At 50.1% G+C, this 115,343-nt stretch carries 101 protein-coding genes, 1 tRNA gene and 2 pseudogenes; 22 read left to right on the forward strand and 82 right to left on the reverse strand.

The features are described 5' to 3' along the window. Positions 1–495: 495 nt before the first annotated feature. Both L6H65_RS02920 and yjcZ read left to right on the forward strand, forming a co-directional pair. Positions 496–1,311 (forward strand): HipA family kinase, encoded by an 816-nt coding sequence (locus L6H65_RS02920; protein WP_236338880.1) that lies wholly within the window; start codon positions 496–498, stop codon positions 1,309–1,311. 104 nt (positions 1,312–1,415) lie between these two features. Continuing rightward, entirely contained in the window at positions 1,416–1,520 is a 105-nt protein-coding gene (gene yjcZ / locus L6H65_RS02925; RefSeq protein WP_236338882.1) for a sporulation protein YjcZ, read from the forward strand. A 501-nt stretch (positions 1,521–2,021) separates the two neighbouring features. On the opposite strand, the gene glnA is transcribed toward yjcZ, so the two are convergent. The 21 genes from glnA to L6H65_RS03030 form a co-directional block, all read right to left on the reverse strand. Further along, entirely contained in the window at positions 2,022–3,350 is a 1,329-nt protein-coding gene (glnA, locus tag L6H65_RS02930) for a type I glutamate--ammonia ligase (RefSeq protein WP_236338883.1), read from the reverse strand. 36 nt (positions 3,351–3,386) lie between these two features. Beyond that, entirely contained in the window at positions 3,387–3,800 is a 414-nt protein-coding gene (locus L6H65_RS02935) for a MerR family transcriptional regulator (RefSeq protein WP_236338884.1), read from the reverse strand. A gap of 63 nt (positions 3,801–3,863) precedes the next feature. Next, positions 3,864–5,150, reverse strand: coding sequence for a methionine gamma-lyase family protein (locus L6H65_RS02940; protein WP_371877629.1), 1,287 nt, complete (start codon positions 5,148–5,150; stop codon positions 3,864–3,866). 112 nt (positions 5,151–5,262) lie between these two features. After that, the gene (gene hflX / locus L6H65_RS02945; protein WP_236338885.1) at positions 5,263–6,555 is read right to left on the reverse strand and encodes a GTPase HflX; all 1,293 of its coding nucleotides are present in this window, start codon (positions 6,553–6,555) and stop codon (positions 5,263–5,265) included. Positions 6,556–6,598: 43 nt separating this feature from the next. After that, a complete protein-coding gene (locus tag L6H65_RS02950) occupies positions 6,599–7,579 on the reverse strand; it encodes an AAA family ATPase (protein WP_236338886.1) in 981 nt (326 codons plus the stop codon). A 108-nt stretch (positions 7,580–7,687) separates the two neighbouring features. Continuing rightward, the gene (locus L6H65_RS02955) at positions 7,688–8,362 is read right to left on the reverse strand and encodes a YdcF family protein (protein WP_236338887.1); all 675 of its coding nucleotides are present in this window, start codon (positions 8,360–8,362) and stop codon (positions 7,688–7,690) included. Beyond that, positions 8,359–8,916 (reverse strand): ribonuclease FAU-1 family protein, encoded by a 558-nt coding sequence (locus L6H65_RS02960; RefSeq protein ID WP_236338888.1) that lies wholly within the window; start codon positions 8,914–8,916, stop codon positions 8,359–8,361. Before L6H65_RS02960 ends, L6H65_RS02955 begins: the two co-directional genes overlap by 4 nt. Before the next feature lie 158 nt (positions 8,917–9,074). Next, positions 9,075–9,767, reverse strand: coding sequence for a peptidylprolyl isomerase (locus L6H65_RS02965; protein WP_236338889.1), 693 nt, complete (start codon positions 9,765–9,767; stop codon positions 9,075–9,077). Positions 9,768–9,772: 5 nt separating this feature from the next. Beyond that, positions 9,773–12,400: a penicillin-binding protein 1A gene (locus tag L6H65_RS02970; RefSeq protein ID WP_236338890.1), complete on the reverse strand. Its 2,628-nt coding sequence runs from the start codon at positions 12,398–12,400 to the stop codon at positions 9,773–9,775. A 205-nt stretch (positions 12,401–12,605) separates the two neighbouring features. Next, positions 12,606–12,848 (reverse strand): RNA chaperone Hfq, encoded by a 243-nt coding sequence (hfq, locus tag L6H65_RS02975; protein WP_236338891.1) that lies wholly within the window; start codon positions 12,846–12,848, stop codon positions 12,606–12,608. Between the two features lie 18 nt (positions 12,849–12,866). Continuing rightward, a complete protein-coding gene (gene miaA, locus L6H65_RS02980) occupies positions 12,867–13,853 on the reverse strand; it encodes a tRNA (adenosine(37)-N6)-dimethylallyltransferase MiaA (RefSeq protein ID WP_236338892.1) in 987 nt (328 codons plus the stop codon). After that, positions 13,850–14,620 carry a class I SAM-dependent methyltransferase gene (locus L6H65_RS02985; protein WP_236338893.1) on the reverse strand — a complete coding sequence of 257 codons (771 nt, stop codon included), beginning with the start codon at positions 14,618–14,620 and terminating at the stop codon, positions 13,850–13,852. Before L6H65_RS02985 ends, miaA begins: the two co-directional genes overlap by 4 nt. Then, a complete protein-coding gene (gene mutL, locus L6H65_RS02990; RefSeq protein WP_236338894.1) occupies positions 14,617–16,704 on the reverse strand; it encodes a DNA mismatch repair endonuclease MutL in 2,088 nt (695 codons plus the stop codon). Before mutL ends, L6H65_RS02985 begins: the two co-directional genes overlap by 4 nt. Positions 16,705–16,737: 33 nt before the next feature. Next, the gene (gene mutS, locus L6H65_RS02995) at positions 16,738–19,521 is read right to left on the reverse strand and encodes a DNA mismatch repair protein MutS (RefSeq protein ID WP_236338895.1); all 2,784 of its coding nucleotides are present in this window, start codon (positions 19,519–19,521) and stop codon (positions 16,738–16,740) included. A gap of 125 nt (positions 19,522–19,646) precedes the next feature. Then, a complete protein-coding gene (locus L6H65_RS03000; protein ID WP_236338896.1) occupies positions 19,647–21,062 on the reverse strand; it encodes a putative amidoligase domain-containing protein in 1,416 nt (471 codons plus the stop codon). 141 nt (positions 21,063–21,203) lie between these two features. Further along, the gene (locus L6H65_RS03005; protein ID WP_236338897.1) at positions 21,204–21,767 is read right to left on the reverse strand and encodes an outer spore coat protein CotE; all 564 of its coding nucleotides are present in this window, start codon (positions 21,765–21,767) and stop codon (positions 21,204–21,206) included. 305 nt (positions 21,768–22,072) lie between these two features. Then, positions 22,073–23,035, reverse strand: coding sequence for an aromatic acid exporter family protein (locus L6H65_RS03010; protein ID WP_236338899.1), 963 nt, complete (start codon positions 23,033–23,035; stop codon positions 22,073–22,075). A 220-nt stretch (positions 23,036–23,255) separates the two neighbouring features. Further along, a complete protein-coding gene (locus L6H65_RS03015; protein WP_236338900.1) occupies positions 23,256–24,071 on the reverse strand; it encodes an ABC transporter permease in 816 nt (271 codons plus the stop codon). Further along, complete coding sequence (locus L6H65_RS03020) at positions 24,040–24,855, reverse strand: ABC transporter ATP-binding protein (protein WP_236338901.1); 816 nt, start codon at positions 24,853–24,855, stop codon at positions 24,040–24,042. Before L6H65_RS03020 ends, L6H65_RS03015 begins: the two co-directional genes overlap by 32 nt. Positions 24,856–24,883: 28 nt before the next feature. Then, entirely contained in the window at positions 24,884–25,843 is a 960-nt protein-coding gene (locus L6H65_RS03025) for an ABC transporter substrate-binding protein (protein ID WP_236339114.1), read from the reverse strand. A 579-nt stretch (positions 25,844–26,422) separates the two neighbouring features. Further along, positions 26,423–27,937, reverse strand: a complete 1,515-nt coding sequence (locus tag L6H65_RS03030) for a carboxypeptidase M32 (RefSeq protein WP_236338902.1) — start codon at positions 27,935–27,937, stop codon at positions 26,423–26,425. Between the two features lie 124 nt (positions 27,938–28,061). Here L6H65_RS03030 and L6H65_RS03035 point away from each other — a divergent pair, with 124 nt between their 5' ends. Both L6H65_RS03035 and L6H65_RS03040 read left to right on the forward strand, forming a co-directional pair. Further along, positions 28,062–28,379, forward strand: coding sequence for an iron-sulfur cluster biosynthesis family protein (locus L6H65_RS03035; protein ID WP_236338903.1), 318 nt, complete (start codon positions 28,062–28,064; stop codon positions 28,377–28,379). 95 nt (positions 28,380–28,474) lie between these two features. Further along, positions 28,475–29,047 (forward strand): beta-class carbonic anhydrase, encoded by a 573-nt coding sequence (locus L6H65_RS03040; protein WP_236338904.1) that lies wholly within the window; start codon positions 28,475–28,477, stop codon positions 29,045–29,047. A gap of 125 nt (positions 29,048–29,172) precedes the next feature. Here the strand turns inward: L6H65_RS03040 and L6H65_RS03045 are convergent, their stop codons facing one another. After that, positions 29,173–29,715 (reverse strand): DUF309 domain-containing protein, encoded by a 543-nt coding sequence (locus L6H65_RS03045; protein ID WP_236338905.1) that lies wholly within the window; start codon positions 29,713–29,715, stop codon positions 29,173–29,175. A 132-nt stretch (positions 29,716–29,847) separates the two neighbouring features. Here L6H65_RS03045 and L6H65_RS03050 point away from each other — a divergent pair, with 132 nt between their 5' ends. The 4 genes from L6H65_RS03050 to ytxJ all read left to right on the forward strand — a co-directional run bounded on the left by L6H65_RS03050 (position 29,848) and on the right by ytxJ (position 33,120). Continuing rightward, complete coding sequence (locus L6H65_RS03050; protein ID WP_236338906.1) at positions 29,848–30,267, forward strand: hypothetical protein; 420 nt, start codon at positions 29,848–29,850, stop codon at positions 30,265–30,267. Continuing rightward, positions 30,268–30,552, forward strand: coding sequence for a YxcD family protein (locus L6H65_RS03055; RefSeq protein ID WP_236338907.1), 285 nt, complete (start codon positions 30,268–30,270; stop codon positions 30,550–30,552). It abuts the gene before it with no gap. A gap of 175 nt (positions 30,553–30,727) precedes the next feature. Next, complete coding sequence (locus L6H65_RS03060) at positions 30,728–32,659, forward strand: glycosyl hydrolase family 18 protein (RefSeq protein ID WP_236338908.1); 1,932 nt, start codon at positions 30,728–30,730, stop codon at positions 32,657–32,659. A gap of 116 nt (positions 32,660–32,775) precedes the next feature. Next, on the forward strand, positions 32,776–33,120 hold the full coding sequence (ytxJ, locus tag L6H65_RS03065) for a bacillithiol system redox-active protein YtxJ (RefSeq protein WP_219871557.1): 345 nt from the start codon (positions 32,776–32,778) through the stop codon (positions 33,118–33,120). A 66-nt stretch (positions 33,121–33,186) separates the two neighbouring features. Here the strand turns inward: ytxJ and L6H65_RS03070 are convergent, their stop codons facing one another. Next, positions 33,187–35,004, reverse strand: coding sequence for a collagen-like domain-containing protein (locus L6H65_RS03070; RefSeq protein WP_236338910.1), 1,818 nt, complete (start codon positions 35,002–35,004; stop codon positions 33,187–33,189). A gap of 418 nt (positions 35,005–35,422) precedes the next feature. On the opposite strand from L6H65_RS03070, the gene L6H65_RS03075 reads away from it, so the two are divergent. Further along, positions 35,423–36,109 (forward strand): hypothetical protein, encoded by a 687-nt coding sequence (locus L6H65_RS03075; RefSeq protein ID WP_236338912.1) that lies wholly within the window; start codon positions 35,423–35,425, stop codon positions 36,107–36,109. A gap of 172 nt (positions 36,110–36,281) precedes the next feature. Beyond that, positions 36,282–37,646, forward strand: coding sequence for an SEC-C metal-binding domain-containing protein (locus L6H65_RS03080; RefSeq protein WP_236338913.1), 1,365 nt, complete (start codon positions 36,282–36,284; stop codon positions 37,644–37,646). A 300-nt stretch (positions 37,647–37,946) separates the two neighbouring features. Here L6H65_RS03080 and L6H65_RS03090 read toward each other — a convergent pair. The 3 genes and pseudogenes from L6H65_RS03090 to L6H65_RS03100 form a co-directional block, all read right to left on the reverse strand. Continuing rightward, positions 37,947–38,330 (reverse strand): annotated as a pseudogene (locus L6H65_RS03090) (AAA family ATPase); the annotation flags it as partial. A 23-nt stretch (positions 38,331–38,353) separates the two neighbouring features. Continuing rightward, positions 38,354–38,833 (reverse strand): DUF6530 family protein, encoded by a 480-nt coding sequence (locus tag L6H65_RS03095; protein WP_236338914.1) that lies wholly within the window; start codon positions 38,831–38,833, stop codon positions 38,354–38,356. A gap of 299 nt (positions 38,834–39,132) precedes the next feature. Beyond that, positions 39,133–39,810 (reverse strand): NAD(P)H-dependent oxidoreductase, encoded by a 678-nt coding sequence (locus L6H65_RS03100; RefSeq protein WP_236338915.1) that lies wholly within the window; start codon positions 39,808–39,810, stop codon positions 39,133–39,135. A gap of 195 nt (positions 39,811–40,005) precedes the next feature. Here L6H65_RS03100 and L6H65_RS03105 point away from each other — a divergent pair, with 195 nt between their 5' ends. Beyond that, a complete protein-coding gene (locus tag L6H65_RS03105) occupies positions 40,006–42,105 on the forward strand; it encodes a heavy metal translocating P-type ATPase (RefSeq protein WP_236338916.1) in 2,100 nt (699 codons plus the stop codon). A 385-nt stretch (positions 42,106–42,490) separates the two neighbouring features. Here the strand turns inward: L6H65_RS03105 and L6H65_RS03110 are convergent, their stop codons facing one another. Beyond that, positions 42,491–42,637 carry a hypothetical protein gene (locus L6H65_RS03110; protein ID WP_236338917.1) on the reverse strand — a complete coding sequence of 49 codons (147 nt, stop codon included), beginning with the start codon at positions 42,635–42,637 and terminating at the stop codon, positions 42,491–42,493. Positions 42,638–42,886: 249 nt separating this feature from the next. Between L6H65_RS03110 and L6H65_RS03115 the strand changes: the two genes are divergently transcribed. The 3 genes from L6H65_RS03115 to L6H65_RS03125 are packed head-to-tail and all read left to right on the forward strand — an operon-like array spanning position 42,887 to position 44,398. Beyond that, positions 42,887–43,474 carry a TetR/AcrR family transcriptional regulator gene (locus tag L6H65_RS03115; protein ID WP_236338918.1) on the forward strand — a complete coding sequence of 196 codons (588 nt, stop codon included), beginning with the start codon at positions 42,887–42,889 and terminating at the stop codon, positions 43,472–43,474. A 54-nt stretch (positions 43,475–43,528) separates the two neighbouring features. After that, on the forward strand, positions 43,529–44,026 hold the full coding sequence (locus L6H65_RS03120) for an SRPBCC domain-containing protein (RefSeq protein WP_236338919.1): 498 nt from the start codon (positions 43,529–43,531) through the stop codon (positions 44,024–44,026). Between the two features lie 33 nt (positions 44,027–44,059). Further along, positions 44,060–44,398: a DUF1801 domain-containing protein gene (locus tag L6H65_RS03125; RefSeq protein WP_236338920.1), complete on the forward strand. Its 339-nt coding sequence runs from the start codon at positions 44,060–44,062 to the stop codon at positions 44,396–44,398. A 254-nt stretch (positions 44,399–44,652) separates the two neighbouring features. On the opposite strand, the gene L6H65_RS03130 is transcribed toward L6H65_RS03125, so the two are convergent. The 4 genes from L6H65_RS03130 to L6H65_RS03145 all read right to left on the reverse strand — a co-directional run bounded on the left by L6H65_RS03130 (position 44,653) and on the right by L6H65_RS03145 (position 46,072). Continuing rightward, on the reverse strand, positions 44,653–44,880 hold the full coding sequence (locus L6H65_RS03130) for a hypothetical protein (protein WP_236338922.1): 228 nt from the start codon (positions 44,878–44,880) through the stop codon (positions 44,653–44,655). 69 nt (positions 44,881–44,949) lie between these two features. After that, positions 44,950–45,027 (reverse strand) — tRNA-Leu (locus L6H65_RS03135). A gap of 478 nt (positions 45,028–45,505) precedes the next feature. Continuing rightward, the gene (locus L6H65_RS03140) at positions 45,506–45,712 is read right to left on the reverse strand and encodes a helix-turn-helix domain-containing protein (RefSeq protein WP_236339115.1); all 207 of its coding nucleotides are present in this window, start codon (positions 45,710–45,712) and stop codon (positions 45,506–45,508) included. Positions 45,713–45,838: 126 nt separating this feature from the next. Beyond that, complete coding sequence (locus L6H65_RS03145; RefSeq protein WP_371877630.1) at positions 45,839–46,072, reverse strand: helix-turn-helix domain-containing protein; 234 nt, start codon at positions 46,070–46,072, stop codon at positions 45,839–45,841. A 173-nt stretch (positions 46,073–46,245) separates the two neighbouring features. Between L6H65_RS03145 and L6H65_RS03150 the strand changes: the two genes are divergently transcribed. Then, positions 46,246–46,536 carry a DUF6809 family protein gene (locus tag L6H65_RS03150; protein ID WP_236338925.1) on the forward strand — a complete coding sequence of 97 codons (291 nt, stop codon included), beginning with the start codon at positions 46,246–46,248 and terminating at the stop codon, positions 46,534–46,536. Between the two features lie 115 nt (positions 46,537–46,651). On the opposite strand, the gene L6H65_RS03155 is transcribed toward L6H65_RS03150, so the two are convergent. The 10 genes from L6H65_RS03155 to L6H65_RS03200 form a co-directional block, all read right to left on the reverse strand. Next, positions 46,652–47,833 (reverse strand): hypothetical protein, encoded by a 1,182-nt coding sequence (locus tag L6H65_RS03155; RefSeq protein WP_236338926.1) that lies wholly within the window; start codon positions 47,831–47,833, stop codon positions 46,652–46,654. 21 nt (positions 47,834–47,854) lie between these two features. Further along, positions 47,855–50,974 carry a hybrid sensor histidine kinase/response regulator gene (locus L6H65_RS03160; RefSeq protein WP_236338927.1) on the reverse strand — a complete coding sequence of 1,040 codons (3,120 nt, stop codon included), beginning with the start codon at positions 50,972–50,974 and terminating at the stop codon, positions 47,855–47,857. 892 nt (positions 50,975–51,866) lie between these two features. Continuing rightward, positions 51,867–52,724, reverse strand: coding sequence for an aldo/keto reductase (locus tag L6H65_RS03165; RefSeq protein WP_236338928.1), 858 nt, complete (start codon positions 52,722–52,724; stop codon positions 51,867–51,869). Between the two features lie 153 nt (positions 52,725–52,877). Beyond that, a complete protein-coding gene (locus tag L6H65_RS03170; RefSeq protein ID WP_236338929.1) occupies positions 52,878–53,777 on the reverse strand; it encodes a dihydrodipicolinate synthase family protein in 900 nt (299 codons plus the stop codon). After that, complete coding sequence (locus L6H65_RS03175) at positions 53,774–54,658, reverse strand: dihydrodipicolinate synthase family protein (RefSeq protein ID WP_236338930.1); 885 nt, start codon at positions 54,656–54,658, stop codon at positions 53,774–53,776. Before L6H65_RS03175 ends, L6H65_RS03170 begins: the two co-directional genes overlap by 4 nt. Positions 54,659–54,676: 18 nt before the next feature. Further along, a complete protein-coding gene (locus L6H65_RS03180) occupies positions 54,677–55,981 on the reverse strand; it encodes an ABC transporter substrate-binding protein (RefSeq protein ID WP_236338931.1) in 1,305 nt (434 codons plus the stop codon). Between the two features lie 126 nt (positions 55,982–56,107). After that, positions 56,108–57,742, reverse strand: coding sequence for a response regulator transcription factor (locus L6H65_RS03185; RefSeq protein ID WP_236338932.1), 1,635 nt, complete (start codon positions 57,740–57,742; stop codon positions 56,108–56,110). Positions 57,743–57,744: 2 nt separating this feature from the next. Further along, positions 57,745–59,421: a sensor histidine kinase gene (locus L6H65_RS03190; protein ID WP_236338933.1), complete on the reverse strand. Its 1,677-nt coding sequence runs from the start codon at positions 59,419–59,421 to the stop codon at positions 57,745–57,747. Positions 59,422–59,712: 291 nt separating this feature from the next. Further along, a complete protein-coding gene (locus L6H65_RS03195) occupies positions 59,713–60,561 on the reverse strand; it encodes a carbohydrate ABC transporter permease (RefSeq protein WP_371877626.1) in 849 nt (282 codons plus the stop codon). Continuing rightward, on the reverse strand, positions 60,558–61,532 hold the full coding sequence (locus L6H65_RS03200; protein WP_236338934.1) for a carbohydrate ABC transporter permease: 975 nt from the start codon (positions 61,530–61,532) through the stop codon (positions 60,558–60,560). The genes L6H65_RS03195 and L6H65_RS03200 overlap by 4 nt, the downstream gene beginning before the upstream one ends. A 481-nt stretch (positions 61,533–62,013) precedes the next feature. Here L6H65_RS03200 and L6H65_RS03205 point away from each other — a divergent pair, with 481 nt between their 5' ends. Beyond that, positions 62,014–62,340 (forward strand): hypothetical protein, encoded by a 327-nt coding sequence (locus tag L6H65_RS03205; RefSeq protein WP_236338936.1) that lies wholly within the window; start codon positions 62,014–62,016, stop codon positions 62,338–62,340. A gap of 202 nt (positions 62,341–62,542) precedes the next feature. On the opposite strand, the gene L6H65_RS03210 is transcribed toward L6H65_RS03205, so the two are convergent. The 12 genes from L6H65_RS03210 to L6H65_RS03265 form a co-directional block, all read right to left on the reverse strand. After that, positions 62,543–63,085: a hypothetical protein gene (locus tag L6H65_RS03210; protein WP_236338938.1), complete on the reverse strand. Its 543-nt coding sequence runs from the start codon at positions 63,083–63,085 to the stop codon at positions 62,543–62,545. 96 nt (positions 63,086–63,181) lie between these two features. After that, a complete protein-coding gene (locus tag L6H65_RS03215) occupies positions 63,182–63,694 on the reverse strand; it encodes a GNAT family N-acetyltransferase (RefSeq protein WP_236338940.1) in 513 nt (170 codons plus the stop codon). 20 nt (positions 63,695–63,714) lie between these two features. Then, positions 63,715–65,286 carry a staphylopine family metallophore export MFS transporter CntE gene (gene cntE / locus L6H65_RS03220; protein WP_236339117.1) on the reverse strand — a complete coding sequence of 524 codons (1,572 nt, stop codon included), beginning with the start codon at positions 65,284–65,286 and terminating at the stop codon, positions 63,715–63,717. 875 nt (positions 65,287–66,161) lie between these two features. Beyond that, complete coding sequence (locus L6H65_RS03225; protein WP_236338941.1) at positions 66,162–66,329, reverse strand: hypothetical protein; 168 nt, start codon at positions 66,327–66,329, stop codon at positions 66,162–66,164. Positions 66,330–66,350: 21 nt separating this feature from the next. After that, complete coding sequence (locus L6H65_RS03230; RefSeq protein WP_236338943.1) at positions 66,351–67,490, reverse strand: cysteine synthase family protein; 1,140 nt, start codon at positions 67,488–67,490, stop codon at positions 66,351–66,353. Positions 67,491–67,509: 19 nt separating this feature from the next. Beyond that, positions 67,510–69,141, reverse strand: coding sequence for an ABC transporter ATP-binding protein (locus tag L6H65_RS03235; RefSeq protein ID WP_236338944.1), 1,632 nt, complete (start codon positions 69,139–69,141; stop codon positions 67,510–67,512). Positions 69,142–69,198: 57 nt separating this feature from the next. Beyond that, positions 69,199–70,026 (reverse strand): ABC transporter permease, encoded by an 828-nt coding sequence (locus L6H65_RS03240; protein WP_236338945.1) that lies wholly within the window; start codon positions 70,024–70,026, stop codon positions 69,199–69,201. Next, positions 70,019–70,990 carry an ABC transporter permease gene (locus L6H65_RS03245; RefSeq protein ID WP_236338946.1) on the reverse strand — a complete coding sequence of 324 codons (972 nt, stop codon included), beginning with the start codon at positions 70,988–70,990 and terminating at the stop codon, positions 70,019–70,021. The genes L6H65_RS03240 and L6H65_RS03245 overlap by 8 nt, the downstream gene beginning before the upstream one ends. Before the next feature lie 9 nt (positions 70,991–70,999). Beyond that, the gene (locus L6H65_RS03250) at positions 71,000–72,652 is read right to left on the reverse strand and encodes an ABC transporter substrate-binding protein (RefSeq protein ID WP_236338947.1); all 1,653 of its coding nucleotides are present in this window, start codon (positions 72,650–72,652) and stop codon (positions 71,000–71,002) included. Positions 72,653–72,759: 107 nt separating this feature from the next. After that, positions 72,760–73,563, reverse strand: a complete 804-nt coding sequence (locus L6H65_RS03255; RefSeq protein WP_236338948.1) for a class I SAM-dependent methyltransferase — start codon at positions 73,561–73,563, stop codon at positions 72,760–72,762. 4 nt (positions 73,564–73,567) lie between these two features. After that, positions 73,568–74,386 (reverse strand): Rossmann-like domain-containing protein, encoded by an 819-nt coding sequence (locus tag L6H65_RS03260; RefSeq protein WP_236338949.1) that lies wholly within the window; start codon positions 74,384–74,386, stop codon positions 73,568–73,570. Between the two features lie 5 nt (positions 74,387–74,391). After that, positions 74,392–75,648, reverse strand: a complete 1,257-nt coding sequence (locus L6H65_RS03265; protein WP_236338950.1) for an ATP-grasp domain-containing protein — start codon at positions 75,646–75,648, stop codon at positions 74,392–74,394. Between the two features lie 259 nt (positions 75,649–75,907). On the opposite strand from L6H65_RS03265, the gene L6H65_RS03270 reads away from it, so the two are divergent. After that, positions 75,908–76,282, forward strand: coding sequence for a DUF3992 domain-containing protein (locus L6H65_RS03270; protein ID WP_236338952.1), 375 nt, complete (start codon positions 75,908–75,910; stop codon positions 76,280–76,282). Positions 76,283–76,304: 22 nt separating this feature from the next. After that, positions 76,305–76,640 (forward strand): DUF3992 domain-containing protein, encoded by a 336-nt coding sequence (locus L6H65_RS03275; RefSeq protein WP_219871274.1) that lies wholly within the window; start codon positions 76,305–76,307, stop codon positions 76,638–76,640. A gap of 57 nt (positions 76,641–76,697) precedes the next feature. Here the strand turns inward: L6H65_RS03275 and L6H65_RS26670 are convergent, their stop codons facing one another. After that, positions 76,698–77,252, reverse strand: coding sequence for an S-Ena type endospore appendage (locus L6H65_RS26670; protein ID WP_307728297.1), 555 nt, complete (start codon positions 77,250–77,252; stop codon positions 76,698–76,700). Positions 77,253–77,635: 383 nt separating this feature from the next. On the opposite strand from L6H65_RS26670, the gene L6H65_RS03285 reads away from it, so the two are divergent. Continuing rightward, positions 77,636–78,739: a serine hydrolase domain-containing protein gene (locus tag L6H65_RS03285; protein ID WP_236338954.1), complete on the forward strand. Its 1,104-nt coding sequence runs from the start codon at positions 77,636–77,638 to the stop codon at positions 78,737–78,739. A gap of 141 nt (positions 78,740–78,880) precedes the next feature. Here L6H65_RS03285 and L6H65_RS03290 read toward each other — a convergent pair whose 3' ends face one another. The 8 genes from L6H65_RS03290 to L6H65_RS03325 form a co-directional block, all read right to left on the reverse strand. Continuing rightward, complete coding sequence (locus L6H65_RS03290; protein ID WP_236338955.1) at positions 78,881–79,390, reverse strand: hypothetical protein; 510 nt, start codon at positions 79,388–79,390, stop codon at positions 78,881–78,883. A gap of 613 nt (positions 79,391–80,003) precedes the next feature. Further along, positions 80,004–82,295, reverse strand: coding sequence for a 5-methyltetrahydropteroyltriglutamate--homocysteine S-methyltransferase (gene metE / locus L6H65_RS03295; RefSeq protein ID WP_236338956.1), 2,292 nt, complete (start codon positions 82,293–82,295; stop codon positions 80,004–80,006). Positions 82,296–82,414: 119 nt separating this feature from the next. Next, the gene (locus L6H65_RS03300) at positions 82,415–83,317 is read right to left on the reverse strand and encodes a LysR family transcriptional regulator (protein WP_236338957.1); all 903 of its coding nucleotides are present in this window, start codon (positions 83,315–83,317) and stop codon (positions 82,415–82,417) included. A 95-nt stretch (positions 83,318–83,412) separates the two neighbouring features. Continuing rightward, positions 83,413–85,323: a stalk domain-containing protein gene (locus L6H65_RS03305; RefSeq protein WP_236338958.1), complete on the reverse strand. Its 1,911-nt coding sequence runs from the start codon at positions 85,321–85,323 to the stop codon at positions 83,413–83,415. A 10-nt stretch (positions 85,324–85,333) separates the two neighbouring features. Next, positions 85,334–86,566, reverse strand: a complete 1,233-nt coding sequence (locus tag L6H65_RS03310) for an outer membrane protein assembly factor BamB family protein (protein ID WP_236338960.1) — start codon at positions 86,564–86,566, stop codon at positions 85,334–85,336. A gap of 372 nt (positions 86,567–86,938) precedes the next feature. Then, positions 86,939–87,562, reverse strand: a complete 624-nt coding sequence (locus L6H65_RS03315) for a cupin domain-containing protein (RefSeq protein ID WP_236338963.1) — start codon at positions 87,560–87,562, stop codon at positions 86,939–86,941. A 172-nt stretch (positions 87,563–87,734) separates the two neighbouring features. Further along, positions 87,735–88,055 (reverse strand): thioredoxin family protein, encoded by a 321-nt coding sequence (locus tag L6H65_RS03320; RefSeq protein WP_236338965.1) that lies wholly within the window; start codon positions 88,053–88,055, stop codon positions 87,735–87,737. Beyond that, on the reverse strand, positions 88,052–88,426 hold the full coding sequence (locus L6H65_RS03325) for a MerR family transcriptional regulator (RefSeq protein WP_236338967.1): 375 nt from the start codon (positions 88,424–88,426) through the stop codon (positions 88,052–88,054). Before L6H65_RS03325 ends, L6H65_RS03320 begins: the two co-directional genes overlap by 4 nt. A 219-nt stretch (positions 88,427–88,645) precedes the next feature. Between L6H65_RS03325 and L6H65_RS03330 the strand changes: the two genes are divergently transcribed. Together L6H65_RS03330 and L6H65_RS03335 are read left to right on the forward strand one after the other, a co-directional pair. After that, the gene (locus L6H65_RS03330) at positions 88,646–89,068 is read left to right on the forward strand and encodes a hypothetical protein (RefSeq protein ID WP_236338969.1); all 423 of its coding nucleotides are present in this window, start codon (positions 88,646–88,648) and stop codon (positions 89,066–89,068) included. Between the two features lie 21 nt (positions 89,069–89,089). After that, positions 89,090–89,728, forward strand: a complete 639-nt coding sequence (locus L6H65_RS03335) for a pentapeptide repeat-containing protein (protein WP_236338971.1) — start codon at positions 89,090–89,092, stop codon at positions 89,726–89,728. A 20-nt stretch (positions 89,729–89,748) separates the two neighbouring features. On the opposite strand, the gene L6H65_RS03340 is transcribed toward L6H65_RS03335, so the two are convergent. The 4 genes from L6H65_RS03340 to L6H65_RS03355 all read right to left on the reverse strand — a co-directional run bounded on the left by L6H65_RS03340 (position 89,749) and on the right by L6H65_RS03355 (position 92,903). Further along, positions 89,749–90,777, reverse strand: coding sequence for an LLM class flavin-dependent oxidoreductase (locus L6H65_RS03340; RefSeq protein WP_236339118.1), 1,029 nt, complete (start codon positions 90,775–90,777; stop codon positions 89,749–89,751). Between the two features lie 78 nt (positions 90,778–90,855). Beyond that, positions 90,856–91,272 (reverse strand): MarR family winged helix-turn-helix transcriptional regulator, encoded by a 417-nt coding sequence (locus L6H65_RS03345; RefSeq protein WP_307728298.1) that lies wholly within the window; start codon positions 91,270–91,272, stop codon positions 90,856–90,858. Between the two features lie 218 nt (positions 91,273–91,490). Then, positions 91,491–92,069, reverse strand: a complete 579-nt coding sequence (locus L6H65_RS03350) for an LURP-one-related family protein (protein ID WP_236338974.1) — start codon at positions 92,067–92,069, stop codon at positions 91,491–91,493. A gap of 297 nt (positions 92,070–92,366) precedes the next feature. After that, a complete protein-coding gene (locus tag L6H65_RS03355; protein ID WP_236338976.1) occupies positions 92,367–92,903 on the reverse strand; it encodes a pyridoxamine 5'-phosphate oxidase family protein in 537 nt (178 codons plus the stop codon). 155 nt (positions 92,904–93,058) lie between these two features. Here L6H65_RS03355 and pdxR point away from each other — a divergent pair, with 155 nt between their 5' ends. Further along, positions 93,059–94,495, forward strand: a complete 1,437-nt coding sequence (pdxR, locus tag L6H65_RS03360; protein WP_236338977.1) for a MocR-like pyridoxine biosynthesis transcription factor PdxR — start codon at positions 93,059–93,061, stop codon at positions 94,493–94,495. On the opposite strand, the pseudogene L6H65_RS03365 reads toward pdxR, so the two are convergent. From L6H65_RS03365 to L6H65_RS03440, 16 genes and pseudogenes are all read right to left on the reverse strand, one after another. Further along, positions 94,445–94,789, reverse strand: a pseudogene (locus tag L6H65_RS03365) (YggS family pyridoxal phosphate-dependent enzyme); the annotation flags it as partial. The gene pdxR and the pseudogene L6H65_RS03365 sit on opposite strands and share 51 nt — an antisense overlap. 350 nt (positions 94,790–95,139) lie before the next feature. Next, positions 95,140–96,510, reverse strand: coding sequence for an MFS transporter (locus L6H65_RS03370; protein WP_236338978.1), 1,371 nt, complete (start codon positions 96,508–96,510; stop codon positions 95,140–95,142). Positions 96,511–96,568: 58 nt separating this feature from the next. Beyond that, a complete protein-coding gene (locus tag L6H65_RS03375) occupies positions 96,569–97,159 on the reverse strand; it encodes a TetR/AcrR family transcriptional regulator (RefSeq protein WP_236338979.1) in 591 nt (196 codons plus the stop codon). A gap of 132 nt (positions 97,160–97,291) precedes the next feature. Then, positions 97,292–100,687 carry an ATP-binding protein gene (locus L6H65_RS03380; protein WP_236338980.1) on the reverse strand — a complete coding sequence of 1,132 codons (3,396 nt, stop codon included), beginning with the start codon at positions 100,685–100,687 and terminating at the stop codon, positions 97,292–97,294. Between the two features lie 55 nt (positions 100,688–100,742). Then, positions 100,743–101,561, reverse strand: a complete 819-nt coding sequence (locus L6H65_RS03385) for a substrate-binding periplasmic protein (RefSeq protein ID WP_236338981.1) — start codon at positions 101,559–101,561, stop codon at positions 100,743–100,745. A gap of 107 nt (positions 101,562–101,668) precedes the next feature. After that, positions 101,669–101,875 carry a hypothetical protein gene (locus L6H65_RS03390; RefSeq protein ID WP_236338982.1) on the reverse strand — a complete coding sequence of 69 codons (207 nt, stop codon included), beginning with the start codon at positions 101,873–101,875 and terminating at the stop codon, positions 101,669–101,671. A 60-nt stretch (positions 101,876–101,935) separates the two neighbouring features. After that, complete coding sequence (locus L6H65_RS03395) at positions 101,936–102,670, reverse strand: SDR family NAD(P)-dependent oxidoreductase (protein WP_236338983.1); 735 nt, start codon at positions 102,668–102,670, stop codon at positions 101,936–101,938. Between the two features lie 14 nt (positions 102,671–102,684). Then, positions 102,685–103,431 carry an SDR family NAD(P)-dependent oxidoreductase gene (locus L6H65_RS03400; RefSeq protein ID WP_236338984.1) on the reverse strand — a complete coding sequence of 249 codons (747 nt, stop codon included), beginning with the start codon at positions 103,429–103,431 and terminating at the stop codon, positions 102,685–102,687. A gap of 1 nt (position 103,432) precedes the next feature. Continuing rightward, a complete protein-coding gene (locus L6H65_RS03405) occupies positions 103,433–103,732 on the reverse strand; it encodes a phosphopantetheine-binding protein (RefSeq protein WP_236338986.1) in 300 nt (99 codons plus the stop codon). A gap of 71 nt (positions 103,733–103,803) precedes the next feature. Then, positions 103,804–106,197 (reverse strand): beta-ketoacyl-[acyl-carrier-protein] synthase family protein, encoded by a 2,394-nt coding sequence (locus L6H65_RS03410; protein ID WP_236338988.1) that lies wholly within the window; start codon positions 106,195–106,197, stop codon positions 103,804–103,806. 54 nt (positions 106,198–106,251) lie between these two features. Continuing rightward, the gene (locus L6H65_RS03415; protein ID WP_236338990.1) at positions 106,252–107,124 is read right to left on the reverse strand and encodes a GNAT family N-acetyltransferase; all 873 of its coding nucleotides are present in this window, start codon (positions 107,122–107,124) and stop codon (positions 106,252–106,254) included. Beyond that, the gene (locus L6H65_RS03420) at positions 107,042–108,379 is read right to left on the reverse strand and encodes a dicarboxylate/amino acid:cation symporter (RefSeq protein ID WP_236338991.1); all 1,338 of its coding nucleotides are present in this window, start codon (positions 108,377–108,379) and stop codon (positions 107,042–107,044) included. The genes L6H65_RS03415 and L6H65_RS03420 overlap by 83 nt, the downstream gene beginning before the upstream one ends. Positions 108,380–108,475: 96 nt before the next feature. Further along, on the reverse strand, positions 108,476–108,847 hold the full coding sequence (locus tag L6H65_RS03425) for an NHLP leader peptide family RiPP precursor (RefSeq protein ID WP_236338992.1): 372 nt from the start codon (positions 108,845–108,847) through the stop codon (positions 108,476–108,478). 328 nt (positions 108,848–109,175) lie between these two features. After that, positions 109,176–112,097: an NHLP bacteriocin export ABC transporter permease/ATPase subunit gene (locus L6H65_RS03430; RefSeq protein WP_236338993.1), complete on the reverse strand. Its 2,922-nt coding sequence runs from the start codon at positions 112,095–112,097 to the stop codon at positions 109,176–109,178. A 28-nt stretch (positions 112,098–112,125) separates the two neighbouring features. Beyond that, complete coding sequence (locus L6H65_RS03435; protein WP_236338994.1) at positions 112,126–114,342, reverse strand: NHLP family bacteriocin export ABC transporter peptidase/permease/ATPase subunit; 2,217 nt, start codon at positions 114,340–114,342, stop codon at positions 112,126–112,128. Between the two features lie 19 nt (positions 114,343–114,361). Next, a complete protein-coding gene (locus tag L6H65_RS03440) occupies positions 114,362–115,321 on the reverse strand; it encodes an NHLP bacteriocin system secretion protein (RefSeq protein WP_236338995.1) in 960 nt (319 codons plus the stop codon). Between the last annotated feature and the right edge of the window lie 22 nt (positions 115,322–115,343).

Raw genomic sequence — 115,343 nt, forward strand, 5'->3', positions numbered from 1 at the left:
ATTATATACACGAACATTTGTTCTTATTCAAGTGAAGTTATTTCCTTGGAAGGCACCTTTCACGACTGATCGCGCATTTTTCGGTAGTTGTAAGCAGGTTTTGTCCGCTTATAGTCTCCACCGATGCCCTTTTCACGCGTTCGTTCAGGCTGTAAGACGATTTTTCCTGCTTCCACGACAGATCGCGCATTTTCCGGTAGTTGTAAGCAGGTTTTGTCCGCTTATAGTCTCCACCGATGCCCTTTTCACGCGTTCGTTCAGGCTGTAAGACGATTTTTCCTGCTTCCACGACAGATCACGCATTTTTCGGTAGTTGTAAGCAGGTTTTGTCCGCTTATAGTCTCCACACGAGCAATCCGCCTCGCCGTATTAACATCAACATCAATTTACATCCTCGTATTTGAGCATAAAAAAAACGAATTTCTCTACTTCACTAGACCACTCCATTCTCGTAATAAAGGCATAAATTAATTGAGAGAGCACTAGTTTGGGAGGATGATCTGTTTGATACAAGTTACCCAGTATGTTAAGCCCTTGGACGGCTGGAGTAGACCCCATTTAATGCTTTGTGATGATGGCAACTTTTATGTAATCAAACTATTGTCCAACCCGCAGGGTGTAAAGGTTCTCGTTAATGAGTTCATTTGCAGTCAATTGGCAAAGCAGTTAAATCTTCCAATACCCGAAGGCAAGATCCTTTTCATATCTAAACGAGTCATTAACAGTCATCCCACTTTGAAGTCTGTCCTTCAGGAAGGTCCGCATTTTGGAAGTCGTTTCATTCCTTCTGGCATTCATCAGCCAACCTGTCTGGATTTAGCAAGATGCACGAACATCGAGCAGGCCGCTGACATGATCGTATTCGATTACTGGCTGGACAATAACGACCGGCATGTTTGGAGGCCCGCAGAACAAAATTTGATTGTTACAGGAGGTTCTGAGCCGAAAATTTGGATGATCGATCAAGCTAATGTGTTTAACGGACCCGCTTGGAGCATTGAATCGTTAATAAAAAAAATGAATATTTTCAATGCTTATTGGGGAACTCTCTATCAGCGTTTCGTCCCTTTCATTGACGGTCCTAACCCCTTCCGCAACTCAGTATCCAAGTTTCAGTCCTTGACAAAAGGTGAATTGTTTAATGTCGTCTTCAATATTCCGGCGGAGTGGAATGTATCGGAACAGGAATTGACTATCTTGGTAAATTACATGGAGCACCGGAGAAAAGTTATGTATTACATGATTCAATCGGTACATGTTCATTTTCCTATATGGCATGTACACTATCTTAAACATGGAGGGATAGGATGAGACTAATGCCATCTGATATACGTCTCGGTAACAAATACCCAATCACACAATAATCGACGTGCATAGTTTAAAGGGTACTCTGTTAGTTAGGAGGTGTACTAAAAATGTCTGGAGTTGTTGGTGGAGCTTTCACAAACGCGGGAACCATCCTGGTACTTTTTATCTTGTTGGTTATTGTCGCTTGTAGTTGTATGCGCTTTGGCTACTAGAGGGAACTAATTACCATCAAGACGTATCCCTCTGTTCTATACTTGGACTATGCGATTCCTCCCTTACGGAAAAGACCCGATAGACCAGCGGGTCTTTTCCATTTAATCCCTTTTCCGCAATGACGATATTCAGAGATCAGCAAACTCAATCGCGCAGCCAATAACTCGATGCTGCCATACAAGCTTATTGCTGCTGGACGGGCTCTAATTTTTTTTGAGAAAACGAAAGCAGGGGTTTGAACAAGCAAGACGCTGGATTTTCAGCCTGAATAAGAGGATGAGATATTGGGGAACCGAAAACATTTTTCGGTCTATGAGGACAATCACATTTAACACACTGCGTTGATTAATAATTTCAAGGATCATTCATGCTCTTATTACGCTCTGATTTAGGGGATATATAAATCCAAAGTCGAGGGCAATTAGGGGCAACCGAGTAACTTGTCAAAGAAAACTCGAAATACCCCCACTAAACCCTTGAATAAACCTATGTTTTCCCTCTTAGTACAGCGTCAAATACTGATCGCGTTCCCATTGGTGAACTTGTGTTCTATACATGTCCCACTCGATTTCTTTGAGCTCGTAGAAATGAGCAAGTGCATGATCGCCCAGCGCATCACAGACAACTTGATTGCGAAGCATTTCGTCGAGTGATTCCTTCAGATCAAGCGGCAAGCTTGGGATGCCTTCTTCGATACGCTCTTCGTCTGTCATCACATATATGTTGCGATCTGTTGGAGCCGGCAGCGGCAGCTTGTTATTAATGCCGTCAAGTCCAGCAGCGAGCATAACAGCCAGTGCCAGATACGGGTTCGCAGCAGGGTCAGGATTACGCACCTCAACGCGTGTGCTAAGACCGCGTGATGCAGGGATACGAATCATTGGACTCCGATTGCTTGCCGACCACGCGACATAACAAGGCGCTTCATAGCCCGGTACCAATCTCTTGTAGGAGTTGACAGTCGGGTTCGTGATTGCGGCAAAAGCACGAGCATGGCGCAGGATGCCAGCCATATAGTAACGAGCCGTTTGGCTCAGACCGAGCTTGTCGCTCTCATCGTAGAACGTGTTGACATTGCCCTTGAACAACGATTGATGGCAGTGCATTCCTGAGCCGTTAACGCCGAACAGCGGCTTAGGCATGAATGATGCATGCAGTCCGTGCTGACGCGCAACTGTTTTTACTACGAGCTTGAACGTTTGAATCTGGTCAGCTGCTTTGATTGCATCGGCATATTTGAAGTCGATCTCATGCTGTCCTGGTGCAACCTCGTGATGAGACGCTTCAATTTCGAAGCCCATCTCTTCAAGTGTCAGCACGATTTCACGACGGCAGTTCTCACCGAGGTCAGTCGGCGCAAGGTCAAAGTATCCGCCTTGGTCATTCAGCTCTGTCGTCGGCTCACCCTTCTCATCCGTCTTGAATAAGAAGAACTCCGGCTCAGGACCAACATTCATAGAAGTGTAGCCAAGGTCCTCAGCTTCCTTCAGCACTCGCTTCAAGATACCGCGTGGATCTCCGGCAAAGGGCGTGCCATCCGGCATATAGATATCGCAGATCAGACGCGCAACACGATCCTGTGTCACCCATGGGAATACTACCCATGTGCTAAGATCAGGATACAGATACATATCTGATTCTTCTATACGAACGTAACCTTCGATGGAGGAACCATCGAACATCATTTTATTATCCAGCGCTTTCTCCAATTGACTAACTGGAATCTCCACATTCTTAATTGTACCGAGCAGATCAGTGAATTGCAGTCGAATGAAACGAACGTTCTCTTCCTTGGCGATACGTTTGATGTCCTCTTTGGTGAAACTCACGGAATCATCTCCCTTATAGTTGTGGTTATGGTCGATCTAATTCTTGTTATAGAAACGGGACAACTGGCCTTGAATCATGGAGGCCTTGTTGCCCGGTCTCTTCTCGATTAGTTGCTGCTTCAACAAACGATGCAGCTGTGTGTCTGACAGCTCCTTGCGTTTTACTTCGGATTGCTCGCTGACGACAGTAGCTTCCTCCGACTCCTTCGAAACCGGATTCATTACTTGTTTGATGCCTGCGATATTAACACCCTTCTCAATCAGGGACTTAATCTCAAGCAGCCGCTCCACATCGTTAAAGGAGAACAGACGCTGGTTGCCGGAAGTACGAGCTGGAACAATAAGTTCATGCTGTTCATAATATCGGATTTGTCGAGCTGTCAAATCAGTCAGCTTCATGACGATGCCGATCGGAAAAAGCGCCATATTTCTGCGTAAATCGTCAGCCATGTCGTATCAACCTTCCAGTCTCTGAAATATATGCATCAATTGTACCGCTCACCCTAAAACGTGTCAAGGTATGTAAGGTTTAATTACAATTAACTCTCGATCTGCGAGCAGCATTAATGCGTTCAGAACCCCTAGTTTGACATGCGCATAAGTCAATCCGCCCTGCATATAAGCAATGTATGGTTCCCGTATCGGAGCGTCTGCTGACAGCTCCAGACTGCCCCCCTGCATGAACGTTCCCGCTGCCATAATTACGGGATGCTCGTACCCCGGCATGGCCCATGGCTCAGGCACAACATGCGAGTCTACGGCTGCAGCCTTCTGAATTCCCTGCACGAATGCAATCAATTGTTCGCTGCCTGTGAATCGCACCGCTTGGATCAAGTCAGTGCGCGGCGCATCCCAGCGTGGATTGCTCTCGAAGCCTAGCCGCTCGAACATCGCAGCAGCAAATACACTTCCCTTCAGAGCTTGTCCAACGATGTGAGGCGCCAGGTAGAGGCCTTGGAACATCGCTCTGAGTGTCCCAAGAGTAGCTCCAACCTCTCCGCCGATTCCGGGTGCAGTAAGTCGGTAAGCAGCTAGCTCGACGGCCTCCTTGGTTCCTGCTATATAACCGCCTGTCGGTGCGAGGCCGCCGCCCGGATTTTTAATGAGCGAGCCCGCCATCAGATCTACACCCACCTCAGTCGGCTCCAGCTCTTCCGTGAACTCGCCATAGCAATTATCGACGAACACGAGTACATCCGGCTTAATAGATTTAACCCGCTTCACCATCTCGCGAATCTCTGCCACAGTGAACGAAGTCCGCCAATCATAGCCTCGCGAGCGTTGAATACCGATAACCTTGGTCCGCTCTGTAATTCCTGCTGCTACCGCTTCCCAATCCACCGCGCCTTCTGTTGTCAACGCAGCTTCCTTGTAGCGGATGCCGAAATCCTGCAGCGAGCCTTTCCCGTCGCCAGGCTTGCCGATTACTTTGTGCAGCGTATCGTAAGGCTTGCCAGAAATATAGAACAGCTCGTCCCCTGGACGCAGCAAGCCGAACAGCGCGCAGCTGATCGTATGTGTGCCAGATACAAAATGAGGACGAACGAGCGCTGCTTCGGCGCCGAACACATCGGCATACACCTCGTCTAACACCTCGCGCCCGCTGTCATTGTAGCCATAACCAGTTGATCCATTAAAATGAAAATCGCTGACCCGATATTTCTGAAAAGCAGCGATTACTTTCCATTGATTGCGCTCCGCAATTGTATCCAATTGGCGGAACACGCTCTGTACCTGCTTCTCGGCTGCCGTCGCCCATTGCAATAGTGTATCCCAAATTCCATTCCCCTGATGAATCAATTCCAAGTCTCTCCCCTATTGGCGCACTTCATCTTGCATCCTGTCATGTACTTGCTTCTTCCTGCTGCTTCTTACTTTTCAATTCTTACATCTTACATAACGACTCCAACGACTATCGACTTTCCACAAAAGCTTCAAGCTTGTAGCCATGCACCTCATAATCCTGCTTGTTTAATTCAACCGTTACACGCAGTGAATCACCGTCAACCTCTTGCTCCGTCACTTCACCGGTTCGGTAAGCAAGGGCGATAAGGTCCCCGCGTTCTGCTGGAAAAATAAATGTTCGCGTATCGCCCGTCATCTTGTCCTGAATCATTTGACGCAGCTTGGTCAGATCATCGGCTGAAAATGCGCTAATAACGAGGGTGTTCTCGTTGCTGGCAGGCGCAAGCTCTGTACCATCGTTGGAACAGAGATCGATTTTGTTGTACAGCAGAATTTGCGGCTTGCCGGCAGCGCCAAGTTCACCTAGAATCCGCTCTACGACTGCCCGCTGCTCTTCTCTCATCGGCGAAGAGCTGTCCACCACATGCAGCACCAGGTCGGCTTCGCACACCTCTTCCAGCGTTGCGCGGAATGCCGCGATCAGATCATGCGGCAGGTTCTGAATGAAGCCGACTGTATCTGTTAGAACGATCTCTTTGCCGCTTGGCAGCTCCAAATTGCGGGAAGTAGGATCAAGCGTAGCAAACAGCTGATTCTCCACATAGACATCCGCATTCGTCAGCTCGCGAAGCAGCGTTGATTTCCCCGCATTCGTATAGCCGACAAGGGCAACCTGCTGCACGCCCGATTTGCGGCGGCGCTCTCTATGAAGAGTACGATGGCGCACAACCTCATCCAGCTGTGTCTTCAAATCATGAATTCGATTCCGAATATGCCGGCGATCCGTCTCCAGCTTGGATTCACCGGGACCGCGTGTTCCGATCCCGCCGCCAAGCCGTGACAGATTCTTGCCGTGCCCAGAAAGTCGGGGCAGCAGGTAGCTGAGCTGAGCCAGCTCGACCTGTATAATGCCTTCGCGCGTTTTGGCGCGCTGAGCGAATATATCCAGAATAAGCTGTGTGCGATCAATGATTTTCAAATCCAAAGCGGCTTCAAGATTCCGCACCTGCGCGCCTGACAGCTCCTGATCGAATATCGCGGTTGTCGCTCCAAGCTCTTCCGCAATTGCACGAAGCTCCTCAACCTTTCCCTTGCCGATAAACCATTTTGAATCGCGGGCTTCCTTCTGCTGTGTCATGGTGGAGAGAACTTCTACGCCCGCTGTCTCCGCCAGATTCTCCAGCTCCAGCAGGGAATGCTCAGGGTCAATAGTCGATCTCTTAATATCCGGTGTGATCAAGCTGACAAGAATGGCACGATCCTGCAAATCATTATTGGTTTCATATGTCGATTGTCTCATTCGGATCAATTACGCTCCTTTCAGGAGTGGACATCAATCATTGCTACGCTTGCTTCATATCCTCAGGCCTAATAGCCATCAGCTCCTGCTTGCCCGGCGAGCCGCTTGGATATTGACCGAGCAGACGAACAGCCTGATGCCGGAAAGCCTTCTCAATCATATTGCGCACATAACGGGCATTGCTGAAGGAATAGAGCGAGGCCGCCTTCTCCTGCATTAAATGCTGCCGCAGCTTGAATAAGGTCTGAGGCACTAACGTGTAATCTCTATCCTTAGCCATAAGCTCAGCAATTTGAATCAGTTGATCAATCGAATAATCCTGGAATTCAATTTGAATCGGAAATCTGGACGGCAGACCCGGGTTCGTCATAAGAAATTGTTCAATCTCCAGCGGATAGCCCGCCAGGATGAGCACAAACTCATTGCGATTGTCCTCCATCGCTTTAACCAACGTATCAATCGCTTCCTTGCCGAAATCCTTCTCCCCGCCGCGCGCGAGGCTATAGGCTTCATCCACGAACAGGACGCCGCCAAGCGCCTTCCGAACAAGATCACGCGTCTTTTGCGCCGTATGCCCGATATATTCGCCAACAAGGTCCGCACGTTCGACTTCGATCAGATGTCCTTTGGACAACACACCCATTTGATTGAACAGCTTTGCTACAATACGGGCAATTGTCGTCTTGCCTGTCCCCGGATTTCCTTTGAAAATCATATGGTACACATGCGAGCCGTTGGACAGCCCTGCATCGGTGCGCATGCGGCTAACTTGCAGCTGAGCAAACACTTCATATATGAGCAGCTTCACATTATCGAGGCCAACCATGGGCTCCAGCTCGCGTTGGATATCCATGTAAGGATCACTCGCCGATATCGATTTGGCGGCAACAGCCGGTTCATTGTCCAGCGCTTGGGCCGAGCTTGTCGATGCATAGGGCTCTTGACTGCGCAGGATGACATTGATTTGCCTTGAAGGCCTTGCTCCATTGCCATTCTGTCCCATCGAAATTAGCCGTTCACTCATACCCTTGGATCACCGCTCCTTCGCAACTGTATGGCTGCGGCCCGAACGCCGCATGTTCCATTGTATTCTAGTGAAACGGGCCATATTAACAGTTTTCGAAGGGGTTTATTAAAAGGAGGTCTCAGGCGCCTGCAAACCGAATTTCAGCAGGATGGCATCCAGCTTCCACTTGGTGAAGGCCAGCACTTCCCGGCTCTGATTATAGCTTGTCTTGAGCACCTTGGATTTGAAGCCGATGACCTCGGTTTGCTCATAGTCGAGATACCGAGCAATTTCGGCTGATCGCGGCGCATGATAGTCATGGGTCACGATCAGAAAGCTGTTCAGTCCATTCTTCTTGGCAACCGCTTTGCTGAACAACAAATTCTCATACGTGCTGCGCGCATCATTCTCCAGCAGCAGACGATCACCGGGAACACCATGCTTCAGCAAATAATCCCGCATGCCTTCAGCCTCTGTAAGCGTGGAGCCGTTGTGATCAAGTCCACCAGTTAAGATCAGGTAATTTGCATTACCCTGCTTGTACAGCTCAAGGGCATGATCCAGCCGCTCGCGCAAGCCGGGGCTTGGTTCATTATCCCAAAGCGCAGCACCAAGCACGATCACCGCATCCGCCTTGGGAAGCGGCTTGGGCAGCTCATAGCTATTGATGACCCATAACAGATAAGCGACCCAGAACGCTGCGAACGCCACAACCCAGGCACTCAAACGAAGCAGCAGCCGGATAGAGAAAAAGCGGCGGCGCGCTCGTTTTTTCTTCGATGCATGAATCGCTCCCATCATGTCTCACTCACTTCACCATTCTGCGCGACAAGCGCTTTTCTGTGCTTCAGACTTAAAGTAAAGTAGCGGAAGCGTCCATTGCGTATAGCCGACAGCAAACGCCCCGCTGTCTTGCGGGCAAGCGCCGCATCCTTGCCGGTAACAATGCCCTGTCTAACCGCATCCTCCAGCTCATCCTCGTCCATCAGAAATACTTCTCCGCTGGGGAGTACGACGACATCCAGGTAGAGATCATCGAACCAGGGGACCTGTTGATCCGTCAACCCTTGTGTTTTGCAAATATCAATGTACCATTGAACGACACGATTCTTATCATCAAACATAGTAGTCACAACAAAGTGCTCACCCCGTGGAAAGTGCTGCATCCATAGATATCCACGGTCAGCCAGACACATCTTGCGGCCATTATATTCTTTCCAAAGCGGTTCCCGCAATTCGTGGATACGATACATCGTTACGAGTCCTTTGAATTCATCGCCATCCATCGACAAGCAGGTATAGCTCTTCCGCAATATACGCCGCCAATTGGCTCGATCAGAAAATTTACGTTTCATACGGAACGACCTTTCCGTTAGGATCGTAAGCTTACAGCTAGCAAAAGCTTACCACATCTTACCGTCTCTTCACCAGCGAGCCATCAAATTAACGCCAGAGCATGTAGGTATAGTATATGCAGAAGATGAAAAAGGAGAGCATATCGCTCTCCTTTCTTCTACTTCTCATTAATTGTGACGGAGGTGATCGTAATATCCTCCAGCGGCTTGCTGTCCTGCCGATCTGGATTGCCTGGTCCAACAGGGGTTGTGTCAATCGCTTTGATCGTATCCATGCCCGAGCTTATTTTCCCAAATATCGTATAGATTGGCTGCATATCCAGACCTTTGACATCTTCGCCTGTACCGATAAAGAACTGGCTCCCGCCGGAATCCGGCTGCATTGTATTCGCCATCGCTACTGTGCCTTCCTCATAAACATGTCCGTTATCCAGCTCATCAGGGATGTTGTAGCCAGGACCGCCTGAACCAGTGCCGAGCGGGTCGCCGGTCTGAATCATGAAATCGCTCAATACGCGATGAAATTTAATCCCCTCGAAGTACTTCTCTTTCGCCAGAAAAACAAAGCTGTTTACCGTTTGCGGCGCGTCCTTCGCGAACAGCTCAATCGTAAATTCTCCCTTCGAGGTGACGAAATGCGCTTCATACGATTTGTTCGTATCAATGCTCATCTCCGGCATTTGCTTCCATTGCTTAGGAGTCTTGGTCTCCTCATTCTCCGGAGCGACATCCGCAGTAGCGCTGCCTTGAGTATTGGCATTGTCTTCCGCTTTCTTGTCTCCACAGCCCGCCAGCGTAATCGCCAAGCTGGCTGCCAATAATGCAATTGTCAATCGTCGTTGCAGTGACATGAATATTATCCTCCAGTTTCCAACTCGTTATTAATTACCGGCGCGGTTTCACCTTCAGGCGGCGCAATTATCCCGTTCGGATCTTCAATCGTACCGCCAGCACCATTTGTGCCATTAGAACCATCGCCTGTTCCTGTACCATTACCTGCTCCATTACCTGTTCCATTGTCTCCAGAGCTGCCATTGCCTGCTCCGTTGCCGTTATTGGCGCCATTACCGCCGGGATCTGTACCCGAATTGCCCGGATCCGTAGTTCCACCATCTGGCGGCAGCTCGCCGCCATTGTTCGAGCCGCCATTGTCTGGATTCGGATCAATGCCCCCGTCTGGCGGAGGCGTCTCTCCCTCGTCCGGACCCGGCTCTATCGGTCCATCGGGTTCCAGCTCCAGCGCTGGAATCTCGACCGTAATGACCTCGGACGGCTGGCTCTCCAGGTTGTCTTCGGCATTGTAGGCAGTGATGTAGTACTGATAAGTCAAGCCAGGAGAAATGGCAAGATCATTCATCTCAGAAACATTCACCGAGTCAAACAGACGTGTAAAATCTGCCTCACTGGTCTCTTTCCTATAGATGCGGTATGTCGCATCTTTCTCATCTACCGGCGTCCAGGTAAGCTTCAACGTAATCGTCTCCGGATCATAAACCGCGTTGAAATTGGATACGGTCGTCAGCGGTTTCTTCTCCTCGACGTTTTTCGGCTTCGTGAAGCTGCCCTTCTTCACATTCTTCATCGCAGCATTCATAACCTTCGCGAACATCGTTGCTGACTGCGCACTGCTCTTCTTGAGCAAATGCTTCTTATCGGTCTTGTCATAACCCATCCAAACAACGGCTGTCCATTCAGGCGTATAACCAGAGAACCACGCATCGCGGTTGCCGCTGGACTTGAAGTTCGGTATGCCGTGCTGTGTTGTACCCGTTTTGCCCGCTACAGGACGATCGATTCTTGCCCTAGTCCCCGTACCGCCCTTCTCTAGCACGCTCTGCATAATTTCTGTCAAATACCAAGCAGTTTCAGCTTTAATGAGCTGCTTGGCTTTGGGAGCGCTATATTCATATTCGATGCCGCCATCGCTGTTCACCACTTTAAGCAAGGAGTGAGCATCAACCGCCTTGCCTCCATTGGCAAACACACTGTAGGCTGTCGCCATCTGCATTGGCGTTACGCCTTTGGTAAGACCGCCAAGCGCGATAGCGAGGTTGCGATCGTCCTTCGCATCCAGATTGAAGCCCAGCTTCTCTGCGAAGTTAAGCCCCGTCTTCACGCCAATCTCATTGAGAAGCCACACTGCCGATGCGTTCCTTGACTCCTTGATCGATTGGCGCATACTGATCTCGCCAATGTATTTCTTGCTGTTGGAGTCGGTTGGACAATAGTTGCCGTAGCAGCGCTTCTCATCCAGCACGTTCGACCAAGGATACCAGTCGCCAGTCTCCAGAGCCGGCCCATACACGGTAATGGGCTTGAAGCCTGATCCCGGCTGGCGCTCCTTCACGGCGCGATTCCAGCCTTTGCGCTCATAGTCGCGACCGCCAACAAGACCTTGAATATTGCCGTTGCGATGGTCAATAATAACCATCGCGCCCTCTACCTGCTTTTCATCCACGCTTTCCTCGAAATTGGAATCGTCCTTGAATTCCTTTTCCATGGCAGACTGCGCTTCCACATTCAGCGTGGTATACAGCTTGTACCCGCCGCTGCGGAGCTCTTCCTCCGTAATGCCTGTTACCCGCTCCGCCTCTTCAACTACATAGTCGATAAAGGCAGGGAACTGCTGACTGTCTGCAGCACGAACCCCCGGATCATACTCTGCAGCCTTCGCTTCATCCATCTGTTCCTTCGTAATGAGCTGCTGATCATACATCAGCTGCAGCACGACTCCACGGCGTTCCTTGGATTTCTCAGGGTTCGAGACCGGATTGTACGTGCTCGGAGCTTTAGGAATACCCGCAAGCGTTGCGATCTCCCAAAGATCTAGTTGATCCAGCGATTTGTTGAAATACACCTTCGCCGCAGACTTGATCCCATACGCATTCTTGCCGAAGAAAATCCGATTCAAGTAGAGCGTCAGAATTTCATCCTTCGTCATCTGATTCTCCAAAGCAACTGCAATGGAAGCTTCAGTCGCTTTGCGGAAGAACGTCTTGTCCCCTGACAGAAACAGGTTCTTCGCCAGCTGCTGGGTGATCGTACTGCCGCCCTCAACAGCGCTTCGTGCAATAACGTCCTTGACGAGTGCGCGGCCGATTGACCAAAGATCTATGCCGGAATGCTCCTCAAACCTTCTGTCCTCGGTGGCGATTACCGCCTTGCGCAATAAATCAGGGATTTCTTCATATTTGATAACTTCACGGTTTTGCCGGTAAAGCTTGGTTACCTCATTGCCATCCACATCATAAATGATGGAGCTCTCTGGCAGATCGATCTTATCCTTGTTCTCATTCAATATCCGCTCCCCGTTCAATACGACGAGCAAATAACCGATGATGCCGCAAATAACTGCGACCGCTGTGGCGAAGAACAGCCAGACAAGCATCTTTCGACCGGAGAACTTCTTCTTCCCCTTCTTATTCCGTTTGCCCTGTGCGCTTTTGCGCGGCGAATCTGATTTGTTGACTGGTCCATCGACCATAGCCGATTCCCCTCCTGAACTCCTGACGAGTATCTCTCGTCTCTATTTATACCCTATATGTCTAAACGGCAACGGCACAGATGAAACTTGTTTCATGGCCAGGAACGAGAAGAGCAACCCTGCACGTGGGCGGGTTGCTCTGTCGTGCCGCTATCCAATTAAACGCAAATCGGTTTGAAAAAGTTTCAATATGTTTCAGCCGATACTACGCTTCTTTTGATTGATCTTGCTGCATTAGCGATACATTACGTTGCGGAGTGAACGTGGAGATTGCATGCTTGTACACCATTTGCTGACGGCCTTCGCTGTCGATGACAATCGTAAAATTGTCAAAAGCTTTAATAACTCCGCGAATTTGGAAGCCATTGGTCAAATATACCGTAACCGGGACGCTGTCTTTGCGAAGTTGGTTCAGAAACGTATCCTGAATATTGATTGATTTGTTCATTAGCCGTTACCCCCATCGTTAAAAAGATTGGTTAGAAGTATATTCAAGATCCATCCTGAACTTTCCTGCTATTATAGCATAAATCGCTTGCAAATTGTTCTGAAAATTTTCAGAAGCGTCAATCCACGTGATGTCAGACATATGCCGGAACCATGAAAGCTGCCGTTTCGCGAACCTACGCGTATCACGTTTGATTAAGGTCACCGCTTCCTCAAGCGATAGCTGCTGTTGTAGAAAGAGCGCAATCTCCTTGTAGCCAAGACCTTGCATGGAGATGTCACCAGGCTTGACACCTTGTGAGAGCAGCTGCTTCACCTCTCCCACCAGCCCCGCCGCCAGCATATCATCCACACGTTGATTGATGCGTTCATACAGCACTGCCCGATCCATAGTCAGCCCGATGATACATAATTCGTATGGCGAAATCTTTTTCTGGCCGGCAAGCTGCTCGGATAATGTCATCCCGGTCAAATGATGGATTTCCAAAGCCCGGATGATGCGCCGCTGATCGTTGGGATGCAGCCTCTCCGCAGAGGCGGGATCGATAGCCCGCAGCTTGTCCAGCAGCGCTTCCGCACCATGCTTCACGGCGTAGTGCAGCTGTTCCTCGCGAAATGCTTCATCCGATCCGCTCTCTGCAAATTCATACCCGTAAGCGACGGATTCCACATACAGTCCGGTCCCTCCCACAATAAAGGGAAGCTTCCCGCGGCTGGAAATATCCGTGATCAGACCTGTGCAGCGTTCCTGAAACTCTGCAACTGAGAACGGATGCTCAGGACCGCAAATATCGATCAAATGATGCGGAATGCCCTCCCGTTCCTCGGGCTTAATCTTGGCAGTACCAATATCCATACCCCGATAGACCTGCATAGAATCACCTGAGATGATCTCTGCATTCAGCGCCCTTGCAAGATCAAGACTCATTCTTGTTTTGCCGACCGCAGTCGGTCCGATCAACACGAGCAGCCGCGGCTTGGTCGGATAGTTCTGTTCGGCACTCATGTTGGATTGATCACTCCATATGCAATTTTGTTGACATGCCTGCGTTCAAAGCCAAGCCGCAGGAACTCGCCGCTGTCCCGATGCTCCTTGAGCACGACCGTCTTGCGAGCGACCCGCTTGGCCTGAAGCACGGCTTCAACGTCGAGCGCGCCATTATTCGCTAATCCGCGCAGCGGCGCCAAAGCTGAAGAGTCATGCATGGGGCGGCGAAACATCGGATCGAAATAAATGATATCGACACTCTTATCAGGGAGCTCCGCCAGCCAATTCATATGGTTGGCGCATTGCAGCTCGATACGCCGGAACGCTTCATTCACATCGGGATGGATCGTTTCGTAAGTACGAAGTCCTTCGCGAACTACAGCGCATAGAACCGGCTCACTCTCCAGCGCAATGACTTTCCCTTCCTGGCCAGAAGCATAAGAGAATACGATCGCATCCGAGCCAAGGCCAGCTGTGCAATCCAGTACCGTGTCGCCTGCTCTGCAGCCAGATACTTCGATCAATGGATCACTCTCGCCGCTGCGCAATCTTTTTACTCTGACATAAGCCATGCTGGGATGAAAATAAAGAGGCTCTTCTGATTCCTCATAATATCTTAGTCCATTATCATCTGCAACTAACACGCTGGCTTCTCCGTAGCGTTTCTTCATACGCGCCAGAGAATCCTGATTCCGAGGCACTAGCCGGCCTCCAAGCTCCTGGGACAATCGTCCTGCATATGCGACCAGCTCTGACGAGGGCTTGTAGGCGGTCGTGACGATCATGACATCACCCGCTTGAACATTTTCTCAAGCTGATAGGTGGACATATGCACGAGTATCGGTCTGCCGTGCGGACAGGTATAAGGCTGGATACAGCGGGACAGCCGTTGCAGCAGACCTTCTCCCTCTTCCCGTGTCAGACGGTCATTCGCTTTGATCGATGCTTTGCAGGAGCACATGATCGCGGATTTCTCCCGCAGCTTTCCGATATCTACTGCGCCTCGCTCACCGAGCAGCCATTCCATCATCTCCTCGATGACCGCCTGCTCATCTCCTTGCGGCAGCCACTCTGGATAAGCGCGAACGAGAAAGGTTTGCGGACCGAATGGCTCAAGCTCTATGCCTGCTTCCTCAATAAGCGGAAGACGTCCTCGAAGCGTCGATGCTTCCGATGCCGTGAACTCCAAGGTGATCGGCACTAACAGCTGCTGGCTTGCCTGCTGCGGACGCCCGAATTTCTCTACATAATACTCATAATTAATCCGCTCATGCGCCGCATGCTGGTCAATGAGATACAAGCCCTCTTCATTCTGAGCGACGATGTACGTGCCGTGCAGCTGGCCGATCCAATATAATTCAGGAAATGAATGATTACTGTCATTAACTAATTCTTCTTCACGATTGGAGCTGTTTATCGGTTCATGATCAGCTTGGCGTGCTTCCTGTTGTGCTGCTGCATCATTAGCTTCACTGCCTGCTCCATTATTTTCACTACCTGCGCTCGTATGTCCCATTGAGTCCTGCGATTGGCCCGCCGCTGTTTCCCGAACAACATCTGCTCCGCTAGCAGAATGCGCAGGCTGCTTCGGCGGGGCGTAGAGCAGCTCTGTCGCATCCTTCGGAATAACGTCGCGATTGCTCTGCCAATCTGGAGTGTAGGAAGGCTTCCCTTCTCGCTTTCCTGCAGCTCCGCTACCGCCGCTCGGAACTGTATTGGATGGTGCTGAAAATGATTTTGTTAACGGCGTTAAGGATTGCGACAATGATGGCGCAGCGGATGGCGGCATAGTCATATTCGGCTCTGCCTGGTGAAAGGAAATTCTGTCCTGAACGAACAGCGGCTTGGACCGTTCAGACGCTGCCGGCCCAGGAATATGCCGCTGCTTGCCGAGCGCCTTGGCGAGTGACTGCTCCACGAACTCCCTTAGCTCTGCCTCCTTGCTGAATCGAACCTCCATCTTGGACGGATGGACGTTCACATCCAGCAAGCTCGGATGCATGCCAAGCTCAAGCACGACAAGCGGATAGCGATTGATCGGAAGCAAGGTATGATAGGCTTGCATAATCGCTTGGTTTATGACGAAGCTTCGTATATAACGGCCATTGACAACGACTGTAATGCCGTTGCGATTCGCTCTTGTCTGCTCTGGCTTGGATATGTAGCCGCTCAAATCATAATCAGGATGCTCGCCTTCTACGGGAAGCATCGCTTTGGCGGCTGATGTGCCGTATATCGCAGCGAAGGCTTGTACGCGATCTCCGTTGCCAATCGTTCGCAGCAGCTGACTGTTGTTATGCCGAAGTGTGAAGGCAATTCCAGGATGCGCTAATGCAAGCCGATTCACATAATCGGCGATATGGCCAATCTCGGTCTGAATGGTCTTCATATATTTCAATCTGGCCGGCGTGTTGAAGAACAGATCGCGAACCGATACATCTGTCCCCTGCGGCGCATTGGCCTCCTCGTCCTTCTTGACGACACCGCCCTCGATAACATAGCGGCGCCCCAGCCCTGTCGTTTCGGAAGAAGAGACGCATTCGACGCGGGCAACTGCCGCGATGCTTGGTAGCGCTTCGCCTCTAAATCCCAGACTTGCGATGCGGAACAGGTCCTTGCTCGATGCGATCTTGCTTGTAGCATGCCGGAAGAAGGCCGTACCGATATCCTCAGCATCGATGCCTTGCCCATTATCCGTCACACGAATAAGGGTCAAGCCGCCCTCTTCGATCACGACATCAATCGTAGAGCTGCCCGCATCAATCGCGTTCTCGACGAGCTCCTTAACGACCGAAGATGGACGCTCCACCACCTCGCCAGCTGCGATCTGATTGGCGAGCTGCTCGTCCAACACTTGAATTTTACCCATTACGCGCACTCCCTCCCACTGCAATCAGCCGTTCTATTTGTCCTCCGTCAGCAGCTTGAGCTTCATATCATTAAGCCATTGCATCGCTTGCATCGGCGTTAAGTTAAACAGATCCAGCCGTTTCAATTGGTCGGCAAGCTGCTCAGCCTTCGGACTCGCCCTGCGGGCTTTGGGCTCTGGCATCGACTCGCCGAAAATAGACAGCTGAACGACGCTGTCAACTGCTGCATTGCTGCTGTAGGAAGCCGCTGTCTCAGATATGGCATCATCCTGCCCGCCATTGGCCCCGCCTCGCTTGGAGCGTGAACGATCTCCGATAGCTTCCTCAGAAATCGTCCCGCCATCAGCCAAACTGCTTGCCGGAACCGAATCCGGTTTCTGTTGTTCTTGTATCTGCTTTGCCTGTGCCTGCTTCTGTGGTTTCTGCTCCAGCTCCGCATGCGTCTCCAACAGACTATAAGCCCGTTGAATGATGCTGTCCGGCAAGCCAGCCAGCTGGGCGCAATAGATGCCGTAGCTGCTGCTTGCAGCGCCAGGGACGAGCTTGCGCAGGAAGGTGACATTGTCGCCGGTCTCCTGCACGGCCATACATACATTGGCCAGCGATGGCAATGTTTCCTCAAGATGCGCGAGCTCATGGAAGTGAGTGGATACTAGCGCTTTGCAGCCTACTTGATGATGGACGAATTCCACGACCGATTGCGCAATCGCCATGCCTTCACCAGTAGAGGTTCCTCGTCCAAGCTCGTCAATAATAACTAGACTCTGAGACGTTGCTTTCTCCGTCATCGTCTGGATGTCCTTCATCTCAACCATAAAGGTGCTCTGGCCGCCTATGAGATCATCGGCCGCCCCGATTCGTGTGAATATCCGATCGATTAGCGGGATTTCCGCGCGCCTTGCTGGCACGAAGCAGCCAATCTGCGCAAGAATGCTAATGAGCGCGACCTGGCGCATGTATGTGCTTTTACCCGCCATATTAGGACCGGTAATCAGCAGCATGGACGACCCGTCCCGCGTTAAACCCGTACCGTTGGCAATGAAGGCTGTTCCCTCAATAACCGCTTCGACAACCGGATGCCGGCCTTCCTCAATAACCATATCGTAGCCGTCCGTAACGAGAGGCTTCACGAAGCGCTGCTCCGAGCTAACCGCTGCCAACGATTGATAAACGTCCAATGTCGCAATCGTTTCCGCCAGACTCTGCAGCCGATGCAGATGCGCAGACAGATGCTCGCGAAGCTCCACGAACTTCTCGTATTCCAGATCTACCATTTTCTCTTCCGCTTCGAGAATAAGTCTCTCCTTCTCTTTCAGCTCCGGTGTAACATAACGCTCAGCATTAGCGAGCGTCTGCTTCCGCTCGTAACGGCCTTCCGGCAGCATCGATATATTCGCTTTGGAAACTTCCAGATAATAGCCGAACACTTTATTATAGCCAATCTTAAGTGACTTGATCCCTGTTGCCTCGCGCTCCTGGCGCTCCAGCTCGGCAAGCCATTTCTTGCCGCTGACGCTCGCTTCGCGCAGCTGATCAAGATAGACGTCATAGCCTGCTTTAATCAGTCCCCCATCACGAACCGAGATCGGAGGGTCCTCTACGATAACAGTCTCGATCATCGACGCCAAATCTGAGCAATCATCAATTCCACCAACCAATTGCTGCATCGTAGTCGAAGCGGAATCCGCGCACAATGCCACCAGAGCAGGAACATGCTGAATCGATGTCCTCAGCGCATTGAGATCGCGTCCATTGGCGCTGCCGAAGGCAACACGTCCGACCAGCCGCTCCAGATCGTAAATTTCATTCAGCTCGCGCCGCACATCCTCGCGCAGGATGAAATTGTTATACAGCTCGTCAACCGCTTCAAGACGGGCGTCAATCGCCTTTTTCGAGAGCAGCGGCTTATCGATCCACCGCCGCAGCAGCCTGGCGCCCATAGAGGTGCGGGAACGGTCCAGCAGCCAGAGCAGCGAGCCCCTCTTGCTGCGGTCATGAACCGTTTCCACCAGCTCCAGATTCCTTCTTGTGAAGGGGTCCAGCACCATATATTGATTGGGCTCATAGGACTGAATCCGTCTGACATGACCTAGAGAACGCTTCTGTGTCTCGTCGAGATAGCCGGTCATAATGGCGACTGCCCGCAGACGCGCTGGCGCTAAATGATTCAGCTCTCCGAGCTCGAACTGACCCTCCAGCCCCGCCTTCTCCATGGGGGTACGAGCTGTGAACAGCACCGGACGGTTAAAAGCCGCAACGACAGGCCTTAGCTGCTCCAGGACATGCTCGTCCCCGACAATTTCTGCAGGCCGATATACATTGATCTCGTCGGTGAGCAGTTCTAGCGCCCCCTGGAATGAAGTAACGTAGAGCTCTCCTGTCGTCAAGTCGCAGGCAGCAATTCCGAATGCGCTATCGCTGTGCGATACTGCGACTATGAAATTATTCGCTTTCTCCGCAATCGATTTGGTTTCCATTACTGTACCAGGGGTAACGAAACGAATGATCTCTCTTCGAACGACTCCCTTGGCTGCGGAAGGATCTTCAACCTGCTCGCAGATCGCAACCTTATAGCCCTTGTCAACAAGTCTTGCTATGTAACCCTCAGCGGAATGGTGAGGGACGCCGCACATCGGGATGCGATTCTCGCCGCCGCCCTCTCTTCCTGTAAGGGTAATCTCCAGTTCACGCGATGCGTTGATTGCATCATCAAAAAACATTTCATAGAAATCGCCAAGCCGAAAAAATAAAAAGGCGTCCTTCGCCTGCTCTTTGATCGATAGATACTGCTGTATCATGGGGGTATAAGAAGACATGCCGCCCCTCCTGTTATTTAATGCGAATATGAATCTTCAGAAATATATTATAACAGAAAAAGCGCCCCATAGTGGAACGCAGCGAACAGTTGAAGCAGAAATGCTGGCTGATCAGTTGCTCTGCATCATTCCTGAATTGGAATACGCCATTTCACCCTTACATCTGTCGCAGCATCCCAATGCTCTCTCCTTCGAATTGCGGCCAGCAAGGGCTCTATCCAGCGTCCTAGCTCAGCGTATGAGGCTGTCTCTCTCATTGCAGAAGCAAGCGGCTCCACGCATGTTCGCAAAACTTCATAATCAGCCGAATAATAGGCGTCCACAATCGTTTCGTCCTCCATTGGCCGATACGCAAGCGCATGGCTCTCTCTTGCGCATAGAAGGGCTAGCGCAAACGCCGCTTTCGCAGCTAGCGGCGATAGGAGCCAGCTTGGAAGCGTCCGGTACTCGAAGCCGCCATGCGGCTGCATGCGGCAATCTCCAAGCGTACCGAATCTCGGCCGCCTCGCTCCCTCAGACGGCGTCTCTATTAATGCCAGCAGCAGAGCGGCATAGCTGTCGAGCTGCCGCAGCAGCCTTCCTGTCAGCGGCACTCCGCTGAGGTGAATGTGGCCTCCCAGCGCAAAGCCCGCTACCGGCATGGCGCCTGCAGCCCAGCGCAGGCGGCGGTCCCGAATGCGCGTATTAGCTTGTACGAGCAGGCGGCGAATATTCGCTGCCAGCTCGTCGGGACTGCCCGCTGGTGCGGGCCGAAGCTCCGCAACGGGGTACATGATCCGGCCGCCAATCACAACAGCGTCACAGCCAGTTCCGTAGCCGCCCTCCAAATAGGTGGCGGCTGACACGACTTTGCCTTCTTCCGACAGGAGAAGAAACTCCGGATCAGCACCTATCCGAAGAAGATCCTCATCGTGCGGCTTCCCATTGGCTGAGCGAGATCGCTGTCCCCTGTATACGGCAATCGCCCTTGCCCAAATTCCCTTCTGCAGCTCTTCCCCATCAGGCAGATGAATAGCAGACACCTTGCAGCTGCCGCTGTCAGCGACAGACATATCCACCCTCCCATTCTCCAATCCAACCGCATAAAGAGCCTTCACCGCCGCTCTGGAGAGACGCCGGAACATAGGGTCCGCCGCTGCAAGCAGGATACGGGATTGATTCCGTCTATTAGCCGCGAAAGCAGATGGATTGCGAAGCCCTGACATCGAAGGTTCAATTGCGATCCTTCTTACTTCGATCGTCTGCAGATTGAAGATCGATACGATGAACCGTCTTCCACTGCTGCCGGGGCTCTCCAGAACGGCTGCGCCAGCCCGCTGCAGCCGCCTCGCCAGCTCCTGCCAGGACGCAGCCGCATAGGCTGCTGCGCCGCGATTCAGAATGAGCGGCTCACAGCTTCCATCTCGCCAATGTGAAGGCAGCGGGCTGCTGCCGCATACGATAATGCTATCATCGCCTTCAGGAATTCCATCCGCCCAGGCACGGGGAAATTCCCCGAATGCTCGACCCTCCGCATCCCACGTCCATATTTTTCCCGACATTCACCTATCCCCGATCGCTAAGCAGCCTGCACGGCCTCCAAGCTTAAATGAAACTTTTCGAAAAAAAAGAGGGCATCCGCCCTCGAATCCCGTGCCTTTGCCGCATACGATACATGAACAGTAACGCTGTAATCCTCGAAATTACAGCTCGTCGTCCAGCAAATCCGGGTCCAAATCCTCATAATCGCCATCGCCGTCATCGTCATAGTCGAAATCCTTGCCGTCATGATCGCAGCCGCCCTGACAGACAGCAACACAAACCTTGGTCTCAGCAACCATCTCCACAACAAATTCGCGCTCGACGCGAATACCGACGCTGGAGCCGTTCGCGGCAATGTTCGCTTCGATGCAGTTCGGCTCCTGAGTCGCCTCTGCCGTTACCTCCTCCGTCGATGACCGGTGCTTCGGATCGATATAGGAGAGCGGCACATGCTCGACATACGAGAGCGTTTCCTTGGCTACGTCGGTTTGCGAGTTTTTGTTGTAAGAATACCAAATATTAACATCGTAAGTACCTATAACCTCAATCCCGTCGCCCGATCGAACCGCTTCATACTGATGGTTGATAATCCATGCCCCCAGAATGCTGGTGGGATGATGAGGCGGCGTAACGTTATGGGTTACTGTGGAAAACTTACGACCTTTGCCGCAGACAGCTTTCGTAATTATTTCTCTGCACTGAAGCTGTTTATCTGCAATAGCCATGTATTTAACCTCCTCCATACAATCATTCACTTAAAGTGTATGCAGGACATGGGCGAATGTTGATTAATCCTAGACCAACAAATCGAAATGTTTATAGAGCACTCAAAAAAGAGCGTCCTCAGGCGCTCTTCATTGGCTTTCGCTTCAATAATTAAGGCTTACATATCCAATAATTAAGGCTTACATAATCAAGGTTTGCTTAATCTCTCTTGCTAGTTGCCCGTTGCTATTTGCCCCCTTGGCAATTTCACCTTGGTTATTCCACCTTGGAGGCAAATGGTTTTCAAGGCTTGTCCGATGACAGGTCAATCGCTCCGTTGTTTTTTAAGCCGTTTGGCAATGTTTAAATATCGCGCCAGCTCGTGCATGAGCTGAAGGATCGCGGCACGCACCTCAAATTCTTGACGGCTCTTCGGCAGCGGCATCGCCTTGAACTGCTCTTCAAGCTCAGGCAATTTGCGCTCAACTGCCCCTTCATACACCTCGGATTTCACATTATCAGCAAGTATATCGAACTGGTCTGCTACCAGCTCTCCTTGTGGCAGGGAATCATAAACATAGGATAACTGAAGCAGCATTTGTTGAATCGATTCCAGCTGCTGCCGCCTCATTTCAAAGTAGATCGGATAATAATTCCATGCTGTTCTGTCCTGGCCCCACAGCCGATTCTCCTGGTTCATTTCCGCCCGCTTCAGCCCCTGCTCGATCGCTTTATTCGCCTGAAGCAGCTCCTCACCTGACCAAACCAAAGCAGGATTCCGCAGAGTTTGTCCCATTAATTGAAAAATGTCTGCAAAGCTCTGTTCCGTCTGTTTGCGGAGCAAGGCGAGGTTTTTGTCTTCTTTTGGCATATAGAGAAAGTTAATGATCGTTGCCCACCCAAGTCCGGTTAGCAGCAGCATAATTTCATTGCCGATCAGATCTGTCGTTACACTCTCTCTAGCAAACACATGAAATACGATAACGGAGCTCGTCACAATGCCGTCCTTTAGCTGCACACGGGATAGAATGGGGAACACGAGCAATATGAAGAGCGATATCGTCCATATATGAAATCCAAACAGCGTAAATAATAGCGAAGCAAAAAAAAGACCCAGCACAGAGGCGGTAAACCGGACAAGGGCGCTCTTCAGCCCCTTCATCCTCGTTACTTCAACGCCTAATATCGCCAATAGTCCTGCAGATAAAGGGGTATCCAGCCCCAAATAATAAGCCGTATACAAAGCGGCCAACGCCGCAATCGCGGTTTTGATGACTCGAATGCCCATAATTGACCTCAACTAGACCGAAGGTTCCGGTTTTTACCTTTATCCTACCGTTACCCTTGGCCTAGCGTCAACCGTTCCGCTTGCATGTCACCCAATTGCACCGCACTCGCGGTGGGTGGCTGACTGCCTTCACGTATCGTCCCACCAGGCAATGAGAGCTGCACGCGTTGCGTGGTGAGGCGATGTTTGGCGGTACTTGCCTTTGGAAGTCTGCTGCTGCTCAGTGCTTTTGAAGATCCGGGCGCATTATTTTCTTCTCTAAATAGGTGACGCCCTGGTACATGACAGTTGCAACGACAGCAATTAGAATCAAGCTGGACAGCACCAAGGTGAAGTTGAACACCTGAAAGCCATAGATCATCAGATAGCCGAGGCCTTCCTTGGCAACCAGAAATTCTCCGACGATGACACCGACCCAAGCCAGCCCTACATTGACCTTGAGTGTCGATATGATCGTAGGAATGGATGCCGGCAGCACAACGTATTGAAAGGTTTGCGTCTTCGTACCGCCGAACAGACGAACAACCTTCATATAATTCTGGTCAACCTCGCTAAAGCTGGCGTAGATCACGAGTGTTGTAATGATAACAGTGAGCGACAGTGTTGTTGCCACAATAGAAATAAAGCCTGGGCCGAAGCCGACGATGAATACCGGACCGAGCGCAACCTTGGGCAGGCTGTTCATGACAACGATAAAAGGGTCCATCACACGGGAGACGAAGGGCAGCCACCAGAGCAAAGCCGCGAATGCCGTTCCTAGCAACGTCCCCAATATAAAACCGACCACGGTCTCCAGCACGGTTACGCCCAGATGGGGGAACAACGTGCCATCGGCGGCTGTCGAATAAATTTGGCTGAATAGCCTGCTGGGATAGCTGAACAACAGCACATCGATCCATCTCAGACGGCCTGCTGTCTCCCATAACCCCAGCAGACCAATCAGAAGGAGTGCTTGCGTTAATCGAACAGCTCCCCTCCTTCGTCTTGCCCCCCTCAGATGCTCCCTATGAAGGTCTTGAATCCAGCTCTTGCCCATGCGATGCACCTCCCTTCTCGCCGCTCTCTTCCAGTGACCTCCAAAGGCTGTCGAAAATCGATTGAAATTCTCTCATCCTGCGAGCTTCTGTCGGCAATGCATCGCGAATACTGGGCGGAATCAGGAACGAGCCGTAATAGCGGCCAGGGTTGCGTGCCAGCACGACCACTTGATCACTCATAGCCGCAGCCTCTGCCAAATCATGTGTTACAAGGACAGCCGTCTTCCCTTTGCTCCGCAAGGTGGACTGCACCAAATCCTCAAGCTGAAGCTTGATTCCCATGTCCAGCGCCGAGAATGGCTCGTCAAGCAGCAGCACATCGGGCTCGGTAGCGAGCGTCCGAACTAGTGCGGCTCTCTGTCTCATACCGCCCGACAGCTCATGGGGCATTCGTTTCTCAAATCCGCCGAGACCCAGCTCATGGAGAAGGGAGCGTGTATAGTCGATGCCCTGTTCCGTTCGCCTGCCGCCTAGTTCCAATCCAAGCAGCGCATTGTCCAGAATGGTTCGCCAAGGAAACAGATAATCATGCTGCAGCATATATCCGATTCGGGCAGAAGGACCTTGTATAATCTCGCCGCCAACGACTACCTCGCCCTTTGTCGGCTTCAGCAGTCCGGCAAGCATGCTTAGTATTGTAGTTTTGCCGCAGCCGCTCGGACCGACCAAACTGAGGAACGATCCCCGCTCCACTGTCAACGAAAGGTCTTCTACAGCCAGCGTCGCCCTGCTGTCATTCACATAGACCTGTGAGACATTCCGCAGCTCCAGTACGTTGTCCATTGCAAGCTCTCCTTCTCCAGCACCTTCGTCAGTCTGCAGCCTGCTCTGCGAATGAATTATCTACGAGTTCCTCGTGCGCGGGTCTGCTTGTAAGCTCACCGGCTGTCGTCATGACATCAAGCAGGTTGTTCCACTCCTCCTCGTCTACTGCAGGGTCCGATGCATAGGAACCTTGCTGCTTGTAGCGGTCAATGACTTTTATTGCTATGGCTCGGTCTGTATCCTTGAAGAATGGAAGGACGACATCCGCGATCTCCTCGGCGTTATGTTCCTCGACCCACTTCTGCGCCTTATAGATTGCGTTCGTAAATTTCTGCGTCGTTTCCTTATTCGCGTCGATATAGCTCTGCTTAGTCATGAATACGGTATAAGGAAGATGCCCGCTTTCTACGCCAAAGGATGCGACAACTTGCCCCTTGCCCTCCTGCTCAAAAATCGATGCCTGAGGCTCGAACAGCTGTACATAATCGCCAGTGCCAGAGGCAAATGCTGCGGGGATATTCGCAAATTCAATATTCTGAATCAGCTCCAGATCCTTCTGCGGATCGATGCCGTGACGCTTCAATGTGAACTCGCCCGCCATCTGCGGCATGCCGCCCTTGCGCTGTCCGAGGAAAACGCTTCCTTGAAGCTGATCCCAATGAAATGCGTCCACAGCTTCCCTTGAGACCAGGAAAGTTCCGTCAGTCTGTGTCAGCTGGGCAAAATTAATGACCGTATCCTCAGCACCTTGCTGATAGACATAGATCGACGTCTCCGAGCCGACCAACGCAATGTCTATGCCCCCTGTTAGCAATGCCGTCATCGTTTTGTCCCCGCCAAAGGTCGTTGTCAGCTCCACCTGGAGTCCTTCTTCCTTGAACAGGTCCTTGGCAATCGCTACATACTCCGGCGCATAGAACAGCGATCTCGTTACCTCGCCCACTCGCACCTTCACAAGCCCCTCTTCACCATTGTCTTTGCCGCATCCCTCCAGCAGGGCGGTCATAAGCCCTGCAATTATCAGAGCAGACATTAATAGCCGTCGTATCACATTGGTTTCCTCCTGCTGCACATGTATTGTATTCCAGCCTATGCAGCAACGGAGAAATGGTGAGTACGAACGTATGTTGCAGCTGTAAGAGGATATGTGTGTATGTGACACAACAGCTAACAGCTGGAAAAAGCACACACTTCATTTGCACGAAAAAAAGCGACTCTCCAAGTATCCTCACACTCGGGAAGCCGCAATGAACCAACATTGAATCCAATCCTGCAATCTGATGATTTTCAGTCATCCACTTCTTCTGTCGCCATAAGCCTGAAAAACCTTCTTACAGCACGAAAAAGTGGAGCGAGGCACGCTGTAAGCACGAAAAAACATCTAACAGATGACATGGCATCGTGGAATCCACTTCTTCTGTAAAGTAACCCTGCAATCTGGTATCGCGATCATCGGATAACCTCTAATCTGCTACCCGATGATCACTCTGTTATCTGATAATCAATCTGCTACATGATGATCACTTTGTTATCCGATAATCAGTCTACTACCCGATGATCAGTCTGCTATCCGGTAATCAGCAATCTATAGCCGATAGATGTCGCTGTACTTCCGCTCCAGGTAGGATACCAGATAAGCGGGGTCCAGCGATTTGCCGGTAATGCTTGTAATCAGCTCGGCAGGCGTTCTTAGCTTGCCGTATTGGTAGATTTTGTCCGTGAGCCAATCTTTGATGGGATGAAGCTCTCCACGACCGACCATGTCCCATAGCGCTGGAACCTGATGTTCCATCGTATCGGTAATTTGCGCCGCATACATGTTGCCCAGCGAGTAGGAAGGAAAATAGCCAAACGCCCCTCCAGACCAATGGACATCCTGCAGGACGCCTTCGCTGTAGTTGTCCGCCACAACGCCAAGGTATTCCTTGTACTTGTCATTCCATAATGCTGGCAGCTCGGAAGCCTTCACGCCTTCATTGAACAACAGCTTCTCAATCTCGTAGCGTATAATAATGTGCAGATTGTAGGTCAACTCATCCGCTTCGATACGAATGAGCGAAGGCCGCACAACGTTGGTCGCTCGATAGAAATCCTCAACGGGCACATCCAATTGATTCGGGAACTGCTTCTGCAGGTCTCCGTAATAACGATTCCAGAACGGCTTGCTGCGGCCGATCATATTCTCCCAGAAACGAGACTGCGACTCATGAATGCCCATTGAAGTGCCCGTACATAAGGTTGTCCCTATGAGCGCCTTCATAATGTTCTGTTCATACAGCGCATGTCCACCCTCATGAATGGTACCGAACAGCGCGCTGGTCACATCACCCTCCAAGTAGCGGGTAGTAATGCGCACATCGCCCGGATTCAGGCCGGTCGCGAACGGATGAACACTCTCATCCAGCCGCCCTGAATTAAAGTTGAAGCCCATCTGCTCCAGTATGAACAGGCTGAACTTCTTCTGTGCGTCCTTCGCATAGGTTTGGTGCAGGAAGCCAGTCTCGGGCTGATGCGGCGATGCCGCTATAGCAGCTGACAGCGGAACCAGCTTCTCGCGTAATCCTCCAAACAGACGATCCAGCTCTGCTGTTGTCATTCCCGGCTCATAGGCATCCAGCAACGTATCATATCGCGTTGCTTTAGGGCCCCACAAATCGATAAACTGATTGGTATAGGTAATGATTTTGTCCAGATAGGGCTCGAACATGGCGTAATCGTTCTTCTCCTTGGCCTCTTCCCAAATCGATTCCGCCTGCGAGGTTAGCACGACATATTCCTGATAGAGCTTCGGCGGAATTTTGATGCTGCGATCATAGTCCTTGCGTGTTTCGGTTACTAATCTGCTGTGGATTTCGGTCAGTCCCGATATGACCTCCGGCTGCTCCAGCTCCGCGAGCCATTCCCCAAGCTCAGGGTCTGTTGACAGCTTGAACATCTGGCCAGAGAGCATTCCGATAGCTTCAGAGCGGGCTTCCATCCCGTTGCGGGGCGCTCCGGTGCGCAAGTCCCAGTAAAGAACACCGAGTGCTTCTTCGTAACTTTTGATCTGGCCTATGCGTTCATTAAATCTTTGCAAAACATTCTCAGCGCTTGTTGTCATTGGCTAAATCCACCTTTCCATTATTTTCTTTCCTTCAGTCTCTACTTGATCATACTTTTTGCAAAACGTATAATCAACTTTAGCCGGAAATTTACAGCATGCGATTGTGAAGGAGGATTTCATCTTGCATTTTACTTTTACCGATACGGCTGTCGAGCAGCTTTCTGCAATGTTGAAGGATGGGAATCGCAGCCTGCGCCTTAAGTATGATACGGAAGGCTGCGGCTGCGTAGTCAGCGGTGTCCCTGCACTTGAGCTCATTCAATCGCCAGATGACGATGACAAGCAGGCAGAAGGCAGTCCTTATGCCGTATGGTACGAGCCGCGTTTTGCAGTATTTTTTGAGCCGCGCCTAAGAATCGATTATAATGCGGAACGTTATTCTTTCAGTTTGAAAAGCGACAATCAAATCTACACGAACAACTTGCGAATTGTGAAGTAACAACTTGCACGGAATACAATGCAATACATATTCATTGAACATCGGGAGCCTGCTGGGAAGTAAAGATAGATAATATGGATGGAGGTTTATTTGTCATGAGCAAGCTAGAGCAGATGTTATCGTTTAATAAAGGTTTTGTAGAAAATCGGGAATTCGAGCCTTATCTAACTGACAGATATCCAGACAAGAAAGTAGTCATCGTCACCTGCATGGACACGAGACTGACCGAGCTGCTGCCTAAAGCGCTGAATCTGAAAAATGGCGATGCCAAAATCATCAAGAATGCCGGTGGAATCGTAACGCAGCCGTTCGGCAATATTATGCGAAGCATTCTCGTAGCCGTCTATGAGCTTGGCGCGGAGGAAGTCATCGTTATTGGCCATCACGAATGCGGAATGACAGGATTGAACCCTGAGACGATGATACAGCATATGAAGGAAAGAGGAATTACAGGCGATACGATCGATACCCTCCTACATTCCGGCATTAATCTGAAACGCTGGCTTACCGGCTTTGACAGTGTGCAGGAGAGCGTACTCAACAGTGTGAGCATTATTCGCAATCATCCGCTGCTTCCCCCTGGAACAGCTGTACATGGATTAATTATTGATCCGGGGACAGGCAATCTTGATCTGATGGCAGATGGCTATAAGCATCTGACTGCATAGATATAAAGGAAGAAAGAGCACTGCAATCGAGCCATATACGGCTCTCTGCAGTGCTCTATCTTTGTAATTGGAGTAAATGAGATTGCTTGTGAAGCAGCGCAGCATGACTGGTCAATGCTGCCTTGTCAATGCTGCTTTCTCTGAAGGGTTTTCGCCTCGGCCGAGGCTTTGCGCGCGGCGATGACATCGCTTCGGTCGCGCAAAGTATGCCGATTCGTAAGCGCCTCGTCCGAACTGCTCGGCGCGCCCCACTCCAACCCCTTAGTCCGGCATTCCTCCTGGCACAGTGCGACAAGCGCTGCATCGGCTAGAGGCAGTTCGAGATCAACGAATCGCTCCTGTCGTTCTATCGCGGTGATTCGCTCTGTTATGAGGCCGAGTAGTTGCCCGCCGTCCAAGCCGAGCTCTTGAAGACCCTCTTGGGCTGAGGATAGCTTCGCCAAGCATTGACGGAACATTTTGCCCGCGCCTGCGATGTTATCCCTGCGATGATGATAGGAGCCAACTGCCAATTGAATGAGACCCACCCATAGCTCGGCATATCGATCACCCGGATGCTCCTTCCAGTATTCCTCCAATATTTCATGACATTCAAAATAATCGCGTGTTGCATGGAATTCCACCAAATAATGCACATACGCCGCTGGAAACCGACTCCTGTCGCCCATCTATATCCCCCAAATCAGACCCGTTATTCACGGTAGAAGAATGAAAAGCGTGACCTTTGATTATATTAGTCGTAATTGAAGGGAAAGGCAACGCTCTGCTGCCCCCGAATCAATCAAAGGAGCAATTACTTGATGAAAAAGACGCTTATTCTTCTTGTGGCCTTCACCCTCTTCGTCGCATTGGGTGCTGGAGCCGTGGACGCAAGACCTAGAGGCGGGTTCAAATCGCCCAAGAAAAGCTATACCGAGACACCGAAGAAAAACGATGGCGTTAATCAGACAAACCCGGGCGCAAAGACACCTCCCGCAGCGGGCAGTAAGGCGAGTCGCGGCTTCTTCAGCGGCGGAAGCTTGTTCAGAGGGCTTATGATTGGCGGATTAGCCGGTCTCTTGTTCGGAGGCTTGTTCGCAAATCTAGGCTTTCTTGGCGATTTTCTCGGCTTGCTCATTAATGTGCTTGCCATCTATGTTCTATTCGTCGCTGTTCGCGGCATCTTCCGCTATTTCCGCAACAATCGCAGGCCCTCCAACCCCGAAGACCGGGGACGTTAAATGGCAGTACGGATCTATACGGATGAGATTGTTAATGCAGTCTGTCTGAATATCGCGAGCCGAAAGGGCATCCTGCCTACTGAAGTGGAGGTTCAATTGTCATGGGAAGAGGAATATGGATTTACGGCAGAAGTGTGGACGCAGGGGCGCAGCCAATATCTCGTGGAAGCCAACCTGCTGGAGGCAATTGAGCAATACATGCTCAAACAATATAATCGCCGCGTCTTCCGATCACAGATTACACTCGATGTGGATGAAGAATTTTGGGCCGATATAGCGGATTGACACATCGTCAATCTGCTTTTTTGTGCGCGGAGCTGCTGCTTCGATAATATGCAATTTTTTACGCGGAATTGCTGCTTCGATAATATGCAATTTTATGCAACTACTATTTTCGCGCAACTGCCCCCCTCTCTCAACGTCTAATAGTTTAGATTGAGAGAGGAGTGTTAGGCAGCACATGAGGAAGAATTGGAGTTTAATTATCGCTATTATGCTGGTCTTGCAAGCCAGTATAACAGTTTTCGGATCAGAATCAGCAGAGGGCCGTACATTGGATCGGACGACGAAATTCCGAGTCTATCAGAATGATCGCGCTATAAAAGAATTCAACACCTCGACAAGTGCCATTACTTATGCGAAAAGCTTGGCATACAGCCACGTCGAGAAGATCGCTGATCGGAGCTGGGTATGGGACAATCTTCCCCGCTACAAGGTGTATGAGAACGGATTCTCAACTCCTGGCCGGGAATTCGGAACGTTGAAGGAGGCCAAGGCTTTCGCTAGCAAGCTTCGTTTTGCGCAAATACGCGATCTTCAGAAGCCTGGCTGGGTCACAGGCACGTATGCGAACTATGTCATGTATCAAGGCGACAAAACATTGCCTAATTGGACGTTTGCAACGCTGGCTGAGGCGAAGAAAGCCGCCAAGGCTTACAGCAATATTCATATTATGGAGCTGGCAACGAATCAATGGATATGGGACAACCTGACTGCAGCGCAGAAGCAGGCTCAGCGAAAAGCAGCTCCCGTGTATGACGTTACGGTCGGCGGTATTTCCACCAGTGGCGGGGGCGGGCAGCTCCATTCCTTCCTGCTGGATGCTATACGCGCTTCGACGAAATTGCCGGGCAGCGCAGTTGTGAATACCGCGACTGGGCGGACCGTCCATATTCAAGCACCGACCTTCGTCGTTACCCAGAACGGCAGAGCTGTGAAATCATTCTACAGTATAGGCAGCGCGATCAAATATGCCGGCACGTTGTCTGGTGCAGCCATAACGAAGGACGGCGCTGAATGGTGGACGAATGTACCTTTCCTGAAGGTGCTGCAGAACGACCGTGCAATCCGCCATTTCCATACGCGCAAAGGGGCGGTTGATTTTGCGGCAGGCTATCGGAATGCTGTTGTCGCCTCTACAGATGGACGGGCAATCTGGAATAACAAGCAGCAATTACAGTACTTGGCTTGGAACGGTACTTCACGAACAGACACCGTGCTCGCCCAAGTCGGGCAGACACAAGGGCTGGATTATGATTCCCCCACCTGGTTCGAGCTAGCCGATGCGAGCGGTACACTTACCGACAGCTCCGATCCTGCGCTTGTTGCAGCTATGAAACAGTCAGGCATCAAGCTAACTCCGCTAGTGCATAATCAGTTTGATGCGAAAATGACCAGCGCATTTCTGCGAAATGATGAGGCTGTAGCAAAATTTATAACAACACTTATCGGTAGACTTCATACATTGGGAGTTGACGGCGTCAATCTAGACTTTGAATCGCTTGCCGGTGGAGATCGCGCCTTATATACGTCATTCGTCCGCAGCTTGACCCAAGCTGCTCACGCCAAAGGCCTGACCGTATCTATTGATCTTCCGCGCGGTGATGTCAGCTGGGATCATAAAACAGCTTATGATCATGCAGCGCTTGCGGGAATTGTCGATATGATCATGATCATGGCTTATGATCAGCATTGGAGCGGCAGCGATACAGCTGGCTCGGTCGCACAGCTCAAATGGGTTGAGGATGGAGTTAAGGGATTCCTTGCTTACGGTATTCCACGCAGCAAGCTCATGCTCGGCATTCCTTTCTATGTACGGGAATGGCGTGTGGACGCATCGGGAGCATTGGTCGACAACAAGGCGCTTATCATGAAGGAAGTGCCCCGTATAATAGCGGAAAATAATGCAAAGGGCGTCTACGATGCCGCATCAGGTCAGACCAAGTACACCTATGCCAAAAACGGCTACACGCATGTATTCTGGGCTGAGACTGCGAGTACTGTGAAGGCGCGAATTGATATCGCTGCCAAGTATGATCTGGCAGGTGTGGCAGCATGGCGTCTGGGCTACGAAAGTGCAGACCTATGGACCATGATGCTGCAGCAGAAATAGATTGCACGATGGATTGCGCAGCCGCATGCTGTATTCTTGAATTCCGTTGTGGTATGATGTTGAAAACTTGTTTCTGCCTATAGAGGCAAGCAATTTTCGCGAGAGGGGACATTCATATTTCACAGTTAAAGGAAATTCAAACCATCGAGGAATGGAATGCAGCATTTGAAGCATCCAGCCAACGTCCACTGGTCGTTTTCAAGCACAGCACGACTTGTCCAGTCAGTGCGAACGCATATAGCGAGTTCAGCAATTATTTGAAGACCAGCGCGGCGCCCAATGCGGATTATGTGCTGGTAAAGGTCATTGAATCGCGTCCGGTATCGAACCAGATCGCTGAGGACGTCGCCGTCAAGCATGAGTCGCCCCAAATTATTATGGTGAAGGATAAAGCCAAATATTGGAGCGCTACCCACTGGGCGATCACGGAAGAGCATATCCGTGCCGTATTAAACGATTAGTTTTATTGGTGAAGAAGAGCAGCTTGGGAGGACATTCCCATGGCTGCTCTTCTTGCTTTGTTCAAGTTATGCAAGTCGCACAATCGTCATTGTCGCTCCTGCCGAAACGTTGAAACCACTCGTATTTACTAGTGATAGCGTACTTGCCGGGCCTGCCGGTGTGTTGAAAATCGCCGTACCTGCCGCAGTTGCCTGCAAGCCGCCAAACGGTGAGCTGGAGAAGCTTGCAGCATTAAGCACCCCGTTAAGCGATAGCTGGAAATTCGCATTCACATTTGCTGCTATGCCTTGAATGCTGTCTACTTCGTATACGATGAGATACGTTCCTCCGCCTTCCAGAAACACCTGCGTGTCTAGTCCAGGTGACCGTGTAATACTCGTTCCATTGATCAGTACGTTCGTATTGAACGGGAACCCGTTGCCCGTCCCTACCGTTGAGAACGTCGCATCGACAAAAGCATTGTTCGCGGTGACCGTCGGACCTGTTGCGCCGGTTTCACCTGTTGCTCCGGTCGCACCTGTGGCTCCTGTCGCTCCCGTGGCTCCCGTTCCGCCTGTCGCTCCCGTGGCTCCCGTTCCGCCTGTCGCTCCCGTAGCTCCCGTTCCGCCTGTCGCTCCCGTAGCTCCCGTTCCGCCTGTCGCTCCTGTGGCTCCCGTTTCACCTGTCGCTCCTGTAGCTCCCGTTCCGCCTGTAGCTCCCGTGGCTCCCGTTTCACCTGTCGCTCCCGTAGCTCCCGTTCCACCTGTCGCCCCCGTGGCTCCGGTTTCGCCTGTCGCTCCCGTGGCTCCCGTGGCTCCCGTTCCGCCTGTCGCTCCCGTGGCTCCCGTTCCGCCTGTCGCTCCCGTTGCCCCGGTTCCACCCGTAGCTCCCGTGGCTCCCGTTCCACCTGTCGCTCCCGTGGCCCCGGTTTCACCTGTCGCTCCCGTGGCCCCGGTTTCACCTGTCGCTCCCGTGGCCCCGGTTTCACCTGTCGCCCCCGTGGCTCCGGTTTCACCTGTCGCTCCCGTAGCTCCCGTTCCACCTGTCGCTCCCGTGGCCCCCGTTCCGCCTGTCGTTCCCGTGGCTCCCGTTTCACCGGTCGCTCCTGTAGCTCCCGTTCCGCCTGTCGCTCCTGTGGCTCCCGTTTCACCTGTAGCTCCCGTTCCGCCTGTCGCTCCCGTGGCTCCCGTTCCACCTGTCGCTCCTGTAGCTCCCGTTCCGCCTGTCGCTCCCGTGGCTCCCGTTCCACCTGTCGCTCCCGTAGCTCCCGTTCCACCTGTCGCTCCCGTAGCTCCCGTTCCACCTGTAGCTCCCGTGGCCCCCGCTACCCCAGGTTCGCCACGCTCTCCCGTTGCTCCGGTCACACCCGCTACCCCAGGTTCGCCACGCTCTCCCGTCGCCCCGGTCGCTCCCGCTACCCCTGGTTCGCCCTGCTCTCCCGTCGCCCCGGTCGCTCCTGCTACCCCTGGTTCGCCACGCTCTCCCGTCACCCCGGTCGCTCCTGCTACCCCTGGTTCGCCACGCTCTCCCGTCGCCCCGGTCGCTCCTGCTACCCCAGGTTCGCCACGCTCTCCCGTTGCCCCGGTCGCCCCCGCTACCCCTGGTTCGCCCTGCTCTCCCGTGGCTCCCGCTGCTCCGGTAGCGCCTGTCCCACCGACTGCGCCCGCTGACCCAGGTTCGCCGGTCGCGCCCTTCGCTCCGCCTGCGCCTGTGGCTCCTTTTGCACCGGCAGCTCCCGTTGCTCCCTTCGAGCCAGTTGCACCCGTCGAACCTGCCGTTCCCCGAAACCCGCGTGGTCCTCTTTCTCCTGTCGCTCCGGCATCTCCTCTTGGCCCTTGTGGTCCGGGAGGACATTTGATGCAGCGTTTGACAGGTTTTTTACGCTTTTTGCAACGTTTGCGCACCGAAGACTTCTTGCATTTCACACAATAGCAGCATATCGAATTTCTTCTGAGTGCGGCTTTCCGGCAGCATTTGCACCGTTTTCGCTTGGTCTTTCGTTTTCGCGGGATATTATTTTTCTCAGGAAGATCCTCTTCCGGTTTATCTATATTGGTTAAACAGCTGTCAGCCATGACCGTCCCCCCTTTCGAAGCAAGGCTTAACTGCTAATCTTTTACATTAACTTGTCTATGCTTTAGAATCGCCTCTGCTAAAGTTTATTCATATTGGTACAAAAGGCAGCTTGGACGCCAAAAATGGTTATGCGCCTTCTAACCGTTCAACCATCCGCAAGCACCAAACATATTTCTTCTATAACAGACATAGATTTCATCAACCAATTTCATAAAAATGTTCATGTTCCAACAAGGAGTGAGACACATGCAGCCCGACATCATTTTCAGCAAAAAAGCTGCTTGGGCCATACCGCCCGTAAAAGAACAAATAACTGTGCAGCCTTCTTATGACGATGACTTTCGCTGGATTAAACAAAGGCGTGTGAAGGGAGCCTGCTGGCCTTACCGAGCTGCCAGAGAGATCGGCTGGACGATTCTATCACCGATTGATGTAGAAATTCATCCCGTATCCGAGATTCAGATCGGCGCGGAGCATGCGGAAGAAATTGCGCACATTCAACATTTGACGGGGATTCATTACTGGCAGAGAAGAGAGGACATCTATCTGGGTGTCAAACCATCTGGCTGGTTTCAGCTGCACCAATTCAAAATCGGCAGCAACTGGCATCAAATGTTTATACCGAACGGAGAAGGAACCTTTGAATGGAGAATGGGCTGGAGCGTCCAAATTCCCGATGACCACTTGCTGCTCTTCCAACCGCTTGAGAGCACAGACGCCAGCTTTGTGGTGCATCCCGGGCTGCTAACAGCGACAGGTCTGCACCGTTTCCACAGCGGCCTTGGCCTTCCCATTGCATTCGAGCCGAGACAGACCAAGCTTATTAAACGTCATGAACCATTAGCCAAAATGCTTGTGCTCCACAAGTCCGCGATGTCGTTCCGGGAGCAAATTATTGAGCCCGCTCATTCAGTTGCTGGAGAAGAGCAATAAAAGCAAAACGCCCCTCGGGAACCTCTCACGGCGCTGTGAGTGCTGATGGCTGAAAGCAGATGAGCCCTTGCGGTGGAATACATTATAAATATATTCTCATTTACTCTGGATGGACAATGTACGATTAATAGTGAATAATTAGGTTATTCTTAGATTTCGGAGGAATAACCCAATGAAGAAACTCGGAAGAAACGACGCCTGCCATTGCGGCAGCGGCTTGAAATACAAAAAATGTTGTCTGAATAAGGATGCAGAGGACAATGTCACTCGGATAACTCAGCCTGATCCGAAACCACCTGCCAACCTCATCGATGACGTGCTGACATGGCCTAACATTTTGCACCAAACGGTAGCTAATTATTTCCTTGAACATACGACAAGCTTGTATGAAACCCAAGAAATTCATTACGTCATCCGACTATGGAATGATTATGCCAACGCCATGAATCCACTCATCAAAAAAATAGGCGTATACCCTGCTGCTTTAGAGTATACTCTCTGTCAAATCTACGGTTACGCAACTACCCAAAGCGAGCTGGCCGCCAAATATGACATATCAGTCGGCACATTATCGCAAAGAGCGAATCAAATTTTCTCTTTTCTCGATGAACTTCCGCCCCAGCAGCCGAATGAATCAAGCAAGGACATCTTCACCGCTTCTGCTCCTCTTTCGCGGATAGGGATGGAGCAGGAGATGCAGCGTATTCAAGCCTTGCTCAATGAGCAAAATTTCGACTCCCTTGAAGAAGCTAACGCATTTATTCAACAAAATATGAATACAAAGCCTGCTATACCTAAAAGTCTCAGCAAATCAGAGCAAGCAACGGAGCTTCTGTATGCTGCATGGGATCATCCGAATCCGAAACAACGGATCAAGCTGGCGCAGGATGCGCTTCTCCTTGATCCCAATTGCGTTGATGCATACAACATACTCGCCGAAAGTGCGGCAGATACACCTAAAGATATGGCCTTTTATTACAAGCAGGCAATGTTGGTCGGGGAACAAAGTCTCGGCGAAGCCTGCTTCAAGGAACATAAGGGGCACTTCTGGGGCTATTTACCGACACGACCTTATATGAGAGCGAAGAAGGGCTATGCAGTAGCACAAGTCGAGTTGGGAAATATGCCAGAGGCCATTCAACATTACAATGAGCTGTTAGAACTGAATCCGATCGATAATCAGGGCGTACGTGATTTGCTTCTGACAGCCTATATCGAGACGTTGGAGTGGAAGAACGCGTCAAAGCTCATTCAACGATATAATGATGATGGCAGCGCAATCTTCAATTACAGCCGGATTCTTGTCGAATATGGGATAAATGGACAATCAACGAGACTGGCTTCACTAATTAAAAAAGCGATCACACATAATCCTTATGTTCCTGCTTATTTGCAAGGCAAGAAACGGCTCCCTCGCGAAATGCCCCAATATATGGGTTATGGAGACGATCAGGAGGCCATCGTATATGCGCATGCCAATCGCCATCTATGGATGATTCGTCCAGAACTGCTGCAGCTATTAACTGTTAAGAGATAATAGTTAGATTAGCGTTAAAAGCGAAGCCTGCCACTCCTATTAGGTGACAGGCTTCGCTTTTCTTCTAAATTTTGCGGTTAGCATTGTTAGTAATTGGGTGTACCCAAGTAGGCCTTACTCTCTTTGAATGACTCCCCAAGCTCCTTACGCTTGTTCTTGTCCATCCTTCGCTCTCTTTGGTCCTCTGAATACTGCAATCATTACAAGTACCGCGCGATAATCCGAACCAGCTTGGCAGGAAGCTCCGCTAGATTAGTAATATCCAGAAATCTATCGTGCCCATAGATTTGGTTAATGACTTCCTTGTCTTGGCATAAGAGCTTGCAGAACGGCTTGCTCCGAGGGCTCCAGCTTCTCTAATTGTACCGATGAAATCACCGGCAAAATAGCGCCAATAATATCGGATTTGTCCATATCGGCAAAACAGGTCACTTTCGTATAGGGCAGCCCCAAGTTAGCGGATAACGCTTTGGCAAGCTGCGTTTTGCCGGAACCTGCATCGCCCTCTAACAGAATATTGGCGATTTTCATTTCGCCGCGATTCCAGTTGCGCTTTATTTCGTTGCAAATACGCAGCTCCTCTTCGCTGACCTTATGAGATGCTGGCTTTTTCCAAACAAGCCCTTGTTCGATCTCAGTCAGTTGTCTTGCAGGAGAAACCGCATATTGTTCCTGAAAGTTCATAACCGTTCACCTCTTCAAAACTTTTAATACCCCATATCCTTCAAAAGGCGGGATAAAACGCGCAGCCGCTCACCGATCATCTCGCCATCGTCGCTAAGCGCCTGAGCGAACAACTTGATGTCGCTGTCAATTACCGGATTCTCTTCACAGACAGCTACACTCATCGCATCCCCCTGCAATCCAATGCGGTCAATCGTCGTGTTCTCAGGATCATACAGCTTCGGATACCGGTAGGCATCTTGAAAATGCAAGCTGCTTCGGCAAATCAGAATGGCAAGGTCAAGAACACGGTGCATAGGAAGCTCCTCCGACTGTCTGGACCATTTCTCCCCCGTGTATCGCCATACTTTGGCCGAAATATCGACCTTCCCCCGATCATTCCACTGGGCCAATCCCAGGGATAGACCCTTCGCATCCGTGTTCCCCGCATAGCGGCCGTCAACCTGCTCGTAATTTTCCGATACGATAACCGGCTTATGTTTTAACGTCGTTGGTATTTTCATTAGTACACGCTCCATTGGGAAATAGTTTAATTTCTGAATTACTAGTTTTATAATTTACTAATTTACTAATTCACTAAATATAAAGCTCATATTACGCTTCATTTTTCCGTCTGTCAATTCGGTTAATTGACCCCATGCTGCTGTAGAGAATAGAGGTTATGTCTGCCCGCGTAAAAAGCCGCCAATAGGCGACTTCTAATTCTATGTAAGTTGAACGATTGAAAGGAACTTCCAGGCTGCTGCACAGGGGAATGTTCTTATGATCGCTATTTTCTACTTCTAGTATCCATTGAGTCGCGCTATTCCACCCACTCCACGACTTCCTGCATGCATCGACGTGTCTTGTCAGCGGGGTCATGCAATCTATAGCCAAAGGCAGCCATAACAGCAACACCATAATGTTCAGGGTCCATTATTCCTTCTTCAACTAATAAATCGCTGATCTTCTCTCTGTTAAAGCCTTCAATCGGGCAAGAATCAATCCCAATCCATGCGGCAGCAGTCATCATGTTGCCTAATGCAATATACGTTTGGCGGCAGGCCCATTCGAACATCACTCTCGGATCATCTTCAATCGCAAACCCTGTTTTCAAAAAATGATCATAGGTAGTCCGCTTCCCCTCTGCAATTTCGGGCGACAGCTGCTGGACGTTCACCATCATTCTCCGAATATAATCAGAGCTTGCAACCATGTCCTTCGGCAGTCTGGAGAGAATAATCATAAAATGACTCGCTGTCGGCAATTGTCTTCTCGCTCCTGAAGCATACTCCGCTAGCTTGGCACGTATGTCCTGATTCTGCACGATGACAAATTTCCAAGGCTCAAAGCCAAACGAGCTTGGTGACAAACGGCCCGTCTCTAATATGTACTGAAAATCAGCCTCGCTTATTTTCTTATTCGGGTCAAACTCTTTCGTTGCATGGCGAAATTGAAACGCCGATAGCAGCTCATTTTTCTTAGCCTGTAGATCACTCAATGGATTAACTCCTTTATTCGTTCTTAGCTTTCACGGTTCAATAGATAGTTTAACATATTTAAACAAGCCATTCTTGAACCGGTTACAGGGTTAGAAAGAACAGGTTTCCATCGGCAGCTTCCTCTAGATTGACTTTACCGACAATAAGAACTAACATATGAACAAGTATTCATTTATTGTTGGAGGATGATGATCATGAAAGAATATCGGGTTAAAGGCTTGTCTTGCGGCAATTGCGCCCTCATGCTTGAGCATGAGATCCGGCAATTGGAGCATGGTGAAATCGCAACACTTAGCTTCAACAGCGGCAAATTGATCGTTGATGAGCGTGTGTCCTTAGATAAAGTGAAGGTTATTCTAAAAACCGATCGTGCCTACATCGAGAGAGAAAATAATGATTCCCATGAGGGACACGATCATCATGACCATGATCATAGCGAAGGTAATAAGAAGATGATCGGAATTCTCGCGGTTTCCGCTGTTATCTATTTAAGTGCGATATTGGTGGACGGCCAAGCGGCGGCTTCTACCGTCATTTTGCTTTACCTGATCGCGACCGTGCTAAGCGGCTATTCCACATTCATGAAGGGTCTTAAAAATCTATTCCGGCTAAAGTTCACTATCGACACGTTGATGACGATTGCCCTTGTAGGTGCCGTTTCCATCGGAGAATGGAAAGAAGCGACGCTAGTCGCTATTTTGTTCGGATTAAACGAGCTGCTGGAAGGTCTCGGCATGGAGAAAGCCCGCCGTTCTATGGAAACCTTGCTCAAGGTCGCTCCCAAGGAAGCAACCAAGCTGGAGAACGGCATCGAAGCCGTTGTCCCTATTGCCACACTCCAAGCAGGCGACATCGTTGTTGTTAAGCCGGGAGAAAAGATTCCATCCGACGGTTCTGTGTTATCCGGCAGCAGCTCAGTCAATGAATCGGTCATTACCGGTGAATCCCTCCCTGTTGAGAAGGCGGAGGGTGAATCCGTATTCGGCGGAAGCATCAATAACGAAGGCGTGCTCCGGGTCCGTATCAACAAAGCTTATCAGGATTCCTCATTGGCAAAAATATTGCATTTGGTCGAAGAAGCTCAGGAAACGAAAACGCCAACGGAGCTATTCATCAACAAATTCGCCAAATATTATACGCCGCTAATTATGATCGTCGCTGCGCTTGTCATCGTGTTCCCTCCCCTTTTTCTCGGGGGCGATTGGACAGAATGGTTGTATCAGGGCCTCGCCGTCCTGATCGTCGGTTGCCCATGCGCTTTGATCTTATCTTCTCCAATCGCTATAGTAGCGGGAATTACACGCAATGCGCGCAACGGCATATTGATTAAAGGCGGCATGTTCCTCGAACAGTTAGGCAAGCTGGATACAATCGCTTTTGATAAAACCGGGACGTTGACGAAGGGTGAGCCCCATGTCGAGAAATCCGTCGTTTATGACGAGCAGAGATTCCTTGCAGTAGCCGGCGCCATCGAGAAATCGTCCACCCACCCGCTCGCTAAAGCGATCATGAAAGAAGTAGCCCGTCATGGAATTGAAATTAAAGAAGCGGAAGACATTCAGGCCGTCTCAGGTCGCGGTATTGTGGCAACTTACGAAGGAAACAAATATTGGCTCGGCAACGAAGGAAGCATGGCGCATCTTTCGATTCCAAGTGAGGTGCAATCTACGATTGAGCAGCTTAAGGAAAGCGGACTAACACTCGTTCTTGTAGCAGATGAGAAGCAAGTGATTGGGATGTTCGGAATCTCTGATGAAATTCGTGAGGAGAGCAGAAGCGTAATAGCTGCCTTGCATCGAACTGGCGTCCGCCATACCGTTATGCTGACGGGCGATCATCAGAAGACGGCGGAGAAAGTAGCATCGGCAGTTGGAGTTACGGCGTATTATGGAAACTTGCTGCCAGAAGATAAAGTGGCGCAAGTCAAGCGGCTTGCCGAGCAAGGCAATGTCGGCATGGTCGGTGATGGCATCAATGATGCGCCAGCCCTTGCATCCGCGCAGCTCGGCATTGCGATGGGTAAAGGTACAGACAGCGCTATAGAAACTGCTGATATCGTACTCATGCAGGATCACCTTGGCAAGCTGCCGGAAGCAATACGAGTAGCCAGGCGCGTGAATCGCATTATCCGTTTTAATATCGGTGTTTCCTTGGGACTTAAGCTTATTGCCTTACTCCTGACCATTCCCGGCTGGTTAACGCTATGGGTGGCTATTCTGTCCGATATGGGAGCGACTATTTTCGTTACTTTGGTGAGTTTGACGATTCTTGTTGAAAGAAAATTGATGGAGTAGTTTTGAAACGGGAAAAGACCAGAAAATGCAAAACGGAAGGCGGGCAACCACCTTCCGTTTCACATGAAATAACTGTATTTACTTTTGCCTGATTCAGCCATCATTTCTTCGTTTTTTTCTTAGAAATGTACTGATAATATAAAAAAATAGGATTATTCCATTCACTGCAATCAAATATTCAGCATCATCAAAAAATAAGCTTATAACAAAAGCTACAATACCGCCAATTATTATTATAACCGAATTCTCAACAACTCTTTTTAAACTTTTCAAGTCTCTAATTATCCTGTACATCCCAAAAATCAACAAGAGACCATACAACACGATGAGGAATAAATACATGGTTCTCCCTCCTACCAGCAGCAATTAACCCGCCGATTCCTAACTAAATTGCAGGAATTCCACCTGTATCATTACTAGAACGATTAACATTATTATTTACAATACCCTTTTTTAAAAGGCTTGCCTCTTTTTTAATCCCATCAATATAGAAATCATTATTTTTATCGGTAAAAATAGTAGCTTTTATCAATAGTATTTTTGAACACTTCACCATATTCCTCTTTAAATTCTGGGTTCGCACTTCTTGCCTGCAAAATCGAACTACTCCCTAACGTAAATAACAATACCATAACCAGAACTGAATTAACCAATTTCACCCTCATAATAAATTCGCCTCCATAAATCAAAACACCATAAATCACCATCCCCTTGACAAAAATAAAAGATCATCATAGAATAATGTCAGTAACTACTGACAGACATATTGAGGGGTGATGACGTGGATGGCCGCAAGCAAGTAACCGGTGATCGTTTGCTTCTAGCTGCTATTGATCTGATATCAGCGAAAGGCTACAACGGTGTTACAACAGAAGAGATCGCTACGACCGCTGGCCTTACCGAGAAGACGCTGTTCCGGCACTTCGGGACCAAGCTGAACCTTCTCGAATCCGCATTCGAGCGATTCCACTACGCAGAAGAGATGAAAATTCTTTTTAAGGAAAAGCTGGAATGGGAGCTGGAAGCAGATTTGCTTACCATTTGCAGGGCCTATCACGAGATCATGAATCGTGACCGCAAGCTTGTCTTGATTAGTCTGAGGGAACAGGTGCTTTTGCCTGAATTTAAAAAACGCATGCATCAGCATCCCTTGCAGCTTCTGGACGTTTTGACAAACTATTTTGTCGAGATGGGCGAACGGGGCAGAATGATTCGCGCGAATCCGCGTATGCATGCTTTTACATTCATGATGGCTCATTTCGGCGCTTTCATCAATGATCTGGACTCCGGCAGGAATTATCCGGACATTACGCTCGAACCGTTCATACTGGAGAGCGTAAAGCTTTTTGCCAGGGCGTTAACTCCCTAGTTTTTTTATCAGCTTAATAGCGTTTCAACAACTACAATTAGGAGGAAGAACACGATGCGTCAACAGGCTAACAAAGCAACATCGCGAGTAGAAGGACAAGCATTAATTATTGAGCGTATTTTCGAAGCGCCGCGCGAGCTGGTGTGGGATGCTTGGACAAAGCCGGAACATGTGTCCCGCTGGTGGGGTCACGGCGGAGTCCCCCTCCATGCCTGCGAGATCGATTTGCGAATGGACGGCACCTACCGATATGTTCAGTTAGGTCCGGATGGCACTGAGTTTCCTGTCATCGGCGCGTATCGCGAAATCGTGAAGCCCGAGCGACTGAATTATACGATGATTTTTGACATGGCTCCGTATAACGAGCATGAATCTGTCATTTTCGACACGTTTGAACAACTTGAAGACGGTAACACTAAATTGACGATGCGCACAGAATACGCCTCTGCTGAAGCCCTTCAAGGCTCGCTAGCTTCCGGCGCTGAGCAAGGCGCCATTGCATCCATGGAACGTTACGCCGAATATTTGACCAAGTTGCAACAGGAATTATAATATCCCATTCATATAGGAGAGGAAGTGTTGAGAATGAACCCGGAAGTATCCACATTTATTGAAAATCTGGCCTCGCCATGGCAAATTGAATTGTGTGGCCAGCTTCGGCAAATGGTCCATGAGACGATTCCCGGAGTGGAAGAGAAAATCCAATACAAGAAACCTCATTTTCTAAAAAACGGGCAATTCGCTGCCGTCATTTCGCCTTCGAAGGATGCAATTGCATTTATGATCATGAACACGGCCGGCATGACGTTTCCGAAAGGCTTCGAAGGGCCAGCCGAACGGAAGTGGATCAAGCTGCGCGAAGGAGATCAACCGGATCTGGCCCAATTGTCCGGCTATCTGAAGCAAGCATCCGAGTCGCTGTAATTGGGCAATCAGCAATTAAGTCCAAATAAAAAGTTGGAGGGAAAACGTAACGTTTCCGCTCCAACTTTTTTTGTGGCTTTGCTTTTGTAGGTAAGTAGCGCTGCGGAACAAAGCACTGTGTCATTTTACAACATCAAATATTCAACACATCCAAATCAAAAGCACTATCGTACCCTTTACAATCAAAAAAGCCTTCTGAAATGATCTCCGAAGCCTCTGCCATCATAATAACTGAGTAATCATTCCCTTGCATACTAATCCCATTCCTCACGCATCCGACGTACTTCCTCCTGAAGTTCTTTAGCTCGTGCAGGAGTCAACACTCCCGCAGACTCCAGTATATCATCGATCGCGTAATCATCTTCCATCTCAATCGTTTCGTTATCAAGATCTATCGTAACTTTTCTGTCGGTGACGTTCATCTTGGCTAACAGAAATTTCAATTGAATTGCCGTTTCCTTATCCATTTTCTTAGGAATCATTCTCTGCACCTCCCCTATGCAAGAAAAGCCCTTAGGGATAAATCCTTAGGAGCTTACTTACATAGTTTGTACCGACGAGAGAATTCGAACTACACCCGTTAGGACTCGATTTTGAGTCGAGCGCGTCTGCCATTCCGCCACGCCAGCTTATTCAATTAACGGTACAATACTATTACAAATCAAGCAATAAAAACAATTTCATAACTTTCTTGACTTGAGTGGGAAAAACCCTTGAGGGACAAGGGAGGAGGGCATTTTGAGGAGTTCAAAAAACACTGCGTATAATCTGGTGCTATGCGAATCAGTCCCTGTATCGTCCTTTTGGGTTTGCATACTCCTACCCTTTACTAGGGAATATACATGTGATGAGCGCATAGAAATTTATCGTAAATAAGAAATCGTCTATGGAAATAACTAACCGCTTTCCGATACTCCCCGTCAAAATACACCGCAAACCCAGCCCAGCAGTTATATCCTTCACATTTATCACGAAAAATTCACTACCAACGGGAGTTGAGCCTCCATCAAATTCAGGCAGCGTCTTAGTTGGATCAATATATCGTTTAAGCGTCCCTATTCGCTCTGTATCCATCAAAAATAACTATAACTGAGACTTGCACGCTCATCATAATTTCCCATTATCATCCAGTCCTAATAAGTAATCCACGCTCACCTTATGAAATCGAGATAGTTTAATCAGAATCTGAGTAGGAATATCCAGTTCCCCGCTCTCATAACGAGAATAGGTTGCTTGTGTAACATTCAAAAAATCAGCCATTTGCTGCTGTGTCATATCTTTATCTTCACGTAAATCTCTAACTTTTTTATACATTTCCATCACCCAAAACCATTCTATGATATACGGTTTTTGCATATTGACTTTTATGCATTTTTCGTATATTTTTAGGTGGAAGCAATGACAGACACACCTTCTAGGCGTGTCTGTCATCAAATATTGCTATTGCTTAGGTTTGCGTTCATATGGTTTTGCACTTTCCGTCAGTCCTAATAAGTAGTCGACGCTCACCTTATGAAATTGGGATAGTTTAATTAGGACCTGAGTGGGAATGTCCAGCTCCCCTCTCTCATAACGAGAATAAGTTGCTTGTGTAACATTCAAATAATCAGCCATTTGCTGCTGTGTTATATCTTTGTCTTCACGTAAACCTCTAATTTTTGTATACATGTCCATCACCCAAAACCATTCTACGGTATGCGGTTATTGCATATTTATTTTTATGCATTTTTCGCATATCTAATTTGAAGCGTTGTCATCAATGAATGATTCCGACTCTCGCAGAGCTACATATACATCCACAAAAACTCAAAATAAATCACCCTTCCCACAGAAAGGAACGATCCCAAATGAAAACCATCTTAGAAGAACTCTACAATGACAATTTGCTTCTAAGCGCACATGCTGCTACTAAGGACCCGCAGTATCGCATTTCCGGGAATAAGATTAATGAAGAAATGGACAAATGGAAAACGAAATTATCCAAAGATGACTATGACAACCTCATTGATTTATTGGACCTGCACGCTCAAATACACGACATGGATACAACCGCATCATTTGCTTACGGCTTCAAGCTAGGCGCGTCGATCATGCTGGAAGTGCTTGATGGGAAAAGCGAGCTTATTCGGACGAAATGAATGAAAGCATCGGAAGCCGACTTTAATTCATATCGTATAAAAAAACGCCGCCCTCCAAGGGTGACGTTAACGGCCAATGATAAACAGCGGAACGAACCGCCATTTTCAAACATTTTCAACTAAATATCGTTACCTGTTTACCATCATAATGCGCGTAACCTATACCCAGTAGCTGCTGCTCCACCGATTCTCCATCCAAATCATATATATACACTATCTGCTGATTAGCATTCTCTAACCATTTATAGGTGAGAATGAAATGTTTATCGACAGCAAGTATCTTCTCGTTTGAGGTCAAAATCACCAGAAATTGATTTGTACGCAAATCCAACACCGCAAATCTTTCATCATCAAGTGTTTCGATCGAATAAAGCTCCCCGTCGATATAAACAGGGCTGCTCAGGATCGATTCATGCTCGAATAGCGTTTTTTTACCCGAATGGATGTCGTATTCTACTCTTGTTGTTGTCTTATTTTCAAAGTCCACCATCGTGTAGTCCATCTTTGTTCCATGATCGCCATATGAAATAATCGTCCTATGCAGAGCACATCTCTCTATAATTTGCTTGTCCGTCACTTCAAGGGGCAATCCTGATTTTAACCTGCGGAAAAAGCTGTCCCGATCGAAAATCACCACATGTTCCATTAACTTGTCCTCTAGGTCACGCCAACTTTCCCTATTTTCCCAAATCTCGTATTTCTCTGTCCAGTGAAATCCGCCTATTATAAGTGCAATTTCTTCTTTTCCGGGAGTGAGTTGCGTACTTTTCATCGTCATAAATGATTCGATTCTGCATAAAGTGTCGATGCCAAAATCAGGTGCAATGCTGTAATAGGTTTGTTCATCAAAATCAATGAGCAGCATATGCGTAGTCTCATAAGTGCGCGTAGTCGAGCATCCGACCAGACAATAACGATCGTCGATCCCCTGCATCACTGTTCGATATACGTTTAATCCTCCAAGAACCTCGGTTAACGATACTGCAATTTCTGAGGAACGAACAGGACAGAATTCTACTCTATGAATATGCAGAAACGCTTTCTCATGTGAAAACCGAGCATAGTAGAATTCCTTGTTGCCAAACTGTCGAGAGAAGTCTTCTGCCGGATAAGGGAGATCGTACGTTTCAACGGTATTAGAAGTGGTGTCGTGAATGATAAACTTCATATTAATAAATCCTGCAATTTTATCATCCGAGTCGTCATTATCCAAATAATAGATGTTTTTGTCCCCATCGTTCGTTACGAAGAAAACACTCTTATTATAAAATCCATTCACTCGTAAAATATTGACCATAATCAAAACCTGCCTTGGCTATTAATTTGCGGAGACGGGAATAGTGAAAGACACCGTGGTCCCCACGCCGATCTTGCTTTCAATATGCAAGCCTTGTCCATACAACCGCGTCAATCGGCTATGCGTATTCAGCAGCCCGATCCCACGCTTTTCTTTGCCTGCCGGACTTAGCAATGTACGAATCTGCTCGTCATTCATGCCATTGCCCGTATCGGATATGTTAAAATGGACGGCGTCCGCTTGCCGATCAATCCGAATGTGCAGCGTCCCACCATTCATCAGCTTCAGAATGCCGTGCCGGACCGCATTCTCCACCAGTGGCTGTATGGTAAGCGGCGGGATCAGCATATTCATATCGGCATTCACTTCCCATTCCACCAGCAATCTCTCCTCGAAACGCTGTTGCTCGATATACAGGTAGTCCTCCACCAGTTGCAGCTCTCGTGACAGCGGCACCAGCTTGCCTGCGGTCAAGAAGTCGAAGCTGATGCGTAAGTATGACGTGAATGCCTCCGCAAGCTCCTTCATTTTCTCCGTATCGATTTCACTAAGCGCCAGAATCGAGTTTAATGCATTAAAGAGAAAGTGCGGGTGAATCTGCGCCTGCAAATAAGCAGCCTCCATGCTCAGTCGATCATTGACCGCATGCTTCAACGACGAGAGCGACCAAGCGCGGTACTTCAACTCCAATCCGTCTACAGGCTTGGTCACATAATCGTTTGCTCCGGCCAAGAACCCTGCATAGATATCCTCCGGCTCGCCCCTGGCTGTCAGCAGAATGATAGGCAGCTCATACAATGTAAATCGCTGACGGATCAGCCGCGTCAATTCATACCCTGACATGCCAGGCATCATGACATCCGCGATAACGAGATCCCACTGCTCCTGCTGCAGCTTGTCCAACGCTTCGCGCGCGGAATACGCGGTTTCTACATAATAGGCTTCCGTTGACAGTATGCTGAGCAGCACCTTCAGATTGACCGGATCATCATCAACGGCCAGCACACGAATTCGATCGGCTCCTGTTGAAGGGATCGGAACCCGTTCAACCTCCTGCATATGATAGCCGGCTGCTGCCATAGCTGTTGTTTCTGCTATGATCTGCGCCCTGATATATGCCAGCGAGTCCGCATCATTCTCTGTACGGGCAGGAACGGCTGACTGCTGTCTCTCCTCCAGCACGGACAATTTGAAGCTGAACACGCTGCCCTTGCCCGGCTGCGATTGCACGATCAGCTCACTGCCGTGCAGCTCGACCAGCTCCTTGCAAATGCTGAGTCCAAGTCCGATGCCTCCCCCGCCGAAGGTCCCTTGCTCATACGGCATGAACGCGCGCTTTTGCATCGCTTCATCCATACCTGACCCCGTATCCTTAACCTGTATCCATACTTGCCCGTTGCGCAGCTCTGCTGCCAGCTCGACAGTTCCTTCCTCTGTATATTTAATTCCATTATGCACCAAATTAATAAGAATCTGCACCAGACGCTCTTCGTCTGCATAGACGAATGGCAAATCATCCTTCATGCGCAAGCGCAGCTCCACCTTGGTCCCATCGGTCAAGAACCGCAGCATATCCAGCACCCCGGCAGCCAGCGACTGCACCTGCACCGCCGTCATGCGCACCGAAATTCTTTTATCCTGAAGCCGCACCACATCAAGCAGATCATTGAGCATAAGCGACATCCGGCGGCTGACCATTATAAGCAGCTCCATATCGCGCTGACTCTGTTCATCCAGCTCATGCTTCTTCCTGCCAAGCACACTCTGGGCAATGTTCATAATACCGTGCAGCGGCGTGCGCAGCTCATGCGACGTATTGGCGAGAAACCGGTCCTTCACCCTGTTCGCCTCAGCCAATTGCCTGTTGAGCAGCTCGTTTTCGTTGGAATGTTGAAAATATCTCTTGAACCAATATGCCGAGAAGCTTGTAATAGCAGCCAACAAATCGACGGGGTAAAACATGAACTGCGCCGTTCCCGCATAATACACTGTTCCCCACAAAATATTGTTGATTACGCAAACGACGGAGAACAAAAGAAACAAAGCGCCTTCCGTTCTGTTGTATACCATTTTCATGAAATAGTAGGCAGTCCAGAATAATGGAACGTAATACAGCAGCATATAGAGTTCTATTTCAAGCGAATACAGCACGATCTTTGAAGGACCAACTGCAAGAAACAGCGAATAAGCGATAAGCAGAAGGAAGTAGCTGTACAAAATAATGCCCTTGCGCTTGGCGCCGATCAGCACTCTTCCCATCAGCAGGAGAAAGAAGGAGAACCACATGTACGCGTAAGCTTTCAGCTTCACCATCCAGGCAAAATCGGAGTCGATCCACAGGAATAGAAGCCCGTTGTGATAGACGGCAATCGTCATGGCCGCCGCCACCATCATCAGGCAAAACATAATAAATTCGGTTTTACGCACATTCATGAAATAAATAATAAGCGCGTACAGCGCATGAAGCAGCAAAATTACGGTTACGATCATCTGCAGCGCAATGGAATACAAATATTTCTTGTTAACCTCTTCCTCCATACCGAACTGTACAGACCGAATGATGCCGCCCTTCATTGGCGACTCATGGTTCGACACCCGCACGAACAGATTCAGCTCAAGCTGATCCTCTTGCTCATAGCTGACCTGGAATGATCTGGTTTCGGATACATGCCCTTCCCGCTCTTCGGCAAGCACGCCGAACCCGGCAAGCACCTTGCCGTTGATCTCCACCTGGGATGCGGTATAGATCGCCTGGAACCAAATGCCAAGCGGCTCAGACATTGGGCGATCCAGCAGAATACGCACATGATAGGTTCCGTACCCGTAGGATTCCTTCATTGCAGGATCATCTACAGCATCCCAGTAGCCCGGAACCTGCAGCGGTTGTCCGCGCGAAGCAGCTCCGATATTGGATGCGCCTATCCATTGCCCGGGGTAGAACATCCACTCCCCGTCCATCGGGAAGGAGATGGACTGCGCAATATTTACGCCCCGCAAATCCAGCACGCCCTGCTTAACAGTCGGCGGATTGGGCGACGTCAGCCAGTCATGCCAAGTCCAGCGCACTGCGACCAGCAAAAGAATGAACACTATTAAGTAGAGAACATGGTTAAGCTTAATCGCGTTTTTCGAAGTTTTCATAGTTGCCCCATCCGTCAGACTAGTGTGTTAGTAGTTTATGTCCCAGCATTATAGTCTCTATATCGACTATATTTCGATAATTATTATTAATCAGGTATATTATACCATGCAGGTTCAGCTTGCATGGTGACATTAATAGCAGCGGCTCAGACACGTCGAAAAAGCTAAACGGCTGTCCTTCTTTCGAAGAGCAGCCGTTTAGCTTTTGGCGTATATTTTTCTCTGTGCAAACTCTCATGATGCCAATGCCGATGACGCTTCATGTTTTGCGAAGCGTGTATCACCATCCAAAGCAAATGCGGATGGAGTTGAGCCGCTTGCACGAATCAGCTCACAGTGCCAGCTATAAGCCGATTTTCCCGGCTCACAGACAGCGGGAGCTGAGCCGCTTGCATGAGTCGGCTCACCGAGCCAGCTATAAGCCGGTTTTTCCGGCTTACAGACAGCGAGAGAGCTGAGCCGCTTGCATGAGTCGGCTCACCGAGCCAGCTATAAGCCGATTTTTCCGGCTCACAGACAGCGAGAGAACTGAGCCGCTTGCATGAGTCGGCTCACCGAACCAGCTATAAGCCGATTTTTCCGGCTTACAGACAGCGAGAGAGCTGAGCCACTTAGACGAATCGGCTCACCGAGCCAGCTGTAAGCCGATTTTTCCGGCTTACAGACAGCGAGATGTTAGTTTGATGCCGTGTAAGCAGGTTTTTCCGGTTTAAAGTGGCAGGAAGAGCGTTCAGATTGGCTATTTTGGAGCGATAACACTATTTTTCCGGCTTACAGCGCCTCTAGCCATTCCCCATACTTGCTGTAACACGGAAATTCCTGCTTACGGCGAAACAACACACCTGCTCGGGTCAGATTTCCCCAAGAAAAAGACTTCTCCCAAGAAGCAGCACTAGAAATCAAAGTTATCTGGATCGGGGCCGATTCTATGGTCGAGATTCAGCGCATCGATAGCCTTCATATCCGCATCGTCCAGCTCGAAATCGAAGATGTCCGCATTCTCGCGGATACGCGCCTCCTTAACAGACTTCGGAATCGTGACGATTCCGCTCTGCACATCCCACCGCAAAATGATCTGCGTCGGTGTTTTATGATGCTTGTCCGCCAATTGCACAATCGTTTCATTGTCCAGAAGCTGTCCCTTCATAAGCGGACTCCACGCTTCGATCTGAATGTTATGCTCGCCGCAGAACTGTCTTAACTCCCGCTGCGAGAGACGGGGATGCAGCTCCACTTGGTTAACGGCAGGCATGACCGCGCTCCCCTCCATCAGATCCTGCAAGTGATGGATTTGGAAGTTGCTTACGCCGATGGCGCGAATCCGTCCTTCGCTGTACAGCTTCTCCAGCGCCCGCCAGCTCTCCTTGTATTTCCCCTTGACCGGCCAATGAATCAGATAGAGATCGATATAATCCAGTCCCAGCTTGCGGCGACTGTCCTCGAACGCCTTCAATGTGCTCTCGTATCCTTGATCGGGATTCGCCAGCTTGGTCGTGATGAATAATTCCTCCCGAGGAATACCGCACTGCTGAATCGCTTCCCCGACTCCCTGCTCGTTATCATAAGCAGCCGCTGTATCTATACTGCGATAGCCGGCCTTGATCGCGGACAAAACGGACTGCTTTACCTCTTCCCCGTCATTCGCCTGGAATACGCCAAGCCCAAACCAAGGCATTCGCACGCCATTGTTCAATAACGTAGTGTCGCTAATATCACGGATTTCCTTCGTACTTCCACTTTCCTGCTGCATACGTTACACCGCCTTCATATCATCAATCATGTAGATTATTTTCGTTCATGTATATGGCTTCATTCATGTATTTAGCTTCATTCGCATATATGGCTTTATTCATTTATATGGCATCACTCATTTATATGGCATCACTCATTTATATGACTTCATTCATTTATTCAACTCTTCCAGCAAGGCATCGATCTGCCGCTGCTCATCAGGGAGAAGCGGTTCAACCGGCATGGATGCTTTTGGACCGCCCAGATTCATTCTGTGCATCACGTATTTCATCCCGGTCAGCCAAGAGCTTCCAATGCCGCATATCCGCTTGATGCTAATAATCCGCTGCTGCAGCTCCTTGGTGCGGGCAGCATCCCCTTGCTGAGCGGCTTCGTAAATGTCGGCGAACACCTTCGGATACAGATTCGCAAGGCCCGCAATGCTCCCGTGAGTGCCGAACAAAAGACTTGGCCCGCACAGCTCCTCCCCGCCGCAGAAGATCCGTATATCCGTATCCGCAAGCAATGACAGCGTCTTGAAATGCTGATCCCAGTTGCCGCAAGTATCCTTGTATCCGACAACATTATCGATACGCGACAACGCCAGTACCGTTTCCGGCAGGATGTTCACTTGCGTAAGCGCGGGAATGTTGTAGACGAGCATCTTGGCCGCCGTTTTGCTGCATATCGCCTCGAAATGCCGGATAATCTCCTCCTGGCAGGAGGTGTTCATATAGAAATGCGGCGTCGCCACCACATATTCCGCCCCATGCTGCTCCAGCCTCTTGATGCCCTCGATTACCCGGGGCGTCGAGACATCGATGACGCCGCAATAGACGGGGACCTTGCCGCCTGCCTCTTGCAGGCAGAGCGCGTTCGCACGCTCCCATACCTCTCTGCTCACATTAGTACCTTCTCCGGCCGAGCCCATCGGGAACAAGCCGTGGACGCCGCCCTCCAAACAATGATGGATCAGCTTCACGAAGCTGCCTTCATCGAGCGTTTCTTCCTCGTTCAGCGGGGTGAACAAGGGCGGTACGATTCCTTTCAATTCCTCTATCGCGAAAGTCATAGCGCCAGCTCCTTCGCCAAGGTTTGCCTAAGCACCTCGTAATCCGCATCCGACAGTGTGCCAAGCGGTTCTCTGCACCGTCTAGAGCCGTATCCCGCTATTTCCGCACCGGCCTTCATTTTCCGAATGTCCCCCGCGAACAGCTGTGCATACTTATGCAGGTCCATCTGGCAATTCAACGCTGTTGCGCTGTCGCCGCTCTCCACCGCCCGCTTCAAGGTGACGAAGCGCTCGGGCACGATGTTGATCATCCCGGATATAATGCCATCCGTGCCATGGGACAGCGCGTACAGCGCAGTAATATCCGAGCCTGTGAAGAAGGTCGTGTCCGGCATAGCCGAATAGGCCATCGTGCGGATCATATCGTCCTGACTGTTTTTCAGCCCGACAATATTACTATGCTCCCCGACCAAGCGCTGCACCAGCTCCGGCTTCAGATCATTGCCGGTATGCGGCATATTATAGAGATACAGCGGCGTATCCTGAACCCGCTCGGCAATCGCTCCGAAGAAGCTCGCCAACGATTCGTCGTCATGCTTCCAGAACCAAGGGGACACGGCGACCAGCGCATCTGCGCCGAGCGCTCTTCCGTGATCGGCCAGCCTGAGGCTGTCGCGCAGATTTGAAGCGGTTACATGAATCAGGAAAGGAACTCTGCCCGCCGTTCCCTTCATTAACCGTTCGGCTATCAGCTCCCGCTCCTCCAAGTCCAGCGCAATGAACTCTCCCGCCGACCCGCCAACGAAGATGGCGTCCACTCCGGCTTCAATTAGGGCTTCCATATGGGCTTCCATCGCGTCAAGATCGATGCCGCCTTGCGCGTTGAATTGGGTAAATATCGGAACGACAATTCCGCTTAGCTGTCTATTCATTGCTGCCATCCTCTCCTCTCCATCTGCTTATTTGATGTCTGCTTCCCAATGTCTGACGATATCCTGATAAGCCTGCTCTGGCGTAATCCGGTCGAAGATGACCTCGGCTCCTACCTTGTTGAAATCGACGATGAAGATTCCGAAGCCTTTGGGCCCGACCGTGAACGGATTGGCATCGGCCTTGGTCGCATTGATTAGACCGAGCTGGGCTTTGGCCGCGTCATTAAGCTTCGGCTGCAAATAATCGAGAATTTGGGTCGATACAGGAACGCCACGGGTAACGCCGAGTATGTCCGCCGCTTCCTTGTCATTGATGAAAAAGTCGATAAATTTCTTCGATTGCTCAATATGATCCGAATTGGCGCTTATCGCCCAATACATCGCCGGTTTAATGTACCCTCCGGCTTGCGAGCTTCTCGGCGCTTTCGCCAGACCGAACACCCCTGGCTGCACGCTTTCCCATGAAGGATAATCCGAGGCGTAGCTTTGCTTAATCAATACTTTGCCGTTCAGCAGCAGGTCAAGCTGCGGATCGTATTTCTTCTCGGATACGGATATTTCCGCAGGCGGGACGACGCCTTCCGCTCTCAGCTCGGCAAACAGCTTGCACCACTCCAGCCATGTTGCCTCATCGACGTTCAGCTTGCCATCAGGCGTGGAGAGCGGGCCTTTGCCTTTGCTTAACTGGTACATCTCATACACTTCGCCATCGACGGTGAAATCGCGCAGCGCATATTTCCCCTTCTCCAGCTTCGGCTGGATGTCGCGCGCCAGTTGGAACAACTCGTCCCATGTCCAGTTATCCCCCGGTGCGCCGAAGCCCATCTTCTCGATCGCCGCCTTATTGTATACAATGCCGAAGGGATTGCTGCCGATCGGAATAGCGAACAGCTTGTCCTGATATTTCCCCGCGCTTAGCAGATTCGGGTCCAGATCGTTCACGTTGATTCCCGAGGACAGATCAGCCAGTTGATTGCGCGCGGCGTACTCGTTGAAGTACTGTGCGTCCATCTGGATAATATCCGGCGCGTTCTTGGCCGCGGATTGGGTTGCGAGCTTGTCCCAATAGCTGTCAAAGCCGGAGAAGTCCGGCTCGAACGTAATGCCCGGATTGTTCTTCGTATACAGGTCAAGCACCATCTTCGTCGCATCATGCCTCGCTTGCGATCCCCACCAGACAATGCGGAGCTTGGCGGATTCGGCATTCGCTGCTCCTTCGCCCGGCTTCTCGGCCGAGGACGGCGTTTCATTGTTCGAACCGCAGGCGGCCAACAACACGAACACCATACAAACCGCAATGGACAACGTCACGCTTCTCGATAATTTCTTCAACGCTTTCTCCCCCTTGTGAATGAATTGGATTGGCTTGCAACTTAACTATAAAGCGTTTACATTTCGACCTAAATACGAAGGATACACAAAAACTTTCGAGTTTTAACAAACTATGCGGCGTGGGGATTATTTCAGCAGATCCGTCGGGTTGAGACCCGTATGCTTTTTGAACAGCGTGCTGAAATAAGGCACATTCTTGAAGCCTACCTTTTCCGCGATCTCGTAGATCAACAGTTTTCCTTCCAGAATCATCGCCCTCGCCTTGGCTATCCGCACCTTGGTCAAATAATGGTTGAAGGAATCGCCGGTTGCTTTCTTGAAGATTTGACCGAGATAATATCTGGATATGAATAATTCGTTGGATAAGGACTGGATCGTAATATTGTCCGCATAATGCTCATGAATATATTGGATCATAAATTCGACGGCCTGCTTATGCTTCAAGTTCTCATCCCATTGCTGGCTGCCGCAGATCAGCTCGGCCTTCCCCAGCAGCCAGTCCAATAACTGGCCTGAAGTGGAGATGGGGCTTAACTGCTGCTTGAGATCAAGCTCCGGGAACATCTCATCGAGGAAAATGCCGACATCATAGAGCGAATAGGCGAGAATCGCCCATATCTCCGTTCCCAGCATGACAATATCCTGCGGCGCGAGCGCGATATCCTCAAGCTTCTCCCGATACGCTTCTATAGCTGTGCGGACTTGCTCCAGCCGTGAATGCTGCAGTCCTTCCAATAGTTGTTGGCAGAACTTAATATGGCCGACGGATTTCCGAGCGCCTGCCATCGTCATCGGACGGTTCGCGACCGCGCTGTATTCCACCATATAGCTGTCATTGGATTGCAGTGAATAATTGGCCGCAATGGAGAAGAACGCCTCTTCCGCAGAATCGGCAATTTCCTGCCAATTCGGCTTCACAGTGCCCACACCGACACAAACATTGTACTCGGGAAAGCTGGCGGCTCTCCGAATCATCCGCAGGCACGTCCCGCGAATCTGCTTCAACGCTTCGTCGACAGGCACGTCCCGGTCATAATGAACGATTACCGCTTTGTGATGGCTGTGCAGCTCGATAAACTCGCAGTCCAATTGCTCTTCTTCGAGCAGGACGGCGCTCAGAACCCCAATAAGCGCGGCTCCATCCCCCTCGCTCTGATCGGCTGCGGCGTTCAGCGGTTTTTTATCCGCCCGGTTAATGTGCAGGCCGAGTACAACGTGGCTCTGCTTCTCCCACTTCGCCCGCAGCGCCTCGGCTTCCTTCAGCCGAGCAAGCTCAGGTGTCACCGTCCCTGTCAGGACGGATTTAATCCATTCCTTCATAACGAACGGCTCGTACATGAGCAGCTTATCTTCAAGCTGCCGCTGTTCGGCATGCTTAAGCTGCTCCCCCTCCAAGTCCGCAATGACTTTGCCGAGCACTTCCCTTATCGTCTGGATCGTAACCGGCTTCGACAAATAATCGTTCACGTTCAAGCGCAAAGCTTGTCTGGCATGGTTGAAGTCCGAATAGCCGCTCAAAATAACGATTTTCCCATCATATTGCTCAGAGCGCAGCAGCTCGATCATCTCGATCCCGTTCATAACCGGCATATAGATGTCCGTCAATACGATATGCGGCTGCGTCCTTCTGACCAATGCCAGTCCCTGCTCGCCATCCATGCTCTCGCCAGCCCACTCCGCTCCCAGTTCTTCCCATGGAATCGCGTTTTTCATCCCTTTGAGAACACGGGGATCATCATCGATAATGACTACTTTCCACATAGTTAACCTCCCGCCAAGGCTGGCTTCTCCGTCATCTCGGGTATCCGTACCGAAACCAGAGTGCCTGTATTCGGATTTCTGCTAATGCCGATATCGTAAGCCGGACCATAATAAGCAATCATTCTTTCCCTCACGTTGCGGATGCCGTATCCGCCCGTATTGCGCTGCTTCTGCTGCTGCCAATTACCGGATATGCCTACCCCATTGTCGCTAATTTTGAAATGGATATCTCCTTGGGATTGGACCGCCGTAATAACGATCAGCCCTGTGTCCCGGCCATGAAACCCGTGAATGATCGCATTCTCGACAAAAGGCTGCAAGGTCAGTTTGGGGATGTACATCGCCCTGATCGGCTCCGGCACATCGATGGCATAACCGAGCTTCTCCCCCCAGCGAATTTGCTGGATTTGCAAATAACATTCCAGATGGGTTAATTCCTTCTCCACCGTAATCATGCTCTCGCCATTCGATAACCCGATTCGAAACATCCGGCCCATCAGCTCCAGCACACGGCTCATTTTCTCCTCGCCCGCCTCGATCGCCATCCAGTTTAATTGATCCAGCGTGTTGTAGAGAAAATGGGGGTTGATCATCGCCTGCAAAGCCTGAATCTCCGCTTCCTTCTGCTTCCGGTATTGCTCCTCAAGCGAAGCATACAATTCCGTCGTCCGGTCCACCAGAACGGTATACCCTTTGAACAGCGCCCCGAACTCATTCTGATAATCGTTCACAACTGGCTTGTCCTTCTTGCCCAGTGAGAAGTTGTTCATGCTCTTGAGCAATATAATGATTGGTTTGGTAAATTGCTTGGCCAAGACCAGCGTCATGACGAGCGCAATAATAACCGCGATAATCCCGATGGAAAATAATACGATAGCCGTTCTGACGCTGCCCTTCGTAATTTCCGACCATGGCGTCACCTCCATCAGAATCCAGTCCGAGCTGAACAGCTTGGACCAGACGACCAGCGAATCGTGATAACGAATATTCCCCTTGCCGTTCATATTCACTTGATAGTTATGAATGAGATCCTGAACCGTATCCATATACTGCTGGGATTGGATGTCGCCGGTGTAAGCAACCGCCCTTAACCCCAAATCGAATAATACGCGGTTGGAATTGGCGTCCTCCCCTTGGATGAGCTTGACTATATCGGCAGCTTTAATATCCAGCACAACGAGCGCTTTATATTCATACCCGGGCGTATAAATTTTCCTGGCGAAGCTAATAACGGGTACATCCCCTTTATTCGTCGCGATGACATGCTGGCCGATCCATGAGAAATCGGAATTGTCCACCGTACCGTGCCATTGCTCCCGACTCAGCTCTCCCAGCTCAATGAATCTGACCGGTCCTTGAACGTCCGAGCCGGGCGGATCATCGACATAGACGCGGATCGATTGAATAATCGGCATGCTGAAGGCGATATTGGACAGGTCAAAGGTCATGCGCGAGGCAGTCGTGAACCGGGTGTAGGAATCCGCTCCCGTCTTGTCCATATAATCCTGCAAATTGCTGTTGCGGGATATTGCCAGTGAGATGTTCTCGATCTCCGTCATCTGAATATTGAGCTGCTTGTCGAGCTGATTCAAATTGTTCTGCTGATAAAAAGAAGTGCTTCTGACCATCTCGCGCACAGAGAATTGATAGCTGACGCCGATGACGATAACTAGAACCACGATAATAAAACCGGCGAAGCTGCCGAAAAAAACATGCCCGATCTGAAAGTTTTTGAACGGTTGTGTAAAAGGTTTTGTGAAACGGATAGGCCTTTACCTCCCTCGCCAAATATAAACGAGTGCCGCCGTCCTCAGCATCGCACTGCGCGCAGTTCCCAGCGCGCAGTGCGGCGCTGCATGACGGCGGTCTTGACCACACACATAGGCGGCACAGCGTTTATATGGTTGATTGATGGTTGGAGCTATCCTTCCTTCTGTACTACAAGCAGGCAGCTCACTGTATTGTGCATTCTAGCCTTTTAATCCGCTTGTTGCAACACCTTCAACAATGTGACGCTGCGCGAAGAAGAAGATAAGCACAGCGGGCAGGACGGATACGAGCGCCATCGCGAACAATTGGCCCCAAGGTGCTGTCGAGCTCGTATCGATCATCATTCGCAGCGCCAGGCCGACCGTATATTTATCCACATCATTGATATAGATCAGATGGCCGAGGAAGTCATCCCAGTTCCACAGGAAACAGTAGATCGCGACCGTCACCAGAGGCGCCTTCAAGAGCGGCATAATAATTCGGAAGTAGATGCCGAACCAGGTGCAGCCGTCGATCTTGGCCGCTTCATCCAGCTCCGAAGGAATTCCCCTGATGAACTGCACGAGCAGGAAGATGAAGAAGGCCCCTCCGATTCCACCTGCCATGCTATGCGGTACGATGAAGGGAAGATACGTGTTGACCCAGCCGAAATCGTTGAACATGGCGTATTGCGGAACGAGCGTAATTTGACTGGGCAGCATCACGGTCATCAGCACGATCGAGAACCAGAAGGAGCGAAGCGGGAAATCCAGCCGTGAGAAGCCGAACGCAACCAGACTGCAGGAAATAAGCGTCGTAAACAGCACTCCCCCAATGAGCAGGAAGGTGTTGACATAGAAATGCGTGAAGCTGAATCCAGGAACCGCATTCCAGCCTTCGATGAAATTGTTAATCGTAGCCTTGATCGGGATCAGACTGGGAGAGCTCATTTCCTCATTCGACTTAAAGGAAGCACTGATCCACCAAATGACCGGATATATCATGACGAGGCTAAGCACAAGCAATAGACCGTGGCGCCGCAGACTTTTCATACTGATGATACCGTTCATTTAGATTTTCCCCCATCCGTTGCATAGAATACCCAATACCTAGAGGAGATGAAGATCAGTGCCGTAACAGCGCCAATAATTAGAAGCAGTATCCAAGCCATTGCAGACGCATAGCCCATCTCCAATCTTCCGAATGCCTTCTCATAGAGATAGAGAGCGAACATATAGGTCGAATTGATCGGCCCGCCCTTCGTAATGACGAACGCCTGAGTGAACATCTGGAATGCCGCAATCGTCTGCAATACGAGATTGAAGAGAATTACAGGCGACAGCAGTGGGATCGTAATCGTTCTGAACTGTCTGACCTTGGATGCGCCGTCAACCGATGCGGCTTCATAGAGCTCTGGGGATATCTGCTTAAGTCCAGCCAGGAAAATAACCATCGAAGCGCCGAATTGCCACATCGCCAGCAAAATCAACGTTCCAAGCGCCGTATCCGGGCTGCCGATCCAGCTTTTCCCCTCGATTCCGATGTAGGAGAGAAGCTTGTTGACGAATCCGTCAGTTCCGAGCATGTTGCTCCATAGAATCGCGATCGCTACGCTCGTGCCGACAAGCGAAGGAAAATAGATCAAGGTGCGGTAAATATGCATGCCCCTCAGCTTGCGATTCAACAATACCGCGACCAGCAGCGCCGTCATCAGCTTCAGAGGGACAGATATGAACACAAACCAAAGCGTCACGCCCAAAGACTTGTAGAATAAACGGTCCTCGTTGATGATCTTGTTGAAGTTGTCCAGCCCGATCCATTTCGGAGCCTCCAGCAGAGAATATTCCGTAAAGGAGAAATATGCGGATTGAATCATGGGCCAGAAAGTAAAGAGGAAAAAACCGAGCAGCCATGGCGAGATGAACAGATAACCCGCGAGCGGACTTTCCCATCTCCGTCCGGCTTTTAATTTCCTGCCTCCAGCAGCGTCTGGCGGATGATTAGCTGGCGGATTGTAAGCGCTGTTAATTTGTTTGCCCATGGTGGCTTCACTCCTTGTTGGATTAATCGGTGTAAGTCAAGAATAGCGGATTAAAACGCTTTCAAAAATAAGAGTAATCGCTAAACTCTTTCACTTTTTAACAAACTTGTTATCGGGCGCTGCATCGCTTTCAACCTCCATCCCTGCAGCAGCTACAGCAGCTCTTATTCCATCCAGGTACATGCTTTTCATAGGAAAGCCGCAAAAAAGAAGCCCGGACAAAGAAGCCCGGACACGGAATGAATCTATGTCTTGGCTTCTATGGATTAGGGATCGACCTGGGATCGACCTGGGGATCGACCTGAGGATCGACCTGAGGATCGACCTGGGGATCGACCGCTAATATCGAAGACTCTGGAGGCTTGTCATCTTATCTTATGTGCTCAATAGAGCTTCAGTAGAGAATCCACTACATTCATCATTTCTGCGTAACTTCCCCGTTAGTTGGAACGTCTACTAATAAAAGGATGGGGGCGTTGATTTGAAAAAAACGATTGTTTTTATTATTGCCGTAGTAAGTGTGATTGTCATGGGAGGTTGTTCGAATCCTACCTCTGAATATCCCTATGTCCTTATCTTTAACAACACACAATATTATTTGTTGGTTGAACAGGTTCCGCAAGATCAGATTGGAGAACAAGTTGGTGAAGTGAATCGAAAAGTAGATCCCATGCCTAAAGAAAATGAACAATCAAACTTTTCGGAAAGCAGTAAGTTATTTGAAATTAAGGGGTATGATCCTGACCAAGTCATTGCGGTTGAAATCGAAGGGGAATACCAGAAAGCCAAAAAGAATCTGAAGGAATAACCAGCAACAACGCTTGCTAGCACACGAGCAGAAAGGTTCTCTATTTTGCGAAGGGCTGCTTAATGCAGCCCTTCGCATTGCTATAACACTTGATTGACTCCATGACAATCGTTTGATTGACCGAATACCTTGTCATTTGATTCAGCAATTTCCTCCGTAGTCATTGCTAGGCTTCGCTCCGTTGTTGCACTTGCTTGCTGCGCTAGACGAAGACGAGCCTTCCCGTTGCAGGGTCGTACTTGACCGTAAGCTCGGTAGTATTCTGTTCCAATGCGATTTCGATAGGCTCGCCAATTTTTATTAAGCCTGATTCCGTTTCAGTGCCTAATTGAATAGATACGGACACTTCACCAGCATTGTCTGTAACGGAATTGACTTGATTGTGCTGAAACGGCGAGGCTTGGAGCAACGTTGCACCGCTTATTACTTCGCCATTCACAACGACGTCAGGAGGAAGATAATTAATGGGAGCATCGGAAGCAGAGGGCTGCCCCTCGTTGAAGCTTTCGACAGCGCTCTCTTCTGCTGACGAGTGGGAAGTAGGCGAATAAACCGAGTAATCTTCTACCCACGATATGGTGTTTCTCTCTGCAGGATTGACGGTCATCCAAACAACACTTGCAAGCGAGTTGGAGTTAGAAGCTGATTTGGCTATAACCAATCTAAGTTTATCATTCGTTATTGTGGGATCAGAATCCATTTTAATAACAGAATCAAATTTAATAATCAGAGAATAATCACTCATTGGCGTACCACCCATTCATTGCATAATTGTATTTGCACCCTACAAATTATACCTGAAATTAGCAGCTGCTTAAACCCTCTTCTTCCCAAGTCCTATCTACTTCCTCACCCTTTTGCTCATATGAACAATAATCTCCGATTCCCAATAGCGTTGCAGATAACCCCGAGATTGCCAGAATGGATAGCCCCCCGGCAAGTAAAGGGACGTATGCAGATAACCTTCCGCATATCCGGCTTCTCTCGCAAACCTCTCTGCTTGCGCATAGAGCCGGGCTCCAATTCCCTTTCTTCGGCTATCGGGGTGAATATAGAACTTTACAATTTCGCAGACGGGGCCGCTCCCAAGAGCAGGCTCAACCTCGGGAAACCGCCTGTCGTACGGCCTGACCGCTGCTGTCCCCATAATGACGCCATTGGCATCCTCAGCAACGAAGAAACAGGCGTTTGGGGGCCGGATATACACTTCCTCGAAAAACGCCAGATCATGCGGGTTCTCATAATAAGTGCCTGGCGGGTACAGATCGCTCATCTGCGCTAGTACAAACTCTTTAATTTCCGCGCCCCTATCCGCATCCGCTGACACGATTCGATATTCCATTTCCTGCACCATATAGCTCATCTCTCCTTCTTTCATTCCGACACGGCGGCTTGCTGCAACCGACGCCCTCCCATACTCCTGTTCAGCAGCGCAATACACGCGGCGCTAATCCCTACTGCTGCACTTACCGCATACATCGTGCTGAAGGAGAACCTGTCGGCAATCGGACCCATTGCCATGCCCCCCATCGAAATACCGAGATCAGCCGTTGCAATGAACAGCCCGATGTATACATTACGCGATGCGCCTGGCAGAACAAAGGTCAAATAGGTGGTCAGCGTCGGGTACAGTATCGCCTGGGCAATACCGATCAGCACCGCTGCGGCATAAAAGACGACCGGGCCCATGGTCTGTGATAACGACAGCAGCAATGCCCCGACAGAGCCAATCAGGCAGATGGCTCCGACGAACCATGCATGCCACTTGCCGTCGGAAGGTATCCGCTTGCTGAACGTGAATCGGGCGGCTACGATAATGCCTGCCTGGATCATCAAGAAGACTCCTGCATGGCCATATGATATTTGCCGGGCATACAGCGGGATGAACGCTGTCACAGCGCCGAACACGATGGATGCCAGCAGCATCAGCAGGCTGCAGATCAGCAGCGGACGATTGCCCGCGATCCGGCTGAGTGCCCCGCGCAGCCCCAGTCGCTCTTGTGCAGCTGCGGCATTCCCCTGCTTCTGCACGGTATTCCCTTGACCATGCTCGGCGTTCTCTTGCCTTTGCTCGGCATCCCTCTGACTATGCTCGGCGTTCTCTTGCCTTTGCTCGGCATCCCTCTGACCATGCTTGGCGTTCTCTTGCCTTTGCTCGGCATTCTCCCGCCCTTGCTTTGCGTTCTCCTGCTCCGGTTCGGCATTCTCCTGCTCCGGTTCGGCATTCCCCCGCCCTTGCTCTGCATTCTCCTGCTCCGGTTCGGCATTCCTCCGCCCTTGCTCTACATTCTCCCGCTCCGGTTCGGCACTCCCCCGCCCTTGCTCTACATTCTCCCGCTCCGGTTCGGCACTCCCCTGCTCCGGTTCGGCATTCCCCCGCCCTTGCTGTCGGGCGAATTGCATCGGAACGCTGTATCCGAACAATCCCGTCGCTAGCGCAATGACGAACATCGCGACTGTAAAGCCGTTCATGCCTCCCAAGTCCCAAATCCCGACCGCTATGAGCGGGCCGATAATCGTTGGCATGTACGTGAACAGCGAATATAGTGATAAGCCTTGAGAACGCTCCTTCTCCGGCAGGGCGTCAATAATGCCCATCTGAAGCGCCATAGAGAAGAATGCGGTACATATCCCCTGCATCACACGCGCGGCCATGTATCCTTCCATTCCGGTAAAGGTATACAAGACTAGGGCAAGCCCGTTCACGGCGAGCAAAATGCGAAGCACGATGACCGGCCCATGCTTGTGAACGAGATGACCGGCCCATGGCCGGAAAAACATACAGGTGAACATATAAGCGCCCATTATGAACCCGATATCGCCGTTGCTCGCACCCAATGCTTCAATCCGCAGGGGCACAATGACATTGAGGATGGAATTGGCGCTGAAGAACAATAACGCTAGGGCATACAAACGCAGAAAAGGCGTTGACATAGCTTTATTAATACTCATCTCGAATTACCTCCGGCCTCTGTCTCCTAAGTTTCATACGAGGCCAATCATCATCGACAACATAAGAGCTTTCGCATCAATTGGAACAACAAGCAAACGGCGTTCCATCCGCCTGCATCTAAAGTGCCTGCATAGACTCCCTCCATCTAAACCGCCTCCATCCTGACTGCTGCACCTGACTGCCTGCATCTTGATTACCTGTATTTAGACTGCCTGCATCCTGTCTGCCTGCTGTACGCGGGAAATTCCGTCTTACAGCAAAAAAGTAACAGTAGCAGGGTCGCCGAGAGCCGGAAAAATCGTCTTATACAGCCAACCAAGTCCAATTCAGACACTCTCCATGCGCTGTAGAACGATAAAATCCGCTTACAGCCCACCAAACGAACATCCCGCAAGCTGTAAGCCGGAAAAATCGTCTTATACAGCCAACCAAGTCCAATTCGGACACTCCCCATGCTCTGTAGAACGATAAAATCCGCTTACAGCCCACCAAACGAATATCTCGCAGGCTCTAAGCCGGAAAAATCGTCTTATACAGCCAACCAAATCCAATTTAGACACTCTCCATGCGCTGTAAAACGATAAAATCCGCTTACAGCCCACCAAACGAACATCTCGCAAGCTGTAAGCCGGAAAAATCGTCTTATACAGCTAACCAAGTCCAATTCAGACACTCTCCATGCGCTGTAAAACGATAAAATCCGCTTACAGCCCACCAAACGAACATCTCGCAAGCTGTAAGCCGGAAAAATCGTCTTATACAGCCAACCAAGTCCAATTTAGAAACTCCCCATGCGCTGTAGAACGATAAAATCCGCTTACAGCCCACCAAACGAACATCCCGCAAGCTGTAAGCCGAAAAAATCGTCTTACAGAGTCGGCAACGCAGGGCAATCCACTTCAGCAGTCGCCCATACGGGCAGCGCTCGACCGCCATCATCTGGCGAAACACCGCGATCTGAGAGCTGGATGCTTAGAACATTGATTTTCACATCTGCGCGCTGAGACCTGCGTGCATCATGCACTGCCTTCCACACTTCCACACTTCCACATATCTATCAGTCCATATAGATGGAGCTGCCTTGATTCCACTCCACCCGCCCCAGCACCTCGGCGTTCATGCGCAGCGTGGAATCGGGAACATCCAGAGTCTGGATCAGGTCTGACCGGTAATTGGCGGAATCGGCGGGACACATGCTCCAGGGCTGCAACTCACGCGCCATCATGCGCACGGTTTCGATATCAGCCTCAGTCGCAAACCCCTGCTGCTCCATCCATTCATCATTGAACAAGGTTTGTATGTAGCGGTCTCCGCCATCGGCAATCATGCAGACGACTCGCTTCTCCGGTCCAAGCTCCTGAGCAAGCTTGAGGGCAACCAGTGCGCAAGCGCCGCTTGACGGCCCCATCAATATGCCTTCATTGCGAGCCAGCGCCCGGGCGGTGAGAAAGGCCTGCTCATCCGTCACTTTATAAGCACAGTCGATATGCGCCATATTCAGATTGACTGGTGTCCAGCCAAGACCGATGCCGGGTATTCGGTAGGAATCCGCATGACCTCCGAATATCGTCGATCCTGCCGCATCCACGCCGATAATTTGCACCTCAGGCGCAAAGGTCTTCAAATACTTTGAAATACCGCCCAATTGGCCGCCTGTACTGACCGCTGTTATAAAGGCCGTTATTTCATTCGAGCAGGCATCCATAATCTCACGCGCCGTGCTGTTATAATGCGCCTCGCTGTTCAGCAGGTTGAAGCACTGGTCAGGGCGGTAGGAATTCTCGATCTCCCTCGCAAGTCTGTTGGCCAGTGAAATTCTTGTTTTATGATAGCTGCCGCAGTCATCCTTTTCCGTTACGACGATGACTTCGGCTCCGAAGCATTTCAGCAGCGCGAGATTGGCGCTTGTCGTCTTGGGATCGATCAGTATAATTACGCGATAGCCTTTGGCCGCGCCGATCATCGCGAGGGAGATGCCGAAATTGCCGCTTGACGACTCAATAATTGTGCCGCCCGGCCTCAAGAGCCCCTTCCGCTCAGCTTCAGCAATGATGTAATTCGCGGCGCGATCCTTAATGCTTCCGCCAGGATTGTAGCGTTCGTACTTAAACAGCACCTGACCTTCATTCGCCCTATTGCTGTTCGGTATCGTTATGAGCGGCGTATTGCCGATTGTCTCCAAAATGCTGGCGATCATCGCTAATTCACTCCCTCCTTTAGTAAAGGCCCTCTTCCATATCGCCTGCGCATTTGAGCAGCAGCTGCGTATAGGATTGTTTACTTTCATGGAGCAGCGCGCTTGCCCGTTTGACCTCTGAGAAGCTGCCGTTGTTCATTACTGCGATATGATGGCAGAAGGAACGGAGAACTCTGATGTCGTGCGAGATCATCAGAATCGAGAATCCGAACTGCTTATGCAGCCGCTGCAGCAGCGCTAATATTTGCGCCTGCACGCTCATATCCAGTGCGGATACCGCTTCATCGCAAATAAGCACCTCCGGCCTCAGCACCAGCGCTCTGGCAATCGCGATACGTTGGCATTGGCCTGTACTTAGCTGGGGCGGCCGCCGTTTGAGCAAGTCCCCCGTAATTCCTACCTCATGGAGATAGAAACTGGCCAGCGTCTCCCGTTCCTCTTTATTCCCAATATGCATGTATTGAAGCGGCTCCTGTACGAGCTGCATAGCTGTACGCCCGGCATTAAGGCTCGCTCTGGCATCCTGGAAGACCATCTGGATATGCTTGCAGAGCCCGCGTTTCCCCTTTCCCCGCAGACGGCATATGTCGGTTCCGCGATAGATCACATGTCCGCCTTCGGGAGACTCCAGCCCTGTGATGCATCGGGCCAAGGTTGATTTGCCGCTGCCGCTCCCTCCGAGAATGCCTAATATTTCCTTGCGGTTCAAAGTCAGGTTGACATCATGCAGCACCCGCTTCTTCCCATCGAACGTCTTCTCCAGCCCTGTAATTTCCAGTAAAGGCTCCCTAGAATGCGCAGACTCACGTTCCCGCGAGGGCTTGGCGATTTGCGAACGGGAGGAGAGCAATTGGCGTGTGTAGGCGGCGCGCGGCTTGGAGAATACAGTTCTCGTGTCGCCTTCCTCCTCAATCGCTCCCTTGTTCAAGACGATCACTCTGTCGCTGACAGCATTCGCCACGGCGATATCATGGGTGATGAGCAGCACGGTCAGACCAAGCTCCTTCTGCGTTCTCTTCAGCAAATCCAGCACTTCCTTCTGGCTCACCGTATCCAGCGCGGAGGTCGGCTCGTCGGCAATAAGCACCGAAGGCTTCAGACAGAGCGCAAGGGCAAGACATACCCGCTGGCACATGCCGCCGCTGAGCTGGAACGGATAACACTCCAATATGCGCTCCCCGTCTGTGAAACCCAACAGGCTCAGCAATCGAATGCTTATGGGCACGACTTCATCAGGCGATGCAAGGCGATGGAACAGAAGGCTTTCTCTGAAATGCGCACCTATCTTCAGAACGGGGTTAAGCGCCTGCTGCGCATCCTGGAAAAGCATGGCGACCCCTCTTCCCCGAATCCTCTCCCATTGGATGCCCCTGCCTTTGCCCCTTCCCTTACCTACTGCCATATCCACGCGTAAGGTGGAGCCAATATGCATCGTTCCGCCGCCGATATGCGCAGATGGGGGCAGAAGCCCCGTGACCGCCTTGGCGATTGTCGATTTGCCCGACCCGCTCTCTCCCAGCAGGGCGAGAATCTCGCCTTGTCTCAGTCCGAAGGAAAGGTTATCCAATACGCTGACGGATTGCCGCCCTTGCTTATAGGCCACCTGCAGGTTCGTGACCTGCAGCATCGTCTCGATTTCTTTTTTCACCATGATTGATGTATCCTCCCCAAAGTACCGCGCAGCAAACATAAGCCCTCGCACTCCTCGTTATAGCTCTGTTTTCTCATAGGGGTCCAGTCGGTCCCGCAATCCCTCGCCGATCAGATTGAACGCCAGCACCGTCAGAAAAATAAAGAGCGCAGGCCCGATCAGAATGTGCGGTGCTTGCATGAAATGATCGCGTCCATCTGCCAGCATGCTGCCCCACTCCGGCGCCGGAGGCTGCGAGCCCAGTCCCAGGAACGATAGGGCCGCAATCGAGAGAATCAGACTGCCCAGCTCGAACGTCGCCAGAATCAGCACCGGACTTATCGCTTTGGGCAGCAGCTCCTTGAAGATGATGGCCCCGTTTGTTGCCCCGAGAACTCGGGCGGCGGCGAAGGAGGTTTCGTTCTTGGCATGCAGCACGACACTGCGGGTCAAGCGGGCAAAGGAAACCCACCATACCGCGACGACGGCAAGAAGCAGATGGCTAAGACTTGTGCCGAACAGGGCCGCAATAACCATCGCCAGCACCATAAAAGGAAAGGACAGCAGCACATCAATAAGACGCATCAGAATAATATCGATGATCGAGCCATGGAACATCCCCGCCGTCAAGCCAACGAAAAGTCCGATGATAAGGGCAGCGCAAAGCGCAACGACGGACGATATCAAGGTCGTCTGCCCGCCGTGCAGCGTACGGGACAGAACATCTCGGCCGAAGCGGTCCGTACCCAAAGGATGCTCCATGCTCGGTTTCTCCAGACGCTCCGTCACATTCTGCTTCACGGGATCATAAGGAGCAAGGAATGGCGCACCCAGAATGAGAATGGCCAACAGACCAAGAACGACGATGCCGCTTACGAGGCTGACCGGATGATTGGCGTTAGACATGTTCTTCAGCTCCTGCCTCTCTTTTACGATGGATACGAGGATCGATGAGCGCGTACACGACATCAACGCACAGATGAATGAGGATCACCAGCGATACCATGACTAGAGCATAGCCTTGAATGACGGGATAATCCTTCAACAGAATGCTGTCGAGCGCGTACTTGCCAATCCCCGGCCAGGAAAAAATGCTTTCGATAACGACGGCCCCGCTGATCAGCGATGTAAGCGAGAGCGCGATCATCGTAATGACGGGAAGCAGCGCATTTCTTAATGCATGCTTGACGACCCGCTCCCGGCTCAGCCCTCTGGAAAGCGCTGAAAGCACATAGATTCGGCCGAATTCGGACAGCATGTTGGCTCTCACCATCCGTATTAATTGCGGGGCGCCGATGAGCCCTAATGTAAGAGCGGGGAGCCACAGCCTTGACAGTCCGGCTTCACTGCTAATTTCGTAAGCGCCTAACGTTACCGCAAATAAAGACAATAGAAACAGTCCGATAACAAACGCCGGAGTGGAGGCCAACGCTACACAGGCAAGCCTGATCGCATTATCGTAAGACTTGCCCGCCTTTAGTGCGGAGACCGTTCCGAAGAACAGTCCCAGTACGGCTTGAATGAGCAGTGCGGCTGCGGACAGCATGGCAGTGGCCGGCAGTCTTGCCACGATCTCCGCGCTGACCGCTCTTCCCGTATGAATGGAGGTGCCGAGATCTAGCTGCACCAGATTATGAATCCAAGCCGTGTACTGCTTGATCATGCTCTGATCCAGTCCCAATTGAGCGCGCAGCCCGGCTGCCCGATCGTTAAAGGCTTGCTTATCGCTCAGGGCGGCTTCACCCGGATGGCCCAGAAGCAATTGAACCGGATCACCGGGAGCCAGTCGAATCAAGGCGAAAATAATGAGCGTCGCACAAAATAACGTAACGAAAGCTTCCAGCAGCTTGCGCAGCAGCATCCTGTACATGGCTGCCGCCTATTTCGAATCCAGAGTCAAGTTTGCGTTCACTGTATTCTCGAACTGTCTGAAGTGGTCTTGAAATCCATGAAGCTTCCCACTTACCGCAGTAATTTGCGGACGCGGGAACAGACTGATGACCGGCGCCTGTCCGGCAACCCGCTCATTGATCTGGAGAGCCAGCTTATTGCGTGCCGCTCCATCCGACTCTTCCGCCAATCGGGCCAGCAGTTGATTCGTTTCGGCATCGTTAAAGCCGCCATAGTTGGCGCTGCCTTCCGGCGCATATTGGCCTGTCAACAGCGTAAGCTCATCCCCGAAGGTGCTCCATGCTTCAATCGAGGCGTCCCAATCGCCGGATTCGCGGGCTGTCTGGATCAGGCTGTAGTCGCCATGCTGCACCTCCGCTTTCACGCCGACACTGGTCCATTGGTTTTGCAGCGCTTCTCCCAATGCTTTATCACCGCCCCATGTCATCAATCGCAGCGTCAAAGGCTTCCCGTCCTTATAGCGAATGCCCTCAGAGCCTAGTGCCCATCCCGCCTCATCCAGCAGCTCCGCAGCTTTGTCCGGGTCGAACTTGATGTAGACCGCATTCTTCGCCTCTGCGAATGCCGGATTGGAGCCCAGCCATGTCGAAACGGGAATACTCTCCCCTTCCGCCGCAAGGATGACGAGCTCCTCCCGATTCAGCGCCCAGGACAGCGCTTGCCTGACCCTGACATCCTCGAACTGAGGCTTGCCCAGATTGAGATAAATCGTTTGCGTATTGGCCGCTGGAGTAGCCGAAATTTTTGCCTCTTTGCTGTCTCTAAATTGCGCAAGGCTCGTTGTACCAATATTCAGCGCCACTTGGCTGCGCCCGCTTAATACGGAGAGCACCCTCGTCTGCTCATCGCTGATTTCTTCATAGACGACCCTTTGAATGACGGGCTTCTTTCCCCAATAATTCTCATTCAATGCCAGAATCATCTTCTGCTTCGGACTGAATTCCACCACTTTATACATGCCGGTAAGATCCATCGTCCCGATCGCGTCATGCTTGGCCTCCGCATTGTGAATAACAGTCTGGTAATAGGACAAGTTCAGCGGCACCTGCATGTGGCTGCGCTTCGTCTTGACCTGCAGCGTGTAATCATCCTTTTTGGCAAAGGTCAGCTCCTCCAGAAAAGGCTTCGCCTGCAAATCTAGCGATTTGGAGCGCTCCAGCGAGGCGATCACCGCATCAGCATCTATGGCTTTGCCGCTCCAGAAGCGTGCTTCGGGCCGCAACTCAATCTCCCACGTCGTGGGGTCAACCTCTGCCGCGCTCTCTGCAAGCTCAGGCTGAACCTTGCCCCCCGCGTCCACCTTGAACAGCGCTTCTGCCGCGCCGATATTTCTCAAATAGCTGGAGGTGAGCGGCTTGACAGGATCTAAGCTAGCGGCGATTTCCTGACCTGCCACAATCAGCTCCCTGTTGTCTCCTTTGTCCGCGTTGTCTCCTTTGTCCGCGTTGCCTGCTTTATCTGCTGCGTCCGCTTTGTCCGATGTGTCCGGACCGCTGCCTGCCCCCGCGCTATCCTTTGTTCCAGCCGGGTTATTTCCCGTTGACGCCGTATTGCTGTTATTGCTGCAGCCCACCAATGTAATAATTACGATTAAAGCACTTAAAAATAAAACCTTTTTCATCGTTTAGTATCCTCCACTCCGCAGTACGGTATCTGATGTTAGTTTCAATTTCCCCTGTCACTTGTTCATTTTTCCCTTAATTAAAATCTGCTGTAGAACTGTGCTTCCTACACCGCTTGCGCAATGACCTGCATCCGTCTGCCCAGCATGTCATGGCTAAAGTCCAAGGGGCGTTCCGGATCATAGTGATCGACATGCGGCGCCGGTTTGTCAAAAAGCTGCAGAACGCGGAAGCCGCTTGAAGCGAGATAATAGGCCATCTCTTGCGGGAACAGGAGCCGATGTCTTAAATGCTCTACAATGGGCTCATGCCCTGCCACTGTCCAGCTGTAGTCCCGCTCCAGCATTTGGCTCGCGGGGTCGATGCTAAAGCGCGTCCGGAGCGAAACGACCGTGTCGCCCAGCTTCCTCTGCTCAACCAGCTCCTCCGTAAGCCAGCGCTGTCCTTCCTTCGTCAGGAAGAAAGCGGCATTGCGCATATCGAGATAGAGCAGCCCGCCTTTATGCAGATGGTTGCGGAAACATTGCAGGCTCGCGAGCACCTCTTCATTGGTGAAGTTGTATAGGAAGGTGCTGCCTGCGCATATCAGCGCATCGAACTGCTGCTGCAGCGAAAAGTCGGCCTGATTGCCATACACAAAGGACGATTCGGAATAATGCTTTCTAGCCCAGGCGAGCATCTCCTCCGAGTTGTCCAGACCGACAGCCTCATATCCGGCACCGTTCAGGTAAGCCACCTCGCGCCCTGGCCCGCATCCGATATCCAGTACCTTTTTCCCCGCTTTGTACGCCATTAACAGCTTATGTATAAAGTGCGCCATGCTCTGGTCATGCTCGCCGTTAAATGCCAGATAGAGCGAAGGATTCGTATGGAGGAAATTATCTGTATCGACTATGAAATTCATCGTCATCCCCTTACTCCCCTCTGCTTGTATAGCTGTATAATTGGGAAGCGCCTGCACTGAACTGGGTAAAAGGGAACGGCTCGGCAATAAGCGCAGCAACACCCTTGCCCACAAATTGGGCGATCACCGCACTTCCCGTCTGTGCGTAAACGGTCAGCGGAATTCCTCTATCCCGCACACGCGCCAGGATGCGGTCGAACGACCCGTTGCTTAATGTCATAGCCGTGCAGATGACACTGTCGGCCTGCTCCAGCACGATGTTCATATCCTGCTCGACAGCTTCTCCCCACTGCGTTTCTTTCAGCTGCAGATCACAGGGCAGACAAGTCCCCCCGCGCTGCTTGATAGCCTCGATGAGCGGATTGACGACACCGATAAGGGCCACTTTATGACCTGGCCCAATGTCAGCCATCTCCGCGATGAGGGCGTCACGCTGTCTTGCCTTTTGAATCGGCGTTCCCGCAGGGATATCCACCACGTTGGCGCAAAGACTCAGGTGAGGATAGACGACGCCCAGATAAGCGTCCATCGCCGCAATTTGTACGGGGAGCCTGTCGTCCCGCAGCGCGGCATCCAGAGAAAGTCCGGACAATTGTGCCGCAGCCTCCGCAGCCACTTGATCAACCGTATGGGAGCAGGCGCCAAAATAAGCCTCCACTCTCAGCAGCAAATAGTAATTGTGATATTTGATCGCGGAGGATGGGAATTGAGTCGTCTGGTAAATCGACGATGCCCCTGTAATCGGCAGTGTATCCGGCTTGGGGCCCAGCCCTCCTTCCAATATAGCCTCCCGCAAATCTGCAACCGTACAACAGTCTCTTGTCTGCACTCGCTTCACACCTCCACTCGCTGCTCAAAGCTGAGAGTGATCCGCGCAAGCGCTTGTTCTGCATAATCTCTGGCATTCAAGCCTTCGGTATCCTGCGCGATGATGTGGCCCAGGTAACAGGCGTTGTCAATCGGCGTCTCGACCGACTTGCCTGCACAATCCTCGATCTTGCAGCGGACGACATGTTCATCCGATTGCAGCGATTCAATCCCCTCAATGCGGGTGATAGTGCCGCCCCGGGGAGGAACGAGAAACATAACCGCCGCACTCGCTATGCCGCTATCCTTGGCAGTTAGGACAGGCTGTTCGCCGATAGAGAGATCTACGAAGGCATGGAGCAAATCAATGTCGGTAACTCGTTCGATGAGCTCCACAATGTAATTGCCGGCTGTTCTTGGATTGATCTCGACGATGCGCGGGCCCGCAGCTGTAAGCTTCACTTCCGTATGGGCAATACCATGATCGAAGCCGACAGCCTCCAGCGCGTTCCGAACGAATTGCGTCACCTCGGCGTAAATGTCATCATTCAGCTTTGCCGGGAACATATGGCCATTCTCGATAAAGTAGGGCGTTCCGGTAATGGATTTGTCCGTAATGCCCAAAATCGTAATCTCGCCATTGCAGGAGACGCTCTCCACACTTACCTCCTCGCCCCGCATATACTCCTCAAGCAGATAGGTGCAGTCTCTGGCCTGATCTCTGAAATTAAGCGGAAAAGCTTCCAGCGCCTCATAAGCGTCGCGCAACTCCTTCTCGTTCTGGATGAGGCTGACGAAGGCGCTGGATGCCAGATCTACCGGCTTCAGCACTAGCGGATAACCGATTGCCGCTGCTGCTTCCTCTGTCTCTGTCCAACTGCTCGCAAGGCGATAGCCCGGGTTGGCCAATCCGGCCCGGTCAAGCGCCTGGCGCATGAGATGCTTTTGCCGCACATTCTTCACCGCATCAGGGAACGGGCATGGGAGATTGTAGGCCCTCGCCACCTCGCGCACAACATCGATGTAATAATCACAGACCGTAATGACACCGTCAAAACGGTACGGCCGCAGAAATTCGATCAAGCCTGGAATATCGTTCGTCTCCGTGACGAGTACCGAGTCGGCATGCCGTATAACAGGATGCTGCTCCGTGCTCAGCGGACTTTGATAATGCTGGGGCTTGCGGGTAACGAACGTATAGCTGTGTCCGAGCGACTTCAGAAGTGGCGGCAGCAGATTGCCGCTTGCTCCCACCCAGCTCTCAATCATCAACAAATGTGACATCGTAGACCTCCGATACATAGTAATAGTCGTTCTCAATACGAACTTTGGACATGCTCCCTTCTCAGCACCCTCATGCAAACCAGTGCGGAATCGCCTTCCATCAATTTATTAGTAATTATTACGATATAGGAGCAAGATGAATATACTATACTGGAATATCGAGTGTCAATCTAAAAAAGATAAAACTCCGGCAGATGTCCAAGCGGGCAGATTCTTGTCTGCATTAAATAGTTAGAAACCATTGTCGGGAGGTCTAGCCATGGCTTGTAACAATACTGCAATCGCTTTAACTTGCTGTGCTGATAAAGACTACGTGCAAGATAAAGTATGTACACCTTGGAGCGGTACAGTTGTCGCGGCTGATGTTCTTGTTGTCACCTTTACGAATAACATCAATCAAAATATTGTGGGTACGGGATATTTGCAATATGATATCGGCCCAGACGATATCACATTCAATTTTCTTGACAGTACAGGAAACCCGATTAATCCTGCTCCAATTACAGTTGCGCCGGGAACAAGCATAGCTTTTACTTACAGACGTTTCAGTGTTATACAAATAACGCTGCCAGCAGCATCAGCAGGAACTTATCAAGGTGAATTCTGCATCACTACCCGCTACCCTGTCCAATAAAAGCACGAAAGGAGATTCGCACATGTGCAATTCAACACTTAGTTGTTGCTCGGATAAAATTGTTGTGCAAGACAAGGTGTGCACGAATTGGCAATTAGCAGCAGCAGGGACCCAGATCATCTACACGGACAATATGTCCCAAATCATCAGCGGCACTGGATATATCAAGTATGAGACTGGCACTGGATCTTTGACCGTGAACTTTCTCATAACGGGGGTCGTCGCTCCCATTCAAACCATCGTTATTCCTGCTGGAGGAAGCTCCTCATTTACTGTGGCACGATTTAACACCATTTCAATCGTCTCGACAGCAGCAGCGCAAGGCGAATTTTGTATTACAGTGCGTTATAACCTATAATCGTTTCAACCGCTATGTATGAGGTGGCTCTTCTAAGTTGATGAAGGACCACCTTTCTTATTGCTCATTATCGGAGGCGGGCGTATCCGGCAGATCAAGCGTGATGGAAACGACGTATTTCCCTTCCACATAGGTATGCTCATTGCCTTGAACAGAAATTTTCACTGATTGAATGCCTTGGCTTAGAAAATTGACTGTATTGCCTGGCGGTACATACAAATGCCCTTTCGCAGTTCCCTCAATTTCCACCTCTAAAATATCCGTGCTGGTTGGATTGGAATAAACACTGATCTGCGCAACCCTGTTGCCCAATTCAACAGCAGCCCCCCATATTTGAAATCCGGGCTGTTTGCCCTGGATTAACAAATTCCCGCAGCATTCTTTTTCTACAAGGCGATTGCCGGGTTTTTTCGCTGGATCTACTGGATCTTTACAATGGGAGGAGGAGCATGGTGTTGGTCTTGATTTGTGACAACTCTTTGGAGGACGAGGAAAGATTGGAAGGCATCTCCTCCTCCGCCTTCTCTTTTTACAACTTTTTTTCTTTGTTGCGCATTTGATCCTCCGCTTGCTTTTCTGAGTACAATAGGGATTCACCATAAAAACGATCATCGATGGGAATAAGGCATCTTTCCTTCCGCAATTTTTCCTTTTCAGTGTTCTCCCCCTTTCTTTTAAGGAGTGGATTTTCAGGTGAATACTTATATTAAATGTAGCTATTCAGCACATGGTCATACGTGGCCAACAATTATTTCTGAAGAAATGAATACGCTTCACAGCATCATCGCCTACTGTCAAAAGAAAATAAAGTACTAATCTGACGATGCTGCATTAAGCTCCCTAACGGGCAGGAAAGTTTAATCCCTATGGATGGTATTTTGTGCGAAGCTCATAAACAAGATGTTACATTTAATTGTACAAATAACCTAAATTTTGAAACCATTTTTAAGTATGAACGTAACTTATTGTTAATTAATTGAAAAGGGATGGTGCGTATGAAAAAAGTTGCTGTGATCACAATGCTAATTTGCTCCTTAACCATTGGGTGTACGACATCCAATAACCAACAAAATTCGGTACCGACCCCGGCCACGCCGACACAGACCCAGCCAACAGCCAGCTCAGAAGTTGAATCCTTCTCAGACAAAGTAGATGCCTATCTGCAAAAACTCAAATTCAATGGTTCTGTATTGCTCGCTAAGAAAGGTAAAGTCTTGATTCGCCAAGGATACGGGATGGCGAATCTGCAGACGAAATCACCAAACACCCCGAACACCATTTTCCGAATCGCCTCCGTCACCAAACAATTCACTGCGCTTGCCATTATGCAGCTTCAAGAGCAAGGAAAGCTGAATGTGAAAGATCCTATACATAAATATCTGCCCGATTATCCACATGGCGACAAAATCACGATCCACCATTTACTCACCCATACTTCCGGTATTCCGGATTTTACTGGCTTTCCAGATTATCTAGAGACGATAGGGCAGCAGATAACGGTCGAACAGTACTTGGACAAATTTAAAGATAAACCGCTGGATTTTGAGCCAGGAAGCATGTCAAAGTACAGCAATTCAGGCTATATCGTACTAGGCGCCATCATTGAACGGGTCAGCAAGCAGACGTACGAAAACTATATTTACGAGCATATATTTAAACCACTTGGGATGAACAATTCGGGTATCCGAGATGAAGGTATAGCGGAAAAACAATTCGCGGTTGGTTATACCAACGGTCTTGATACGCCTTCCGAGGCGCCGTTCGTCGATATGAGTACTGCTTATTCCTCCGGAGGGATATATTCAACGATCGATGATCTGTACAAATGGGATCGGGCGCTCTATACGGAACAACTCATCAAGAAAATCTCGACGGAGGCCATGCTTACACCTTTCAAAGATAATTCTGCCTACGGTCGGGTCGTCGTGGATGAAGGAAGAAAAATTTATGCTCACACCGGACGTATTCAAGGTTTCGTCGCATATCTCATGCATTACACGCTGGATGACATGACCGTCATTGTGCTGAGTAACAATGACGGTGCCGATATTTTGAGAATTGGGGATACGCTTGGAAAGATTCTTGAGGCGAGCCAGTGAGAACAGCTTTCGGAGCGGGCAGAAGAGTACAAGTTGTTCAACTAAAGGAGAACGTTAGTTGAACAACACAGCGGCAGTCGATGATTTTTTCTCGTTCATTGCTGCCGCCTTTTGTATTCATACATTATTTTCTTTGAACACCTACGTTATTTCGTGCATAGACCAAACGACTCCATTCGTAGCTCCGCTACCTATGTTAAGTGAAATTGTCAGTCCATTCGCATTGTAAAAAAGCCCCACAACATCTCCTGCTGATAATGTAACCTCGCCAGCCAACGTAACTGCGCCATTGCCAAGAACCGCTCTTAATGTCAAAAGCAATACAATATTGACATTCAAAATAGGTAAAAGCCCACTCACCAGGTTCGTGACTGCAGGCGATGTTCGCTGGACAACAAAAAAGGGATTAATTCCAGCGCCAAGGACTGCGGAAATTGCCGCCGTTGTGGAATAGTTTATTGTTGCTGCAATGGAGTATCTCCCAGTAACCGGAATCGTATAATTACCCGTCACCGGATTAAAATTAGCATTTCCATAATAGGGATTTGCAACAGACCAATTAGTAAGCTGCCCGCTAGCTGCTAGTGTAAGGGTAGCCAAAAAAGCTGAAAATCCTTCTGCAGCAAAGTTGGGACCTGTTGCTCCTGTCACTCCCGTTACTCCTGTCGCTCCTGTAGCTCCCGTTCCGCCTGTCGCTCCCGTTGCCCCGGTCGCTCCTGTTGGACCAGTTACACCTTTCTTACGAGGTATTCCGTCACAGCTTAGAGCGCCTGAACATGTACAATGATTGGGTGAACAAGAGCTGGATGTACAACAAGCAAATCTTGACCCGTTAAACTTCGAGTTGCCACTGCACATCTCTAAGCCCCTCCTACTGACACAGCAATCCCGAACTCCTCACGCTATTAAAATTGTATTTATGCTATAAAACTATATTTTTCATATTTTTGCTCAAGCATTCAACCTAAACCATGCCTCTATGAAGCATCTCTATTACTAGTAAATGAATGAGCTGATGCTATTGATTGTACGCAAGCCTTCATTTATGAAAAAATAATAGTCAGATCGCCAAGGCTGTCCGTGAAAATGTCATGTTAATGTGGATTGCCAGCCGACAATGGCCGGACTTCCGTGCGATTAAAGGTTTCGTTCCGAACGCACGAAAAGTCGTACTTGAAAAGTGTTTACCGCCGCAAACATCAATCACCAAAATAGAAACGGGATGGAGCAGGAATAATACCTGATCCATCCCGTTTTCATTTTATCAGCCAGTTACATGTACCGCATATTTCTCACGCGCCTGTAAGGTTGCTTGAACCATATTGCGCAGTGATGCGACTGTCTCTTCATATTTGCGCGTCTTCAGCCCACAATCCGGATTGATCCAGAACTGCTCCGGCGACAGAACGCGCAGCGCACGGTCGATCATGGAAGCCATCTCCTCGACGGACGGCACGCGCGGGCTATGGATATCGTACACGCCCAGCCCGATGCCTTTGTCATACGTGTGCTCCTCGAAGCTTTCGATCAATTCCCCATGGCTTCGCGATGTTTCGATCGAGATGACATCGGCATCCATCGCTCGGATGGAATCGATCATATCGTGAAATTCACAGTAGCACATATGGGTATGAATTTGCGTCTCGTTCTTCACCGTAGAGGTCGAGACACGGAATGCCCGGACAGCCCAGTCCAGATAATGCGGCCACTGCTCCCGCTTGAGCGGCAGACCTTCGCGAATCGCCGGCTCATCCACTTGAATCATGCCGATTCCCGCCGCTTCCAGCGCCTCCAATTCATCCCTCAGCGCCAGCGCAATCTGATAAGCCACCTCTTCACGCGGCTTGTCATCCCGCACGAAGGACCAATTCAGAATGGTGACCGGCCCTGTCAGCATGCCTTTGACCGGAGTTGCCGTCAACGATTGGGCATATACCGTCTCCGCGACAGTCATCGGCGACGTAAATTCGACATCGCCATATATAATCGGAGGCTTCACACAGCGCGAGCCATATGATTGTACCCAGCCGTTCGCCGTAAACGCAAAGCCATCCAGCTTCTCGCCGAAAAACTCCACCATATCGTTCCGTTCGAATTCACCATGCACGAACACATCCAGTCCGAGCTCGCTCTGAACATCAATCCAGATTTTGATCTGGTCTTTAATAAATGCCTCATACTGCGACTCGCTCCATTCGCCCTTGCGCCATTTCAGCCTTGCGCTGCGCACCTCCGGCGTCTGCGGGAAGCTGCCGATCGTCGTTGTCGGCAGCAGCGGCAGGTTCCAGCGCTTCTGCTGCACTTCCCGCCGCACTTCCAAATCTCCCGCACGGGATGACGGCTGCGAGGCCAGATCGGCAATGCGTGCATGGACCTCCTTGCGGGAGCGGGCAGGAGACTGCTGAAGCGCCTCGCGGCTGCGCTTCGAAGCCGCAAGCTCGGAGGCTACCGCTTCCGCGCCGGATCGGGCGGCCTTTGTCAGCAGGGCAAGCTCCTCCAGCTTCTCGTCGGCGAAGGCGAGCGCCTCGCGCAGCACCGGCGCAAGCGCGCCCTCCTGCGCAGCGCTGACGGGAACATGCAGCAAACTGTTGGACGGCTGCACAATCAGGCGATCCGCCGAGACAGCTTGGCCGATTACAGCCAGCAGATCCAATTTGTCCTGAAGATCAGCCCGCCAAATGCCTCTTCCGTCGATCACGCCCGCACCCAGCACCTTGTCCTCGGGAAATCCGTACTTGCCCAGCGCCTGCAAATTCCGTCCGCCATCATGCACGAAATCCAGTCCGATGCCATGCACCGGCAGCGACACGACAGCCTCATAATGATCCACCGCTTCGAAATAGGTTTGCAATTGCAGCTTGATGCCTGGCGCTTCCTTCGTCAGACGGTCATAAATACGCGCCACATGGTCCAGCTCTTCCGAAGCAAGCGTCGTTGCCAGGATCGGCTCATCAATCTGTACCCATTGCACGCCCTCCGCTTCCAATTCGCGCAGCACTTGTCCATACAGCGGCAGAAGCCGATCAATCCAGACCGCCAGCTGCTCAGGTGCGTAGCCCTTGGACAATTTCAGAAACGTATACGGGCCGACCAGCACGGGTCTGCCTTCGATATTCAACTCGGCCTTTGCCTCGCGATAAGCGTCCAGAAGACGGTTGTGCGTCAGCACCGGCGAGATATTGTCCAACTCTGGCACGATGTAGTGGTAATTCGTGTTGAACCATTTCGTCATCTCACAGGCGGTCGCCTCGCGGCTGCCGCGGGCCATTGCATAATAAACGGCCAGGCTCGGCACACCGCCCTCATATTGGAACCGTTCTGGGACAAGCCCGAACATCGCCGCCGTATCCAGCACATGGTCATAATAGGTGAAGTCGCCGACAGGAATAACATCGATGCCTCGCTCCTGCTGAGTCTTCAAATTGCGCAGCCGGATCGCCTTCATCTCCGCTTGGAAGGTCTCCTCCTCCAGCTTGCCAGCCCAATATAACTCCAATGCCTTCTTCCATTCTCTGCCCTTGCCAATACGCGGGTAGCCTAAGTTGCCGCTTCTCATCTCTTCATCTCTCCTCTGCTTCCTTTAAGGAATCTATGAAAAAGATAGCACACACGCGCAGCTATAGCGTAACACCCTTAATCTATTACCGGTTATAGCCAAAGGCTATATCAAACACTTTAGTCGGCCAGCGTTTGATGCAATGCATCGATATAGGCCGCAGCCAGCTTGGAGAGCGCGGCATTGCGATGGCCGATCCACCCGACATGAATCGTCTCATCACTGGCCAGCGGAACTGGAATGATCTCATTGCCATTCAGATCGGCGCTCAGCACGCCCGTGGAGATCGTGTATCCGTTCAGTCCGATCAACAGGTTGAAGAGCGTGGCACGGTCGTTAACCCGAATGCTTTTGCGATGGGACAGCGTACTGAGAATCTCCTCCGAGAAATGAAACGAGTTGTATTCGCCCTGCTCAAAATACAAATACGGATAATCCTGCAGCTGATCGATCGTCACCACGGCATGCCGGGCAAGCGGATTGTTGACACTGATAAAAACATGCGCCTTAGCCGTAAACAGGCTCGTAAACGTCAGGTTGGCGTTTTTGAGCAGCCGGTTGATCACCTTGGCATTAAATTCATTCACATACAGAATGCCGATCTCGCTGCGCTGGCTCTGAACATCCTGGATAATCTCATGCGTCTTGGTCTCGTGGAGGGCGAATTCATACTCATCCTGGCCATGCTCGCGAACCAGCTTCACAAAGGCATTCACGGCAAAAGCATAGTGCTGCGTAGACACGGAGAAATGCTGCGGCGAGGGCTTGGCATTCAAATACCGACTCTCCAGCAGCTCTGCCTGTTCGATGACCTGACGAGCGTAACCGAGAAATTCAGCTCCCTCCTTCGATAGCAGGATGCCTTTATTCGTGCGCTCAAAAATCGTGACCCCGATCTCCTCCTCCAGCTCCCTGATCGCGTTGGAGAGACTGGGCTGGGATATAAAAAGCCGCTTGGCCGCCTCGTTCATAGAGCCACGAGCGGCCACCTCGATCACATATCTCAGCTGCTGCAATGTCATATGTCGTCACTCCTTGATTCATACAAATATCGAGTTGCCGGATCAGCTCCAGCAATGGAGCCCATTCACGCTAGAGACTAGCTGGCAACGAAAGTCTATTCGACTACAATCGTAACATAATGAGTGATGAGAGGCTGCAAATGACTGATGATACTAATTCCCTTTTGCCCCTTGCGCAGCCCTGTAACGACACCGTTCTTATCTACAGAAACAATAGGGTTGGAGTCATAGCCTGTAGAAAAGCTTAATCCCATCTCATGATAGCTTAGACCCGAATCGTTCATTTCTATCGGCTCGACTGCTAATTTTATAGCCTTGCTCTCGCCGACTTTAATCTTTATGATAGTGAACGGGCTGTATTTTTCGTAGGCTGTTCCCGTCGTTTCGTCATAGAACATGATCTTGCTAAGCGGCATATCAACGACTAAATTCATATTATTATCGTTCAAATTCCATTGAAACCCTGTAAACTCCTGTTCCTTTGATTCTTCATTATAATTCGACCAGCTTAAAAATTTAATATAATTATAACCCATGCGAAGGTTCGGATACTTATAATGCCCTCTTCGAAATTCCCCTCTAAAGCGGGTTTCCGGGAAAATCTGTTCAGCCAGACCAGCAATTTGTTTCTGGAAATCCCTCAGCATTCTTTTTGTATGCAGCTTCTCTTCCTGTGTAATCACTCTACCGTATAAAATAGTGTCCATTCCCGGATCATCAAGGACCAGTGAGTGTGGTGACGGTCTCCCCCATTCCATTGTGATATGGTATACAGGATTGCCGATGCTTGTATAGTTTATTTCAAATTTCGGCTCCCAGTCGCCAATAGGAGAAGGCAATGAAGCATAATTCTGATTCAAATATTTCGCGAACTGTTTCATATTCTGTGCTATATCCCCACTCGCAGCAACCTCTTCCAGCGTCAACGGTTTCTCCTGTGCGCTAACGGGTGGTTGAACGGTCGGAACGTTTACCTCGTTCTCTTTCGGAGGGTTGCTATTAGGCATCTCCTGCTGATCGACCTTGGGTGCTGCCGGAGTTTCGTCCAATTTCGGTTCAACTTTCTTTGCTTCTTCGACAACAACAATACATTTCAGAACGATGGTTTTATTTATGGTCCCCTTAACCACCGTTTTTCCAGGAGCCACTCCGGTTACCGTTCCATCTGGAGCAATGACGGCTACATTCTTGTTATCGGAGGACCATTGTACGTCATAGCCGAGCTCGGCGGCTGTTCTCTTATCCTCTCCTGCAACGCGTATACTCAATTGCTCGGATGCCCCTGCATCAATCGTGAGCAGAGATTTATTGATTTGCGCATCTTTGGGCTGAGGACCAACAACTTCAACTGTAATAACAGCGTTAATATTGCCGTTCAAGCTGGCTGTAATCTGTGCTCTTCCCGTCTCTATTGCCGTGACTTTTCCTTGACCATCCACAGTCGCCACTTTATTATTAGAGGATTTCCAAGTGATTGCGACGCGATTAAGATCATATTTTTTCGAAGCCGCTTGAAGGCTCGTGGTTGACCCTTTCTTTACTTGTATGCTGGATGAACGATCCTGGAAAAATAACGGGGGAGCCGCGATCTTGATTGCATTCGCAGTCTTGTCCCAGCTCACATCATTTCCGGTAGCTTCGCTAATAAACCGTAACGGAACGAACGTATTTCCATAAATGGAAATAGGTGAAAAGGATAGCTTGCGTTCCTCACCGTTAACGATAGCTGTCTTCTCGCCAACAACCAGTTCGATCTCCAAACCTTCTCTAGTCCCCGTAATCGTCCCCGACAATTGATTCCACGAAATCATCAATCCCAGCTTCTCGAATATAGGCCGGAATGGAACCATCGTCACTCCATTCACTACAATAGGATCTTTAGCCAGCTTGATTAATGACCCTTCTATATAGACCTTCATTGGAGCTTTAGCCGCTCCAACTATATGCGGGATACCCAGACAAATACTCAGCACAACAATCATCATTATTCGAAATTTATTCAGCATACGATTCTCCTCAACCTTTAATTGGTTTGATCACCATTAATCCGACTGTAGAATCCATATAATAAAGAGCACCCTGATCATCCAAATCAAATGTGCTGCCTGGATACTTGTTCTTGACAATAAGGACGAATCTCTCATTGCCTGCCGGATCAAGTGAGAATACATTGCCTCCTCCATCCTGAATATAGACATTGCCTTGCGCATCACTGTCCATGCTCCACACGGTGGTATATCCGTTCAGCCTCAGCTTGTACTCCCACAGCTTCTTTCCTTTGGAATCGATTTGCATAATACCACCATCGGAACGTACGTAATATTTCCCGTTGCCCGCCTTAGGCAGAACCTCATTGAGCTGCTGGACAGTTGGATTATTCACTTTAATGATACGGCCGCTCTTCAAGTCCAAAATCTCGATTGTTACATTAGGCTTGACCGCTATCCGTATCCATTGTCCTGTTTTCTTGACAAATATGGAATCAGACCAATCATTAAACGAAAGCTGCTTCTGCCATTGGATAACACCTGTACTGCTTAGGTAATAGGCATTGTCATACAGATTGGTCAGCACAAGAACATTATCTTTGGAATCGATAAACAGCTCATCAACATTCGATTTGTCAAGTCTACTCGATGCATTCCATTTCGATACATCCGAATTAAACCAATTCAACGTTCCGTCAGGAGAGAAGGAAGCGATGCCTTCGTTGGTAACCGTGATCAGGTTATTGTTGCTGTCCAAATCAACCGCTTCGATGAAATAAGGGAATGTAAAATGTTTATATGGAATGATATAAGATGCAATTTCACTTCCGGTGCGAGTGATCAGATCCACCTTGGTTCCAAGTGTTTCATCCGATAAATCCTGACGCATCGTATAGATAACGCCCTCTTCTGTCTGCCCCCATTCTTGCAAGATCATCATGTCAAAATCTTGGTAGACTCGTTCCCACAGCACTCTTCCATCTTCCCTGGATACGGCCCTTGTCAGCTCGCCGTCCACCTGTAGAATTTGGTCTTGGTCCACCTTTAATTTCCAGGCATCGGTTAATGGTTTATGCCAATCTATTTCGAAGTTTTTATATCCCCGAAGCTGAATCTTCTTGCCGTTGTCATTCTTATAGGGCAGCTCAATATATTCGGCCGCAGAAAGCCACTTCCCTTTTGCGACAGCGATAGATTGGGCTCCTACAATATTCAATGCAAGTATTACAGTTGTACATAAATAGAATATTTTTTTGAACATCGTGCTCCTCTTTTCTGATCATATTTCTACTTTCATCCTTATTCTCTTTAAAACACAGCATTATTTCTATCAATAATGACAATAAATTGATGTTACCATATTTAAACATATTATGTATATCCGTTTACCATAATCATAAGACGGTAAAGCGCCATACGATTGACTATTGTACGAAACGAGGGGCATAGACAGAAATTGGCGTAGACTTATAAGAAAATTATTGCTTTAAGGAATAGCCGAGCTGAAAAGTCGATATTGTCCACTATTGAACCGTCTGAGTTCAAATGGACTTGCTTATCCAGCTCGCCTGAAGGAGGGGATGTACCGAGCGCAGAAGAATGAAGGGGCTGCTAAGCAGCTATGAGAATGGGTTCAGAATGCAGGATGCCAGCCCGCTCCGCTTAATGCCCCAAGGCTCTCCATATCCGGATAGCGCTCATTGGCCTGGAAGCAGCCGCTCTCTTCTCTAATGCAGCATCCAGGAGGCGGGCCGAGAATAAGGGATTCCTGAATGGGAGCTACAGCCTTGGCATACTCATGCTCGTTCACACAGTAGGCTCTGGCTATAACCTCCTTAGGTATACAACGCAGGAAATCCGATCCGAATACAATATCGGGTGTCGGTTGATCGAAGATTGCCAGCAAATAAGCATGGTCGGTCAAGGCAATAATCCAGTGAAACCAGCCTTTCGGCAATATCGAAACTTGGCCTGGCTTCAGATGATAGGTCATCACCCGCTGTGTGAACGGGTTAAATACCGAGGTCAGAACCTCTCCGCTAATAACAACGATCATCTCCGTCACGTTCGTATGCCAGTGCGGCTGGACGATGATCCCTTTCGTCATATGAATGTTGAAGAAACCGTTCTTAATAGCCGGGAGCTGTTGCCCGAACAGCTGTGTAATGTAATTGCATTGATCACGCTTATAGTTGAGCACTTGATTGGAATCAGCCGCCAGCTTTAAATTCGGGTCTTGCAGCACACAATCTTCCATACAATCATTCCTCCTCTTAGGCAAACGTCTAGTTACTGTATGCCTAAGAGGATGGAAGTGACACCTTCAGCAATTTGTTTCCTGTGCTTGGTTTCTAACTGAGAAATGCAGAAGAGATGCATATTGGCCACGTGCTCGCCGCTATGCATCTCTTCTGCGCTAAAGTTCATACCTATGTCGTATATTTGGCGAGAATATTCTCGTATACATTTTTCGGCCGCAACCCGACCAGCTTCTCGACGGGCTCCCCGTTATGAAACACGATCACAGTTGGCATGGACAGAATTCCAAACCCTCCCGCCGTGACGGGGGATTCCTCGCAATCCACCTTAAGAACCGCCAGCCTCTCCCCATACTCGTCGGACAGCTCATCGAGAATGGGCAACAGCACCTTGCACGGCGGACACCATACAGCCCCAAACTCGACTAAAGTCGTTGCATTTTTGTTCACTTCCGAATTAAAATTGATATCGTTTACCGCCAGTACGCTCATATTATCTCCTCCTGACCTTGGTTGCGTTCTTGCAGAATGGAGGAAATGCGGTCCCTCAGGTTTACCCTGATTTGGTTCAGCAAGCGGATCTGCCCGTCGATCTCCTTCAGCTTGTGCTGGTAAATGGGTAGCACTTCTTCGCAAAATGATTCTTTATTTCTAAGCACACATTGAAGAAATCCCGCAATTTGTTCCGTCGAAAGACCGAGATCCAAATAAAACCGAATCGTTCGAACTTGCTCTTCCGCCAAGACAGAATACTCACGGTAACCATTGTCCTGACGCAGCGGAGCAAGCAAGCCCTGCCGTTCATAATAACGCAGTGAACGAACACTTACCCCTGTCCTTTCCGCAAGCTCCCCAATTTTCAACCGAACATCCCCTCCTTCCACTGTAAACTCATTTTAAACCATGACATCAATGTCATAGTCAAGAGCTATTCTTACACACTCGTTCGAATACTTGAACAGTCTGAAGATTGCATACTTGAACTTGACATTTTGTATTCATTTCGTAATAATAAATGCCGATATTTCAGAAAGCGGCTACAATTTAGCAGTGAAAATTGCTACTCGAAAGGATGTGCAGCCATGCGCATTAACAGCTCCATTCCAACCTATCAACACATCAATCAACGCAACAATCTAAATACGAACAACAATGAACTGTTTAAATCAGCCCTTCTCGAACAAACTACTGGAAAGAACGATAACGAAGACAAGGAGAATAAATCAGAGGAAAAGAAAGGGAAACTGGTTACAACAAGGGAAGGTTCCTATGTTAGACAATATCTTGTACAATCAGACGGGTCAAAAGTTCTGTTGAGCGAAATAAAACAAGCCGAAGTCGAGGATGAAGCTACACCTACAGAAAACTACTCACGTTTACTTACCAACTCTAGCAATCATCACGATCAGGCAGACGCTATGAGTGAAAATACAAAAGAAATAATAAGCTTCTTAAATCAGCAAATAGGCAATATCACACCCGACGTAAAGAAACGAAACACATAAATCTCTCCAGAGGAGGTACAAGTGAACAATAAGCTTGAATTGCCGAAAATCCCTTTGAATTTACCTGATCGATCACAACAGATGCACACGCTGCAATCCAGGGATGAATTCAGTATGGGATCTGTAAACGACATTACCATCGACAATCAGGATGCCACGAAAGTTTCATTCGAAAAAGTGGTCTTTACCAATGTAACCATCATGGAATCCTCCTTGCCGGAGATTGAACTGACAGACGTCATTTTTGATCGATGCGATTTGTCGAATATTAATTTCACGGGTTCTTTCATTCATCGCGTAGCGTTTAGAGATTGCAAGCTAATAGGGACTGACTTTTCCAGAAGCAGATTCCAACATGTTCACTTCAACAATTGCCTTGCGGACTACTCACTCTTTCGATTTGCAAAATTCAAGCATGTGGATATCGAGGGCTGCTCATTAATAAGCTCCGACTTTTATCAATCCCAATTGCAAAAATTCGTCATTACAGAATGCAATATTGATCAAGCATTGCTGTCAGGGACAAAGCTTGCTGGAATCGATCTTAGCGACTGCCAGTTTGACGGAATAACCATAGACATAGAAGATTTGAATGGTTGTATCATCTCACAGAGCCAAGCAGCGTCATTTGCAGCGCTTTTGGGTTTAGTAATCAAATAATTGGGAAGCCATTGTCCAAATTAGAGCTCGCGTGACCAATGACTAGTTGGCTGAGATGACAATAGCTCCCGTGCCAATAAGCGATAAACGTCCAATCGTTTCTCTTGTGAATGAGGAATGCTGCAAATCATCGCTTCATCAAACCCATATTGCTCTTGTTCCTCTTGCAACAACGATGCAACTTCTTTTGCCGCTCCTACAAAATGCCGTTTACGATTATCATTAATAATCATCCGATCCATTTCAGTCAACGAATAGCTCTGAGCCTCTTCAGGAGTCATAAGTGGTCGGAACTGCCCCCTCTTGAACAGTAAACCAAATATATCTTGCGGACCTGCTTCGAACTCCGCTTCTTCCTTCGTTTCAGCTGTCGTTACCATGAAGGTTACACTGATTTCTGGCTTCTCCATAAATGCTGAAGGCTGAAAATTATTTTTATAAGCATCGAAAATCTCTTTCGTCATAGCGCCATTAAAAAATTGCGCAAAAGAATAACCAACACCCATCTCCGCTGCTTTCAAGGCGCTGTTGCCCGTTGAACCCAAGAGCCACGCTTCCGGCAAAATAATTTGCGATGGCGCCGCGATCGTTTTACTGTACAGCTCATCCTCTGGCACCTCGTCGTTAATCAACTGCATGGCGGTATGAAATTTTTCATACATATTATTCATCATCGGCTGGCGTCCTTCAGATAGGGCATACATGGATGGATTATCCCCTCCTGGAGCTCGGCCAACACCAAAATCAATTCTGCCAGGTGAAAAAGCACTTAGCGTTTTAAATACCTCGGCCAATTTCAACGGAGAATAATGCATCATCATCACTCCGCCTGTGCCAATGCGAATATGATTGGTTTTAGCAGCCAAATGTGCAGCCGCCACCTCAGGTGCCGAGCTTACAAACGTACTTGTTCCATGATGCTCTGCCATCCACATGCGGCGGTAACCCAATTGATCAGCAACAATAGCCAGCTCCTCTGCTTTTTTTAAAGCAGCTCCTGCTGTATTGCCACTTGTAACCGGTGCTTGGTCCAGTACACTTAGTCTCATCTGTTTGATCTCCATTTCTTGTCGATTATTTGTTCAATCATTTAGTTAGCCTGCTAAATATTAGCACGAAGAACTGAGCTAGGAAAGATTCTCAGCCATTTGTTTCATAAGTCTTCTTAACAATAAACGTTCCTCCGGTAAAATGCCTTCCAATAATTTCTCCTGCTGCTTTCTCCATATATGCGCAACCGGCTCATGCAGCTCTCGGCCTTTTAAAGTTAAATAGACTCTGCTGACCCTGCCATCTGCTTGATCGCGCTCGCGAGAAACAAAGCCTTGGCTTTCAAGCGCTTTGACCATATTGGTTACCGTTGGCGGTTCGCATTTCAAACGTTCACATAACTGTATTTGTGTCATTCCCTCCTCACTCCATAGTCGGCACAATAACTGATCTTGACCCACATGAAGATTGAGTTCACGTAATAATTCCGAATAATCTCTGCGCATTTTAGATGATATTCTATCCAGCAGCTCACGAATCTCATCATCAATCATATGCATCCCTGCTCCCAGCATTGTTTATTAGCAAGCTAATTATATCAAGGTATTGCAATCTAATCAAATCTGTACATCCTGTCGCTAAAACGTCCGATCACACACCCTATTCAATTTACGTTATAGGATACAGAAAAGGGGCGGTGCTTCGTATAAGCACGCCCCTTCCCCCGCATTGCTTTGTTCCAGATTTCCCTGCCTGCACTGCGGCTTCTGTCCTACCCCTGCTTGCCCTCTATCGCCAGCAGCAGCATAGCGGCGGCAAGACCCAAGCGGCGGTCTAGCATATTAGCAGTATCCAGTGAAAAATCCAAATTCAGCTTGCCGACAAACGGGTTGAAATTCTGTTTAAAGACGGCAACCGTCCTGGAGTTTATCTCCACATTGAATTTTTGCGGAATCAAGCTGGACAGGATTCTTCTGAGCATCGCCATCAAACGGCTGTCTTCCTTAATAAACCCGACCTCTGACTCGCTTGGACTCAGAATCACCCACTCATCCTTGAGAATCGACTTCATACCTTTGCGACGCAGGGAACCGAGCCTTTCTCCGGTCACCGTATCGATCACATCGTAGGTGGCTGAGAAATCAATGACGCTGCGCGCCTTGATCGTAATCAACTCATCCTTCATGGATTCGTCGCCATACAGCCGAATATCCTCCTTCAGCTTGAAGGCTTTCATCTGCGAGAACAGAACCAATTGACCGCTGTTGTCGTAAATATGAACCTTTGCTCCCAGCAAAGAGAGGACTTTTTTTCTGGCCAAATATTGCGTGTGACTAAATTTCGGATTCATTGTTAGCTCCCTCTTTCTCTACATTCTCTACATGCAGCGCACATTTGAAAACAAAACTTATGTATCAAAAAAACGAATACGTCTGTCTCGCATTCCGCAAATGAAGAATGATGATGTCCTACTTGCGCATTCGACAGAATTCGTTCCTTATACCTATAAAATTCGACAGCGTCATGGATTTTCCTTTTCTAATCTCCAACAAGAAAGGAAGTGATTTTCCAATCATTATTTACCTTTTCAAATTGATCGACAGCCCTTAATTCATATTCATTTTTTAAATGAGAACTTATAGTTGAATTAGCCACCTGTATCCGCTCTGTACATTTTCCCCGCTTCTATAGGACTTTCTTTTGCCGTCATGTGGTACGGCTTTACTCGGTAAACCTGAACAGGCCCGCCAAAAACAGCCGATCTATATTTATCTACATGCTGCTTTGATAAGGGGCGATTATAGTAGCCCGGTACATATTTATTCATCATCTCCTGAAGCACATGAGTCGCTTCATCCAAATCTGTAATCGGCTCTGCCTGTCCAAAGAGCATCACACTCATATAGGCCGTGTCTGTTTTGGCCGGTACTGGGTCCGTAATGGTTCCGTACTCTTCACATACCGTGAAACAGATCTCCGGATTCTGACTCATAACCTTATTTCGTCGTCCATCCCCTGCTCCGTGAAAATACAATTGTCCATCCGTCCATACATAATTAAGCGGTACAACATAGGGCAACTGGCCGTCCACTAATCCAAGATGTCCGAATCTCGCTCTACAAAGAAATTGATTGATCTTTTCTTGATCCTGACACTCCCTGATTGTATAACGAATTGAATCCATCGCTTATTCCTCCTAATGGTGTTGTGTCTCTGTGTTGCAAGCCCGGACACTATCGTGTTAGTATATCAATCATTGGATGGCTTCTACATGTCCAAAGATTATCTATTAAAGCAATCCATATTTTTTGCAACGTTACTTTATCGGGGGTGAGTTGAATGTTGAAAGTAAATCGTGATGATGAGCGGCCAATATGGCAGCAATTGCTTGATCAAGCGATTCATAATATCTCAACCGGGAATTGGCCGCAGGGCGAATTGCTGCTTCCGACACGTGAGCTCGCGTTATTAGTGGGGGTCTCACGTTCAACGATACAGATCGTTTATGAGGAATTGTTCAGCCGCGGTTACACTGTGACATCTCGGCGGGGTGGTACGCGAGTAAGTGAGTGGAGCTCACTCACAACTTCCTCTAAGGAGGATACAACACAAGGACCTGTTCCACCTGAGCTTCCCCTATTACATTCTGCGGTTGGTCAATTGCAGGACTGGTTCAGAGGCAAAGAGCATCACAAGGTGGATATCGATTTCACTCCGCATGAGCCTTATTTAGACGAACAATTTCATAAGAATTGGCGGCAATCATTTTTACAGGCGTCGACAGCAATGGATTTAACCAGTTGGGCTTACGGCAATTGCTATGGCTTCGTTCCGTTGCGAGAACAGATTCAGCGTTATTTATCACTGGAACGAGGCGTCCATGTTCATATCAATCAAATTCTGTTGACATCAGGGGCTCAACACAGCATTGACCTGATCGCGCAATCGCTCTTAAGTGAAGGCGACACGGTTTCTGTTGAAGATCCCGGCTTTCCTGCTGCCTGGATGGCAATGAAATATCGGCGAATGAATGTGGTCCCCGTCCCTGTGGACGAATATGGATTACAAGTAGATCGTATTCATCCACAATCCAAACTAACCTTTGTTACGCCTTCGCACCAGTGCGCGGTTGGCGTTATTATGTCGGAACCGCGCAGGCAGCAATTGTTGCAGATGGCCGTTCAGAATCAATCCTGGATCGTTGAAGACGACTACGACAGTGAATTTCGATATCGCGGGGACCCGCTTCCAACTTTGTTTAGCCAGCAGCCTCGCAACACCTTATATATGATGAGTTTTTCAAAAATGGTTGCTCCTGGCATCCGTATATCTGCTATCGTCGGTTCTGTGGAGGCAATTGGTCAGCTTGCCCAAGTGCAAGAGTTGACTTACCGCCACCTTCCAATTATGGAGCAGGTGACGCTTGCCCACTTCATAGCACATGGTCATTTTATGCGTCATATGAGAAGATTCAGAAATGTATACCGGCGCAGGCACGAAGCGATGACTAAAGCTATAATGGCCAGTGGTTTGGGAGACCGCTTCAAACTAAGCGGCGTAGAAACGGGTTTGCATATGCTGCTTGAAGCTGAGGAATCGTTCGATGAAGATGCAGTGACTAATCAGGCGCTGCAGATGGGAATACGTGTGTATCCACTCGGTCCCTATTGTCTGGAAAGCAAACGAAAGGGCTGGGTACTAGGATTTGCAAAAGTAGATGAAGCCGCGATTGAACAGGGCATGCCCCAATTTCAAACGATCAACAGAATGGATTAAAGTGACATATTTGATGACATCCTTCACCTTATTTGTTTGCAGATGGCCAATAAAATGCCATTCCACCTCGTTGTATTGCTGCATAAGCGCAGCCTTGCTTCGAAGCTCTTGTGCTTTATTTTCACCGAATAAAGTTTCCCCTGCTTGAAGCGCTATTTGCAACGTTTCGAAATGGAATGTTTTAGTAGCCAGCAATAGCTTAACATCCTCCCTCCTTCTTCCAGAGGCTTGGCAAGCCAGCTCCATCTGGTGATGTACGGCTTTGAGATTTTCTTCAACAAAGGATTGGCTCATATACGCTCCTCTTCCCCTTTCATTTATCAAGATCCATCTACTTAGTCGAAATTGATTTCTCGGATTGTACGCAGCCTCTCGAAATGGTATGTAACTTAGATAGTATATCAGCAGATGGATTGGTCAGACAGATCCATTACCCCCTATTCATCACAATCCATAACTGCAAATAGCAAAACCCTTCCGTTAGCAAAGGGTTTAGAATAATTTTATTTCCTCCTCTCACTGCCCCGATGACAGTGCTCACCCCTTGCCGTCTCAATGCCCTGACATACTCTCTGCTTGCAATGCCAAGACCAGAGGCTTTGTTAACGGGCCCTTTCCATCCCATAGCTCCGCCATCCAATCCATTATACAGATACACGTGACGGCCTTGGACGGAATTGCAAGCGGTAGAACAACAGGATCCCTACATGCATGGCGGCGAGAACAAGATAAGTGTTGCTGTACAAGGAACTGTCCGGATCGGCATTTAACGGATTCCAATTATCCGAAGAGCCTTGTGCTGCCACAATGCCGTACACCCCTGCAGCTATCCCTTGAGCAATGAAGCTCATCATCGAGAAAAGTCCCATGCCCACTCCCACCTGATCTTTGGGCAACGCTCCGGATATGGAATTGGACATTGCAATCTGCATGAAGGATTGCCCTACATTGCCGAATATAAGAAAGAAGGAGATCCATAACGGCGAAATTCCTGTAAAGATGGACAACAAGATGAAGCAAGCAATTAATGAAATGGAAGCAGCCGACAGCAGATAGGAATTGCCTTTCAGATCAGCCAGCTTCCCTCCTCTTCTCCCAAGAATGGCTGCGGCGGCTGCCGCAGGAACCATCGCGAAACCGATCCAATTCGCATCCAATTGATACAAATCCGCAAGCAGAATCGGAGTTAGAAAATATAAGGATACACCAATGCCGCTGACGAGGAAGGCTATCGCCAGTGCAATGGAATAGGTTTTATTGTGAAACAATTGAGGTTGAATAAACGGTTCTTTGGCCATACGAATTCGTATAATGAACAGAATCAGCATCACGATTCCGACAATCAAATACGGCAAAGCTCGATTCGTGACGCTAAGCAGAAGCAGCGTAATGGATGCAGCGAGCAAGCTCCCGCCAATCCAGTCGAATTTCCGCGGGGCTGCCTTCGGTTCATATTCCAAATATTTGCGGTACAATGGCAGCAGCAGCAGAATCAACAGAGAAGGCAAGAACAACCATCTCCAGTTCGCGAAGCTAACGACAAGCGCAGAAAGAACAGGCGCAAGGGCACTGCCGATCGCAAGGCCAACAGCAGTCATGCTAAGTGCAGAGCCCCTCCTCTCAGGTGAAAAGTAGCGCACAGGGATAATTAGCGCAATGGCTGGAATAGCGGCCGCACCGACAGATTGCAGGCATCTGCCTACAAGCGCAAGCCAGAAGGTTTGGGAGATGAGCCCAACTAGAGAACCCGCAGCAAACAACGCCAAACCAAACGTCAATAGGCTCTTCAGCTGGAATCTGTCCGCCAGCTTCCCATACGCAACGGTTCCAAACGCATAAATAAGCGTATAGGCAGATGACAGCCAGCTCACTTGGGCAAGGGTTAACTGAAACTCTTCACTAATTTGCGGAAGTACAACATTAAACATCAGTGCGCTCATCGATGACAGCATAACGGTAAACATCAATAATCGCATTAGAATTAGCGCTCGCCGCACTTGTAATTCAGCATTCATGTCTATCTACTCCTCTTCATGTATGCAAGCGCACACTTGCATTGATTTTATAAAAAAACTAGGGTGTTAATGCCCTAGTGAACAACCGTACGCTTTCCTCGATAAATTCATCCAACGAGGTCTCTGGGATTGGTTCTTTGGCGTTTAAGTGGCAGCTAATAAATGCGCCATGATTCATCCACATGAAGGATAAAGCCTGCAGCTCGGCATTCGACAGCACAACCTTGTCTTGCTCCGACATGGCGATCAAATATTCCGTTAATAGCTTTTTCAGCTGCTGGGGATGGCGTCCCGCCTCCTGATAAACCTCCTCAGGAAGATTGCTGCTGCCGCGATGGGCAATGATAAACAGCTTACGGTTCCGCTTCATGCTCCTGTGATACGTTTGGCTGATCAAGAGCAGATCCGTATACAGCTCCCCGATCAGGCTCTCCTTAAAAAGCTTGGTCATCTCATCGGCATAATGATAACGGTTGTACGCCGCCTCAAGCAGCTTCTGTTTCGTTCCGAAATGGCGGAATAACGTTACTTCGTTCACTCCGGCAGCAGCGGCAATCTCCTTGGTCGTCGTACCATCATATCCCTTGTCCGCCATGAGATCGATTGCCGCCAGCAAAAGCTTGTCACTCGTGCTATGAATGTTCGTCATTTATTCACCCTGCTTCAATGCAAGTACTTACTTACATCGTTATCTTAATCGTATTTCGCTGCAATGTCAATAACAGGGGAGGTTGGCGGCGGCCGCACATCTTACAGCGCAACTTTAACCGCCGCCAGTCCCTTACTCAAATCGATACAATGGCAGCGTGAACGAGAATGTACTGCCCTGTCCTACAACACTTTCAACATCGATAGCACCATCATGATATTGGACGATCTCTTTGGCAATCGCAAGTCCGATGCCCATGCCGCGGGAGTCGGAAGAGCGCTCTGTCCTCTGCTCGCGATAGAATCGGTCGAAGACAAGCGGCAGCGAATCATTCTGTATGCCCTTTCCCGTATCATGTACATGAATAACAAGCTTGCCAATCGCATTGTCCACGTTATGCTCCTCTGCAAATTCGCAAGTGATTTCAATTCGCCCGCCGGCATCCGTATGCTCAATTGCATTGAAGACCAGATTCGTCAACACCTGTGTTATACGATCCAAATCAATAACAACCTGGCACTCATCGAGAAGCGCCGAATCCAATGACTGAACGAAGCTGTATTGCAGACCTGCCCCGGCGACATCGAGCCCAAATTTATCCTGAATAAGCGCAATCAGTTTATTCAGCGGAATAATCTCGAAGATCATTTCCGAACGCCGTGATTCCAGACGCGACAATTCGAACAGGTCCTGTATGAGCCGATTCAAGCCAAGCGCTTTGGACAATACCATCTGCAAATATCGCTCTTTAACGGCATCCTCTTCAACGAGCCCGGAAACGATCGCTTCCACATAACCCTGTATGGCAGTCATCGGTGTACGCAGCTCATGTGAAATATCGCTCAGCAGCCGTCTTCTCGCCAGCTCCAGACGATACAATTCCTTATGCTTATGCTCAAGAACCTCATTCGTTTGCTCCAATTCCAGCGTTCTCTCCTGAATACGCTGTTCGAGACTGGTGTTCAGCTCCGTGAGCTGCAAGTTCAGCTTGGCGAGCTCCTCGGCATTCAAGCTCACTTCCTGCACAGCTCTCTTCAATAAAATAAGTGTATGGACACGGCTGAGCAATTCATTGCGACCGAACGGCTTGGATATATAATCATTCGCCCCCGCGCTGAATCCCGCCACAATCGTATCCTCTCTATTGCTTGCCGTCATAATCAGAATCGGCAATTCATACAACGTATAATTCTTTCTTATGGCAAGGCACAGGTCATATCCCGATAATCCGGTCATCATCAAGTCGGCAATTACCAGATCATACACCTGCAGCTCCTTCATTCGCGATGCGACCTGCTCGCCGCTCGTTGCTGTATCGACGATGCAGTTCAATGCAGCCAGCTGCTGGATAACGACTTGCAGATTGACCGGCTCGTCATCCACGACGAGCAGCCGATAGGGCGGTTGAGCTGTGCCGCTAATATCCCCTTCCACAGATAAAGGCGAAGTGGATTCCAATGCTACAGCAACAGCAAGCTCCTCATCGCGGATCATTCCCGCTATGTCCATATCCTGCCATCTAAGTGTATGCGGCTTCGCTTTGCCCTTCATTGCTGTCTGATTGTGTATCGTGAAGCAGAAGCGTGAGCCGATGCCAATCTTCGATTGAACGGTGATCTTGCCAGCGTGCAGCTCGACGAGCTGCTTAGTAATTTTGAGACCAAGGCCCGAACCTGACTCATCCTGCTCATTGAGCTGCTCGAAAGGCTTGAATATATCCTCAAATCGGTTCTCTGGAATGCCGATCCCTGTATCCGCCACATAAATTTCTACATAGCCGTTATAATGGACCGCGCCAATGGAAACTTGACCGTATGGCGTATACTTGATAGCGTTGCCGATCAGATTGAAAATGATTTGCTGCAGCCTGTTCTCGTCCGCCTGTATGGGCGGAAAGTCAGGCTTGATCTCATTATGCAGAAACAGATCCCGTCCGGCAGTCAATGGTTTGACCACGGTCAGCACAACCTGAACAAGCTGATGCAAGTCAACATTGACAATGTTCAAGCGTATATCGTTGTTGTTCAGGCGGGAATAATCCAATATATCGTTGATCAAATATGCCATCCGTTGGCCGCTGGACACAATCATATTCAGATGAAGCTCCTGCTTGCTTGTCAGATCGCCCCTCATGTTGTACAGCAGCGATTGCGCAAGCCCAATCATGCCATTGAGCGGGGTGCGCAGCTCATGCGAGGTATTGGTCAAAAACTCGTTTTTCACCTTGTCCAGATCAAGCAGACGTGTCGATAATCGTTCAATCGTCTTGAACGCGGTAGAAAACTTAAGCGAGAGAATGATAGATATACAAATAATTAAGAATAACATGCCATACGGAAAATAGATGCCCGTCCGTATCGTCCCATTGCTCATTAGAATGTCATTGGCAACGGTAATGAAAAAAACAACGGCTCCCACCGCCAACAAGGTGGCGCCTGCCATCCCCCTGATTGCCGCTTTGAATATGTACTGAATCAATATAAAGGACGTCACAACCGCATAGACCTGCATAAGCACAACAATGATTGTGAATATATAAACTGGGGTTGCTATAATAAACAAAGTGAACAGAGCACCGGGAATCCATAGACAATTGCGCAGCGACTTCGGCATCTGCCCCGGGAAGCTGCTATAGATAAACAGCACGAATAACGGCGCACTCCCCAGAAATCCGATATACTCTATTTTGACAAGCAGGTCATCCGTAATATTACGGAAGAATAAGGCCATGGTGACCTGGCCTTGGGAGCTGTTCTTCAGTGCCAGCAACAGGCAGATCAGGCCGAATAGCAACGACTCTGAATTACGCCTCAGAAGGATGAACAGCACGATATGATAGAGTCCCATAATGAGCATACAGCCCATCAGCAAGCCCTCAATCGCCAGCTTCTGCTTCATCTGCCCGTCCAGGCTTTCATAATCCCCAAGCACCACCGGAGCGAATAGACCTGCCTTGCGCTGTGTGAAGTTGGACACCTGGATCACGATTTCGACTTTGCCCTGCGAGCCGTCTATCGGCACTAATTTCGGCACAATTAAAGGTCTCATCGCCTCTCTGCTTGTCCCAACAATGCCGTTCTCTGCAGCCAGCTCTCCATTGATCCATATCCGATGAGCGGATGTGATCAATCGTGTTGCCAGCCCCAGCTTCCTGTCGGTCTTCGGCAGCTGGATCGTAACACGATAGGTTCCATAACCCTTGCTCGACATTGCCTTGCCGTCTACCAGCTGGCCTTCCCATGATCCGGGCACAGCAATGTAGCTCTTATGCCGAGACTCTCGTTCCATGAAGTGCTGCGGCTCCAGCAGCTGGCTGTTATAGAATTCCCACTCGCCATTCAGTCGAATGCCATCCTCAATATCCAGATCTTGCTTGGTAATTGCCAGCTTCCCCTGAACAGCCTCACGGTTTCCTGCATCAATTGAAGTATCAAATGACAGCAGCACAAACAGCGTGAAAACCGTGAGCAATACCGGAATAATATAATAGATTAAAGGCAGTCGCTTCTTCATCGGGACCTCCGCCATCCTGTTCGCACCTATTCTTGCCACTACCCTATCATATTCTTCATAACCATTTCCTTCAATTAATAATTTCGTAATCTGTCAGCAAGCGCTTCACATAGTCTTGTTGAAGCTGCATATACGTATTGATCCACGCTTGGAGATGGCGCCGCTGTGGTGCAACAGCAACCGCTATCGAATCCATGTGGTTCTCCAGCCGCAAGTATTGCAGATGCAAGGAGCTGGACGGGTGTTTCTTCTGATAGCTCATTAATTCAAACTCATCATAAACAGCTGCCAGCACCTCGCCATTCTGAACGGCTTCAATCAACGAGGCCGTTGACGAGAAGTTGACCTGCTGCTGATCAGGGAATAGCTCCCTGGCAAAGCTGGCATAGGATGTGCCGCCGATAACACCTATTCGGTCGCCATAGGTTTGTATGACATTCAGCGGATCACGATTGCCCTGTTCAAGACTTGCAAGCTGCAGGCGATTAATGAGCAGTGTCTGCCTTAACGTCAAATAGGGCTCGGAGAACAACACCTTCTTCGCACGTTCAAGTGTGACGCTTAGCTTCGAAATCGCGATATCAGCCTCCCCTGCAGCAACCTGCTCAACAACTTCATTGAAGGACTTCGCAGTCCGAAGAAACGTTGCCTTAACACCAAGCTTCAAGGCGATATCGCGTGCAAGCTCAATGTCGCTGCCGTGAAGCAAGCCCTGGTCATCCGCATAAAAAAACGGGTACCGATCCTCGCGGTATACGGCAACCCGCAGCTCGCCCCTCCGCAGAATATCGCTGATCTCATCGGAATAACTCGCCAGCTGTTCATCCGTATAAGCGGGCAAATCCACCGACTTCGTTACAGCTGCCTGAGCAGCATTATCCTTCTCCACTACTGGAGTTTCATGAGCTGGAGATGAGGAATACGCGCATGAACTTGCTATAACCGCCAATACAACAAGGATCAGCAAACGGCAGCTTACTAAGCTGCAGCGGCTGATCATGCTTGAATGTCCTGCCCGGCAATTGGCGAATGAAATTTGAGGAAGCACACTGCGCACACACTCATGTCATGCACAGCAATACGCTGTTGGCAATGCTTGCACAATGGAACGAGAACGGTCGCAAGACCGCCGACAACGACTTCCAATTCATCCTCTGTCAACTCATCTTCTCTTTGCACATCCTCGTTCGGCAGATCTACCATATATTCGTTGCCCCTTTTATAAGTCCAATTGTCATGACCTGCACCCGCCAGCATAACCCATTACAGAATGGACGGGATGCCATAGCCCCAATTGACAGTCTGACCGCTCATTCCGCTGCCGTAATCCAGAAGAAGACCAAGTCCCTTCGCTGCTTCCATTAAATCGGGAATCGGCGGTTTGAGCGCATACATATCGAACAGCTTGCGGTTATCCCGAGCTGAACCCACTGTGCCTGGCGCGCGATAATAACCGAATTGAAAGGCATTGACGCCTACTCGGAAAGGCGCTACTTCCTTGGCCAGACTTTTGACAAAAGCGATCGCGCCTTGATTGTATACGGGAGAAGCCGGAAATCCGGCGTTATGCAGCGTATCCGACAGCATCGGTATAATAATCTGTCCTTGGCGTTTCCTCGCCATAACATTGCCTGCTGCACGGCTGTACAAGAACAGCTCGCGGAGCCGTTTATCCAGTTGAACCGCGAATTGAGCTGGATTGTTATCCAGCATAACCCCTTCATCAACCCACTCGTTCCCGTGAATATACAGATCAAGTCCCTGCATCTCTGCGGAAGCAGCGTTCACCTGTGAATCGATCTCTTCCATTGTTCCCGCTTGTCCGATCATCGGCATGCATCGATCGCGCCAATCGACCGGCAATTCAGCGATATAAGATTGTGCCTGTTCTGGCGTAGAGAACTGCGCGGTCAGCGTCATTCCCCGTTGCAGCAAATAATTGCCGATTGCCAAACCCGAATGGCTGTCCGCGTGGAGCAGAAAAGCAGTCCTGATCATATAAGCGCCCCCATTCATCGCAAAAATCCACCATCGATCTTCAGAACTTGCCCCGTCGTATAAGCCGCTAACGGCCCCGCGAGGTAGGCGATTGCATCGGCAATCTCTTCGGCTGAGCCGAGCCGTCCTGACGCTGTATGGCGAAGAAACTCGGCCAGCTTGTCCTCAGGAACATGTTGCGCCATTTCCGTATCGATCATCCCCGGCGCGAGAGCGCTTACACGTATGCCTTCCGATGCATAACGCCGCGCGAGCAGCTTCGTCAGCCCTATGACTGCGCCTTTGGAGGCTGCGTAATTTGTCTGCGCCTCTCTGCCATATACGCCGCTGACCGAGACGACATTGACGATGCTGCCTCCCGCTTGCTTAACCAGGTAGGGTATCGCTTCCTGTGCGCAATTGCAGACTCCAATAAAGTTCGTACTGACCACATCATTCCATTGCTCCTCCGGCATGAGCAGCGCCATCCCATCATTGGCCCGTCCGGCATTATTAACGAGAACGTCCATTCTCCCATATGACTGGTATATATCATTAAACGCATTAGCTATAAATTCCCGATTCGTTACAGAACCTTTGTATAGGCTCATTCGTCCGCCGTTGGCCTGAATGTGCTGCTGCAGCTCAAGAGCGGCATCGTCGCTGCTCACATATATGCCCGCAACTGCCGCACCCTCCGCGATGAATCGAAGCGCAGCTGCTCTTCCAATGCCGCGCGTAACGCCTGTAATGACGATAACCTTATTGTGGAAGGCTGTCATTCTAGTCCATTCCCTTTGTATGCTTCAACAGAATCAGCTCTGCTATTGACTGCACATTCTTCAAATGCAATTTGAGCTCCTCAGCAGGAATATCCTCCACCATGACGCCGAATAATTCCTCCATGCCAACCATAACCTCGAACGCCTCTACAGAATCCAGACCCAGACCGTCCCCGAACAGGATCATGTCATCCGTAATTTCCTCCGCCGATATATCCTCAAGCTCCAACCGATCAATAAGCAAGCTCTGTTTCACGATTGATTTGATCTCATCCAGTTCCAACCGCTGTGAAGTGCTCATAACTCATTTCCTCCCTCGAAATATAGTGCGATCCATATTGAAATTGAAGCTCAATTTGAAATTGATATTGATTACTCTCGCCGTTCGCCTACAACAGCAGCAGAATAGCTGCCATTAACAGATGAGCTGACTGTCAGCACATTGCGGATGCGCATCCCCTCCAGCAGAGGCTGCTGGCGGAGAATTCCGCATGCGGCGCCATGATGCACAAGCTCGGCAGCCGCAGCGAGATGCAGCATGGAGCTGAAGGACTCTCCGTAGCCGGATGCTTCATTCAGACAAATAATCGGGGGAACAGGCTGTGATCCCATATGAGAGATAACCTCAATCTCCCATTCCGTCTCTCCTGCTCTTCCTACTGAATTCAGCAGTACAAGATTGATATCGTGCATGCCGATTTCCGCTTGGATCAATGCCTCCGCAATGGCCGCGCACAGCAGCACGTCCCCATCCGTTGTATGCTGCGCAGCTCCGAACGCTGTGCCGAAGCCCAGCAGCTCAGCATATATTTTGGCGCCGCTCGATAACGCTTGATCCAGACTAGCCAGCGCCATGCAGGCGCTGCCTTCGGTCATGGCATAACGGCTTGCATGCAAGCCTTTGGCTTGGTCAATGCGGTCCGACAATTCGGACCGCTCATCGCCAGCTCCGATCAGGCAGACAGACAGTGAGCCTTCCCGAATCATCCCGGCAGCATACAACGCAGCGGTTATTCCTTCATTCCCGCCCGTGCTGAGCGAGCTATTGAACCCTCGCAGCTGCAGCTTCTCCGCTGTTTTGCCGGCAATCGAGTTAATGACCGTATGCGGAAAATAGATGCTGCTTGCGTATTCTGGCCCCTTCTCGAACACAGAGCCAAGGAAACGCGAGATGCTCTCCGTGCTTCCTCTTGAAGTTCCGTAGATGAAACCGATATCTGCCAGCGCAGATTCCGTCAGCCCAGCATTCTCGATTGCCGCCAAAGCCGCCCCTATCGTATACTGGGCAATTTTGTTCATTCTGCGTTCATATTTGCTTTTATCATATTCTTTCAATGAAAATGGCGCTTTCCCACCAGCATCAGAATCCTCTGCCGACGACGAGCCGCCTATCAGATGAAGTACGCCGCCCTGACCGATTCCCCAGTCACCGACCGCTCCGATACCCGTAATAACGACCCGCGCACTTTGCTTGCTGCTGCTCTGGCAATGCGGTTCTGTGCCGCACGAGTCCGTTCGCAGCACGAGTGATACATTATGCCCGCCGAACGCGGCGTTGTTGCTGAGCATATATTGCGGATTCAGTCTCGGCATCTCTTCACCGATGATGTTCACATTGCCGCAGCCATCTCGCGGTCCATCGTAATGCAGCGTACCCGGAACGAAGCCCTGCTTGATCGCATACAGCGAGGTGACCAGCTCCACCGCTGCAGCAGCACCCAGATTATGTCCGAAATACGCTTTGCTTGAACTGATTGGAACGGTTATTGTATCTCCGAAAACCTTTCTGAGGCCGCTTAATTCAGCTTGATCATTAGCCATCGTTCCAGTACCATGCGCATTAATATATTGAATACGCTCACGCGGAACCCCCGCACGGTTCAGCGCCATTTCAACCGCTCTCTGAATCCCTGCTCCCTCTGGATGCGGCGCTGTCTCATGGTAAGCGTCATTGCTAAGACCGTACGAGCAGAGCTCGCCATAGATTCGGGCTCCCCGCTGCAGCGCCTTGTCCAGCCGCTCCAACACGACGAAGGCCGCTCCTTCACCCAGATTAAGTCCGTACCGGCTGCCGAACGGCGATGATGGCAGCGGGTTTAGCGCCCTCAGTACATTGAATCCAGCGAACACACTATGCGACAACGGATCAGAGCCGCCTGCCAGCATCGCATCGGCCATGCCCCAGCGTATCATATCGCTGGCATAGCCGATCGCATTGCCGCTCGCCGCGCATGCCGTATTAATCGTAATGACTGGACCATTCAAGCCCAGCGCATGAGCAGCGTCATCCCCTTGCTGGTAGAACGGATAGTTGGCGGTGTTGGCATCATCCAGCGCAGTCAAATCCCATTGCTTCTCCAGTGAAAGTATGCCGCCGTTGCACGTCCCAAGGGCGAGGCCGATTCTGTCTGAGGTCATGCTTTGATAGCCGGACTCCAATCCATCATCATTGCGATTGAAGCTTTGAATGACAAGACCGCTGTCTCCCAGCGCCTGACGGGCAGCCGCAATCGCATATCTTGCACATGAATCCATCGATGCCGTTGCTTCATCCGACATCAATGCAGCCAGCTGCTCCCGTTCCAGCTCTCCCGCAATCGAGCATTGCAAGTTGTCAGACGGGAACCGGGTTAGCGCTCTAATCCCTGTGTCGGTGTTGAGCATACGCGTGAACACCGCCTCGGGATTATTGCCTAATGCACACAGAACGCCTAAGCCTGTCACAGCTACACGATGAGTGTGTCCGGTGTGTTTAGCATTTGCCATCTGTTTCCCTCCCGATAATAATGATAGGGATCCGCAAGCTGACCCCGTTATTGTTCACGTTATTTGCTGATAGCAGGAGCGTTTCTCGCTCATCTTCCAGGCGTATGGCGCCAGCCATTGCCTTGCAAGCTTCATCATCACCGGCGTGCTCATATTTACAGTAAATACGCCCAGCGGAATGCCTGCCTCCAGCTGCAATTGGATCGATTTTGACAGCATGACAAGGGCCAGTCCTGCCTGTTGATATTGCGGCGAGATGAACAGCGCATCATATAAAACGGTATCTGGCGCGATCCGATAAGCGATCGACCAGCCTTCAATGCCCGTTGCGGATAATAATCCAAGACTATTGCTTTGCTCAAGCTGCGCAAATGTTTTGAACGGGGACAGAAAGGCGGGATAAGCATGTGTCCCCCCGGCAGCTAGAAGTCCCCGATCATTCTGATCTATATGATTCCAGGGAAGCAGGCTGAGCCCATGCGGCAGAGCCCTGTCTCTCAGCCAGCCTGCGCCAGCGATGCTGCTGTCGATATGGAAAATGACCGCTTCAAGCTGCGGCGCAGACCAGCCTTCCTTGTGAAGCCATGCTTCAATCGCAGGCGTGATCGCTTTCCCTGAATAATAAGCAAATTTAATAGAAGCTATATTGCGCTTGCTGCAATGCAGCCGCGCTGTCTTCATCAGATCGGAAGCCAGTCCTTGCCTGCGGCAGCCTTCCGCGATGAACAGGCAATGTACGATAGCATGACGTTCGTCCGGGTCCAATTCCAGAACGGCCAGACCGACCGGAGTTCCCTCCGCTTCCGCGCCAACCATGTGCAGCCTGTCCAAGCTGTGAAGCCTGTCAAGTTGCGGCATAATCCATTGGAACATCAGATTTCTGTATGCCGTCCAATCGGATCTCGTCAATATTTTGATGTTGTACATCTGCATCCGTCCTTGGTGATATTAATGAGGCTGCTGCACAATTGACCATGACATTGGCTGCCGTTATGATCGGATCTACGATCGGATTAATCGCGAGCAGCAATATAATCGTTACATCCGCCGGAAGCTGCAGAGGTCCGGCAATCATCGCGATCATGCCGATGGATACCAATGCAGGCGAGCCTGCGCCAGCAATCGATGCCAATATGCCGCCTAGCAATACAATTGCCCATTGCGTCAGTGAAAAGCTGAAATCATATATTTGAGCTGTGAATACAATGCCGAGCATGTATAGAAGCAGCATGCTATAACGACACATAATCATGCCAAGAGGCACGACCAGTTTGACCGAGCTTAATTCGAGACGCAGCGCCTCCCCCAAAGCATGCATGCAGGAAGGGATGCTGGCCATGCTGTTTCTAGTGCCGAATGCAATAACCAATGATTCCTTCATCGCTCTGCATATCGCCGTCACAGGCATCTTCAGACGCAGCGACATCACGACAACCGACAGGCCGATCAGAATCAGACTGACGCTGTACAGCATCGCGATAAGCTCTATCATCGCCGGCAGAATCTCCAGATTCAGCTTGGCGAATTGTCCGGCCATCATGCAGAACAGACCAATTGGCAGCATGTACATCGACCAGGATATCGCTTTCTGGAAAGCATGGAACAACACATCCGTCAGTTGGAGCAGATCCTCGCCCTGCTTGGAGCGGGACATGCCGACGGCCACCCCGACGATAATTGAGAAGAATAAAATTTGCAGCGTATTGTTCTCCAGTAAAGCAGTAAAAATATTAGCCGGGACCATGCCGAGAAAAAAACCGAGAAGTCCTTCCGACGACTGCTCCGCCAGCGGCTGACCGCTCTGCTCGGACCCGTTAACGATGGAGCCCAGCACAGTTCTGGATTCATCCGACAAGCCGGCTCCCGGTTGTCCGACGACTCCGGTCAACAGCCCAAGCACGCCCACGATAACGAAGGCTGCTGCATAGACCAGTAACATCTTCTTGATCGTCCCCATCGCTCCGCTCTTGGAGAACAAGCCCCCGATACTCGATATGATGGCTGTCATCATAAGCGGGATGACGCACATTTTTAGAAAGGCTACATATAAGTCCCCTACAGCAGCAGCGGATTGCGCCGGACCGGGCAGCAGCAGACCTGCCGCTATTCCTGCGGCCATGCACAGCAGTATCGTCCAGAACGATTTGATCCAGCGGAATGAAACAACGGGTATTCGAAACACTTAGGGCACCTACTTGCCGATGATGGGATTTGTAGTGAAAAACCGTCGCATAACCGCAACGGTTTCTCACTCCAGTACTGGCTGTCATGAATGCTATTACTTGTTGGACATGTTGATTGCTACAGTTGAGCCTGTGCTGATCGCCGTTCTAGCGCCGTCCTCAAGGATGCTGCCAACGCCTTCGAAAAACCGAGTAGCGCCGTCTTTGCTTCCGCCTGCAACTGCTTCGAGTTCCGTCTCCGTCAATTCGTCAGCTGCACCGCGCACTTCAGGCAGTACGATGTTTGCATGGTAGCCCGTGCCGTCAATAACATTGATTTTGAACTCTTGTGGAACCTCGCGGCCTGTTACCTGCTTGATCGCGGCATAAATATCGGATATCGCCAATTTACGGAATTCTGCATCCGAGATTGCCTTTCCTACTACTGCTTGTGCTGCTTCTTGAATCTGCTCATTTGTCCAACTCATTGTTTGAATCCTCCCAAAGTAAATTGTGTATTTGTCTTACAGGTATAAGAATATCACCTTGGATTAAATCTGCTCTCAATTGAAGCTCAATTTTAGTTCAAATTTCGGCTCAAACTTTAAATCAGCGCTTGGCAGAAAAGGAGAGAGCAGCGAAGGGGCAAAGGGATTCTGGAGAAACGGCAGTGTTCGCCTTTAAAGCCCGATTCCAACCGTGAACTCCTTTAATAAAGGAATCGGGCTTTAACAGCGATCGGAAGAACCCTCTGCCCCGTAGCGTTTCCCTCTCGCTAGATGTCAAGCACTGATTTCTGTTTGGGCCCAGATTTCATCAGGCAAGCTGGCGGCTGGCCAAATCGGCGAACAATCCAGTAGCAGACATCAGCTCGTCATAGGTCCCTGACTGAACAATCGTTCCTTTGTCAAAAACATAAATCATGTCGGCATTCGTAATCGTACTCAGCCGATGGGCAATAACAATTCTCGTCGCCTGCAATCTTTCCAGACTTTCGCTCACAATAGCCTGTGTCCGATTATCGAGCGCGCTTGTCGCTTCATCAAAGAAAATGACCTTCGGCCTTCTGGCTATCGCTCTGGCGATCATTAGCCGCTGCCGCTGTCCGCCCGACAGCGTGCTTCCCCCTTCGGAAATGACGGAATGCATCCCCATCGGCATATTGCGTATATCATCATCCAATCCCGCCATCGTGGCGGCTTCCCATGCTTCATCGACAGTCAGATTGGAGGTTCCGACAATATTCGTATACATATCCCCCGACATAAGCTTGCTGTTCTGCAGCACAACGCCGAACTGGCTTCTGAGCAGACTGACATCAAGTGACCTCATATCCTGACCGTCAAAATAAATCGAACCACTCTCCGGCTGTTCAAATCCGAGCAGCAGACGCAGCAGCGTCGATTTGCCGCAGCCTGAAGCACCGACGAACGCGACGAATTGTCCAGCCTTAATGTTCAGGGAAATATCCTTTAGAACGAGCGGCTGATCAGCGTCATACCGAAATTGAATATGCTTGGCTTCTATCGCTCCGCTAATTTCGCCCGGGTCTTCCAGCTGATCATGTACCTCAGGCAGTGTCGTCAGAATCGGCTTGGCCCGCTCATACAGGGGCACGACATGAACAAGCGACAGCAGTGCCGAAGCCATGGACAGCATCGCCGCCAGAAATGCGGTGAATGCCGCGAAGAAGGCTATGAACTGGCCGGCCGACAGTCCCGATTCTTTGGAAGCAACCATATAGAACAACACCATGGAAGCCACCAGTGGGAAAAAGGACTGAAACACGCCTGAATAATTGTCCAGCATTCTCGCCTGGAAGGAGAGCTTCTTCTGTTCTGAGAACGCCCCCGCCCACAGAAAGAATGCCCGGTTCTCGGCAGCTGCCATCCGAAATTTGCTGACTCCGTTCAACAATTGAAGCATCATGCCGGATATCCGGCCCTGAACATCAAGCAATTTGCGCTGATAGCGAATTTGCAGCAAGCCGATTGCCGCCGTAACCGCCATAGCTGCCAGAACGAGACCTCCTGCAACGAGCGCCAGGCTGGCATCGTATTGGAACAGCAGCACATAATTAAAGGTCGAGAATATGCCCGAGAACAAGGAGCCCAGCACCGCACCCGACAATAATTGCCGGATCGAATTGATGCTGTTCGCTCTAATTGCCAGATCCCCCGCCGTATAATTGCGGAAGAAGGATACCGGCAAATTCAACAGCCGATCCCATACTGCCGCTTGAATAAAGCTGTCCATTCGTCCCTCCAGGCGAAGAGAAGCCATCGAGCCGGTTAATTGAAACAGCGCAATCGCTATCGTCACCGAGAACAGGATCAACGCCATTTGCACAAGCGGGCCCCGGTACGATTCGGGAATGATGGAGTCGAACAAAATCCCTGTAGCAATCGGAATGAGCATGCCGAGCAAGCCCGCAATCGCTCCCATAAGGAGCAGCATGCCGAAATCCCGCCGGACCGTCTTATGCGAGCCGAAGCGAATAATGTCGATCACGCTCAGCGCCTTGGCCGGGAAAGCGCGATAGAGCATGTACGCCATCGGCTGGAGCATAGAAGCGACATCACCATTCACAGCTCCCTGCTCTCCGCTCGCCGGATTGATCCACATGTAGGATGCAGTGCTGGAGGGTACCAGCGCAACCGGCTCGGCTGACTGCTCCAGGAAGGCGACCAGCGGGCCGTTGTCCTCCTTCCACCACTCGCCCTTCAGCACAACCTTCCGCGATCTGACCCCTGATGCCTGGGCGATGTCCTGCAGCGGATTGACCGTTTGCGCCCCCTTCCGCTGTCTGACAACAGGCTTGATTACGATGTCCGAATACTCTCCGGCAATGCGGCAAGCCATGAATAAAGGGTCCTTCGAATCGAAGGTCAAAGGCTTCTGACGGCTGCGGCCCGTAACAGCAAGCAGCTGCTTCAGCGCTTTATCCATCAGCGTCTGGTCATGCTCGGTTCTGCTTACGAGCCGCTCATGCTCCAGCAGCCGTTCTTTCGTACGCAGCGCGGCCAGTCTCGCTGCCGCCATGCGATGGAAGGCATACAAGCCCTGCCAATGCTGGTCCCCCTGAAGCCAGGAGACAGTGCTCCGAACCTCGATGCTGCAAGGCTCCTTCGCTTCAAGCCAGCTGGAGGATGTAATGGGTATGAACGCTTGCTCTTCTCCTGTCTGCAGCGGATGTTCTGCCATCCAATCGGCAGAACCGGAATGCAGCTTGACCCACACCGGATGAAGCGTCCGCCATGAGGTATCGGGCTCAAGCTCCTTCAATTGCGCCTGCTCCAGAATCCCGAACTCGGACGGTGCGTGGCGCGTGTTTAATGCTGCCGACCAACTGGCGACCCATTGATCAATAAGCGGCGCCATTTGCTCCGCATCGATTCCTGTGTCAGCTATTACATTCATGAATGTGCCGGTATTGATATGATAGGCGGTTGTTCCTGCGGCTGCGGCCAGCAGCAGACCGCAGCGCTCCTCGCCTGATTCATCCGCGAATCCGAACAGGATCGCGCCTTCATTCATGCTGAACAAGTAGCGCCGCTTGTCTCTGGCGGGATCATTCTCCCGCTGCAGCGATACTGCGAATATGTCAATGGAGCCTGAATCGATATACCACAAGCTGTCATGATCAGTAACTAGAATGGGCGTGTTGCCTTCAATTTCATGCCTGCTCCCGTGGTCGGCAAACAACTGACGCAGCTTGAGCCTATGTTGCTCTGCCAATATGTTCTCCCCCCTAATGCGCAAACTGCTAATGTCCCTGGATCAGACGGGTATAGTGACCGTCCAGTCCGAGCAAGGAAGCATGCGTGCCGCGTTCGATAATTTTACCGCGCGCCATGACGATAATCTCATCCGCGTCTCTGATTGTACTCAGCCTGTGCGCGACGATGATGCAGGTCAGCCCTCTGCGACGAAGGCTGTCGTCCACGATCTTCTCCGTCGCCGGATCAAGCGCGCTCGTCGCCTCGTCCAGCACGACAATCGACGGATTGCCGGCGAGCGCGCGGGCAATCTCCAGCCGTTGACGCTGCCCGCCGCTGAAATTGCCGCCATTCTCCGAAATCATATGCTCATAGCCGCCGCTCCGCTCCGCTATATGGTCATGGATGGCCGCATCCTTGGCTGCCCGAATGACATCGATTTCGGGAATCGTAGAATCCCAGAACGTAATATTGTCTTTGATTGTGCCTTCCAGCAGCACAATATCCTGATCGACGACAGCCAGCGAATTGCCGATCCGATTGCGCGGTATCTGATCCCGGCGCTGGTCATCGAACAGAATGTCGCCCGACCACGGCTCGTATATGCCGGCAATGAGCTTCGCAATTGTCGATTTCCCGCTGCCTGAGCCTCCGATCAGCGCAACCCGCATGCCCGGCTTGATGGACAGGGAGAAATTGTCGATGAGCGGCTGCTCCAGCTTGTTGTAGCCGTAAGTCAAATTCACAATTTCAACATGGCCTGACAGCTTGGCATTCGCCGATTGTCCGATTCCCGCAGCCTCTGCTTCATCGGCAGCCTGTCCTTGCTCATACTGCGCATATTGCGTCGCATCCATCGCTTGATTCTCATTGAACAGACGGTCAACAGGATACTGCATGACATCGTCCAGCCGTTTCATGCTGCCCCCGGCTTCCTGAACCGAGCCCGCAAGCTTGACCATCTCATTGACAGGATTGCTGAAGCTTGCAGCAAGACTCTGAAAGGCAACCAGCGTACCGATCGTCAGCAAGCCGTCCATGACCTGGAAGCCTCCGATAACCAGAATGGCAACCGTACTCAAGCTCGTTAACAGAGCGGGAACGGCGGTCAGAAACCCATTGGAAACGCCAAACTGCTGCGTGGAATTCATTAATTTGCCCTGATGCCCGGACCATTTCACGAAGAAATCGGCTTCCGAGCTGTTGGACTTCAACGTTTCAATCACTTGCAGGCCGTTCATCGATACGCCCTGCATCTTGCCGGTTTCCTGAAGCAAGCGCTGATTCTGATCGTTCCGTTTACGGGTAATCATCCGCATGAACAGCAAATTCAGCAGCGAGGCCCCTACAACGATGCCGGTCAGTATAACGCTGTACTGCAGCATCAGGAACAGGTAGAACACAATCATGACGCAGTTCAGCACAGCTACAGCCAGCTGTCCCGACAGCAATTGGGCCACCCGGTCGTTGATGACGACCCTTGACGCTATATCTCCGCTGTAGCGCTGCGAGAAGAACTCAATGGGCAGACGCAGCACATGCCAGAAGAACCGGCTGGACGAGCTGAGCGCCAGCTTCATCTCAAGCCGGAGCAAATAATAGCGCTGCAGCCATGTCAGCCCTGCCCGCAGCAGAGCCGTCAAGGCCATCCCGACCAGCAGCGGCATGAGCCAATCCTGCGATTGTCCAAGCAGCACATGATCGATAAATATTTTGCTGAATATTGGAATGACCAGACCTGGAATGACGAGCAGCAGCCCGGCAAGCACCGCGAATGAAAGCGCCGCCTCCGACCCCTTGATCCTGCTCGACAGCGAAGTGAGAATGCTCGGCGGCTTCCCTCGGCGGACATATTCCTCCCCCGGCTTGGCGACGATGACAACGCCAGTAAACGATTGATCAAATTCTTCATACGATATTTCCCTTGGTCCGGTCGCCGGATCATTCAGGTACACACGATCCTTATGTATCCCTTCCAATACGAGAAAATGATTGAAATTCCAATGGATTATGAGCGGCCATTGCATCGTCTTCAAGTCTTCCGGGTTTTTACGATAGCCTTTGGCTTCCATTCCATATTTGCGCGCCGCCTTCAGCAGGTTGCTGGCTTTGCTGCCATCGCGGGAAACACCGCATTCTATGCGCAGCTCCTCCAATGGGATGAAGCTCTTGTAATGGGCCAGTACGATAGCTAGCGCGGCTGCTCCGCATTCTACGGCCTCCATCTGAAGCACTGTCGGTGTCTTCACTCTTTTCAAAGCCACTAGCTCGCTCACCTCCCTGTTATTTGAATTGCGGAATAATAGAAGCTATCGGACGCTCCGAGCTTGCCGTAATCGCTCCATTCACAATCGTTCCACTATTCAAGCGTACCGGAGGACCGTCCGCAGTCGTCCATCCGTATCCGCTAAAGGTTTTGCTATCTGGAACGAGATTGACACGCACCTCCAGCGAAACGCCTTGCTCTGCCATCTGCTGCACCAGTCCTTCATTGCCGAGCGTAGCCATCATCCCCTGCAGCGTTACAGGAAATTCCGATACAGATACCACTTGACCGACCAGCGAGCCATGCTCCTCGCGGTTGATCGAGCTTGGCGAGATGCGCACATCCATGCCTGGCAGCAGCTGCTTGCCCTGATGAACCGACACATACATGACCGCAATCAATTCATCTGTCTGCACGCCATGCGTTTCCAGACGAATGATGGCTGATCCATTGCCGATATAATTCCCCTGATTGGCAATGACTTCAATTACTTTGCCCGTATAGGGACTTATCACTTTAGATGCATATTCATAGTCGGTCTGCAACTGATTAAGCTGCTGCTCCAATGCAGCCAGTTCTGCACCGCTTTGCGCATCATCTGGAGCATTGTTGGCAGCAAGAGCGGATATGGACAGCTTCGTGGCCTTGATCCGCTCCAGCAATTCCGGCTGTTCGATCCAGGCGATGACATCGCCTCTCTTCACCGTGTCGTGCTCGACTACCCGTATGTTGGAGATCGTGCCGGTTGATGATGTATGTATCGTTTTCAAGCCCCCAGGTCTAATGAGTACGCCCTGTCCGCTTACCTTTGTTGACATCGTTCCGAATATTCCCCAATATAGAGCGGTTGCGATCATCAGGCCGAGTCCGCATAACGCCAGCCACCCGCGCGGAGACGTTACACGCACCAGATTGTCCAGCTGCTCCGGGGAAGACAGACGCTCAACGGATACTTTACGAAATACGTTATTATTCATCGTGTGCATCCCTTCTTCTAAA

The organism is Paenibacillus plantiphilus, from assembly GCF_927798095.1.
GTDB lineage: Bacteria > Bacillota > Bacilli > Paenibacillales > Paenibacillaceae > Paenibacillus_Z > Paenibacillus_Z plantiphilus.

Bases quoted from the DNA above. Each gene is read 5' to 3' on its own strand.
- L6H65_RS02920 (WP_236338880.1), top strand. From the start codon at position 496: ATGATCTGTTTGATACAAGTTACCCAGTATGTTAAGCCCTTGGACGGC.
- yjcZ (WP_236338882.1), top strand. From the start codon at position 1,416: ATGTCTGGAGTTGTTGGTGGAGCTTTCACAAACGCGGGAACCATCCTG.
- L6H65_RS02935 (WP_236338884.1), bottom strand. From the start codon at position 3,800: ATGGCTGACGATTTACGCAGAAATATGGCGCTTTTTCCGATCGGCATC.
- hflX (WP_236338885.1), bottom strand. From the start codon at position 6,555: ATGAGACAATCGACATATGAAACCAATAATGATTTGCAGGATCGTGCC.
- L6H65_RS02950 (WP_236338886.1), bottom strand. From the start codon at position 7,579: ATGAGTGAACGGCTAATTTCGATGGGACAGAATGGCAATGGAGCAAGG.
- L6H65_RS02955 (WP_236338887.1), bottom strand. From the start codon at position 8,362: ATGATGGGAGCGATTCATGCATCGAAGAAAAAACGAGCGCGCCGCCGC.
- L6H65_RS02960 (WP_236338888.1), bottom strand. From the start codon at position 8,916: ATGAAACGTAAATTTTCTGATCGAGCCAATTGGCGGCGTATATTGCGG.
- L6H65_RS02965 (WP_236338889.1), bottom strand. From the start codon at position 9,767: ATGTCACTGCAACGACGATTGACAATTGCATTATTGGCAGCCAGCTTG.
- L6H65_RS02970 (WP_236338890.1), bottom strand. From the start codon at position 12,400: ATGGTCGATGGACCAGTCAACAAATCAGATTCGCCGCGCAAAAGCGCA.
- hfq (WP_236338891.1), bottom strand. From the start codon at position 12,848: ATGAACAAATCAATCAATATTCAGGATACGTTTCTGAACCAACTTCGC.
- miaA (WP_236338892.1), bottom strand. From the start codon at position 13,853: ATGAGTGCCGAACAGAACTATCCGACCAAGCCGCGGCTGCTCGTGTTG.
- L6H65_RS02985 (WP_236338893.1), bottom strand. From the start codon at position 14,620: ATGATCGTCACGACCGCCTACAAGCCCTCGTCAGAGCTGGTCGCATAT.
- mutL (WP_236338894.1), bottom strand. From the start codon at position 16,704: ATGGGTAAAATTCAAGTGTTGGACGAGCAGCTCGCCAATCAGATCGCA.
- mutS (WP_236338895.1), bottom strand. From the start codon at position 19,521: ATGTCTTCTTATACCCCCATGATACAGCAGTATCTATCGATCAAAGAG.
- L6H65_RS03000 (WP_236338896.1), bottom strand. From the start codon at position 21,062: ATGTCGGGAAAAATATGGACGTGGGATGCGGAGGGTCGAGCATTCGGG.
- L6H65_RS03005 (WP_236338897.1), bottom strand. From the start codon at position 21,767: ATGGCTATTGCAGATAAACAGCTTCAGTGCAGAGAAATAATTACGAAA.
- L6H65_RS03010 (WP_236338899.1), bottom strand. From the start codon at position 23,035: ATGGGCATTCGAGTCATCAAAACCGCGATTGCGGCGTTGGCCGCTTTG.
- L6H65_RS03015 (WP_236338900.1), bottom strand. From the start codon at position 24,071: ATGGGCAAGAGCTGGATTCAAGACCTTCATAGGGAGCATCTGAGGGGG.
- L6H65_RS03020 (WP_236338901.1), bottom strand. From the start codon at position 24,855: ATGGACAACGTACTGGAGCTGCGGAATGTCTCACAGGTCTATGTGAAT.
- L6H65_RS03025 (WP_236339114.1), bottom strand. From the start codon at position 25,843: ATGACCGCCCTGCTGGAGGGATGCGGCAAAGACAATGGTGAAGAGGGG.
- L6H65_RS03030 (WP_236338902.1), bottom strand. From the start codon at position 27,937: ATGACAACAAGCGCTGAGAATGTTTTGCAAAGATTTAATGAACGCATA.
- L6H65_RS03040 (WP_236338904.1), top strand. From the start codon at position 28,475: ATGAGCAAGCTAGAGCAGATGTTATCGTTTAATAAAGGTTTTGTAGAA.
- L6H65_RS03045 (WP_236338905.1), bottom strand. From the start codon at position 29,715: ATGGGCGACAGGAGTCGGTTTCCAGCGGCGTATGTGCATTATTTGGTG.
- L6H65_RS03050 (WP_236338906.1), top strand. From the start codon at position 29,848: ATGAAAAAGACGCTTATTCTTCTTGTGGCCTTCACCCTCTTCGTCGCA.
- L6H65_RS03055 (WP_236338907.1), top strand. From the start codon at position 30,268: ATGGCAGTACGGATCTATACGGATGAGATTGTTAATGCAGTCTGTCTG.
- L6H65_RS03060 (WP_236338908.1), top strand. From the start codon at position 30,728: ATGAGGAAGAATTGGAGTTTAATTATCGCTATTATGCTGGTCTTGCAA.
- L6H65_RS03075 (WP_236338912.1), top strand. From the start codon at position 35,423: ATGCAGCCCGACATCATTTTCAGCAAAAAAGCTGCTTGGGCCATACCG.
- L6H65_RS03080 (WP_236338913.1), top strand. From the start codon at position 36,282: ATGAAGAAACTCGGAAGAAACGACGCCTGCCATTGCGGCAGCGGCTTG.
- L6H65_RS03095 (WP_236338914.1), bottom strand. From the start codon at position 38,833: ATGAAAATACCAACGACGTTAAAACATAAGCCGGTTATCGTATCGGAA.
- L6H65_RS03105 (WP_236338916.1), top strand. From the start codon at position 40,006: ATGAAAGAATATCGGGTTAAAGGCTTGTCTTGCGGCAATTGCGCCCTC.
- L6H65_RS03120 (WP_236338919.1), top strand. From the start codon at position 43,529: ATGCGTCAACAGGCTAACAAAGCAACATCGCGAGTAGAAGGACAAGCA.
- L6H65_RS03125 (WP_236338920.1), top strand. From the start codon at position 44,060: ATGAACCCGGAAGTATCCACATTTATTGAAAATCTGGCCTCGCCATGG.
- L6H65_RS03130 (WP_236338922.1), bottom strand. From the start codon at position 44,880: ATGATTCCTAAGAAAATGGATAAGGAAACGGCAATTCAATTGAAATTT.
- L6H65_RS03140 (WP_236339115.1), bottom strand. From the start codon at position 45,712: ATGTATAAAAAAGTTAGAGATTTACGTGAAGATAAAGATATGACACAG.
- L6H65_RS03145 (WP_371877630.1), bottom strand. From the start codon at position 46,072: ATGGACATGTATACAAAAATTAGAGGTTTACGTGAAGACAAAGATATA.
- L6H65_RS03150 (WP_236338925.1), top strand. From the start codon at position 46,246: ATGAAAACCATCTTAGAAGAACTCTACAATGACAATTTGCTTCTAAGC.
- L6H65_RS03155 (WP_236338926.1), bottom strand. From the start codon at position 47,833: ATGGTCAATATTTTACGAGTGAATGGATTTTATAATAAGAGTGTTTTC.
- L6H65_RS03160 (WP_236338927.1), bottom strand. From the start codon at position 50,974: ATGAAAACTTCGAAAAACGCGATTAAGCTTAACCATGTTCTCTACTTA.
- L6H65_RS03165 (WP_236338928.1), bottom strand. From the start codon at position 52,724: ATGCAGCAGGAAAGTGGAAGTACGAAGGAAATCCGTGATATTAGCGAC.
- L6H65_RS03170 (WP_236338929.1), bottom strand. From the start codon at position 53,777: ATGACTTTCGCGATAGAGGAATTGAAAGGAATCGTACCGCCCTTGTTC.
- L6H65_RS03175 (WP_236338930.1), bottom strand. From the start codon at position 54,658: ATGGCAGCAATGAATAGACAGCTAAGCGGAATTGTCGTTCCGATATTT.
- L6H65_RS03185 (WP_236338932.1), bottom strand. From the start codon at position 57,742: ATGTGGAAAGTAGTCATTATCGATGATGATCCCCGTGTTCTCAAAGGG.
- L6H65_RS03195 (WP_371877626.1), bottom strand. From the start codon at position 60,561: ATGAACGGTATCATCAGTATGAAAAGTCTGCGGCGCCACGGTCTATTG.
- L6H65_RS03200 (WP_236338934.1), bottom strand. From the start codon at position 61,532: ATGGGCAAACAAATTAACAGCGCTTACAATCCGCCAGCTAATCATCCG.
- L6H65_RS03210 (WP_236338938.1), bottom strand. From the start codon at position 63,085: ATGAGTGATTATTCTCTGATTATTAAATTTGATTCTGTTATTAAAATG.
- L6H65_RS03215 (WP_236338940.1), bottom strand. From the start codon at position 63,694: ATGGTGCAGGAAATGGAATATCGAATCGTGTCAGCGGATGCGGATAGG.
- L6H65_RS03230 (WP_236338943.1), bottom strand. From the start codon at position 67,490: ATGATCGCCAGCATTTTGGAGACAATCGGCAATACGCCGCTCATAACG.
- L6H65_RS03235 (WP_236338944.1), bottom strand. From the start codon at position 69,141: ATGGTGAAAAAAGAAATCGAGACGATGCTGCAGGTCACGAACCTGCAG.
- L6H65_RS03240 (WP_236338945.1), bottom strand. From the start codon at position 70,026: ATGTCTAACGCCAATCATCCGGTCAGCCTCGTAAGCGGCATCGTCGTT.
- L6H65_RS03245 (WP_236338946.1), bottom strand. From the start codon at position 70,990: ATGTACAGGATGCTGCTGCGCAAGCTGCTGGAAGCTTTCGTTACGTTA.
- L6H65_RS03250 (WP_236338947.1), bottom strand. From the start codon at position 72,652: ATGAAAAAGGTTTTATTTTTAAGTGCTTTAATCGTAATTATTACATTG.
- L6H65_RS03255 (WP_236338948.1), bottom strand. From the start codon at position 73,563: ATGACGATGAATTTCATAGTCGATACAGATAATTTCCTCCATACGAAT.
- L6H65_RS03265 (WP_236338950.1), bottom strand. From the start codon at position 75,648: ATGTCACATTTGTTGATGATTGAGAGCTGGGTGGGAGCAAGCGGCAAT.
- L6H65_RS03270 (WP_236338952.1), top strand. From the start codon at position 75,908: ATGGCTTGTAACAATACTGCAATCGCTTTAACTTGCTGTGCTGATAAA.
- L6H65_RS03275 (WP_219871274.1), top strand. From the start codon at position 76,305: ATGTGCAATTCAACACTTAGTTGTTGCTCGGATAAAATTGTTGTGCAA.
- L6H65_RS26670 (WP_307728297.1), bottom strand. From the start codon at position 77,252: ATGATCGTTTTTATGGTGAATCCCTATTGTACTCAGAAAAGCAAGCGG.
- L6H65_RS03285 (WP_236338954.1), top strand. From the start codon at position 77,636: ATGAAAAAAGTTGCTGTGATCACAATGCTAATTTGCTCCTTAACCATT.
- metE (WP_236338956.1), bottom strand. From the start codon at position 82,295: ATGAGAAGCGGCAACTTAGGCTACCCGCGTATTGGCAAGGGCAGAGAA.
- L6H65_RS03300 (WP_236338957.1), bottom strand. From the start codon at position 83,317: ATGACATTGCAGCAGCTGAGATATGTGATCGAGGTGGCCGCTCGTGGC.
- L6H65_RS03305 (WP_236338958.1), bottom strand. From the start codon at position 85,323: ATGCTGAATAAATTTCGAATAATGATGATTGTTGTGCTGAGTATTTGT.
- L6H65_RS03310 (WP_236338960.1), bottom strand. From the start codon at position 86,566: ATGTTCAAAAAAATATTCTATTTATGTACAACTGTAATACTTGCATTG.
- L6H65_RS03315 (WP_236338963.1), bottom strand. From the start codon at position 87,562: ATGGAAGATTGTGTGCTGCAAGACCCGAATTTAAAGCTGGCGGCTGAT.
- L6H65_RS03320 (WP_236338965.1), bottom strand. From the start codon at position 88,055: ATGAGCGTACTGGCGGTAAACGATATCAATTTTAATTCGGAAGTGAAC.
- L6H65_RS03330 (WP_236338969.1), top strand. From the start codon at position 88,646: ATGCGCATTAACAGCTCCATTCCAACCTATCAACACATCAATCAACGC.
- L6H65_RS03340 (WP_236339118.1), bottom strand. From the start codon at position 90,777: ATGAGACTAAGTGTACTGGACCAAGCACCGGTTACAAGTGGCAATACA.
- L6H65_RS03345 (WP_307728298.1), bottom strand. From the start codon at position 91,272: ATGATTGATGATGAGATTCGTGAGCTGCTGGATAGAATATCATCTAAA.
- L6H65_RS03350 (WP_236338974.1), bottom strand. From the start codon at position 92,069: ATGAATCCGAAATTTAGTCACACGCAATATTTGGCCAGAAAAAAAGTC.
- L6H65_RS03355 (WP_236338976.1), bottom strand. From the start codon at position 92,903: ATGGATTCAATTCGTTATACAATCAGGGAGTGTCAGGATCAAGAAAAG.
- pdxR (WP_236338977.1), top strand. From the start codon at position 93,059: ATGTTGAAAGTAAATCGTGATGATGAGCGGCCAATATGGCAGCAATTG.
- L6H65_RS03370 (WP_236338978.1), bottom strand. From the start codon at position 96,510: ATGAATGCTGAATTACAAGTGCGGCGAGCGCTAATTCTAATGCGATTA.
- L6H65_RS03375 (WP_236338979.1), bottom strand. From the start codon at position 97,159: ATGACGAACATTCATAGCACGAGTGACAAGCTTTTGCTGGCGGCAATC.
- L6H65_RS03380 (WP_236338980.1), bottom strand. From the start codon at position 100,687: ATGGCGGAGGTCCCGATGAAGAAGCGACTGCCTTTAATCTATTATATT.
- L6H65_RS03390 (WP_236338982.1), bottom strand. From the start codon at position 101,875: ATGGTAGATCTGCCGAACGAGGATGTGCAAAGAGAAGATGAGTTGACA.
- L6H65_RS03395 (WP_236338983.1), bottom strand. From the start codon at position 102,670: ATGATCAGGACTGCTTTTCTGCTCCACGCGGACAGCCATTCGGGTTTG.
- L6H65_RS03400 (WP_236338984.1), bottom strand. From the start codon at position 103,431: ATGACAGCCTTCCACAATAAGGTTATCGTCATTACAGGCGTTACGCGC.
- L6H65_RS03405 (WP_236338986.1), bottom strand. From the start codon at position 103,732: ATGAGCACTTCACAGCGGTTGGAACTGGATGAGATCAAATCAATCGTG.
- L6H65_RS03410 (WP_236338988.1), bottom strand. From the start codon at position 106,197: ATGGCAAATGCTAAACACACCGGACACACTCATCGTGTAGCTGTGACA.
- L6H65_RS03415 (WP_236338990.1), bottom strand. From the start codon at position 107,124: ATGTACAACATCAAAATATTGACGAGATCCGATTGGACGGCATACAGA.
- L6H65_RS03425 (WP_236338992.1), bottom strand. From the start codon at position 108,847: ATGAGTTGGACAAATGAGCAGATTCAAGAAGCAGCACAAGCAGTAGTA.
- L6H65_RS03440 (WP_236338995.1), bottom strand. From the start codon at position 115,321: ATGAATAATAACGTATTTCGTAAAGTATCCGTTGAGCGTCTGTCTTCC.